Source organism: Micromonospora sp. NPDC047134 (assembly GCF_040643455.1).
In the GTDB taxonomy this organism is placed as follows: Bacteria; Actinomycetota; Actinomycetes; order Mycobacteriales; family Micromonosporaceae; genus Micromonospora.
On record NZ_JBEYUI010000003.1, the window covers coordinates 1 to 115343 of the forward strand.

Genomic DNA, 115343 nt, shown 5'->3' on the forward strand with positions numbered 1-115343 from the left:
CCGCCGAACACGAGGCCCTACACGCGATGACCCACCCGGTCACCGCACCCCTGAAAACCAGCTAACCAACTGTCCATCAAACCCGGGGCTTGACAACGTCTTCATGTGCCCGCTTGTCCGATGCATCTCCTTCGGGCAGCCCGAACGCGGTGGTGGGGCGGCGTGAGGTTGCCATCTCGAACAGGAAGACAGGCACGCGTGCTTGCTCGGCCAACGTACGGGCGGGGTAGCCTGCCGCTTCGAGGAGGTCGACGCTTCTGGGCAGCAGCGATGGCAGCTCAGGGGCGGTTCCTTCGCCGGGCTCCTGTCGACGCCAACCGCGGGACGACAGTGTCACCATCGCTTTTTGGTAGGTCGATTCGCTCATGACCTTCAGTTGGCGACACCGCATGAGTAGTGCCTGCAGGCTTACGCCCCAGCGTTCCTTGAGGGCGAACAGCCGCTGCCAGTCAACCCGCGCGGGCAACTCGTCGATGATGCCCGCCGCAGGCATCAGGAACTCCGAGGCGAAGCGGTGCGCTTGGTCCTCGACGAGCTTGCTGCCTGGTTCCGCGTCGGTGTGCATAACGAGGTGGCCGAGTTCGTGAGCGAGGTCGAATCGTTGCCGGTAGTAGTCCTCCTTTACGGGATTGAGCAGGATGATCGGCCGGTCGCCCGCCTCGATTGAGAAGGCGTCCACGGCGGCAGTCTGCGGAAGCGAGAAGACCACGAGAACACCCTTGTTTTCCAACAGCCGAACGAGGTGGCCAGCGGGACCGGTACCCATACCCCACCCGGCGCGAACATCCGCGGCGGCGGCCTCCGCTTCTCCCGTGGCCACCTCATCTGGCGGCACCGACCGTCGCGGCACATCGCGCTGTGGTAGCTCGACGTACTTCTCTAGCGAGGCGGCGACGTCAGCGACCAGACACCCGTAGGCGTGTGCCTGATCGCGGACGAGCTGGGTCGTGGACCTCAAGGACCGGAAGTGCGGTGTAGGAATCGGGGTATCGGGCGCATCGGCAGCGATGAAGAACGACGGCTCGACCTTGAGGGTCAACGCGAGCTGCGCCACTGTCGCAGGCGCTGGCCGCTTGGTCCCGTTCTCGTAGCCAGCCACCGCCGTAGGTGTCTTGCCGATGCGCTCCGCGAGGCCGTTCTTGCGTAACCCAGCAACCTGCCGGGCTAGGGTCAACCGTCGTCCGCTGAACAGCCGCGCGGCGTCGGCGAGCCGCGCGGCTGCAGTCGCGGGGGCTGGGCTCCTCATCGCCCTGATGACTCCACGGCGGCGTCCTTCCCGGCAACGCGGGGCCGCAGCCGGACCGGAGCATCTGGCACGTCGGCGCCACGCGCGGGACCGGTTGGCGCCGGCGCTTCGGGCTTCGCCCCGGAGCCCGAGCCACCGTCGTTAGGAAGCAAGGATCGAAGCCACACCCAAGGCCTGCCGCCCCCGACGTTGAGCCTCGGTTTGCCGACGAACAGCTCGGTGGCTCCGCTGTAAGGATCAATGCTGTGCGCGAGGACGATGTTGACATCGCGCACGTTCGCTTCCAGCAGCTCACGCAGCGTGATCGTGTCTAGCGCGTGGCCGACGGGCTCGTCGTAGGTGCCGGGCAACACGAACTGGTCGGGGCTGTCCGTACCAGTCTGCGCCGCGATCTTGCGCTTCGTGGGACTCTTCCGTCCCCACGCGATGTCGTGGACCTTGCCGTACTCGAATGAGCTCAGGAACCACCGGTACGCCCCGTACCGCCATGCCGGCGAATTGTTGAGGTCGGCCCGCTCCACGCCGGCTACGGCGGGCAGTGAGTCACGCTCGGCGGGAAGGAGCCCCGCCAGCAGCACATCCTGGTCCCGGCCGTCATCCGTAGCGATGTATCTCTCAAGACGGAACACGCGGTCCTGCCGATCGACCAGGAGCGTGTGAGCCGCGATACCGAGCACGGTCTGGTTGTGGCCCGTCTCCGGGTCGAAGTCAGCCCACGCCCGGGTATGCGCGGATGCCACCGCCCACCGCAACCCTTCGACGATCCTGCCCTCGGTCATCTCAGCGATGACCTTTTCATCCTCGGTCACGGCGGGGACTCTACCATCTACATGAAGTTGATGTATAAAACTGAACCGAGTTGTGGAGCGTCGGGGCCGGCATCTCTCAGCGGACTGGCTCCGGCTACCTGGGCCTGCTACACCATCCTCTAGGGGACGGCCGATCCGCCCGAGTCTGACACTCACGTCGAGGAGACCGGCGCGTTGCAGGTGGACGAGGGGCAGCGGCGCGAGGGGTGACGGTGTCGTACGGCTCTGGCACCGTCGACTGGTACGCATTTCCCGCGATGAATGGTGAGGGGTGTGCGGTGGGTCAGGTCCACAAGATCGTCAGCCACGACTCCAAAAATGGCGCCACAACCGGCAGATCGTTCACCCGCTCGCAACGCACCTCCTCCCACAGCTCAAAGGAGCGCTACGCCCGACCTGTCGCCCAAGCCTTGGCCGATCCGGTCAGCGGCGGCAGGACCGGGCACGGGCGGTGACATGGCGTTCGCGGCGATCCACCCCGAGGCCGGCCGCATCGACGCGACCCGGCCTGACCTTGGGTGCGGGCTGACTTGGGCTGCAGTGCACAAGACCCGGCCGCGGGTGGCGTTGCGCTGTCCCGAGTGCGGGTATGGCGTGCACGCCAAGGTTTCCGCCCGCAAGCTGCGCTACTTCGCCCACGACCCCGGCCGCCCCGCCGACTGGCCTGGCTGAACGAGTCCCTGGAGCACCACCTGCTCAAGCTGGAACTGGCCACCGCGGTCCGGGCCGCCGACTGGCACGCCGAGCTGGAGGTCCGCGCCCCTGACGGCACCTGGGCGCCGACGTACTCGCCTATTCCCACGACGGCGCCCGGCGCATCGCCTGGGAAGCCCAACTATCGCCCATCACCAGCGAGGATATTCAGGAGCGCACCGAGCGGTACCGGGCCGATGGCATCGGCGTGTGCTGGGTAAGCCCCGCCGAGCAGGCACCCTGGATGGGGCACGTGCCGTCGATCCGGGTCCGCGAACCGCGCGACGGCCAGCCCTGGACCGTCGTCGACGGGCCCGCCGTGTTCGACTTCGACCACGGCACATGGATCACCGTCGACAATGTGAAGCTGACCGCGTTCGTCCGCTGGGCACTGTACAGACAGACGGTTGTCCATGAGATCCGCCACCGCTACCGCCGGGTGTGGTTCGGTGCCGACGAGAGCTACCGCCGGCGGCATCTGATCTGGACGACCACCCCTCACGTCCGCACCGAGACCCGGCACGAGGCGATACGGCAGCGCCAGGACGAGCGCAAACGGCACCGGGAGGAACAACAACGCCAGGCCGAGGAACAGCGCAAGGCCGAAGCCGAGGCCCAGCACCAGGAGGAGGAACGGCAACGCAAGATCAGAGCGGCGGAGGAGGCCGCCCGCTGGGAGGAACAGCTCCGGAAGTGGGCGATCGAAGCCAAGGAGGCCCGGCAGCGGCGTGAAGCTGAGGAGCAGCAGCGGCGGGAGCAGGCCCAGGCGGCCGAGGAACAACGGCTCCGGCAGGAGCGGCAGGAGAAACTGGCCGCGAGCCGGTGGTGGGAGGAGCTGTCCTCGGTGCAGATCCACGAGCTGCGCGACGCCGTGGCCGAGCCGCTGTGGAAGAGGTATGGCACCCACCCCGAGTTCGACTCCCGAGGCGTCACCGCCGACAGCGCCTACGGCATCGCCATCTACCTGCGCCACCGGCTGCACGGCATACTCCGGCCAAACCCTGCGTCACTGCACAGGCTCCCACCCGCCGTGCCTGTCTACGTCCGCAACGCCCGCGAAGCCCAACAGCTCATCGACACAGGCGGCCTCGACCCCGCCCGCGTCGTCCACTTCGGCCTTCCTGATCACGAACAGATGTCACTGATCTAGTACGGCAGCCGCCGTTCGGGATCATGGCTGAAGTTCGAGGTTGAGGCGGCGTGTGTAGTGGGCTCGTCGGGCTCGGGCTTGATGCTGGCGTCGCCAGCCTGACCAGTGCAAAGGATGGGCGAGATCGGTGATCGGGCGGATGATGCAGGTGTTGATCAGGCGGCGGACCTCGTTGATCGTCAGCTTGATCAGTCCGGTGTCGGTCGGGTCGTCGTGGGTCGCGTCGGCGGCGCAGATTGCCAGGACGGCGAGGGCGGCCAGGGCGAGGGTGGTGAACCGGTGCCAGGAGTCCCAGCGGCGGACCTGGTGCTGGTCCAGGCCGACCTGGCCTTTGGCGGCCTGAAAGGCTTCTTCGACGGTCCAGCGGATGCCCGCGACCCGGACGAGTTGGGCGAGGGTGGCCGGGCGTGGGGTCCAGCAGCGGTAGAAGGCCAACTCGCCGGTAATGGTGTTGCGGCGAATCAGGAGGCTGTGGTGGCCGCCGTCGTCGGGGTCGGCGTCGGTGCACACGTCGTCGAGCCACGCCCAGTCGTAGTAGCGGGGACCACCCTTCGACCCGGCGCCCGCTGAGCGGCGCTGCCACGCCGATGCCGGTAGTTCGGCGGCTACCCGGTCGGCGCGCACCCGGGTCTTGCCGACGTCGAGCGGGATCAGGTGGCTGCAGGACACCGCGAGGACGTAGCCGAGCCCGTGTTCGCGCAGCCGGTGTCGGCGTACGGGTTGGTTTCCCCAGGTAGGTACGGATGAATGTGGCCAGGTCGCGGCGTGGCGGTGGCCTGGTGGGGTGTCCGATGAGTAAGACTTCGCCCGGTATGAGCTGGGGCGGAGGGCGGCGATGGTTCTGCGGTCGGAGCGGTGGCTGGAGCTGCGCCGGTACCGTGCGCTGCACGAGGCGGGGCTGAGTCTGTCGCAGATCGCTCGGGAGACCGGGCTGGATCGTAAGACGGTGCGGAAGTATCTGTCGGGCGAGGCAGCGCCGGCGCCGCCGCAGCGGTCACCGCGTCGGGATGCCCGGGTGTCGGTGTTGGGCCCGTTCGTGCATGTGATCGACGCGTGGCTGCGGGCGGAGTTGCTGCTCAAGGGCACGGTCATTCACGAACGGCTGGTCGAGCAGTACGGATTTGCCGGGAACTACCAGCGGGTGAAGTTGTATCTGCAGGAAGCCCGGCCGCGGATCGCCGTGGAGTTGGGCATCGGTCCGGACGAGTTGGCCGGGTTGCACCGCCGGTTCGAGGTGGTGCCCGGTGCGCAGGCGCAGGTCGACTGGGGCGACGAGGGCGGGATCCTGGCCCATGTCGGGATCGCGAAGGTCTACTCGTTCCACATGGTGCTGTCGTATTCGCGAGATCCGTTCTGCTGCTTCACCACCAGTCAGGACCTGTCGGCGTTCTGGGAGTGTCACCGGCGGGCGTTCGCCCACTTCGGTGGGGTGCCCAAGTCGATCGTCTACGACCGGACGAAAACAGTGGTGCGTCGGCATGTCGCCCCCGGGCAGGCGGTGCCGTTGCACCCGGAGGCGGTCGCGTTCGCCGGGCACTACGACTACGACATCGATGTCCTCGCCGCCTACCGCCCGACGGGGAAAGGCAGGGTCGAGCGGCAGGTCACCATCGTCCGCGACCACGTCCTCGCCGGGCGGGGCTTCTCCTCCCTCACCGACCTGGACGCCGCCTTCATGGCGTGGGTGCCGATGCGGCGGGCCCGAACCCACCGCACCCATGGTGAGGTCATCGGCGTCCGGGCAGCCCGCGACCACGCCGCCCTGCGATCACTACCGGCACGGCCGTATGTGGTCGCCGTCCGGCATCTGCGGCATGTCGGCAAGGACTGCCTGGTCGCCTACGACGCGAACCTCTACTCCGTCCCGGCCCGCCGGGTCCGGCACCGACAGTTGGTCGAGGTCCGTGCCACCGCAGCGACCATCGCCGTCCACGCCACCCTGCCGGACCAGCACGGTGAGACCCTGCTGGCCAGCCACCCTCGGGCGGTCGGACGCGGCGCCCGCATCGTCGACCCCGCCCACTGGGACGGCCTACCCGACGGACACACCCGATCGACCACCACCGGCGACACCCCACCCACCCACCGCAGCCGGCCCGCACCCGGCGGCGGCCCGTTGCAGGCGCTGCTGAACCGGGCCGCCGCGGCCCAGGTCACCGTCGACCGCCGGCCGCTGTCGGTCTATGACCAGATCGCCGGCACCGGCCCCTTCACCACCAGCCGCAGCTACCCGAAGGGCACCAGCTCGTGAGTGACCTCGTCGCCGACCGCATCCGGGCCACCGCCACCCGCCTCGGCCTGCCACACCTGGCCCGGACCCTCGCCGACCTCACCGCCCGCGCCGACACCGAGGCCATGGGCTACCTGGACTTCCTCGACCTCGTCCTCGAAGAAGAGCAGGCCGTCCGCGACGAACGTCGCTTCCGCTCAGCGTTGCGCCTGTCGAAGCTGCCCCACCACAAGACCCTCGACGAATACGACTTCGCATTCCAACCCGACCTCGATCCGCGCAAGATCCGGGACCTGGCGACCCTCGCGTTCGTGCAGGCCAAAGCAAACATCGCTCTCCTCGGACCACCCGGAGTCGGGAAGACCCACATCGCCGTGGCCCTGGCCGTCGCCGCCTGCCGAGCCGGATTCACCGTCTACTTCACCAGCCTCGACGACATGGTCCGCCACCTCACCGCCGCCGACGACATCGGACGGCTGACCCGCAAACTGCACACCTACCTACGCCCGAACGTCCTCGTGATCGACGAAGTCGGCTACCAGCCCCTCGAACGCACCCACGCCAACCTCGTCTTCCAAGTCATCTCGAAGCGCAACGAGAAGGGCTCCACCCTGCTCACCTCAAACAAGAGCTTCGGCGAATGGGGCCAAGTCTTCGGCGACGAAGTCCTCGCCACCGCCATCCTCGACCGCCTACTGCACCACTGCGACGTCGTCGCCATCAACGGACCCAGCTACCGACTCAAGAACCGCCTCACCGCCATCGACAGCCACGCCAACGTCGCCTGACCTGGCCACGTTCATCCGTACCTACCCGGGGACGCACACCCGTACGCCGACACCATTACCATCCGCTACCACCAGGCCCGCACCGCCGACGACAAGAACGAAGCCCTGCACGACCTGCTGCGCCACGCCGACGCCAACAGCGACCTCATCGACGAAGTGATCAAATACCAGGCCGACCGAGGCAACTTCGCCCAGCAGCCCGAAACCCTCCAACGGGCCAGCGACGGCGACCAGCCCTCGCCGCCCGCCAAGCGTCCCCGCAGCAGCCGCAACCGCGCACCGAAGCAGTAAGCCAGCCAGACCAAGGCCCTCGACCAAGATCCGACTGGCTCAAAACTGCTCTACAGGATCAAGACGGCCCGGCTGACGCCGGGCCGCGCGCACGCGCTACGACCTACGGCCCCGCGCGCACGCCCACCAACGCCGAGCCCCGACCAAGAGCAAGGTCAACCTACGCCAGCAGAGGCCGTAGCGATCCCTTCCCCGATCGCCCCCGAAGGGTGGTTCTGGGGATCGACGCCGCACCGCTACGCGGCACGCCACCGAACGACCCGGCTCGGCCACCGGGCCCGAGACGGCGAGTTACATCGATGTACGTGACATGTGGCACCCACCTGACGGCAACCGTGACGGCAACGCAGCCAGCCGCCCAGAGACAGCAAGCGACCTTCATCACGGAAAGTCACATCGAAACCAAGGCTGGTCTACCCCGCTTCACGGGCATCACGCCCGAAACTTCACCTCCTCGGAGGCAATAATCTCGAGTTCCGAAAACCTCACCTCAAGCCGTCGGCTTCCCTCCCATTCAACTGCGATCCCAAGTCCCGAAGGAGCGGAGACGGGCACAATGTGAGCTACTTCCGTGAGACCCCAGTTGATCCTTCCCGGATCGCCCTTCATGGACTCGGTAAGGCCACCGGCAAAGCAAAGATAATCAACCCCAAGCATCCGCAGGGTCACAAGGTGGGGCACATCCAAGGCGTCCTCGCGAATGCCGCCATCGTCCCAGACGTAGTTCATGACAAGGTCAAGACCGAAGCCGAAGATGATGGGCCGCACGTCGTGGACCAGGCACTCCTCAAAGTTGCCCCACTTCTCTAAACGCTCACGCAGCGATCGACTCATCGGGAGTACACCTGGATCCCATGCGTATCTGCAGGGTTGGCTACATTACCAAACTCGTCGAGATAGTTGCCGTTTGCGTTTCGGACCCGGATATCCCATCCGCCACCACGACGCATGATTCTCACCTCTTCACCAGTGCCGTTTTGGAAGAGGTATCCCTTCTTGTTCTTCGTAAGCCCTTGCGAGAATCCGTTATCCAAGAGTTGAGACCGGATATCGATGATCGATTTTCCACGAACGCCGCCATCGCCGAAGATGCCCTTCAACCCGTCCGACGAATTTTTGAGGCCGGTCCCACATGGCCCAGTGTTGTGGACGAGGACCGGGGTGTTGCCGGCGAGCACATAGTACGTGTGGATGTTGTCGACGGTGAGGTTGTAAGCGAGGGCGCGCCGTGAGGATGGCGATACTTCCGCAGTGACGAGTGCGGTGCCGGACGGGGTGACTAGGTGGTCTCCGCGGTGGAGGGCTTTGGCGGGTTGCCATTCGCGGTCGGTGTCGTTCCAGAACGGATGGTCGTCGGTGGTGCTGAGGTTGCTGTCTTCGACAGTGAGGGTGTGGAGGTTGTCTTCGTGGACCCATACGTGCGTTACTCTGCGTCTGCCGCTTTCGCCTGTTTCGGGGTTGGTTGCGTGGACTTCGTCGCCGACTCGTAGGTCTCTGATGGGTTTGGTGCTGCCGTCCGCCATGAGGACTTGGGTGTCGTCGCTGAAGCTGCAGGCCTTTCCGACCCTTCCGAAGAATTCGGCGGCCCATCGATAGAAGCGTTTTCCGAGGATGCCACCGACCTTGCCGGCTACGGGGATGACGGCGAGGGCGGTCCAGGCGCAGCCCGAGAAGCTTCCCTGTGTCACGCAGTCTCGGGCGTCGGCGTATCCGCTGAGCTCGGCCATGAGTTCCGCGCTGGCTCTGACGCCACCGGGGTCGGACTCATCGCAGCGGACCGGGTTGTTGTGGCACCAAACATCTGCCATGATCCATCTTTTATCTGTCGGATCCCCGGCTTGATCAAAGTTTTTGCCGAATTTATGGTTCGCGATGAAGTCCAGTGTCCAGACCTGTTCGACGCCTGGTTCTACGCCGAGGGTGGCGTCTCCGATCTTGGGGCTACCGCCGCTGTTGCTGTTGTTCGATCCCCCGTTTGACGTCGTTGACGGCCCCTTTGTGCCCCCGCCGCTGCCGTTGCGGTATTTCGGGGTGTAGTTGACGATCTTGTAATTGCTCTTTGAGGTCTGGTAGGCCCGGACGTGTCCGTTGCCGTCGCCGATGTGGTACAGGCCGGAGGGGTCGCTGAAGGTCGTGGGATTGTTGTTGGCGTAGCTGTAGCCGTTCCATTGTTGTGGGTCGGCGAGGTCTTGGACGGGGTCGAGGCTGATGAATCGGCCGAGGGTGGGGTCGTATTCGCGGGCGCTGAGGTGCGTGAGGCCGGTGTCGTCTTGGGTGCCGCCGACGAAGCCGCGGGTGCCGAGGAAGATGGATGGCGGGGCGGTGCGGTCCTCGCCGTAGGGCAGGAGCCGTTTGCGGCTCGTGCTGAGGTTGTCGGCGGTGATCTGGACTTGTTCGGTGCCGTGGTGGTCTCCCCCGCTCCACACGAGGCCGGTGTGGGTGCGCACGGCGATGGTGCGGCCTGCGGCGGTGTAGTAGCGGGTGCCATCGGGTTGGGTGGAACCGGCGTTGAGGGTGAGTTCGGTGGTTCCAAGGTAGAGGGAGGTTTTGTCGGGGGTTCGGCTGATCAGCCTGTTGCCTGCGGCGTCGTAGACATAGGAGGTTTCGTCGGTGCCTTCGGTGAGCATGTCGAGACGGCCTTCGGCGTCCCATTCCAGCTGTTGCAGGGCTCCGGTCTCCGTGTGCCGGGTGAGGGTGTTGCCGGCGGAGTCGTAGGTGAAGGACCGCGTGGGTATGGCGGCAAGCGGGCCGGTGGCGGTGACGGCAGTGGGGGTGTGGGGCCTGGTACCGCCGGGGTTGGGGTGGGTGTAGGTCCAGGTGGTGTTGCCGGCGGGGTTGTGGTCGGATTGTTTGGTGCGGTTGCCGACGGTGTCGAATTCCCAGGATCGCCAGTAGGGGTCGATGCTGCCGCCTCGTTGCGGGGTTTGGTCGCAGGCGGTGGTGGCGGGGGTGTTGCCGGTCCAGGCGGTGGTGAGTCGGCGTAGGGGGTCGTAGCGGAAGCATTCGATCTGGTCGGCGGTGCCGTTGGTGGCGCCGAGGATGGAGGTGATGTTGCCGATGGGGTCGTAGCGGTATGCGGTGCCGTACTTGGGGGTGAAGGCGCCGGGGCTGTTTTCCAGGTCGATGCTGGTGGCGTCGAGTCGACCGGTCTGCTGGTCGATGGTGTTGGTCAGCCGTACCCGTTTGCCGGTGGCACCGAGCAGGAGTTGGTGAGTGGGGCCGTGGGCGTAGTAGCTGGTGGCGGCGACGTAGGGGACGGCGCCGGTCATGGTGGTGGGGTAGCCGTTGTTGTCGTAGCCGAAGGTGAGCGTTTCGGCGGGTAGACCTCCGACAGCCGGCTGGACGCTGCTGGTGACTCGTCCAGCCTTGTCGTAGGTGAACGTGGTGCCGTAAATACCGGCGAGGGCACCTTCCGCTGCCGGAATGGTGACAGCGGTGCCGGTGGGCTGGTAATTGTCGGTGTAGCCGGTGACAGCAGTGGTGTAGTTTCCGCCGACGTCATGGCGGGTGGATGAGGTCAGCTGTCCCTTGGCGATGGTGTCGTACACGGAGCTGGCCAGGCGGGTGCCGGTACCGACGTCGCCGGACCATCGGCCGATCGTGCGGGACATGTTGTCGTACTCGACAGAGATCTTGATTCCGCGGCTGTCGAGGGTGTATGCGACTCGACCGGCGCTGTCGTAGTGGGTGGTGGTGGTGCCGGAGTCCGGGTCGGTCTTCTGGGTGAGGCGGCCGGCGAGGTCGTAGGTGTTGGTCCACGTGTTACCGGCGGGGTCGACGACGGTTTTGAGTTGGTCGAGCAGGTCGTAGGTGTAGGTCGCGCTCTGGAACGTGTTCGGGTTGCTGGTCGAGGTGTACTGGTCCAGGCGCGTCGTGTTACCACGCACGTCGAGGTGGCTGACAGTCTTGGTGCCCCCGGCCGGCGGCACAATCGTGACCCGGTCGCCGTGGTAGGTGGTTGCCGTCTGCCGCCACGCCGTGCCGAGTTTCTTGTCCACCTGGGTCGTGGGCCGGTTCAGGTGGTCGTAGGTGGTCTCGTGGGTGGCCGGGACGGTAGCGAGATTGGGGTTGACCAGCCCCGAGCCTGCCGCAGAGCCGTTGTGAAAGGGACTCGTGGTAACCGCGGCATTGCCGCGGGCGTCGTAGGTGGTGGCGGTGACGACACGCCCACCGTTCGGCCCGGGCTGCTGGACTTCCCTGACCCGACCAAGACCATCGCTGTACTGATAGGTAGCGAGGTAAACGGGGCTACCACTGTGAGACTGCAGGATCTCAGTCTTGGTGCGCGCGGGGGCGGTCGGCTGTCCGATGCCGCTGGAGGTGATCTGGTAGCCGAAGCGCAGCGACGGGACGCTGGAGGACTTGGCCTGCCCCGGTAGGTATACCTCCGTCATGCGGCCGAGTGGGTCGTAGACGAGGTCGGTGACCTTGCCGTTGGGGTCGGTGATCCTCGACGGCTGGCCGGTGTGCCGGTCGATCAGAGTGGTGGTGGTGTGGTTGAAACCGCTGCCGACGGTGCTCGTGATTCCGTTGTCCGGCCAGTTCACCACCGGGCTGTAACCGATCGTCGTGGTCAGCCCGGCCGGGTCGGTCGCGGTACGGAGCCGACCCATGTTGTCGTAGGTTCTCCGACCGCTGGAGATGTAGGTGCTCGGGCCGGTGTAAACGCGGGTCTCGGCGACATTGCCGTCGAACGGGGCCTGGGACCCTTCGACAGTGTAGGTGTCGTAGAAGGTGACCGTGCGCGACAGCAACGTCCCCGACCCGCAGGTGTCACCGGACCAGGTCTCGACCCGCTCCGGGAAGCCGATCATGTAGAAGGAGTTCGGTGCGTTTTGTTGGGCGTAGGTGTAGGAGGTGCAGGTGTTGTCGGCGACGCCGACCTGGTTGTACTGGTGGAAGCGGATCGGGAGCCCGTACGTGGACTCGTAGATGGTCCTCTCTTCGCTGGTCCGCCAGCTGCCGTCGTCGAGTTTGACCCGGTTGCTTTCCAGGCCGAGGCGGACCTGCCGAGGATTGGCGTAGCCGGGGCCGTTGAAGCTGCCCTGGATGACGTGGTCGTAGCGGGTGCTGGCGACCTCGGTGTAGGAGGCGTTGGCCGGATTCGCGTTGTAGGTGGTCATCCGGTAGTGGCGGGTTTGCAGGGTCAGGCCGGCGCGGGCGTAGTGGTCGTCGTAGGTGTCACCGGCGTAGTCGGTGACCGTGGTCTGTTTGATGCCGCCGCCGCTGCCGGGGTCGTAGATGTCGTGGTACATGCCGCGGAAGAAGTTCGACATCCACACCGTGTACTTACTGGGGTCCGTCCCCGAACCCTGCACCACCCGCACCCGGTTGTAGCCGGCGAAGATGCTCCACGACTCCTCCGCGTCCGGCACGAGCGGGTTGTTCGGGTTCTTCCACGCCGGGTTGCCGACCGAGTAGTCGTACTGGGTGACCTGGTCCGGTGACCCACCCACCTGGTCCTTCTCCACCACCTTCTTGACGAGGTATTTGTGGAAGATGCCGAAGCCGGGGTCGGCGCCGGGTGGTGAGTGGAAGATTGGGTAGCAGTCCTCGGTGTTGACGTCCCAGTTACCCACCTTGCCGTTGTGCCAACTGTTGTAGCCCGACTGGTTCGACCCGCCCTGCGGACACGGCTTCTGCGTCCCGTACGTGACCTCCGTCCGCCCACCGAAACCGTTACGTACCACCAGCAGGCGTGGCATGCGCATCGCCGACACACCCAGTCCGGACTCGTCGTAGTCGACGCGGCCGTCGCGGAAGTTCGGCTGCACGCCGTCGACGTAGTCGAAGTCCACCGGCGGCAGGTCGATCTTGTTCGTGTCCGCACCGATCAGGCCACTGGGGCGTATGTAGTCCAGGACGAACGCCCGCTCGGTCAAGCCGGTGGGGTTGGACACCTTGTACCGCAACTGCACCCGGCCGATGTTGTTCCACGCTCCGGTGCCGGCGTTCCACTGGTAGGAGATGACGCGGTCCAGGATCCTGCTGGTGAAGAACGACTGGGTGTAGTTCCCACACGACGACGACCCACAGACCAGGTCACCCGGCACATCCGGGTAGGAGTTCGGGTTCGACGACAACGCCGGACACGACGCCGGCTCGTTGTTGAACGGATCATCCTCGGCCGTGCGCTCCACACACCGGTGCGCCCACCCGAACACCACCCGGCCGACCGGAACCGCACCCGCCTCGGTCACGTTCTTCGCGTACTCGATCTCCGACAGATACCCACCCCGGTCGTACTCCAGGATCGACCCGCTCAACGCCCGCTTGTAATGGTTCGTCTCCCGCGTCCAGTGCAAATACGTCTCGTTCTCGTTGGCATCCCGAACCCGGTCCAGGTTCCACCGCCACGGATCCCGACACGACGCCGGATACACGTCATAGCAAGGCTCGCCCGCCTCGTCACCGAGGAACGACATCTTCCACACCGAGTCCCGCACGAACCCGAACCGGTACTCCGTACCGTCGGGCGTCCACACCTTCCAATAACCGTCGTCCTCGGCCCCACCCGCCAGGAACTCCACCCGCCACCCGAAGTCGTCGACCGGCTTCCACACCCCCGCCGTCGTCTTCACGATCTGCGTCGACTGCCCCTGCAACGAGATCGTGATATGCGACGCCCCCGCATCATTCGTCGCCGACTCCCCGTCCTCACCATCCGGAGACTCCCAACACATCTCCGTCCGATGCGTCCGACACGGCTTGTACGTCCGCTCGACATAACCCGGCGAGTACGACCACCCCAACCCCGCCGGACCCGACTGGTTGTTCGTCCCGTGCGTCATCCCATCCACCGACGACGAGCTGTACGACAACTCCAAGCCCAGGGTCTGCCCGTACGGCAGCGGCGGTTCCGGCAACGGATACGAGTAGGTGAACGATCCGGCGCTCTCCCCCACCTGCCACGACCCCGACGGCTTCAAATCCGTGGCCGTGTACGAACCCGTCGACCCACCCGACGCCGACGACGCCAACGCATACACACCAGTCGACTCGACCGTCGACTCCGGACCGAAACCCTCGAACACACCCGTGCGGCTACCGGCGGCCGTCGCGTCACCGCCGACCTCCACCACCGCCGTCAACGTCTTCGCATGAGGGTCGTTGGTAGCCGACACCCACACGGGATTCGCCGAACACTCCGGCACCTCAGGCGTCGTCGCCGCACACCCCGGCAACCGCACCAACGTCAACCGATCAGCAAACGAACCCCCATACGCCTGCGCGAAATCCGAGTAATCCACCACCACCTGCACCGAACCCGCACCGGCCGCCCCGTCCGCACGGGAAAGCGAATACAGGGGGCCTGCGTTACCCAACGCCACCGACGCCGCCCGATCAAACGACCGCACCCGCACCGACCCGACCTCGGCAACGGCCAGGCCACGCCCCGCCACACCCTCGGGCGCCTCACCGGCCGGTTCGACCGTCAACCCGAACGCCTGCCGATCCCCGGCATCGCCCTGAAGGTCGAGGACCGCCTCACCACCCTCAGGAAACGTGCCCGCAGGAAGGGGATCAGTCACCGTGACCTCGTCATCCGGATCCGGATCCTGCGCCTGCTGCCGCACCCCCACACTCGCCACCGACGTCGAATCACCCGGCTCCAACACCGACCCCACCGCAACCGCCGGACCACGCAACTGCACCACCGGCAACAACCCCAGCAACACCGCGACCGCCAAGGCCCCCGCCCTGACCCTCCCCCGCGCCCCGAAACGGTCAAACGCAGTGCCCCCACGGCGGCCAGCAAGCATCACAACGCCCCCCGTCGATCAAGAAATTGATCGACACGCTAAACACCCCACCGACGCCCACACAAGAGCATGATCAACAACCGTCCGTTAAGGACGGTCACAGGTCGCACTTATCAGGCGGGCCACCGGATCACACCTGCCGCCTAGTACCGCCACAAAGCACCCGACAGGGGGCCTACCACTCCACCCGCCCAGCCAACACCTTCACGCAACGCGATCTTCAGAAATTCTTCAGCAATTATTGTTGCGGTCGGAGGCAGCCTCCGACCTACTACGCAAGTCATCTGCAATCAGGAGTATGAGACAGAACGCCCATAGGCTGACGAGCAGCTCGCCGTGACCTCAAGGCCTGTCGGCCAGAACAACGCGGCGCCCGAAGCTCACGCGACCTCTCGCCAGACACCCGCCGGAACCAGTCTTGATCCGGGCCAAGCAAGGGCGAGGATGATCTTCCCTGATGTGTGCGGCGTGTGCTCTCCAGCCGGTAGCACCGTGGGTCAACCCGTACCAATCTGGGTCACCGCGGCCCACCGCCGGTCGCAAACCGGGGTTGATGTGATCGGGCGGTGGTCATGGGCTGCGGGAACAGGGTTTCCGACGACGTAGGTGAACGTGGGCCACTCCCTGCCACCCCAGGTGAACCCCCAGGTCGCTAGACTAGGCCCTCGCGCCCTCGTAGCTCAGGGGATAGAGCATCGGTTTCCTAACCCGACGCTCCGCCGGTGTCCGCAGGTCGCTGACCTGCGGCTTTTCTTTTTTACCTTGTGTATACAGGTCGCAGGAAGGCCTTGCTGCGATCGCTTGCGAAAGATCAGCTAGGCGTTGTTCGTTATGGTCCAACTGTGAGGAATGGACCACGGTAGACAGTGCCTCGTAGCCCTTGACCAAGCGGTAGAACCCTTCTGGCCAGTGCCCGCTGGCGCGGCTCGGCGTGCCCACCGGTCCACCAACGCAACAGCGCCTCCAGCTAAACAGCTTGTCGGGCATGTGATTCTGGTCTGGTGACTCAGAGTCCTGTCCCCGAGTTCTCGTACCAGCAGTTTAGTTCGTTCGTGCGGCGTTTTAATCAAGAGGCCTTGCTGCAGGCACTCGCGCGGCGATCGCTGCGGGTGCCGTTGCGGCTGTCCCCTGAGGAGCCCGGTGCGCGGATTTTTATGGAGACACCGCCATGGGCGCTGGCCGCCGTCGCGAAGGCGTCCATCCTGCATGGTAACTCGCACCGGCGGAGCGTGCCGCAGGAGCGGGACATCGTGACGGCATGCTGGATGCATGAGAACCTCGTTCCGGAGGAGCTCGATCACTCCCACCTAAACTCGGCCTTCGCGATCATGGCGCGCACCCTCTACGAACAGTTCCCGTACCAGGAGCACGGTCTGGCCGAGCTCGCGCGTCCGGTGGTGTTCTTTGACGACTACGCCGGCAGCAGGCGGCTGAAGGTGATCCCGCCGGAGGCAATTGCTCAGCTTCTCGGTGCCCCGACGGTCACCGCGACGGAGATCGTGGTCATGCTCGCCACCTCGGCGGAACGCAGCAGCGGCTTCTTCGATCCGGCCTGGCTCGATCAGCCGCAGTTCACCGAGCTGCTCGCTGTGCTGCCGCGGGACGAGATCCTGGGTGTCATCCGTTCGGTCTTCGCGCAGACCATGGAGGAGTTCCGCCAGGAGAACACTTCGGCTGAGCAGCGAACACCGTTGCCGCACCTCGACCGCTACGCCTTCAATCCGCTGACCTCACGGCCGTTCGTGCGGCTCTCGGACGGCCGGCTCATCGCGCCGGTCCGCCACCTCATTCCGCGGCGCCTTACGCCACTGGAGCTCTACTACGTAGGAATCGCCCGATGGGGGACGTCGTTTACGCGTGAGCTGGGTTATCTGCATGAGGACTACGTCGGACGGCAGTTCGCGACCCTCCCGGACGCTCGGGTGTATCCGGAGATCATGTATCGGGAGCGCAGACAGCAGGCAGCGAGCACAGATTGGTTCGTGGTGTTCAACGACCTGGTGCTGCTGGTCGAGACCAAGGCGACGCGCTCCCCGCTGGCAGCCCGCGCCGCCGACGCCACGGTGCAAGAGGCCTACGTCAAGACTTTGGGGGAGGCGTTCGACCAGCTCGGCCGGACCCTCGACAAGATCCAGGCTGGTGCGCCCGAGTTCGCGGAGATTCCGACCGACCGGCCGTTCATTGGCATGGTCGCGACGCTCGACCCATGGTACGTCGCCAACAGCCTCGGCCGGACATTCCTGCCCACCCCGGCGCTGCCGACCGTGGTGGCGCCGCTTCGCGACATCGAGCAGTTGATCAGCATCGGGCAGCACCAGTCGGCCTCCTCGATCCTGCAGGAGATCGTGCGGGCTGGCGATGAACGCCAGACCTGGGAGCTGGGCACCGCGTTGCAGCAGTTCCGCGGCGCGGCCGATCGCAACCCGCTGCTGCACGCCGCCTTCGACCGCCTCCCAATCCGTCGGGAGACGCGACCGTGACCACCGCCGGGTCGCTGTCGAACTGTCGGGCAGTCTGTCTGGGTTGGGCGGGATGCTCGGCTCAGCCTGCCGGATGGGGTCTGCGGACCGATGTGGTCGCCGTTCCGGGTCGGTTCGCCAGCACCACCGGGTGTTCGCCATCGTCAACCACGGTGGCGCAAAACGGTGGAGGTCCTGGCCACCTTCCCCACTGCGAAGCGAGCCACATCGTCGCGCCCACCGATTGCTCGACCGCTACGTGCTCAACCAGCACAACAATTTGCGCCAATCCCTCCGATATCGGGTCAGGTCAGTTGACGACTGGCCATTGATGTAGTGAGCATCCCGGAGCCATCAGCCCGACCGTCGGGAGGTATCGCAGCGCTGCATCAAAAATGAGCCTTTTTCATCCTGCGTAGCGGTCGGTCTCGACGTGGTGCAGGACGAGGATGGCCTGCACGATCGGGGTCGCTCGGCGTGGGCAGCAGCGCAGCTTGGTCAGGATCTTCCAGGTCTTGAGGGTGGCGATCGCGCGTTCGCCGCGAGCGCGGATCTTCGCGTGGGCACGGTTCACGGCTTTCTGCCGGCGTGACAGCTTTGGGCGGAAGCGGCGCCGCTTGAATGGCGTGCGCACGCTGCCGCGGGCTCCTTGGTAGCCCTTGTCAGCGAAGGTCATCACGTCTGCCCTGCTCAGCGCGTCGATGATGCCGTGAGTCCGGGCTGCGGTCAGGTCATGGACCGAACCGGGCAGCGCCGGTGAAGCCCAGACGAGCCGGCCAGCGGCATCGGCGATGACCTGCACGTTCACGCCGTGGTGCTTGTGTTTCCCGCAGTAGTACGGCTTCTGGTCGGCGACCCGGTCGATCGGTATCAGGGTGCCGTCCAGGATCGCGTACGCCAGCCGACGGATCCGTTCCATGGCGGTGTCCAGGTCGTCGGCTGCCGAGCTGAGCAGGGCTATCGCCTCCTGCACGTAGCGCCAGGCGGTGGCGACGCCGATGGCGAAGCCGGCCGCGAGTCGGGTGTAGGTGTCGCCGTTACGCAGATGGGCCAGAGCCAGCAGCGCCTGCCGGCCGGGTTCGAGACGCCGCCACCGGGAGCGGCGCTGCTTGCGGTGACCGCGGATGCGTTCGGCGAGGTAGTTCAGGGTGCGGCTGGACAACGGAATCGTGGCAGGGTAGGACAGCATGGCGAGGCTCCCGGTCGGGGCTTCGAGTCTTGGTCGACAGCTGTCCTACCTGGAGCCTCGCACCCACCGATCACCGGGCCTGCCGCACCCACCCTGAGCTGCAAGATCAGCTTGGAAAAGGCTCAGTGTTCAATGGGATCCTGCCGGCAGTGAGTGAGGTGCGGTCCAAGTCGAGCGCACCGACAAGATGCCCGCCGCCTCCACGATTCAATCGGGCGATGATCTGAGGACGCAAGGTGTCCCAGGCATCCGAGATCATCGCTTGCACAAGCGCCCTGCCAACCTCAGCAGCGACCGTGCCCATATCCGCATCCATGCCCTGTCCTCCCACGGTGACTGCGCGTCAACATTCTGGGGCAGGGAAGACTAAGAATGACGACCGACGCGGGCGCCAGCCCGGCGGAAGTTTGTAGCCGAACGATGGAGAGATTAGATCATGCTTCTTAAGGTAGGTCGCGGAAGTTGGGGCAAACCCACAGAGCGGCTACAGATCTTGAATGGCGATGCTTGCTCCACCATGGCTCGGCGTCCCAGTGTGATCTTGATTGGTGAAACTCGCACGGATATCCAGATGCCTCCCCGCTGACTAGGTCGAAGGGCTGTCTCGTAGCTTGGGGGAGGCGTTGGCCGCGCTGGGTCTGTGGTCGCCAGGTCAGGGCACTGTTTCGGAAAGTCGGCGATGCCGGGTGCGGTAGCTCCCCGCCACCCACAGCCGCTGGTTCGCAGCAAGTACCCTGCGCCCTTACCCTGGTCCGAGGCCACACGTCACGTGATCGTCAGGGATCCCAAGTGCCAGCTCATCATCGAGCAACCGCGAGCCTGTCCACCTCGTGATCCGCGACCTACTCGATTGTCCGCCTGCCGACATGGGTCAGCTTCACGAGGTACTCGCAGATCACGTCGTCTGCTGCGTAATCACTAGGGCTGAGGCGATCCTAGTCGGTGACGACGATACGAGCGCCGGGTACATCCGGATCAAGTAGCGACAGGTGCGCCAATAGTAGATGTTCTACTAACCCGACAGTGCGCCGTCGGGTCGATCAGTAGCGACTCAAAGCGATCTGCCTCAAAGGCCCTCAACCAAAGGTGGGACTTACCCGGCCGATTCAACTCTCCCGGCCGGGGGTATTTCCAGTTCGGCAGTTGCTTTGACCATCAGAGCACCCAACTTGGAACCATACCAATTAGAATGGTGAGTAAACCAGGCACGCAAAAATCCGCTATGACGAAATGAATCGATGATCCACGCGTCGAGGGCGGCTGACGCACTTGAAAGACCTCGATCGGAGAATATCATTGATCGATCCATCGCGTCGAGCAACGCCTCAGCGAGAGCATTCGCCCGGTAGGTCATATCGATATCGAGCGCGGGGATCGGTCCGATCGCCTCGCGCTCGTTGAAAATCGGTCTTAGTGCCGGATACTCCAGGTATGCCTGCGTCACGACCACAAAGAGAGCATCAAGCGCGGACTCCGCAGACGTATCCATGGTCTGACTGAGGCGCTGCGTCTGCTCTGCCATCATCCGCACCTGGTCACGAACGAACCTCAAGCTCACAACGACGACTAGGAGGCCGACGACCGAGAGCCCGATAGAGAACCACTCAAAGGTTGACATACTCAATTGATACCAGCGGTTGTCAACCTTGCTCCGATGGGGGAGGTTGCTCTTCCTCTCGCTAGGCGGTGACCAGAGCCTAAGGGGAAAGGGCAACATGAGTTGGACGGGCAGCTGAATATCTGGAGCCCACGCCGGCAGAAGGGTTTTTCAGGCGGCCTCGTTGGCTATCTCGCCTCCGATTCACGAATGTCGGCAGCGGCAGCCGCAGCCGCAGCCGCAGCCGAATTTACATAATCAGATTGATTCGTTGGCATAAGCGGATGCCGAATGTACCGTTGTTGAGCGGCCTCCCTTCGTAATCGCCCTCTGGGTGGGGCTGGTCCTTGGCGGTGTCAAGGACCAGCCACTCGTTGGGGCGGTTAGCCGGCTTACGGCTCGCTACGTCAGTTGGATGTCCAGCTACAGGTGGGCGATCAGCGGCTGTGCATTCGGCTCGAAGGTGTAGTCGCTATCCCAGGGGAACCGGGCCTGCTGATCGGGCCACACGATCTGCTGCAGGCGAATCTGGTGGCGTCCGTAGCATGCGATCGCCGCCCCGGGCAGCAGATTGTCGGTGGGTTGCCCGTCGATGATGACGGCGTCGTAGCCGACGATGAGGTCGCTGATGCGCTGGCCGTGGGTAAATCGTTCGGCCTTGTCGTAGATCCGTCGGGCCAGGTCGTTGAGCAGGGTGTGGGCCACCAAGGGCGGTAGCCCGGCGATGATCAGTTCGGGATGATCGTGGGCGGTAAGCCCGACGGTGTAGGCAAACGGGGCGGTGGTGCCGTGGTCGTCGTCGGTGGGCAGAACGTGCGTGACGGCCCAGCCCTTGGTCCCGATGACGTGTTCCTGGCGTCGGAGAAAGTCGTCGATGTCAGGCACCTAATTGTCTCCTGGTCACTCGGGCGTATCGGCGGTGTTCGGATCTGGTGGCTCGACTTCGACGAAGCCCCAGAGTCGTTCCATGACCTGTAGTTGCCATGTTCGGTAGCGGTCGGCGAAGCCGCGGCAGACTGCGGGTGGGACCGGGCTGCCGGCGTACGGCAGGGTTGAGTGGCAGATGATGTAGCCCGCGTCGCCGCAGGCTGTGTTCACCATCTGCTTGAGTCGGCCGGGTGCGAGGTGCATCGGGTTGCCGGGTTTGAAGATGCAGGTGGCGCATTCGCGGGCGAGCAGGCGGGTTTTGCGTAGGTCCGGGTCTCCGACGTTGAGTCGGGCTGGTCCATCGGGGGCCGGTTCGTTGCCGGGGTGGGGCGTGCTGTTCATCGTCAGCTCCATGTCGTTGCGTTTGGGCCCGCATTCACCGGATGCGGACCCCCACGCGGCGTCGTGGACGGTCTTGGGTAGCGCCGGTAGGCCTTGGTCTAGAGCTGGCTCAGCCAGGCCAGCACCACATCGCTTCGGTGGCGAGCGATGGTCAAGTCGCGATTCGCTCACGCAGGTCGTCGGCTGCGGCCTTGGAGTACGCAGACAGTGGCCGGGCGGCAAGCCCGTGATTTCCTGGGTTTGCGTCCGTCGTGTTCGCCGTCTGTGTGGCGCTGCCGGCCCGCTCGCCTGCGGTGCGGGGCGGGGCTGGTTTGCCGCCGGCGGGGTCTGGTGCGGTCGGGTCTAGGCCTGTTCGAGGGCTGTGGCGGCGGCGTCGGTGATCGCGGTGATGGCGTGGACCGGGTCGGTGACGGTGAGGGTGGTGGTGTGGGTGAAGGTGTGTCCCCATCTCTGGTCGGGTTCGGTGGGCTGGCCTGGGGTGGGTGGGTCGGCGGGGTGTAGCCAGAGCACGGCGCAGCCGGCGCGGTGCAGGGTGGTGACGAGGCGTTGTCCGGCGGGGATGTCGTCGAGGTAGCCGTCGGAGACGACGGCGAGCATCCGCAGGGTGCGGCCGTGGCGCAGGTCGAGGAGTTGGTCGGCGACCTTGACCGCTTCGGGGAAGGTGGCGGTGGCGACGTCGGTGCGCATGTGTAGCACCTGTGTCGGTGAGGTGCGTGGGGGTACGAGGATGGTGGTGCGGTCGCCGAATCCGATGGTGGTGGTCGCCGCGTGGGCGCGGCGGGCGGCGTGGGCGAAGATCCATGCCGCGGAGGACATCGGTTCGGTGTAGCGGCCCATGGATCCGGACAGGTCGACCAGGATCGCCAGGTGTAGGCGGGGTTTCTCGGGTGGTAGGTGGGTGCGTTGTTGCCAGGGGGCGGCGGTGGGCAGTTGCCCGGCGGCGGTTTGTGCGTCGGCGGTGATGGCGTGGCGGGTGCGTAGCCGTCCGGGTGGGATCGTCGACGGTCGCCGGCCGGGTTCGGGGTGGCGGGTGCGGGCCTGTTGTAGCCGTTGGGCGAGGTCGCGGGCGGCGTGACGTTCCTGTTCGGTCGGGTCCCGGCGTGCCCACTCTGATGGTGGGCTGTGCCGGTGGGCCAGCTGTGATGCGGTGTACTCGGTCGGGGTGAGGCCGGAGGCTGCGGCGAGGTAGTCGACGAGGGCGGCGGCGAGGCGGCCGGGGAACTGTCCGGCGTCGGGTACGGGGGTGGCGTGCTGGTGGTCGGGGTCGATGCCGAGGATGTGGCACCACCGCCGGGCGAGGGTGATCATGGTGTCGGCGTCGGTGTCGTCGCAGGTGTGGGCCTCGCGCCAGATGTCGCGCAGGTGCCGCAGTCGTTTGCGTCCGAGGAGGCCGGTGACCGCGGCGCGGACCGGGCGGACGTCTTTGCTGGTGACGATGCGGGCGTCGACGCGGGCCAGCAGCAGGGCGGCGAGTTGTCCGGCGTGCCAGGGGTCGTCGACGGCTGCGCCGTCGGGGTCGAGGAGCGTTTTCACGACGTGGCGTAGCCAGCGGCGGTCGCCGCGGCGGCGGGTGCGTTGGCGGCCTTCGGCCCGGGATTCCTCGAGCATGGCGGCGACGTCGGCGAGGATGGGCGGGGTGCCGGGTGGGGTGGTCCAGCGGCTGTGTGCGGCGTGGGCGGCGCCGTGCACGAGCAGCCCGTAGCCGGTGGGTACGAGGCGCTTGTGGCGGGCTTTGGTCGGGTCGGTGATGTCGGGGCGCTCGGCGATGTAGGTGGCGTCGACTTCGATGCGGTTGAGGTCGGGGTAGAAGCATTCGGGTGCGTCCCCGGCGGCGCCGGGGGCGACGAGGACGGTGAGATCGGTGCGGCCGGTCAGCAGCGGCACATGTTGGGTCCAGGCCTGTGACCAGGCCTGCCAGTCGTTGGTGCCGGGTCGTGTCGGTGGGGTGCCGGGGCGCAGATGGGTGTGTGACATGTGGGTGCTCCTTCCAGATTGGGTGGGTGGGGTCAGCGTTTGCCGAGGGCGAGTGCGGTGGTGGGGGTGCCGGTGTGTCGGGATAGGGCGGCGGTGACGTCGTCGCGGGCGTCTTCGGGGGCGATGCCGGCGAGGTTGGCCAGGGCGGCGGCCATGCCCAGTTGGTCGCGGACGGTGACGAAGCCGAGGAGTTCGCGTAGCTGTGGTGCCCACATGGTTTTGCCGGCGGTCAGATCGGCGTTGAGGTCGATCGCCGCGTCGACGACCGGTTTGGGGACGCCAAGGGCGCGGGCGAGGTCCCAGTCGGTGGTGACGTGCAGGTGGACGGTGAACCGGGAGGCCAGGGCCTCGGTGAGGACCGCGCCGTGTACGCCGGGGTTGTGGCCGGCGACGATGTAGAACCCGTCGACGGCCTGCACGGTTTCGTTGCCGTTGGCGGGGATGGTGATGACGCCGCGGCCGTCCATGGCCGGGTACAGCACGGCCAGGACGCGGGGCGGGATGAGGGTGGCGTCGTCGACCAGCAGTACCCGGCCTTCGCGCATGGCGGTGACGAGGGGTCCGTGGATGAACTCGTAGCCGCCGCCGGGGATCGGGTTGTAGGAGCCGAGGAAGTCGTCGACGACGGTGTCGCCGGTGCCGGCGACGGTGAGCAGGTCGGGGAACGCGGCTTCGACCATGGCGGTCTTGCCGGTGCCCGGTGGCCCGTACAGCAGTACGGGCACCCGCTGGGTACGCAGTCGCTGTAGTTCCTCGACGTCCCAGCCTTTGCCGAGCCGCCGCGGGTGGTACAGGGTGCCGTTCGGTCGGGGTACGGGTGCGGGCCGGGACCGGCGGCCACCACCGCTGCCGGTGGGGCGGGTGCGGGGTGCGGCGGGTGGCAGGGTGCCGGCGGCGTCGATGCCGGCCTGGGTGATCTGGAAGCGGTGGTGCGGGTCGCGGTGGTGGGTGGCGTGCCCGGCGGCGGCCATCTTCTTCAGTGCCTCGAACACGGCGCCGGTGGACGGTGCGCTGATCGCCCGGGTGATCTCGCCGACCTTAAGGATGGTGTCGGGGTGGTCGGCCAGGTGTAGGGCGACCTTGCGGTAGAGGTAGCCGGACCGGCCGGAGGTGGCCTCAGTGGTGGGTGTGCCGCCGGTGCCGGCCGCGGCCGGGTCGGTGCGGGGTGGGCCGTTCGGTGGGGTCGGCGGGTGTGGTGTGGTCATGTGGTTGCCTCGATCTCGGTCGGGCCCGCGCACCCGTCTCCGGGTGCGCGGGCGGCGGGTTACCGCACTGCGGAGACGGATGCGGTCAGCACCTGCCGGCCGGTTCGGGCCGGGCAGGTGGGCGACCACACCGCGTTGGTGCTGAAGGGTTACGGCGACGCGGAGGTACGCCGCCGGTGCGTGCTGCCGGGGGGCGGCCTTGCGCGGGCGTGTCGGCGCCGACGATGCAACGCCCCCGAGCCTGATCGATCAAGTCGAATGGATGTGCGGGTTGTGGGATTGCTGGGGTGCCGGCTGACCATGTGCGCATCGAGGGCCGGGAGTGGTGCCGGGTGGCCCGGTTGCGGTCAGTCGGCGCAGCCTCGTCGGCAGCCCTGCGGGTCGCACTGTTGCCCGTCGGCCATCCGGGCCAGGGCCCGCTGGTCGTCGCTGTCGAGGTCGTCGAGGAACGGCCAGCCGAAGCCGTCGGCGAACGCCTTGACCGCGGGTGCTCCATACATCGGGTAGCTGGTGTGGTCCATCGCCCGCACGATGTCGTCGCGGCCGAGCAGCCAGGCGAGTTCGCCGAGCTTGTCCACTGACCGGCTCGCCGAGTTGCCCCGGTGGTCGATGATCTTTCCGATGGCGAATCGCAGGTAGTCCCGGGCGTAGGTCTCATGGTCGACCCGTGGGGTCCACTCGCCTGGGGTGCCGGGGCCGAGGAGCTGGCGGGCGTGGTCGAGATCGAGTGCCTCCACGAGCACCTCCTCCCGGAAGCCGAAGATGTCCCGGCGGTGGGCGCGCAGCGCCCGGACTCGGGTGACGATCTCCTCTTGGGTGCGTGCAGTCACTATCTGGTTCCTTCCTTGTCGGTGTCGCATGTCTGCGGTGGTTCTGCCGGTCCGGCCTGGGTCGGTTCTGCGCTCTACGCCTGGTCGGGTAGGTCGCCGATGATCTGGTCGCAGGCGTAGGGGTCGACGGCCTCCCAGCACCAGCTGCGGCCCATCACCACGTATCGGCCGTCGCTGTCCGGGGTGATGTGGTCGATGGCTTGCGGATCGTCGGAGGTGGCGCGCTGGTCGGCGACGATGACGTCGTCGTCGAAGGACAGGTCGGCCAGGGCGGCGTCGACCCGCCGGTCCAGGTCGTTCTCCGGTACGCCCTCGTCGCGCAGGCGGTGGCGGTACTGGTCGCGGTGGTGCTGTTGGTCGGCGACGATCGCCTCGGCCACTTCGCGGGTGCAGGAGAACACCGCCCACCCGTTCCAGCGGTCGATCAGGGTGCCGACGAACCCGACCGCGAAGCGGTCGGGTTCGGTGTCGGTGTTGTGCGCCCAGTGGCCGGAGAACACACCGACGTCGCCGATACGGATCCGGTCGGGGTGCAGGTGGGACACGTCGCGGCCGGTGGGGCTGGCCGCGAGGTGACACAGTTCGGTGACGCGGTCGACGGCGGCGGTGTCGAAGGCGTCGCGGTAGACGGTCATCGCCTCGTCGCGTTGCGGGATACGCAGCCCGAACCAGCCGGAGACATCGCCGGTGGCGTCGGCGAACAGCTGCCATCCGCTGGTGTCGACCGCATCCCCGGCCGCCGCCGGTTGGGGCAGGGTGTCGAGGACTGCGGGGTCACCGTCGTCGATGCCGGTGAGGATCCTGCGCGCGGCCAGGCGGGTGTCGCCGCTCGCGCGGGCGCCGATGGTGTTCTGCGCCCACCAGTCGGCGGCGGTGCGGCCGGCCTCGGTGCCAGCGGCGCGGATCCGCCACAGCGTGGCGGCCCATTCGGCGGCGTCGTCTACCGGGTCCCCCTTCGACGCTGTGGTGGTGAGGGGTTCGATGCGGTCGCCGTCGTCGAGGCACATCGACAGGGTGGAGCCGCTGTCCCAGGTGACGTCGACGGTGTGGTGCTGCTGGTCGTGGCGGCGGACGGTGCCGGTGTCGCCGGGCCGCAGCAGGGTGTGCGGGTCGCTGGTGTGGACCAGGGCGACGCGCTGGCCGGGCTGATAGATCAAGAGGTTCTCCGATCAGTGGATGGGCAGGCCGCCGCCGGTCGACGGCGACGGCCTCCCGGGATGGGCGGTTTCATTGGGTGCCGTCCGTCGTGGGGTTGTGCGGCGGCCAGGGTTTGCGGGTGACGTGGTCGCCGAACATCGGGTCGGTGACGACCGAGGAGCCGCAGCGGGTGCAGCTGATGGAGGTGTCGTGGCCGTAGCCGGCCATGGACGGCACCTCGATGTGGTCGATCTCGTCGACCGCGCCGCACACGGTGCACACCGTCATCTCCGGGCCGCCCTCGTCGGCGGCGGTGATGAACAGGTCCTCGACGGGGTCGAGGTGATGGGCGCTGTGCCGCAGCCAGTGGCCGTGGATGCTCGCCTCGTACACCACCAGCCGCCGCTGGTCGATGTGCAGCAGATACAGCCACTCCAGGGCCCCGTCGATGTCCTCCCGCAGGAAGCCCTGCCGGATCGTGCCGGTGTCGGCCGGGTAGCCCAGTCCCGCTACGGGCGGCTGCCGGTCCCAACGGCGGGGCTTCGGGTTGATGGCGAGGGTCCACCAGTTGTGGGCCAGCAGCGCGGCGGCCATGGCGTTGGTGTCGCGGCCGAACGTGTCGGTCCAGATCCGGCGCAGCAGCGGCACCAGTCTCTCCGGCTCCTCACCGAACTGCAGGTAGCGGGCGGTGTACCTGCCGCGCGACGCGGCGACACCGATCAGCGTGGGTGTACTCACGTGCCTTCTCCTTCTCTCAGGGATCAGTGGGATGAGGGGTCGCGGCAGGTCGTCCCCCAGCGGGGACGACCTGCCGGGCTGGGTGTGGATGGCGCGGCAGCCGCCGGTGTCGGTGCTCGGGGCTACCGGTTCAGGGGTGCGCCGACGGAGGCCATGAACGCGACCGGGTCGACCGCCGTGCGGGATGTGTGGTCACCGAGGTGCACTTCGAAGTGCAGGTGCGGGCCGGATGAGTGGCCTGAGCTGCCGGCCACGCCGATGACGTGGCCCGCCGTCACCTGCTGGCCCTCGATGACGGAGGGGCGGGTGAGCAGGTGGCAGTAGCGGGTGAGCACCCCGTCGGGGTGGGTGATGTCGACGTACCAGCCGCAGCCGCGGGTCAGCTCGGGGTGGCCGTCGCGGTCGCAGCCCCAGTCCCGGCCGGTGCGCACGTCGACGGCGTTACAGCGCACGACGGTGACGGTGCCGGCGGACGCGGCGTGGATCGGGGTGCCCTTCGCCACGATCAGGTCGACACCGTCGTGGCCGGGTCGGCTCGCGGTGCGGAAACCGGAGCCGACGGCCGCGTGCACCGGCTGCGTCCAGCCGTGGATGCTGACGGTCAGCTGGCAGGCGGTCAGGTCGGCGCGGACCCTGGTCAGGGCGGCGACGATGCGGGTGGCGTCGGGTTCCCAGCGGGCGTAGGCGTCCGGATAGGCCGACCGCTGCACCCGTTGGGCGGCCTCGGTCAGCGGCATCGCCTGCCAGCCGTCAACGGCCTGCAGGCTTTGGTAGAACGCTGTCGCCGCGTACTGCGGGTCGAGGAGTTGTTCAGGCGTGCCCCAGCCCTGGGAGGGGCGCTGTTGGAACAGGCCGACCGAGTCGCGGTCCCCGCCCGGCGTGTTGAGCAGGGAGGACTCCTGCATCGCGGTGGCCACGGCGATGACCCAGCCCCGTGGCGGGACGCCGAGACGGATGCCGACGGCGGTGATGGTGGCGGCGTTGCCCACCTGCTCGGCGTTCCAGTCACCGATCGGCCCGACACTGGTCGGGGCGGTGCTGCGGGCGGTCGGCGAGGTGGTGGGCGCGGCACCGGTGGTCGGGCCGCAGGCGGCGGCCCGGTCGGCGAGCATCAGGGTGGGGACCAGTCCGGAGCACAGCAGCAGGACACCGGCGACCGCGACAGCGATCCCGGACAGCGCGCGGATGGACATGGGTCGCTCCTCGAAGGCAGGCAGGCAGGCGGGCAGGGCCGGGAACCGGTGAAGGCCACGCGGGGCCTGGAGGCGTCACGCGTGGCCTTCGGACGGTGGGTGGAATCAGCGGGCGAGGACGGCGACCTTCTCGCCGTGCAGTAGGGGCGCCCCGTCGGGGCCCTTGATGTGGGCGTTGATCCAGATCCGGTACGGGTTGCCGGCACGGTCGATCAGCCGTCGCCAGTGACCGCGTACGACGAACCGCACCCGGTAGTGCCACTTGGGTTCCCCGTCGGCGGGTTCGGCGAGTGGGCTGGTGCGGCGCAGCATGACCACGCGGGTGTCGTGGCGGATGCTGGCGCGCACGGCGCGGCGGCGGGCGGCCCGGTCCAGGGGTGCGGCGGCGACGGTGGCCAGGGGTTGGGCCTGGATGCGCCAGAAGGCGTAGGCGACGGCGGCGCAGGCGCGCATCGCGGTGGTGGTCTCGTCGATGCCGAACCGGCCGTCGGGTGCCGGTTCCCAGTCGCGGTCGTCGCCGTCGAGGACCGGCAGGTCGGGGCGGGGGTCGACGGGCTGGCCGATCGGGATCTCGGTGAAGTCAGTCAGCACGTAGGGGCCGAACTGCCGGGCGAGGTCAGGTCGGGCGGCGAGTTGCTCGCGGCGGCGGATGGCGGATGGGTCGTGCGGGTCGTGGTGGTCGGCCCAGCCGCCGATGGCCCAGGCCGACCGCCCGCTGCCGGTGCTGGTGGTGCGGGCCCAGGTGACCGCTCCGATCGAGGACACCTCACCGCTGTGGCTGCGGTGGTAGATCGGTTCGGGTAGGAACAGCACCCCGCCGTCGGTGGGGGCGACGTCGGCGGGGAGCACCTCGCCGGTCAGGTCGAGGGCCGCCGCGGCGGCGGCGATGATCGCCGTCATCGCGGGGGCGATGACGTACGGTTCGCCGGATCGCCACGGGTTGGCGGTGATGGCCCGAGCCGCGTCGAGGACCTTCGCCATACCCGCCGGGCTGGGGCTGGGATGGTCGGCGAGCCGGCCGCCGAAGAACGCCTGCAGGTACTGGGCCGCGAGCGGACCGCGATGGTAGTCGACCATGCGGGTCCGCAGGTCGACGGCGGTGCGGGCGTAGCCGGCGAGTGTGTCGTTCGGTAGGAAGTTCACTGTCTGCCTCCAGGGTTCGCGGGTTCAGGCGGCCAGCGCCGCCACGGGTGGACGCCGGTGCCCCCGGGACTCCGGTGGCACCGCGTCGGCTATGGGCGCGGCTGGTGTCAGGGGTGCGGGCGGGTGGGTGGGGGTGAACCAGCCGGTGAAGCGGCCGGACGGGGCGGGCACGGAGGGCGCGGGTACAGGGGCGCGTCCGCGTACGGCCCCGACCGGGCGCGGCCGGGATGCGCCAAAGGTGGCGGGGGTGCGGCGGGCGTGTCGGTGCGCGCGGTGGGCGGTGCGCAGCGCCCAGCAGGGGCCTTGCTGCCCGCGGCACTGCAGGTTCGTGCAGGCGCCGTCGGGTCCGGGCTGGTGGGCGGCGGCGACATCGACCGCGAGGGTCCACAGGAGCCGGTCAGTGACGTCGTCCGGCACGGGAGTGCGGTCGCTGGGCCGCCGGCTGCGGCGGTCGGGATATGGGTTGGGTGCCACGGGTTGGCCCTTCGGTCGGCGGATCGCGGGCATGCGCGGTCGCCGTCCGACCCACGTTGGGCCAGGGATGCTGGTGCCCCTGGCAGCCCGGCGGACGACGACCAGCAGTGATCGACGCTCATCTCTCGGCCAAGGTCAAGTCGTGCCGGGTGGGCGGGGTTCGACGACCGCCGAGGATGTGGACAGACGAGGTCGGGTAGGCGGGGTGAGGCACGGTGAGGACCTCGCGCCGGACGATCGGCGCGAGGTCCTCCGGGTACTCCCCGTGCGGGTGCCGGATCAGCGGTGACGGCGAAGGTCCCGCAGGCGGGTACCCGGCGGCAGCCCGGTGTGGGCGGTGGTCGTCGTGGTTCCGTAGACGCCCGCTCCGGACTGTTTGGCCTGGTACATGGCCATGTCAGCGTGCTGGAGCAGGGTACGGGGGCTGACGCCGAGGGCGGCGGTGGTGTGCCCGACGCTGGCCCGCACGGCCACGGTGTGCGCGCCGAGGTCGACCGGGTGGCGACCGACCGTCCGCCAGGCGGCGCGGGCGGCGGCGGCGACCTCGTCGGGGCCGCCGTCGACCAGGAGGGCGAACTCGTCGCCGGACAGCCGTGCGGCCAGCCGCACCGGCCCGGGCAGGGCGGCGAGTCGTCGGCCGATGTCGGTGAGCACGTCGTTGCCGGCCTCGTGGCCGAAGGTGTCGTTGATGGCTTTGAAGCCGTCGAGGTCGATCAGGACGAGCCCGAACGGCGTCCCGCGCTGGGCGGCGCGGCCGGCGGCGGCGAGCAGTGCCCGCCGGTTGGGGAGGCCGGTGGTGTCGTCGTGGTCGGCGGCGTGGCGGGCACGGGTCAGGGCCTGCTGCTGGTGCCACAGCAGCCCTGCGGCGAGGGCGAGACCCGCGAGGACCCCGCCGACGGCAGTGACGAGCGAGGACAGGATGGGAGACACTCGGGTAGCTCCTTGTCTGTGAAGGAGCACCGGGGGCGGGCGTGGTACCGGCAAAGTTCGACGCCCGCCCACGGGCTACCGGCTGGGGCGAGGGTCGTTTCAGGTGGTGGGGCCGGTCAGGGCGAACGTGGCGGGCTTCTCGGCGACCATGACCGCACGTCCGGTCCCGACGAGTTTCACCGCGGCGTTGTGGACCGCACCGGCGCTGGCCTTCTTCGCGTCGGTTCCCTCGTTGGCCCGGTCGATCAGCCTGCACAGTTCGCTGACCTTGTACTGCTTGCCGGGGTTGGCCTCGAGGATGTCGAGGATCGCGCCGCGCAGCGTGCCCGACGCCCGACGGGCGCCAGCCAGCCCGCCCGCCACCAGACCAGCGGAGGCGGAGGATGTTCCCTCAGCGGTGGGATCGCCCGTTGTGTCATCGGTGGGGTCGTCGGCAGGCGTGTCGGCGGGTTCGTCCGCTGTGGGTGCCCCGGCGGGCGGGTCGGTGTGGTCAGCCGCAGCCGGCACCTCGGGTTCGGCGCGTGGGCGGCTGTCGTCGGTGGTCTCGGGCAGGGTGGCCTCGTCGGGTGCCGTCTCGACATCACCGGCACCCGGTGATTCCGACTCCGAGGCGGTGACCGGCGGATCGGTGGGGTCCGCTACGGCTTGCCGCTGGTCATGGTCCTGCCCGGTGTTCTCCGTGTCGTCGCCGTGCGTCCCTTGTGGTGCGTCTGCGACGACATTAGGCGCGTCTTGTCCTTCGGGCTGGCTGTGGTCGTCGGCCTGTTCTACCTGGGCGCGGCCGGTGTCGGTCAGTCGCCACAGGCTGCGGCCGCTGTCGCTGCGGGTGGGCTCGGCCAGCCCGGCGGTCTCCAGGCTGCGGAGTTTCGGGGTGGTGGTCGAGTAGCCGAGGCCGGCTTCGGTGGCGATGGCGGCGGCGGTGGCCTCGCCGAGCCGGTGCAGCGCGGCGAGGACCTTCGCGACACTGGGTGCCGGTGTTTCGGCCGTACCGGTGGTCTTGTCGGTGGGTGTGCTGGTCATGGGCGGGTTGGCCCCCTTTCTCCTTGCCGCTGGGCAGGGATCGGTGAGTGAGGCGCGTGCGCTGATGCACGCTTCGAATCGGGGTGATGGTCAAGTCGTCCGCCCGGAGTACGGGACTGTGGCGCGCACCGGCGGGCGCATTCGCGGCGTGGTTGGTGTCAGTGGGCGGCGTGGTAGGCGTCGCGTACCGCGGCGGGGATGCTGCCGCCGGTCCGTGGTTGGGGCAGGTTGCGCTCCTGCCAGTTCGTGGTCCACCACCAGGTCCGGATCTCCTGCGTGTGGGTACGCCCGGCGGCGCTGCCCGACTGGCGTCGCCGGGCGGTCTTGGGCTGTTTGGGCAGGCGGCGTCCGGCCGTGATGAACGGGCCGAAGGCCGCCGCCATCCGGTCGAAGTTGCCAGCGGACAGGTCGATTTCGTAGGTGACGCCGTTGAAGGCGAACTGGTAGGTGCCGACGTCGTCGGTGGAGCCGTCGAGGTCGTCGACGAGGACTGCGGTCGTCCTGGTAGCCACGCGAGGTCTCCCTTCCTGGTTGTGGGGTGGGTTATCGGATGCCGAGGCCGAGACGGTGGCCGATTTCGGGCCCGCGGTACACGGCGGCGACGGCGGCGGGCAGGTGCCGGCGTTGCCACCCGTGCAGGGCGGCGGTGAGGTCCGCCCGGTACTTGCGGTGCTGGGTGAGAGCGGCGACGAGGCCCGCGGCCTGTTCGATGCCGTTGTTGGCGCCGCGGGCGGTGTGTGGGCGGACAGGAGCGAGGGCGTCGCCGAGCAGGACGGCGTGGCCGCTGCCGACCGGCCACACCATGCGCTCCGGTGGGGTGATGTCGAGGACCGGCACGGCCATCCGGGTGCTGGTGGCGTGGACGATCGCGGCGTGTTCGGCCGGCAGCAGCAGGTCGGCGTGGATGTCGACGTGGGTGCGGGCGGCGGCGCTGACGTGCCGGGGCAGGGCGAAGACCCGGCGGGTGGGGTCGGCGCCGAACCGCTGCGCGTACTCGGCGTTCGTGCAGCCGAGGTAGAAGGTCCAGTCACAGCCCCCGGGTACCGGGGCGAGGTTGAACTGCGCACCGGGGCAGGGCTGCAGCCGCAGGAAGTCCCGCAGACCCGACGGTGGGGTGACCTCGGCGATGCCGCGGTGAGCGACGTAGCCGGCGTACCGCAGGGTTCGGTCGGGGTCGAGGAGCCGGCGGCCGGTGGAGGACCTACCGTCGGCGAACACGACCAGGTCGGCGGGTTCGGTGTGGCCGTCGCTGAACCGCAACACCGGCTGACCGGCCTGCCCGGTCAGGGCGGTGACCCTCATGCCGGTGTGCAGGACACCGGCCGGTAGGCGGCGGGTCAGCGCGTGGTGCAGCAGCGACCAGGTGGTGTTGCGGCCCGGGTAGGTACGTCGAATGACCTCGGCCGGGTGGCGGTCCCGGATGGTCATCTGGACGACGGCCTCGGAGTCGTGGGCGACGAACTCGTGCTGGGCGATGCCGAGGCGGTCGAGCACGTCGAGGGCGCAGTGTTCCAGGCCGATGAGACCGCCGCCCCGGGGCGCGGACTGCGGTGCGGCCTCGAAGACGGTGACGTCGTCGAATCCGGCGTGCAGCAACAGCAGCGCGGTGAGCGGGCCGGTGATGCTGCCGCCGACGACGGCGATGCGCAGCTGGCGGCCGGAGGCCGGCCTGGGGATGGGTGTCATGAGGGGTTCCCTCCTGAATGGCAGGAACCCGGGCACGGCCGTGCCCGGGTGTGCGCGAGTGCGCGGATGGCCGGGCATCGGCCAGGTCGTGCCAGTGACAAGCGGCTCAGGGGCTTAGCGGCGCGACGTTGACGCGCCGATCAGCCGCCGGCAGCGGGTGTGTCGGGTGGAGGGAGGTTTCGGATGAACAGCGGGGTGACGATCTCGGCGACCGCTTCGCTCTGCTCGGCGTCGCTGTCGTTCTCAGCCCTGGATCCGCAGAACGGAGCGTCGAGGTGGTGCGCCCGGTCGAATCGTGGCTGCCGTGACCGCCTTGCTGGCCGGCTCCTCGACGGTCACTGGACGCTGTTCTTTGGGCTAGTGGCGCGGGGTGGTCGTCTCGGCCGTGACCAGGGTCCAGGGCCACTGGTAGGCGCCGATGGCGTAGCAGCGGTTGGCGTCGGGTACAACCCGGTCGTGCGCGACCCACCGGCCACCCAGACCGTCGTGCTCCCACTCGATGACGACCTCGTCACCGTCGAACCGCAGCCGGGGATGTTCGCCGGGCATGCCGCCGGGATGCAGGCTGTCGAGGTGGGCGGCCATCCGCTGCACCGCGAACAGCGGAAACCGGCACAGCAGGCCGGCCCGGCCGAGCGTGGTGTAGCCGAGGGCGACCATGGCCCGGTAGGCGCCGCCGCCAACAACGTCGCAGGTGACGGCCGCCGGGGTCCAGGTAGCCAACGGTGGGCTGATGTCGCCGCGATCGCGGGAGATCCGGTAACGGTTGTCGGTGGCGTCGCTGGTCGGGTCCGGGAGCAGACCGAACCAGTGCATCCGGTGACGGCGCGCGAAGCGGAGCAGATCGAGCAGATCGCGACGGCCGTCGAGGAACGTGGTGTGCAGGGGCAGGAATCCGTGCCCGTCGTCGGCGGGGCGCGGGTTACCGGTGGCGCCGGTGGCGGTGTGGGTCCACGTCTCGGCGAGGACCCGGTGCACGGTGCCGTCGGCGTCGTACCAGCGGGGGACCCCGTTGGAGGTCAGCCAGTCGCCGTCGGCGTCGCGGTACCAGATGAGTGCGGCCTGCTCCGGCAGACCGGCCCGGAGCTGCTGCCGGCTCGTGAGGTGGGCGTAGGTGGCGGCGGCATGTTCGGCGAGCGGAAGGACGTCATCGACGCGGAACCACAGCCGGTGAGACACGGTGGAACCTCCGAGAGTGTGGGAAGAGGGAAAGGTCGGCCGTTCGCCCGGCCGGTCGGGCGTCCGCTGCCCCGGCGCGGGGGGCCGGCAGGCTCAGTCGACAGGCGGCGGGCCGGGCGGCGTGGGCACGGTGACGGTCGACAGGCCGACCGTGCCGTCGACGACGGTGATGACCAGGGTCGAGTGGCCGTGGCTGGCGGCGGCACGTAGTTCATCGACGAGCCGAGCGTCGGCCCGGCGCAGTGGAAGGGTGACCAGCAGGTCGTCACCGGTGTGGCCTGGCGGATTGTGGCCGGCGTGCTCGGCGTACACGGCCTGGACAGGGCAGGTCGCCGCCTGTTCCGGGCCCGACGGTGCTGCGGGCAGGCCGTTGCATGTGAGGTAGGCGCTGTCATCGGTGACAAGCAGCAGCACTGGGCCGTCGGATTCGTCGTCGACCGCGGCGGTGTGCGCGGTGGCGGCGTGCTCGGCCAGCTCCAAGACGTCGGTGAGCCGGAACCGGTAGACCGAGATCATGTGGGCGGGATCCCTCCTGCTCGGGGGTGCTCGGGGTGAATGCAGGAGCCGACCGGACGGCAGCGCGCATCCCTCGGGTACAGGGATGGCGGCTGCCGGCCCGATCGCTCGGTGAGGTGTCCCTGCGGAGCGTGAAAGCCCACGGCCGTGGGCTCGTGCCCGGCCAGGGTCAGAGCGCGACTGCGAGTAGTCGCTGGTCGGGGTCGAGGGCGGCGAACAGGCGGTTGGCCTGTTCGAGGTAGGTCACCCGGTCGGCCATGGCGTCGCTGGCCGGGGCCAACGTCGCCCCGTCGATGGTGATCAGTGCGTCGCCCGCGACTGCGGTCAGCGCGCTGTAGTGCTGGTAGGCCATGTATCCGGCCTGGTACATCTCCACCTCGGCGAGGGTGATCTGCCCGGCGCCGTACGTCGCGGCGTTGTGCATCCGGATCGCATTGATGCGGGGCTGGTTGTTGAAGTCCGCCACGGCCTTGTCCCACGGGTACGTGTCCGGGTCTGCCAGGTGGCGGGCCTCGTAGACGTGCCACGGGGTGGCGTTGCGGGTGCCGTGCACGACCCGGCTGAACAGTTGGTGGCGGATACCCGCCCCCATGGCGGCGGCTTGGAGCATGCCGTCGAGATTGAGCAGCCGTACCGGTCCGCCGGCGCAGGAGGCCGGGCGGCCCTTACGCAGGCTGATCATCTGCCGGTGCTGCCACCGGCGCAGAGCCGTGCTGGCCCAGAAACGGGGCGACAGGGTGCCCTGCACACTGAAGTTGCGGTCGAGCTGATGCGCGGTCAGCGCCTCGCGGGGCAACTCTGCCGGAATGCACAGGACCATGGCGCCGATCCTGGCCCTCGGCTTCACAGCTGCAGCGGGGGTGACGTTGCGGGGAGTCTTGCCCATGGGGTCCTCCTTCGAGGTCGGCGCGTCAGGGCGCGCGGAGATGACCGGCCCACCGGGTGCGTGGGGCCGGCTGCGGGGATGGGTGTGGTGCGGCAGGTGGTTGGGTGCGACCTGGGGTCGCCGCGCGGCGCGACGCCGACCGGCCCGTATAGGCGGGTGGGCGGGCGCACCGGTAGGTGCGGCGGTGGTTCCGAGGTGGGGCCGAACCGGGGTGGAGATATATGAGGTGCTGTTAGTGCCGTGAACGGTAGCGACCTGATCTGTCAGGCCGGTCCGACGAGTTGATCGCCGAGTACTGGGGTTGACCTGCGCTGTAAGACATCCCGGACGCTGTGGACAGGCATCGCTAGGCCGCTGTGAGACCCGCACCCCTCACAAATGATCTTGGCGTAACAGCCTATGCCTTCGGGGCGCTCCCCTCAGCGTGCTTGCTCCAGCCGTCGGGGCGTGCGTCATGGGTGCTCAGCCAGCGATATCGCTTCTTTCTCGTCCTCGCTGACGCTCAACTCTCGGTCTACCTACGCTTCGTCGATTGGGTCGAACGAGATGAAGTTGGACGGTTGCCCGCCCGATCGGGTCTTGCACGGGGCGATACCATCCATGGGCAGAACGAACGCGACCCTGCCGCCCTTTGCCTGACCTTGACGGAGGTACCGCCGATGGTCATGCGGCCCGTCCCAGTCGCTCTCGCGGCTACTGGAGTCCTAACTGGTGCGGGCGGGATGGCGGCAGGCGTTTACGGGCATGTCCAGCGCATGCGGGCGGAGACACAGTCGCGCGAACTTTGGGCAGCCTACGAGGATCGCTATAACGCGCACCTTGATGACCACAGACGAACGAACGCGCAGCTGCGGGCTTTCGGCCGAAAGCACGAACAGATACACAACGACGTCGTCCTACGGATGCGCGACATCCTTAAACGCAGCGACATGCACGCAAAAGTCAGCGACTTACTCGTCCTCGACGGCGTCGACTTCTCCACCAGCCTAGAGGTCATGGCGCGGCCGAAGATTGACCCCGACGTCGAAGGTTGGGCCCAGGGCCTCATTCACTCAGCCCAAGCTGGTTACACAGTGTGGGGATTTCTTCATGCGGGTGTAAACCAGATCGCGAACGCCGGCACCGGCACACCCCTCGCGAACCTTCGCGGCATAGCGCAGGAGAACGCACGCAAAGCGGCCCTCGGTGGCGGACCGATCGCTTCAGGCGGCGGCGGAATGGCGCTGGGAGCACTGGTCGAGAAGATCGCCGTGGGCGGGATCGTTTTGGGTGCCTTCGGTGCCACGGCGTATATGCAAGGCGAGAAGGCGATGACTGAAGTCGAGAGGTACCGGGCAGCCTTCGGTGTCGCCATCGCCGACCTCGACGTTCGTGACCGGCTCTTCTACGGAGTGAGGGAACAGGTTCAGGAGAAGGACATCGTTCTCACTCAGCTCGCCGTGCGGGCGTCTAGGGCCCTCGACGCACTCGGGACCGGGCGTCTCGACTCGGCCATTCACGGCGAGCGTTTCGAAACGGCGTGGATGCTGGTCAAGGCGGTGCAGGAGGTAGCCAACGCACCTGTCGCTGACGAAGACGGCACCCTCGACCGGAACACCGGAAGATTGATCTTCAAGTACCGCAAACGCGCGTAAGGGGACACAGCATGGCGGTGCAGAAGGACGTGCTGGAAGGCACCCCGATACGCCCGAAGGCGAAGGATCTGCAGGTCGGTGCGGTAGACGCGCTCAGCGCGCTGAATCTGATCGTCGGTGTTGTCCGCGACGTGGTCCAGAATCACCAGACGGAAAGCACGAGACGCGAGTTCCTACGCACCTACCGCGAGACCGAAGTGGCCCGGATCAAAGCGTCACAGGATGCCTTGCGGGACTACTTTGACCAGGTATACGCAGAGCGGCGCGACATCCATCAGCGGCTGTTCGCCAGCCTTGACCAGGCTTTGGAAGCAGGCGACGTAGGAGCAGTCCAAGCTGTAGTCGGCGGGATCGTCGAAGTGGCACGCACATCACCGCTCGCCGACGTCGGCAACCTCATCGACCTGAAGCGAGCCATGGACGACCCCAGCACCGTGTGGCAGCTGTAGCACAAGGCGCTTCGGGATTGGGCCGGTTGACGCTCAGATCATGCTGGTCTTATCCGGGGCGCGGGAACGCCCCGGGGACGAGGGAACGATCAGCGGGCGGCTGTTGTACGTCGGGCGGTCTGCTGATCGGCCCCACTGTGTCGACCATTTGAAACAACAGTTGGTTGAGATGAGCAGGCGACGCCCGGCCGTCACGGCGTTGCGCCTCGTTGGTCCTTCCACAGCAGTTCCTCCGTACGCTTGCCGACCAGCACGGATCGGGTCTTCTTCCACAGCGTGCCGATGGCGCGAAGCACCCGTCTGGCGAGATCTTTGAGGCCCTCCGTGAGGCTGACGTAAGACTGCGATCGAAAGCCTGCGTAGCAACCAGCGAAGACCAGCCATGGAGCGACGCCGAACCCAGGCTGCAGGCCCAGGCCGTACAGAGTCGCCGCGATGCCGCCAGCGCCGGCAATCAGCACCAGCGTACGTACCCTGGTGCTACCGCTGATCAGCATCGCAACTGCTGCGAAGGCCGTTGCTAGCGCGACCCAGCCCAGTCGCGTGTCGGCGGCCGGCATGTCGAGGCCGTCGGCCAAGAGCACGCCGAGCGGTGCGGACAAGAGGAAGGCGGTGAGCGCCGCGATGTTCCATGGGCTGATCAAGCGGCCACGTTTCTCCAGCAGTGGTTTGCCACCGCAGTCAGCTTGGCTCTTGTGGTGTCTACCGCGGGCGACCGGTTTGCCCGTGTAGGGCAACAGCGCCGCGCACTGAGGCTTCGCTCGTAGCTCCGGCGCATACTGGATCTCGCCGCCGACATCGCGGCAATAGCTGCTGGCTTCCAGTGCCCAGGTAAGCGTTACGAACATCACCCCGAACGCGCCGAAAGCACCTGCCACGAGCCACGTCCGGGCGTCGTTGACGCCCAGCCCAACAAGCCAGCACGCCACGGTGGCCCGCAGCACGTAGCCGAGCCCGACAGCAAGCCATATCGCCACGGTGACCGACGTCGTCTGCTCCGGCCGCTCGGAGGCAGGACGGCGCCGCAGGGCCTCGTACAACACGGCAACACCGAAGACCGCGCCGGTGAGACAGGTCATCACCCACCACAGGCCGAAGAAAGCGCCACCGCCGAGCGCGAGTGCGACACGCGCGAGGGCTGCCACGGCGGATCGCCGCACGTTGCGTCGCATCGTCTCCCCACTGTTGCCGACTGGTAGCCGCTTTCGCGCCCTCCTCGCGGGATGAGCGACATCATCGGCCAATCCAATGATGTCGTTCCACTGATAGCGAGCGGGGTAGACGAACACTTCCAGCGCGACGATTACCACGACTGCGGTTATCAGGTCATCGCTACCGAGCCGTAGAGATCCGGCCCACACTAGAAGACCACCGAGCGCCGGCACCATGATCCATTTGACCCAGTCTGCGGTTCGTGGCACCAGAAGGTAGGACCAGAGCCGCCGTTCGCCTTCGAACGGCGGCCCTGGCCGGTCGAAGGCGAGTGTGCGTGACGCGTACTTCGTCGTATACCTGAAGAAGAGTGAGTTCCCGCCGACGGCGGTGGCCATAACCTCGACGGTGAACAGGAGCGCGAACAGGCCATATATGAGGAACATGATCAGCTGCCACGGCTGATTGAGGCGAAGTGCGACGTAAACGGCTAGCCCGCCGAAAACGACCACGACGCAGAAGTAGATCAGCAGGGAGAGCAGTCGGAAAGCTAACCGCCCCCGGCGCAGGCTGATTATCTCGGTCGTCACGCCTATGAGGCTCGCCGGACGTAGGGCCGGAACCGCGACCAGCGGGTCGACCGCGTACGTCTGCAACTCCTTCTCGATCGCACGCATGTAGTAGGAGCGCATCGTTGCGACGATGCCGATCATCTGCATGTACGCCAGTACGGCCAGCGTCGGCAGTGGGGTCGCGGCGAGCACCGCATCGTGCACCGGGAAGCACTCCTCTTTCTGCCCAGCCGTGCAGGTCTGGCTGACAGCCGCCACTACGGCAGTGGCTAGGGCCACGGCTACGCCGATCAGCGCCGCCATTGTTCCGACGAAGGAACGTTCATCGTCGCGCGCCATCTCGTAGTCGCTGATCAGTACGGCGAGCCGAGATTGATCAGCAGCGTTTACCATCACGCGGGCCACGATCATCAACATGACACATCGCAGCAAGTGGGGAATACCGGCGGGATGGCTGCCTCGACCGGGTGCCGTTGCGGATGTTGCCCGCGCCGTCACCCGCCTGGTCGTGTTTGGCGTAGCCGAGGTGCTCGGTCATCTCCTCGTTCAACGCGGTCTCCAGGACCGTCTTGGTCAACTGCTTTAACAGCCCGCCCGGGCCCGATCAACGACAGCCCTTGCTCCTTCGCGGCCCGGACGAGCTCGACCGCGGCCTTCGCCTCCGCTGACAGCTCGGGCCGCTTCTTACGTCCGATTTGATCGTTCAGGTCGCGGTCCTCACGGCACTCTCTTCACCAGGCACAACGCCCCAGCAGGTCAGGCCGGAAACACGTTAGATCCACACGCCCGTGCCCTACAGGTCGTCAAAGCGCTGCGGGTTAGTAACGGTGTCGGGTCCGTGGTCGCAGGGCAATTCGTGCAGGTGCCTGCGGTGGATGGGGTCCGAAACGAGGGTCCACACACGGCCAGCGGGGTCGGGGCCGTGCACAGCGGTGGCGATCGGGCTGGCGGTGCGCAGTCCGGCGAGCACACCGAGGAGGCTGGCCTCGCGGCGGCGGCTGGGTACCCAGAACAGCACCGGGTAGCGGGGGCCGAAGGTGGTGAGGCGTTCGTAGCCGCGGAGTTTTGCCACGACGCGGGCGAGGTTCTCGGTGTCGTTGTCGTATTCGAGGAAGAAGCCGGTTGAGGTGTCGCCGATGGTCCACACGCCGTGCCCGTCGGGGCGGATGCCGGCTTGGGCGTAGACGGTGGTGGCGTGCTGCTCGGACCACCATCGGGACAACCGGGTGTCGGGTGTGTGGCGGGCGGTGGCGATGAGGTCGGTGAAGAACTGGTTGACGCCGAGGAGGTGGTTGACCTGGCCGCTGGCGGCGATCCGTTTGGCGCGTTCCAGGGAGCTGCGCGGCGGCTTGCCGCTGGCACCGGCTGGGTCGTGGTAGGTGGTGGGGTGTAGTTGCAGTCCGACGGGGCCGAGGGTGTAGAGCAGGGATCCGTAGCGGCCGGTGTGGTTGCTGCGGCCGAAGCGGTGTAGGACGTCGAGGCGGTGCAGGATCGTGAGTCGGCGTTGGGCGGTGCGGCGGCTGTCGAAGAAGGCGTTGGTGATCTGGTCGGTGGACAGCAGGTAGTGCTCGGCGAGTAGCGCGAGGAGGGCGTGGTCGCGGGGGACGATGCGGCCGAATACCGCGAGGGGGTCGGGTTTGCTGGAGGCGGGGGGAACGCGGGAGTACACGATGTTTGCTCCTTTGGGCAGGATGGGGTTCCCTCCCGATCGGGAGGGTGTCTGGCAGTGGGGAGTCGGTGCGGAGGGTCTGCCAGGGGGCGTGTGCGGCACTGACAGACCAGGTCAGCACTGTGGGAGCGGTGTTCGGCGGTCATCGGTCGCGATCCCGGTGACGGTCCGGTGCGCGACCCGGGCGACGCCACCGGACCGGCGACGACGGTCAGGCGCGGTCGCTCTTCGGACGGGACCGTCGTTGTTCGGGGTTGCGGCTGAGTCGTTCGACGAGTTCGTCGACGGCGCTGGTGTCCTGGACCGGTACCGCCGCGGCGGCGGCCTGCCGGATGGCGGTCGCCTCTCCGACGACCGGTCTCGGTGGTCGGGTCCGCATGGTGAACGCCGGGGTTTGGCGGCCGTTGACCACGAGGCGTGCGGCGGCGGTGTAGGCGTCGAGGTGGGCGAGGTCGTGCTCGCCGAGTTCGGGCTGGGTGTGTCGGGACAGGACTTTGGCGTCCTCGGGTGCGCAGGTGAAGTACACCTTGTTGCGGGCGTTGGCGGAGGCGGCGGCGAGCAGGTCGCGGGGGAACTGGGCGAGGTCCTGGTGGGCGAGTACGAGGGAGAGCCGGTACTTGCGGGCTTCGGCGAGCATCATGTCGAGGCTGTTGGCCAGGGTGAGGAAGTTCTGCGCCTCGTCGATGATCAAACTCGCGTCGCGGCGCTTCTCGGGTGCGATGGCGGCGCGGGCGGTGGTGGCCTGCCACACCTGGGCGAGGATGAGGGAGCCGAGCAGTCGGCTGGTGTCCTCGCCGAGGACGCCTTTGGGGATGCGGACGAGCAGGACTCCGCCGTCGAGGACGCGGCCCATGTCGAAGCTGGATCTCGGGTAGCGCATCGTCCGTTTGACGAAGTCGCGGAGCAGGAACGCCCGTAGACGGGCGAGGACGGGGCCGATGACCTGGGAGCGGAGGCTGTCGTTGAGGCCGTCGTACCACTGCCAGAAGCCGCTGAGCCCGGCCGGGTCATCGAGGTCCACGGTCATCGCGGACCGGAACTGGGGGCTGTTGAGCAGTGGGGGGATGTGCTGCAGGGTCACGTTGTTGTGGCGCAGCAGGGTGAGGCAGGCGACCCGCATGACGTCGTCCATCCGCGGACCCCACGCTTTGGCGAAGATGGTGCCGAAGATCGACACGAGGTTGTCGACGACCAGATCGGGATCATCGCCTTCGAGCGGGTTGAGCGTGGGTGGGTTGTCCTGGTCGGGGTCGAAAAGGACGACGCGGTCGGCGACGGTGGCGGGGAGCCGGTCGAGGATGTCCAGGACGAGGTCGCCGTGGGGGTCGATGACGACGGTGCCGCGGCCGGCTTTGATGTCGTCGAGGGCCATGTTGACCAGCAGGGTGGTCTTGCCGGAGCCGGTCGAGCCGATGACGTGCAGGTGATACCTGGCGTCGGGTACCGCGAGGCCGACGGCGTGGCCGCCGATCTCGGCGTCGCCGAGCATCTTCACCCCACGACCGCCGCCGGGGACGGCGACCGGTGCCGGCATGGACGCGGCCCGCGCCCGGTCGAGGCCGGGCACGGCCAGGTCGCGCGGCAGGGCGGCCAGCGCCGCGAGTTCCGGGGCGGAGGTCAGGAACCCCGGGCCGAGCCGTCGGGCGGCGAGGACCGCCACCGGCGCGGGCATCCGGGCCCGGTGGGTGAGCCGGTTGCGGCCGGTGTGGATGGCGAAGGCCGAGGCGAGGGTGTCGGCGATGCCCCGCAGCCGACCCCGCGGGTCAGCGCCGGAGCGTCGGCTGGTGGTGGCGACCGCGTACCGGATACCGGTCTGCCACAGCGGGTGCGCTGTCTTGTCCAGGATCGCCCGGACGTCCCGCTCGACGGTGGGATCCCGACGGGCCACCGGCGTGGGGTGGCCGGTGCCGCCGCTGCCGGGCAGGAACGCCTCCAGCAGCCACAGCACCGGCGCTGCCGGGTTGATCGCCGGCACGGCGGTCTTGCCGGCCCGAAGCCGGCCGGACGCCCGACGGGCGCGTGCCGCTCGCCGGGGTGTGGCCGGGCGGGCGAGGACCTGCACGCAGGCGTACTCGCCGGGTTTGAGCTGCGCGCCGGCGGACATCAGCGGGCGCAGCGGGTCGGTGTCGTGGTCGGTGGTCAGCGGTAGCCACTCCGCGTATACGGGCAGCAGGTGTCCACCGGCGGCGGGATGCGCGTCGAGCGGAATCGGGGGCGGCGGGTTGTCGTCGGTGGTGGTGGCCGAGCCGGGCCACGCCGCCCGTACTGCCGCCTCGACCGCGCCGGGTGGGACGGTGCCGGGTACCCAGATCGAGATGAGCAGTTGCCGGCCGGACCAGGTGTACTGCCAGACGACGTGCGGGGTGCCGTAGAGCAGGCGTCGGCGTCGTGACGGGGTCAGTACGCCGGCAAGGTTCGCCCACAACGCGGCGGCGCTGTGCGGGTCGACCTCAGGCGGCGGGGCGATCGTGACCAGCCGCGCGTCGTGGGCGTGGTGGTGGTGCCGCCAGATCTCGACGAGGTTGCGGACCGCGATCCATGCGGCGAGCAGTCCGGCGGCGACAGCCGCCAGCCAGGGTCGCTGTGCCGCCCACACGGCGGCGTCGACCAGGGCAGCCCCGGGTCCGGTAGGAGGGGGAATGGGACCGGCGCCCGGCCCGATGGTGGGGCTGGGCGCCGGTGGCGGTGACATGAGCGCTGATCCGAGGACTCCGGTCGGTGGTGTCACAGGTCGTCCTCTTCCTCGTCGACATGGGCCAGTTCGGTCGGGTCGGTGGTGCACAGGGTGTGCTCGGTGTCCGAGGAGATCGACTCGAAGCTGGTCCTGTTCACGCCGGAGATCAGCAGTCCTTGGCCACGACGGGCCGAGAGCAGCAGCCGCCGCTCACCGTCGGTGAGCCCGAACGCCTCGCCGACGGCGTCGATGGCCTGGGGTGCCTGTCGCAGCAGCACCTGGGTGGCGGCGTTGGACACCACGGCCTGGCCGAGGTCGGTGCCGAGCAGGTCGGCGGCGTCCTGGGTGATGACGGTCAGTCCGGCGTTGCGTTTGCGGGCCGCCTTGCTCATACGGAACAGGAAGCGGGCGCCTTCGCCGTCGCGCATCAGCAGCCACGCCTCGTCGACCACGACGAGGCGTCGCCGCGACGGGCGTTGCGGGGTGTCGACGGTGCGCCAGATCGCGTCCAGCGCGAGGAGGGTGCCGACGGTGCGTAGTTCGTCGGGCAGGTGTCGCAGTGACCACACGACGAGGTGTCCGACGGGGGCCTGGGTGGTCGGGGCGTCGAACAGGTCGGCGAAGCTGCCCTGCACCCACGGCGCGAGCCGGGCGGCCAGGGTCGCGGCGGCCGGGTCGTCGTCGGTTCGCAGCGTGGCGGCCAGGTCGCGCAGCAGTGGTGCGGGCCGGTGGTGGGTGGCCGGGTCGGCGGTGATGCCGGCGGCCCGGTAGACGGCGAGGATCGCCCGGTCCAGCGCGGCCCGTTCCGCCGGTGGCGGCTGGTGGCCGAGCAGCACGCTGATGAGGGTGTGGAGGAACAGGCCGCGGCGGGTCAGCGTGTCGGGACGCCGGTCGTCGAGCGGCAGGTCGAGGGGGTTGATCTTCACGCCGGGCATGCCCAGCCGGACGATGCTGCCGCCGACGGCGTCGGCCAGGCGCAGGTACTCGTCTTCGGGGTCGACCACCGCGACCTGCACACCCTGGTAGAGGTTGCGCAGGATCTCCAGTTTGACGAAGTACGACTTCCCGGCACCGGATCGGGCCAGGACAATCGAGTTGTGGTTCTCCTGGGTCCAGCGGTCCCACCAGACGATCCCCGAACTGGCGGGGTTGACGCCGTAGAGGACACCGCCGGTGGTCGGCGGGTCGCCGGGCAGCGGGGCGGGCAGGTCCGGACTGGACAGCGGGAAGGCGGCGGCCAGGGCGGCGGTGTCCATGGTGCGGAGCATCCGCAGCCCGTCCGTCGCGAGGGGCAGGGTGGTGGTCCAGCCGGCCAGTTGCCGCCAGGTCGTCGGTTGCACCTCTAGGAGGGTGGACGCGGCGGCGGCCCGGACCTGTGCGCACGCTTGCAGTAGTTCGTCTTCGGTGCGGGCGTGCACGGTCAGGTAGAGGCCGACGCGGAACAGTTTCGCCGCGCCTCGGGCGAGTCGTTCGGCCAGGTCACCGGCGTCGTGGGCGGCGGCGTCGACGTAGGGGTCGGCGAGTTTGCCGCGCTCGGCGTCGGCCCGCCTCGACGACTCCAGGCGGGCCCGCTGTGTGCGTAGCCGGGACGCGGCGACAGGTGCCGGTAGCGGTTCGATGTGCAGGGCGAGGTCGAGGCGGCCCGGCCAGGACAGCAGCGGCTCCAGCCACGCCGGGCCGACCTCGGCCGGGTAGCCGGTCACCACCAGGGTGGCGGCGTAGCCGTCGCCCACGCGCAGCCACCGGGGGGTGACCTCGACAGTGGCCGGCGCGACCGCCGACGCCACCGAACCGGTCTCGGACCGCTCGGCGGAACGACCTCTGATGCGACGCCTCATCATGATCACGGTTTTGTTCTCCTCTCATCGCTGCGGGTGGCTGGGGTTGCGGTGATGACCGCGTCGGGTGCGGCCAGGCCACCCGGGCGCGGCGGCCGGTACGGGTCGGCGGCGCAGGTGAGAGCGGCGGTGACCGCCGGTCCGTCCAGGACGCGTGGGGTGACGCCGAGGCCGGACAGCGCGCGGACGGTGTCGTCGGCGCGGCGACGCGCGGCGTGCGGGCCGCGTTCGCCGACACCGGTGGCGGTGGTGATGAGGACCTGCCGGCGCAGCGGGTCGCGGCGTGCGGCGAGGTCGGCGAGGAACGCGGCGTGGTCGGCGCAGGCCGCGCGTAGCCGTGGATGTGGCTGGGTGTCCGCGGCGGCGGCGAGGGCCCGGCTGTGGGAGGCCAGGTCGACCGGTTGCGCGGACACGACGATCTGGACCGGGGCCGAGAGGCTGTTGAGCCACCGGCCCCAGCCGTCGATCAACGCCGCCTGCTCGTCGGGGGTGCGCAGCGCCAGGTTCACGGTGGTGGTGCCGACGATCGCCGCCCGCGCGCCGTCGAGGCTGATCTGTCCGTCGTCGTCGATGGCGTCGGCGGGCAGCCGCAGCGGCGCCGGCAACGGCTGCCGGCCGGTCTTGGGAGTCTCGACCCAGTCCGGCACACCGCCGCGGTCGGCGGCGCCGGGGGTGGTGGTCAGTGCCCGGGGGGTGCGGGTGTGGCGGATCGCGTGTAGCAGCCACACGTCCAGGGACAGGCCGTCGCGGCGGCCGAGCGCCAGGCCGATGACCAGCCCGCCGAGTACGACACCGGCACCGGTGAGCAGCGGTGTCGCGACGACGCCGTGCAGCGCCCGCCACAGGCTGTAGAAGACGAGCGCGCCGGCGGCGACGATCGCCAGCTGGTGGAACGTCAGGCCGTAGGCGACCTTGTCGGGGGCGTCGACGTCGGCGGGCATCCGTGCCCTGGTCGGCGTTTCGGGCTCAGGTGCGGTCATCTGATGGTCCTCCGAAGGGTGTTCAGGCCGGGGACGGTGCGGGAGAGCTGCTGCACCACGACGACGCGGACGACCGCGCCGAGCATGGTGCTCGTGCCGCGTCCGGTCTGGCCCGCCCAGCGGGCCATCAGCCCGGGGATCTTGACGGTGGTCCACAGCAGCACCACCACGACCAGGAGGTTCAGGGTGCCGCCCGGATCGGCGGGCAGACCGAACACGGGCAGCATGGCCGTCGGGTCCAGCAGTGTCTGCTCACCGGCGGTGAGGAAGAACGCCTGCGCGACGGGTATCGCCAGGCATCCGGTGTAGGCGCGCCACCACAGTCGGGCGAGGCCGTCGGTGGCGGGTAACGCGTGGCAGGCCAGCGCCAGCGGCGCGATGGCCGTCATCACCAGCAGCGCCACGAACCGGCCGATCAGCTGGAACGCGGCCGTCACGACCAGCACGGTGATGACCAGGGCCAGGACCAGGAACAACAGCGGGACAGTGCGGTCGTGTGCCGCCGCGAGGTGGGTGCGGATCGCGGTGAACGCGCCGTCGCCGTCGTAGCCGCCGTCGCTGACCGCCGCGGTCAGGGCGTTGGCGAGATCGATGAGCTGGTCGCAGGCCAACTGGGAGAAGTGCGCGGCGGTGAACCCGACGACCAGCCGCGGTAGGAGGTCCTTGACCGTGTACCGGGACTGCTCGCCGCCGCCGGCGACCATGACGAGCACGCCGGCGGCGACGAACGCGAGGACGAAGACGGTGTCCACGATCCAGACCGACCGGCCGGTGAGGGCCTGCACCTGCGGCAGTCCGGTGACCTTCGGGGTGGTGAGCAGGACGCTGGTGATGAGGTCGAAGATCGCGCCGAGGCAGGCCAGGATCGCCTCGGTCAGCCAGTCCAACGTCTGGTCGAGGAACCATCCCATCGGGTTCAGCCCCCGACGATGCCCTGGACGACCTGCAGCAGGATCGGTGCGAGCACCGCCAGGCCGTAGCCGATCAACGCGTTACGCAGGGCGAGTTTGGCTTTCTCGACCTGCGACGGGTCACCACCGGCGGTGGCCCAGTACACGCCCGCCAGGACGAGGAACAGGGTGGCGAGAGCGGCGAGGATTCCCATGATCCAGGCCCGCAGGTTGGCGATCACCACCGGCAACGAGTTCGCCGCCAGATACACGGTGCCACCCGGGTCGGCGTACGCGGCGGCCGGCACGGCGAGCGACAGGCCGACACCGGCCAGCGGTACGGCGACACGGAGCGCGAGACGAACGACTCGCGGGATTCGGAAAGGGTGCTGTGGGGTGCGGGACATGGGGCGTTCACCTCCCGCCGCCCCCGGCCACGAACGGGACGTGGCCGGGGGCGGCGATTACTCGAAGCAGATGGGGGCCGCCGCCGGGCGCGGGCGAGAAGCGCGGTTCCGCGTGAGCCCCGGGAGGAGCTCGTCCTCCCTCATGGGTGGGTTGCGGTCATCGATGTGGTGTCAGCGCATCAACTGGCGCGGCACCCGAGGCACGCGGATCGCGGCTGCTCGCATCGCCCGGCGGCGGGCGGAACCGGCGAGGGGTACAGCTCGCCGAGTCCCGCACCCCCAAACCGGGGGTTGTGAGTCCTGGCGAACACTTGCCGCGCTCACACCGTCCTGTGAGGGCTCACAGCGCCAGGTCAGGCCCCCCGGCGCGGAGAAACGGCTGTGGCCCGACGCGCAACGTCGGGCCACGGCCGTTTGCGGTGGTTGGTCAGGCGGCTGCCGCAGCGTGGCGGGCGGTTTCGCGGCGGGTGGTTGCGGCGCGTCCGGCGCGGCGCCGACGGCGCTGCTCGGCCCGCTGCCGCAGTCGTGCCGTGGTCTCCGGCGACACGAGCCCGGTCAGCAGCCCGTCGGCGAGGGCGGCGGCGATGCGGCTGTCGATGCGGGACATCCGCATGCGCAGGGCGTCGACGCTGACGCCGTACGCGGCGGCGATGGGTTCGATCGCCCGGTACCCGAGCCGCACGTCGATGTAGGGCTGTTCGTCCTCGGGGTCGAGGATGCCGAGGGTCACCGCGCGGCGGACCAGGAGGTCCGGATGCCCGTACGGCACCCTGGGGGTGCGGGAGCCGGGGGTGACGTGCTCGATGTCCTCCACCGGCACGTACTCCTGCCGTTGTAGGCGCAGGTTCCGCCCGGCTCGCCACGCCGCCCGGCACAGGCTCGCGTACGGTGCGGGTTTGGTCAGGTCCGCCCGGTCGCGCAGCGCGGTCAGGAACCCGGTGAGGATCTCGGCGTCGATATCCGCCGGGTCGCCGTCGTAGCCCTCGCACAGCTCGGCCGCGTACCGCTGCAGCGCCGGCATCGCCATGCCGACCGCGGCGACGACCCAGTGCGGCCCGTCGAGGCGGGCACGTCGGATCAGCTCCCGCCACACCTCGTCACGCGCCGTGTAGGCGCGGGGATGGCGCAGCAGCCAGTCCCGCAGCGCCGGCAGCGGCATCACCGGCTGCCGCAGACCCGCGTCGCAGGCCAGCACCGTGCAGTCGAAGACCAGCGGCGCGGGCTCGCAGGTCAGCGCGGCGAAGGCGGTCTGCGCCGCGTCGAGGGCGGACGTCGGCCAGTTCCTAGCGTCGGACACGCTCATGGCAATACTCCTCTGACAGCGAAGGGACGCGGGATGCCGTCGCCGGTGTTGTCACGGCGACCGGTGCCATCGATTGCGCCACAAGCGACTCACAAGGACCTGACAGAGCTTCCCGGCGCTGTTCGCCACCGGGGTCGGACCTCTGTCAGTGGCCCAGCCCGCACGATCTGCCATCGCCCTCCATCGCGGCGGGACTTCTGACAGAGGCCGGTTGACCTGCCCTGTGACACCCTGACAGACCCTGTGACCGCGCGGCCCCGGTTGGCGGTGGCGCAGGCTTCACGCCGTGACCGCGAGACGGCCCGGACGACATCACCGGGGACACGGGCGGCCCGCTGTGACGACCAAGCGACTCGCCGCGCCACTGTCACCGCCGGCCATCCCGCGTCCTGTGACAGACGACGCCGCGTCGATGGCATCGGCCCGGCAGACGGTGCTCGACGACGTCTCACAGTGCTGGTCGACGGCGGTGTCCACGTCGGCGCCCGAGGCGCCCTCCGCACCGGTATGAGCATCCGTCAGCGTTCCTGTCAATGACGCAACGTCACTGACCGACGGCGAGCAGGAATAGGGCCGGTTCCGGCGCGGTAGGCGGCGACCGAGGGTGGTTCTAACGTCGTGAGCAGCAGACGAGGCGACAGAAGCAGGACATGCCGGTGCGCGGGTCGCGTGGTGTGAGGGCCTGTGGGGTGGGCAAGTGTTCGCCAGGGCTCACAAAGCCCGGTTCGGGGGTGTCAGCGCTTCACGGCGCGGCGCGGAGCCGACATCCATATGAGCGAGCACCCGCCGCACCCGCACCACCAGGCCGACCACACCGGGCCGGCCGAGGCCGAGGCCACTCTCATCGACCTGATCGCCGGTGACCCGCCGGTACCGATCACGGTCTGGCGCACGGCCCGTACCGACGCCGACCAACCCACCAGCCTGCCCACCCGTTTGGCCTACCGCCTCGTCGCCGCCTACAGCCGGCCCAGGGAGGCGGTGGTCGACCTCACCACCGACCACACACTGACCGGCATCTGCGCCCAGGGCGGACGCCGGCACCACCGTGCCTGGTTCACCGACAGCTCCAGCCTGATCATCGGACCAGCCACCGCCAGCCAGCCGGCGGCCACGACCGCAACCCGCCCGCTCACCGCCCCGGTCGAGCAGCGGGCCGGTGACGCGCAGGACCCGCCCGAGCTGGTCGACTGGTTCGGCGACGACCTCACCGACCCCGACCTATGCGGCGTCGACACCGCGGTCGTCCGTCCGCCCGACGACGGTCCACTGGACGAGGCCACCAGCCTGGTGGTCGCCTCCTGGCCGCTACACGAGGCCGACATCACCGCCCGCGTCCGCCTCGCCTGGCTCCTCACCGCCTGCGCGCGGCTACTGCGCCCCGGCGGCTGCCTCGTCCTCGTCGTCGGCATTCCCACCGGTACACAGCCCACTCCCGAGGACTTCGGGCCACTCGTGGCCGCCGCGTCGGAGGCCGGACTCGGCTACCTACAACACATCGTCGCGGTCGAGGCCGACACCGACGGCGACCAGTTCGTCTACCACGTCACCGACGAGGAACTGCTCTCCCTCGCCCACGCCGACGCCGAGCAGTGGCAGGTCGCCCATCTGCGGGTCCACGCCGACCTGCTGGTCTTCACCATCCCGCAGTTGCCCGCCGTGCCCGGGTCGCGGCGGCGCCGTGACCGCGAAGGCGGTGAGCGTCATGCCTGAACACCGCGACCCGGGACACCCTGCCCCGAACACGCCCACCGCCAGCCCCGGCAACGACTACCAGAGCCGGCACCACGACTACGACGGCCGCCACCGGGCCGACCCCGACGGCCTGTCCGTCTGGACCACCGCCCAGACGACCGGCCCGGTCCAGCGACGGGGCCGGTACGTGCCGGAGTCGGTCAAGCACCCGGCCCGGATGCTGCCGGCGATCGCCGCCCACGCCATCGACGCCTACACCCAGCCCGGTGACCTGGTCCTGGACCCGATGTGTGGCATCGGCACCACCCTGGTCGAGGCCGTCCACGCCGGCCGCGACGCCTTCGGCATCGAGTACGAGCCGCAGTGGTCGAACATCGCCGACGCCAACATCCGCCACGCCCACGACCAAGGCGCGACCGGACGGGCGTCGGTGATCCGCGGCGACGCCACCCGACTGATGTCACTGGTTCCGAAGGCTCTCACCGGGCAGGTGGCGCTCGTGGTCACCTCCCCGCCGTACGGGCCGACGGTGCACGGGCTGGTCCGGCCCGGCGCGGACGGGGTCGTCAAGTACGACGACCGGTACAACGACGGCGAGGACCGGGGCAACCTCGCCTACCGCGACCTGACCGGTCTCGCCGACGGGTTCACCCAGATCCTGGCCGGCTGCGCCACCCTGCTGCGTCCCGGCGGCGTCGTCGTGGTCACCGCCCGCCCGTGGCGCAAACGCGGCGAGCTGGTCGACCTGCCCAGCGCCGTCATCGCCGCCGGCATTCGTGCAGGTCTCGTCCCCATCGAACGGTGCGTCGCGCTCCTCGCGGCCGTCCGCGACGGGCATCTCGTCGCCCGGCCGTCGTTCTTCCAACTCCAGCAGGTCCGCAAGGCCAGGGCCGGCGGGGTGCCGATGCACCTCATCGCCCACGAGGACGTCCTGATCTTGGCGAAGCAGCCGATCCCGAGGGCTACGCCCGACTCCGGCGGCGGGGTGGTCGGATGACCACACGCGCAGCCAGATATCTGAGTCTCGGCGCCGGGGTGCAGAGCTCCACCCTCCTGCTACTCGCCGTCCAGGGCCGGATCCCGACCTTCGACGCGGCGATCTTCGCTGACACGTCGTGGGAGCCGGCGGCGGTCTACCGGCACCTGGACCGCCTGACCGGCATCGCGCGGCGGGCGGGCATCGAGGTCGCGCGCGTCAGCTCCGGCGACATCCGGGCCGACGCGCTCGACCCGGCACACCGTTTCGCGTCCATGCCGCTGTTCACCCTCGGCCCGAACGGCGAGCGGGGCATGGCCCGACGACAGTGCACGTCCGAGTACAAGATCAAACCGATCAAGGTGGAGGTGCGGCGCAGGCTCGGATACCCCCACCCGCGGCGGGTGCCCGCCGGCGTGGTCGCCGAGATGGCCATCGGCATCTCGGTCGACGAGGTCCACCGTGCCCGCGACGCCGACGTCGGCTACATGCGCAACGTCTTCCCCCTACTCGACCTGGGCTGGCGGCGAACCGACTGCCTCCGCTTCCTGACCGACCACGGCCTCGCCGACACCCCGAAGTCCTCGTGCGTGGGATGCCCGTTCCACGACGACCGCTTCTGGGCCGACCTGAAAGCCCACAGCCCGAACGAGTGGGCGGACGCCGTCGCGTTCGACGCGGCGATCCGCCACGGCTGCGCGAGGGCCACCGCGGACGGGCACCCACTACGCGGACAGTTCTTCCTGCACCGGCAGCGGGTGCCCCTCGACCAGGTGGTGCTACGTCCGCACCCACGGCCGGCCGACCCGCCGGGCTGCGGGCCGTGGACCTGCCCCCACGACACCCCGGCGGTCATCGGGCGCGGGGAGGTGGCGTGAGCGTTGCGCACACCACCGTCACGCGCATCGGATCACTGTGCACCGGCTACGGCGGACTCGACCTGGCCGTCGAGTTGGTGCTCGGCGGCCAGCTCACCTGGTACGCCGAAACCGACCGACACGCCGCCACCGTCCTGGCCCACCACTGGCCACACGTCGCCAACCTCGGCGACATCCGCACCGTCGACTGGTCGACGGTCACGCCCGTCGACATCGTCACCGCCGGATTCCCCTGCCAGGACATCTCCAACGCCGGCAAGCGGGCCGGCATCACCGGCGAACACTCCAGCCTCTGGAACCACATCGCCGCAGCCGTTCGCGTCCTTCGACCGCGGCTGCTCTTCGTGGAGAACGTCGCCGCCCTCCTGCGGCGGGGCTTCGACGTCGTCCACCGTGACCTGGCCGAGATCGGGTACGACACGCGCTGGCTATGCCTACGCGCATCCGACATCGGCGCCGCCCACCGCCGAGACCGCCTGTTCCTGCTCGCCACCCCCACCCCACCCGACAGAAGGGGTACGGACGTTGCCGACACCCTGCGCCCGTGACGGCAAGGGCCCCGGCCACCCATACGGACTACCGGACCTCATCGAACCCGCCGGCACCCGCCACGGGCTGCTACCCACCCCCAGGGCCAGCGACACCGGCACCCCCGGCCGCCGCGCCGGCACCGGATGGCGGCCACCGCTGTCGCAGGTGCTCCTGCCCACCCCCAAGGCCACCGACGGCACGAAGGGCAGCCCCGGGCAACGCGGCTCGCACGGCGACCTCACTCTCCCCTCCGCCGCCGTGCGGGCACCGGCTCGGACGCTGCCCACCCCGCGTGCCTCCGACGCCCACGGCCCCGGCCGCCACGGCGACGGCGGCGCGGACCTGCGCACCACCATCGTCGGTCTCGACCCGCCCGACACCGACCGGTGGGGCGTCTACGCCACCGCGATCGCCCGGTGGGAAAAGCTGCTCGGCCGACCCGCGCCCGTACCGACCCAGCCGGGACGGCACGGCGCGCCCGTCCTCGCACCACCGTTCGTGGAATGGCTCATGGGCCTCGACCCGCACTGGGTCACCGACCCCACCCTCGCGCTACCACGCACCGCCGCGCTGCGGGTACTCGGCAACGGCGTCGTACCCGAACAAGCCGCCGCGGCGCTGCGGCTGCTGCTGCGCCCCCACCTGTAGGCGACACCCACGTATGGCCCGTCCACCTGGTCCCCCTATGGACGGCCAGCTCGACGACTCGACCCGCGTATTCACATCGATCCTGGAGGGAGATGACCATGCGATCTGGACGCACCCGACGAGCACCAGTCGCGCCCGCCGCGCCCGCCGGAGCGCCGCGGGCATGGACCGTCGAACAGATCCGGGCTCTGGGAACCAGTACCGACCTCGCGACCGCGGCCTCGGTGCTGGGCATGTCCCGCTCCGCGGCCTACAAGCTGATCCGCCGCGACGCGTTCCCCGTGCCGCACTTCCGCGTCGGCGTCCGCTACCGGATACCCACCGCGCCCCTGCTGGCCGCCCTGCACCTGCCCGACACACCCACAGCGCAGAACAGTGAACCCGGCCCCTAGAACGAGGCCGGCAGTCATCGGAACCAGGACCGCCACCAGCTTATAGGACGCGCGGCATCACACCGAAGCCGAAGATCCACCCGACCTACGACATCGAGCAAGCGAACCGATCAGGGGCCCGCCAGCTGGCGGGCCCCTGCCGTCCCACAAACCCGTACGACCGACTCGGCGACTCGGCCGGACCCGCGCACAAACGGGTCCGGCCGAACTTGATCGTGCGCGGATGTCACGCGTTCATGTCGGTCGACAAACCGACGCCCCCTCCCCCACCCGAGGAGCAGCAACCCCGCCATGCCTGACGGAAGCATCTTCAAACGCTGCGGCTGCCGCCACCCCGACACCGGCAAGCCCTTCGGTAACGACTGCCCGAAACTCCGCCGTACGAACGGTGCCTGGAGTTTCGACCACGGCCACTGGGCCTACCAACTGGAACTCCCACCCACCGCCGACGGACGACGTCGGCTGCTTCGCCGGTCCGGGCTGCCCAGCCGGCGCGTCGCCGCCGACGAACTCGACCACGCCCGCGAACTGCTGTCCCTCGTCCCCCGCGGCGACCGGCGACGGCGTACCGAGATCGCCGACCTGCTGCAGACCGCCGTACGCGCCCGCCGGCCCCTGCCCGAAACCGACCGCATCCGTCAACTGCTCCACGGCGACGGCCCTCTCACCGACATCCCCACGGTCGCCGACTACCTGACCGGCTGGCTCACCCACCTGACCATCGACGACAACACCATCCGCGGCTACGAATCACTCGTCCGCGTCCACCTGATCCCCCACCTCGGTGACATCCCGTTGGACAAGCTCCGCGCCAGCCACATCCGCGAGATGTTCACCGCCATCGAACGCCGCAACGACGCGATAATCGCCGCGAGAACCAGCCCCGACCCGGCCATGCGCCAATCCGTCACCGGTGTGCGCACCACCGGCCCCGGTACCCGTCAGCGCATCCGCGCCTGCCTGCGCAAAGCCATCAACGACGCCCTCGCCGACGAACTGATCGTCGGCACCAACCCGGCCACTCTCGTCAAGGTCCCCGGCGACCGGCCCGTACCGATCATCTGGGAAGACGAACGTGTCCAACACTGGAAGGCCACCGGCGAGGTCCCCGGGCCGATCATGGTGTGGACCGACGTCCAGGTCGCCGAGTTCCTCGACTACGCCGCTATCCACGCCCCCGACCTGCACCCCCTGTGGCACTTCATGGCCTACCGCGGACCCCGCCGCGGTGAGGCCTGTGGCCTACGCGACAGCGAGGTACGCCTCCACCGCCGCGAAACCACCATCAACAACCAGATCGCCACCCACGGCTACACCCCCGTCCAGAAGGCCCCGAAGAGCAGAGCCGGTAACCGGGACGTCGTCCTCGACGCCGACACCGTCAAAGTCCTCACCGCCTACAAAGCCCGCCGCGCGGCCTGGCGCCTCGCCGCCGGTGCCGCATGGCCCGACACCGGACTGTTCTTCGTCCGCCCCGACGGCCGTCCCTGGCATCCCATCGGCGTCTCCCAACGGTTCCGCCGACTCATCCGCAAAGCGGGGCTACCACCCATCCGTCTGCACGACCTACGCCACAGCGCCGCCACCCTCGCCCTCGACGCCGGAGTCGATATCAAGGTCGTCTCCGAACAACTCGGTCACTCCACCACCACTCTCACCCGCGACACCTATCAGAGCGTCAGCAAACAACTCCACCACGATGCCGCTGACGCGGTGGCCAACATGATCAAAAATGGGCGCCGCCGAACCGGGTAAGCAACTCGGGATCCGCAGTTCATCGCCCGGGATTCAGGTGTTCGAGGGCCTGCGCGCGGTCGGTGCCGCGCGGAGTCGGGCAGGCACGGTCTGTTGTCGGGTGACTGTCTGTGCGCTCCGGATCCATTGACGGTGTTGATCGGGTTCCCGTACGGTGCGGTTTCGCGAAAGCCGAACGACGTTCAGCGGGGGAACATGAGCGGCTTCTACGTAGATCCTGCTGGCCTGGACGGCCTGCACAATGTGCTGCATCGGGCGTCGGGCGATGTCGGTGACACGCTCGCGTACGTCAAGACCCGCGGCGGCGACGATCCGCTGGGTTCCCTGGCCCGCACCGTCCTGCACGGTGAGGCGGACCTGCGCACGGCGGTGACCCACTCCTGGCACGGTCGGGCACTCGGTGACGCCTTCACCGCGTCACTGCACCAGCGCGAGAGCATCCCGGCCGACCGGCGCGCCGAATGGGAGCGGCACGCGCAGCAGCTGCGCGACGCGTGTGCGGCGTTGACCGTCGAAGCGGCGCCTCCGGACGGGGCTGCCGGCGACGGCCGGGAGGAAGGGCGGTGAATGCCTGCACGCGGTGGCGGCTCGCCGTCCCGCTGATCGGCCTGAGTCTGCTGATGATCATCCCGGCCGTCGGCGGTACCTGGGTGTTCTGGTCGGAGTTCGGCACCACCTACCGGGCGCTGAGCGTGGTCATCTGCCTTGTTCTGCTGGCACAGCTGGGATTGGCGGTGTCGATCGGCGTACGACCGACCCGGGATGTGCCCTGGCTACGGATCGGACTGATGGCGGTCACCTTCCTGGTGGCCTGTGGTGCCGCCGCGGTGCGCAGGTCGGTCTGACCGCTTCGCGCCGCAGCGGATCGTTGTTTGTCACCGGATCCGGATCCGGCTCCGGCTCCGCGGCTGTCGTGACCGTCGGGCGGGTTCGGCGGTTGCTCTGCGCCCATGGGTCATTCGGGTTTCCGGGCGAGGGTGGAGGTGAACTGGTAGCCGCGCAGCGACACGGTGGGGTCGGTCATCAGCTCGCCGAACCGGGTCAGGTCGGCCTCGTCCAGGTCGGCGATGGGCAGGAGCCGGTCGTGCAGTTGGTGGGCGTTGTCGGCCAGCAGCAGGCATCCGGGGCCGCCGCCGGTCCAGGTGTCGGCGCGGGTGTGGCTGTGCACGTGTGTCATGCCCGCATCGAGCAGGTGGGCGTGGATGTGGTTGCCCCAGTCCAGGTCGGTGCCGCCGTCGGAGAGGGTGTCGAGGATGGCGTGGATGACCCGGTGGATCAGGTCACGGTCGTCGGTGGCGGGTGCCCGGTGGATCACGGTCGGGCTGTAGACGATCTCGCCGACCGCCAGCCACCCACCTGGTCGTAGGAGCGCGATCATCTGCTTCAGCAGGTCGGTGCGGTTGGCGAGGTGCTCCAGCACGCAGCGGGCGTGGATGAGGTCCAGGCTGCCGGGTGTGATCGGCAGGTCGAGCCCGTCGCGTAGGTCTCGGCGGTAGACGTCGATGATGTTGGTGGGGTCGAGCAGGCCGGTGTCGAGGTCGACGGCGATGACCCCGCCGGTGGGGCCGACGGTGTCGGCGAGGTGTCGGGTGATCGAGCCCGCGCCTGCGCCGATGTCCAGGGCCCGCCAGCCGGGTCGGATGGGGATCTTGGCGAGGTCGTGGCGGGTGATGGGGTCGAGGACCTGTTGCAGGGGGCCGAGCTGGGCCGGGGCGTTGCGGAACTGGTAGGCCGTGGTGGTCACCGGGCATCTCCTTCGGGCGTGGGTGGGCAGGGTGTGGCGGGCGGATGCGGTTCGATTCGTGCGACGAACGGCAGCTGCGGGTTGAGGAGCCGGGTTGGTCATTGGTGGGGCGTCGCGGTCTCGTCGGGGTCAGTGAGGGTGAGGTGTCGGCGCAGCAGGTGGCTGGCCGCGGTGCTGGTGTGGGTGTGGCCGAGGAGCTTCCCGGCGGCGAGGACGTGCATGGTGTCGGCGATCGTCGCCGCGACATCGGTGTGGGGAAGCGCGGCGAGGACGGTCACGCCTCGTGCGGGCAGGCCCCGCAGGACGGTGGTGATCTGGTCGGCGAGGATCGGGGCAAGGCCTTCGGTGGGTTCGTCGGCCAGCAGCAGTCGGGGTGCGGTGCGCAGGGCGCGGGCGATGGTGAGCATCTGTTGTTCGCCGCCGGAGAGCTGGTGGGCGCGGTGTCCCATGCGGGCGGCCAGCGGCGGGAACATCGTCAGGAGTTCCTCGACGGTCCAGGCTTCGTCGCGGCCTGCGGTGGGCTGTGTGGCGGCGAAGTGCTCGGCGACGGTCAGTGAGGGCCACAGCCGGCGGCCCTGGGGGGCGAGTGCTACTGCGGCGCGGGCGGCGGCGGTGGGGTGCCAGCCGGTCACGTCTTCACCGTCGAGATGGATGGTGCCGCCGCGGGGGTGCAGGTGGCCGGCGAGGGTGTGCAGCAGGGTGGTTTTGCCGGCTCCGTTGGGTCCCACCAGTGCGTGCACGCCGGGGTGGCGCAGGTCGAGGGTGAGGTCGTGGAGTACGGGGGCGCCGTGGGGGTAGGCGACGGTCAGGTCACGGATGTGCAGCATGGCCACCCCCATTGGTGCCGAGGTAGAGAGCGGCGACGCCCGGGTCGGCGCGCACGGTGTCGGCGGGGCCGTCGGTGTGCCGGCGGCCCTGGTGCAGCACGGTGATCCAGTCGGCGACCGCGGCGACCACGTCCATGTGGTGCTCGACGAGCACCACGGCGATCCAGCTGGGCATCCGGTGGATGACGTCGATCAGGCGGCCGGTTTCGGTGTCGGTGAGTCCGGCTGCGGGTTCGTCGAGCAGCAGGATCCGGGGTTGGCCGGCCACCGCGACGGCCAGGTCGAGCATCCGCCGGTGCCCGTGCGACAGAGAACCGGCGCGTTGGTGGGCGTGGTCGGCCAGACCGACCAGGTGCAGCACCTCCATGGGGGTGCGGTCGGGGTTGCGGCGATGGTGCCAGCCGCCGATCCGCACGCAGTCGAGGCAGGTGAGGTCCGGCCACACGGTGGGGTGTTGGAAGGTGCGGCCGATGCCGGCACGTGCCCGCCATTCGGCGCCGTGTCGGGTGACGGTGTGGCCGTTGTAGGTGAGCTGGCCGGTCTGGGCGCGGATGGTGCCGGCGAGCACGCCCAGGAGAGTGGACTTGCCGGCGCCGTTGGGGCCGATGACCGCGTGCCGGTCGCCGGGGGCGATGGTGAACGTGTCGAGGTCCAGCACCGTGAGCGGCCCGTAGGCGTGGCGCAGACCGGAGGCGACCAGCCCGTTGCCGTGGGCATGATCGGGATCGCGGCCGCTGCGCGGCGAGGGCGGCTGGTCCGGTTCGACGCGGTGGACGATTCTCACGACGTCCTCCTGACGCTCGCGTTGGCGGGTGCGGGCGGCGCGCTGTGCGGGCCTGCGGACAGTCGGCGGCGGAGGCGGGTGGGTAGGGCGGTCAGGCCGCCGGGCAGCAGGTACACGCCGATCACGAACAACGCGCCGAGTAGCAGCGGTGCGTGGCCGGGGACCTCGACGGCGACGATGTCGCGGACGATGAGCACGATCACCGCCCCGACGGCCGCGCCGATGAGGGATCGGGCGCCGCCGATGACGACGGCGAGCAGGGCCAGGGCGGCGACACCGAAGCCGACATCGGCGGGGGTGATCCACCGGTGGGTGTGGATCAGCAGGGCGCCGGCGATTCCGGCCAGTCCTCCGGCGGCGGTGTGGACCATCCACAGGTAGGCGTAGACGAGATGGCCGCTGGCGCGGGCCCGGTCCTCGTTGGTCCGGGCGGCGGTGAGCAGCATCCGCCGGTCTCCGCGCAGCAGCCAGACGGCCGCGAAGGTGGCCGCCACCGTGATCGTGGCGGTGTAGAGCAGCAGGGTGCGGTCGCCGTGTAGCGGTGGTAGGCCGGGTAGGAGGCGGGGTGCGGGGATACCGGCGAGGCCGTCGGTGCCGCCGCTGACCGCCCGCCACTGCCCGGCGGTGATCGCGGTCAGCTCGGCGACCGCGAGGCTCAACATGAGGAAGACCGTGCCCCGGTACCGGACCAGGAGCGTCCCGATCAGGCCCGCGACGACCGCACCGCCGACAGCCGCGCAGAGCAGGTGCACGGCGGCGGTGTCGATTCCGGTCAGGGCGAGGCGGGCGGTGAGGTAGGCGCCGACGGCGTAGGGGGCGACCTGGCCCAGGGTGGGCAGGCCGGCGTGCCCGGTGACCACCGCGACGCTGACCGCCAGCAGCGCGAGGGGCAGCATCCGGGCGACGGTGGTGTGCAGGTATGAGGCCGGTGACATCGCCACCGCCGTAGCCGCCCCGGCGGCGAGTGCGGCCGTTGCACCCCGCTTCAGCAGCGGTGGCGTCCGGTCGGCGGCGAACGCCTGGGTGAACGCGCTCATGAGGTTGCCCCGTTCGGGACAGTGGGGTGGCGTGCCACGAGGGTCACGGTCATCGCGGCGATGAGCAGATACGGTGCTGCCGCCGGGACGGTGACCACGCCGACGGTCTGCACCACCCCGACCCCGATCGCGGCGGTGACAGCGCCGGGTACCGAACCGAGGCCACCGCAGACCACGATGATCAGCGACAGCAGCAGTGTCGTGTCGGCGGTCCCGGGACCGACGCCGAGGATCGGTGTGGCAAGGGCACCGGCCAGCCCGGCCAAGGCTCCGGACGTCACCAGGACGGCGGCGTCCACGGTACGGGGGTTGACACCGATCCCGGCGACCATCGCCCGGTCGTCGACCGTGGCCCGGATCAGCCGACCCGCGCGGGTACGGTGCAGCACCACATAGCCGACGGCGGCCACCAGCACGGCGACGGCGAGCACGGCGAGCCGGTCGACCGGATACCGGTACCCCGCCACCATGACGGTGCCTTCCAGCGCGGCGGGCATGCGGGGCCGTAGCACGTCCGAGCCGAAGATCGTGGTCAGCAGGTTCCCGCCGATCAGCGCGATGCCGAAGGTCAGCAGCGCCTGATCCAGGTGCCCGCGTCCGCGCAGTGCGGCGGTGGCGGCGGCGAGGGCTCCCCCGCCGGCCGCGCCTGCGACGGTGGCGAGGACGGTGGCGGCGGCGAGGCTGGCCCATGTGCCTGCGGTGGTCGTCGCGGCGATGTAGCCGCCGGCAGCGATGAGGACGCCGTGCGCGAGGTTCAGCACTCCGCCGGCACCGAAGGCCACGGTCAACCCGGCAGCGGCGATGGCCAGGAGCAGCCCGTAGGCGACCCCGTCAACGACGGTGATCACGAACGTGTCCACGTGCACGGCACCTCCCTTCGTGAACCCTGGTGGCTCAGGTGGTGGGCAGGGTGGTGAGGTCCTGCAGCAGCACGTTGGACAGGACCGGCCCGTCGGGTCTGACCTCGCGCAGGTACCAGCGCTGCACCGGACGGTGCTCGGTGGGGTGGAACTGCCAGTCCCCGCGTGGGCTGTCGATCCGCCCCACAGTGGCGATCGCGGTGTTGAGCGTTTCGCCGGTGACGGGGCCGTCGACGGCGGCCAGGGCACGGTCGAGGACGGCGGCGGCGTCGTAGGAGGCCATCGCGAACGTGGTCGGTTGTCCGGGGTAGCCGGCGGCGGACCAGGCGGCGACGAACTGCTGGTTCGCCGCGTGCGGCAGGGTCGGTGAGTAGTTGAGGACGTTGCGGATGCCGGTGGCGGCCGTGCCCTGGGCGTCGAGCACGGATCCTTCGGTGAGGAATCCGGCCGCGTACAGCGGTACGTCCTTGAGGGCGGACTGCCGGTACTGCTTGACGAACGCGACAGCCGGACCACCGGCGTAGAAGGTGTACACGGCGGCCGGTCGGGTTTCGGCGGCCTTGTTCAGGTACGGCAGGAAGTTCTCCGTGGCCGGGAACGGTGTGAACACGGTCTTCCCGTCCGGGTTGGCGAGTTTCCCACCGAGGGTGGTGAAGGTGTCGGTGAAGCCTCGTAGCTCGTCCCAGCCGCCCTGGTAGTCCGGGCCGATCGCGTACACCGCCCCGTCCCCTACCTCGGCTTTGATGTGGGCGGCGATCGCGATACCCGGCTCGTCGGAGTTGTAGGAGGTGTGCCAGGTGTAGGACAGGTCGCGGGGTGTGCCGGCGACGGGGGCGAATTCGGGGCGGGCGTTCGCGCCGAGCAGGGGGATGCGTCGTTCGTGGGTGAGGGTCTGGACCTTGTCGACGGTGGCGCCGCCGACCAGCCCGGTCACCGCCACCACCCGGTCGCGTTCGAGGAGTTTCTGGGCTGCGGGGACGGCGGTGGCGGGGCCGTCACCCTCGTCGGCGACGACCAGGTCGATGTCACGGCCACCGAGCCGACCGTCGTGGGTGTCGAGGTACAGCTGGAAGCCGCGCCGCATGTCCTCCCCGACGCTGGTGTAGATGCCCGACAGCGACACCAGCAGTCCGATCCGCACCCGGTCGGAATCGCCGCTGTCGCTGCCGCACGCCGCACCGGCGGCGAGCAGGCTGGTGGCGGTGACGGCGACCACCGCGTGTCGCAGCTGTGCACGGGCACGTTGCATGAAGTGCTCCTTCTTTTTATTCAGAGGTGAACCGGGCCGGGTGGTCAGGAGGCGACGCCGGCCGGGGCCTGCGTGGTGGCGATGACGTGCTCGACCAGGGCGATGAGCAGGTGGCGGACGCTGTCGCGGTCCCGGGCGTCGACCTCGACGATCGGCACATCACCGGCGAGCGTGAGCGCGTCACGGATCTCGCCCGGCGAATAGACGTGCGTGTCGGGGAACTGGTTGACCGCCACCACGAACGGCAGCCGCCGGTTCTCGATGTAGTCCAGGTGCCGGAACGAGTCCGCGAGCCGGCGGGTGTCGACCAGCACGACCGCGCCGACGGCACCACGCACGATCGCGTCCCACATGAACCAGAACCGTGCCTGTCCCGGCGTGCCGAACACGTACACCGTGACGTCGTTGATCGCGAGGCGACCGAAGTCCATCGCCACCGTCGTGGTCACCTTGCCCGGACGGTGCGACACATCGTCGCCACCGGCTGACATGCGGGCCTCGGTGGTCACGGGGGCGATGTCCGACACCGCCCCGACCAGGGTGGTCTTACCCACCCCGAGTGGCCCGGTCAGTACGATCTTCAACCCCTGTGGCGGGTTCGTGGACGGACGGACCGGCCTGGCGGTCATGGTCATCGTGCGCCGGCCGCCGCGGCCGCGAACGACGGGTTCAGGTAGGAGTCACCCACCTGCTCGGCGAAGCGCTCCAGTTCCCCGGTGACGAACGCGAGGTCCGCATCCCGGCGAGCCAGGACGAGCAGCGACGCCCCCCGGCTCAGGCTGGTCAGGATCAGGTAGCCCCGGTCGGTGTCGGTGATGTTGCCCCGCACTGCGCCCGCGTCGAAGTCGCGGGCGGCGCCGTTGAGCAGGCTGTTCAGCCCGGCCGCGACCGCGGCGAGGCGTTCGGCGGCATCCCGGTTGAGCCCCTCGGTCCAGGCCAGCAGCAGCCCGTCAACCGACACCGCGACGGCGTGACTGACCCCGGCGACCACGCGCACGTTGTTGTTCAGCAGGAAACTCAGGTTGTTGTCGCTCATCGTTGTTCTTCTCTCGGCTGGTGGGAGCGGCGGCCGAGGCCGCGCTGGTAGGCATCTGCGGTCTGGGCCAGGCCCGCCGTCGGACGGCAGCGCGCCGCGGCAGGAGCAGACCGGACCGCGGGCGTGAACGCGGTGGTCGGCTGCCGCTTGGGTAGCCCGTTCGAAGTGGTCGCACCGCCACCGAACGGCACGGTCTCGGCGGACACGTGCACGGTGCCGCCTTCCTCGAACCACGCCGATGGGCTATGCCGTTCAGCGGCCTGCCGGTAGATGGGTGGTGGTTCCTGCCCGCCCGGGCCGGGCCGCTGCGCGGGGATCTGCGGCAGGGCCTGGGTCGGTGCGTCCACGGGCGCCGGCCGGTCGTACCGGCGGGAAGGTCCACCGGGATGAGGTGCGGCGGTGGCGGGCAACACGAGGTGGGAGGCGGGGGTGCCGCCGGGGGCGCGTCTGCCGGCGATCGGTCCGGTCGGCAGCGCCACGCGTTCAGGGATCCGGACGAGAAGCTTGTCGGCGGGGATCTCGACCTCGGCGACCGTGCCGTACGGTGACGCGGACAGCAGCCGCACCCGCAACCCGTGCGCGGCGGCCAGCAGCGCCACCGTGGCTATGCCCTGCCGGCGGATGTGCTCCACCCCGATCGTCGGTGACGGTGCCGCCAACTCCCGGTTGAGCTGGTCGAGAAGATCGCGTGCGATGCCGTTGCCCGTGTCGGTGACCTGCAGGATCGCCCGGTTACCCATCAGGTGGCCGGAGACGAACACGTCGTCGGGGCTGTAGCGGGCGGCGTTGTCCAGCAGTGACGCCAACAGATGAACCAGATCGTCGATCAAGGCCGGCGGCACGAGCACACGGTCGTCGACCAGCCCGAAGACGATCCGCCGGTAGTCCTGGATCCGGCTCTGCGCCGCCTGCACCACCGTCACCAACTCGGCTGGCTCCTCATACGCCATCCCGAGCGTCCGGCCCGACAACACCAGCAGGCTCTGCGTGCCGTGCAGCAGCTGCGCCGCCAGGTTGTCCACCGCGAACAGGGTCTCCAGCGTCGCGGAGTCCTTCTCGTCGCGCTCCGCGCGGTCCAGCTCACCCAGCAGCCGGTTGGTGATCGCCTGACACCGCCGCCCGACCGCCTCCACCGCACCGACCGCCACCTGACGATGCCGGGCGAGGTCCGTCGAGATCCGGTACGTGGTTCCCGCGAGGCTGTCGAAAGCGGCAGTGACCTCGTCCACCTCATCACGGACCATCGCCGGAGCCAGGGCTCGCGGTGGCGCCGGTACCGAGCCCGGATCGGTGGGGTCAGCCGACTCCACCCGGCGCACCAGCGCGGGCAGCTCATCCCGGGCCATCCCGGTGACGGCGTCACGCACTCCACGCAGCCGCCGCGCCAACACCCGGCCCTGCCACCACGCGAACACCGCCGCCGCCGCGAGCAGCACCGCCGCCACCCCGGACAGCACACCGCTGGTCACCCACTGCCGCGTCCGCTGCCGCCCCACCTCGGCCAGGATGTCGTCATCGATACGAGACTGCACCTGGTGCAACCGGTCCCGGCGCTCACCGCTGGCGGCCGCCCAGCGGCCAGGCGCGACCCGCAGCCGCTGACCGACCTGCGTCCGCGCGATCCCGTCATCGATACGCTGCGCGGTGAGCACCTGCTCGCCGGTCAACGCCTGATCCAGCCATGCCCGCCACCGCGTCGGCGAACGCTGCGACACCACCAGCAGCGCCTCGTCGAACCCGGCCCGCGTCGCCGCCAGGTCCCGTTGCACCGCCTGCGACACCACCCGGCCACTACCTGCCACCACCGCCGCCTGCTGGATACCCGCGTACTCCGATGCCTGCGACAACGCCGCAGCCACCCGCAAATGGTCGGCGAGCACACCATCCGCGCCGCCCACCTGCCCCACGGCCTCCCGCACCGCCAGACCACACGCGATCACCGCCCGGTACCGCACCAGGACCGCCGTCAACGACGTCGACCGTGCCTTCACCTGCTCCCGCAACGCCGGCAACAGCCGCAACTGCTCATCCAACGGACCGACCAGCCGCCCAACCGCAGGCCGCGACACGTCCAGCTCCGCACGGCGCTGCCGGTAGACGTCGATCGCACGGTCGGACACCGCACTCTGCTCCAGCACCGCGTTCAACCCGCCACCGGCATCCGAGACCACCGACACCGCGACCTGACGCTCCCGATCAAGCTGATACAGCACCTCACCGACAGCAGACGACACCGCCACCAGCACCTGAAGACGATCAGCACTCACCGCCTGCCGCGCCGTCGACGTCACACCCCACGCGGCAAAAAGCACAGTCGCGGACAGCGGGATGGCCAGCAACAACGCCAGCCTCCGGGCAACACGCACACCAGAACCCTTCAGATCGCACGGTCAACGACCCCATGACGCGACGGAGTGAGAAAGCCGCGGTACACCGTCTCGATGGGCGGCCTGCCGGCACGATCGCGTGCCAACGAGACGACTTAAGGCGAGGTCGATCAATGTCGGCCAGATCCGTCGCCGGGTTCCGACATTTCGATGACAGTCGTGGTCCGAAAATAGCGGCGGACGAATGTCAGCAGATTGTCGGAGGTCAAGGCCGCCGCTTATCGACATCGACGGCGGCAGGCTCTGATGGCTTTGTCACCACCCGCATTTGTTCAGGTGGTGAGGGACCCCAGCCGCAGTGTGGCCTGTGGTCTCCCGTGTCCACTGCCCTTTGGGAGGGATGCACCATGACCAGTCCATCGATGCCGGAGGTCCGGAAGGTCGGTCGTCGGGCCGCTGAGATCCTCGACCGGATGCACGCCCACCCGGCCTACCACCGGTTGCACAGCTCGTCGATGAGGTACTCCAGCTGCTGGGCCACATTCACCGGATACCCGGCGATCAGTCGCTGGTCGCTGGAGCGTGACGCCGGGCCGCTGCTGGAAGAGGCGCTGCGGGTGCTGGCGCTGAAGGCGGCGGTGTTCGAGCTGTCCGACGGCGACGAGCGGGCCGCCGAGCTGCTGGTGCCGGCGCCGGTGGACGAGATGATCCACGCGGTGCTGGCGCAGTTCACGCTGATGACCCGGATGCAGTCCGACCTGGCGGTGGTCTTCCCCCACGCGACGGAGCTGGAGGAGTTCACCTACACCCGAGGGTGCGTCACCGACGCCTACTACGCCGCGGCGGGGTGGGGTGAGCAGCCGCTGCGGTACTGGCTGGACTCGGCCGAGGTGACCCGACGCCTGGACCTGCTCAACGCCCACTACCAGGCGGCTGGTCTCGGCCGTGACGGGCGCAGCCACGACTTCGACTTCGACCAGCCCGAGCCGGTCGCCGTCGGGGTCAGCGGTTAGCCAGCTCCACCGACAGCACCCGCCGCAGAGCCGCCACCGTCTGCTTCGCGCCGAACCGCTGCGCGGCCAGCCGCTCGGCGCGGGCGACCGCAGTGAAGATCTGCTCGGAGGGTGCGTCCCGCAGCATGGCGACGAGCCAGCCTTCCAGATCCACCACGTCGGCGGGCAGCTCCAGGGCCGCCGGTGTCGGCGCCGGCCGGGGTGCCTGGTCGGGGACCGGTTCCCCGGCCGAGGCGTACCGGCCGGCAGGAAGACCCACCCGGAACGGGTGGACGCACACGGCAACGCCGCCGGCGGTGGCCCGCCACCCAAGGTTCTGGCGGTAGGCGAACTCGGGTCCGGGCCGGTCGACCACGTCGAACTGGCCCGGCCCCAGCTGCTGAGCGGGACACACGACGCAGGTCTGTTCACACCAGTGCGGAAGCGGCCCGGACATGGCGCCGATCGTACGGTAATCAGGAGGTACCGGGAATGACGGTCTTATCCCCTCCCCGTCCTGCCGTCATCGACCGCGCCCTGCGCGACGCCAAGGCGTGGTGCGCGGGACACACCATCGATGACCGGCCGGCTCTGGTCCACGCGGTCCGGGTCGCGGTGACCATCGGCAAGCACGTGCCCGTGTCACCACCGGAGGTGATCGCGGCGGCACTGCTGCACGACGCACCCGATCTCGCCCCGGCCACACTGGACGTGTACCAGGTCCTCACCGCCGGCTACGGGCCCGAAGTCCCGCGGATCATCGCCGCGCTCCAGACCGAACACCGGTCCCTCGACGACCCAGACCCGCCCATCTGTGTCGATGACCCGCCGGTGCTGCTCGCCTCCACCGCCGACAAGATCGTCGCGCTGACATCGCTGCTGAGGCGGGCCCGGGCCAGCGGAGACATGACCGGGTTCTTCACCCAGCGGCTGATGCTGTGCGGGCTGCTTCCGCACTTCCGCGCCTTCCAACAGGCGGCCCACCCACGGGTCCCGGCCAGTATGTCGGCGCACCTCGACGCAGTCCTCGCCCGGCTCGAACAGGTCACCGCCGGAATTCCCGCAGCGGGGCCGCGGTGAACGCGCCCAGGCTCGACGAGCGCCTCGTCGCGCAGCTGCGCTGTGACCTGCTCACCGCGGCGCGGCGGGTGCCGACCGGGCGGCAGGCCATCCAGGAGTGGGAGCTGTCCGCCGTCGAGCGGCTGTTCTTCGCTGACGGCAGCAGCGTGATCTGCAAGGTCGCCGCCAGACCGTTCACCGGCGAGGCCACCGTCCTGCGGGCGCTCAACGAGCAGGGAGCCCCAGTTCCGGTGCTCCACGGCTACGCGACGCGCCCCCAAATGCTGGGCATGCTGATCGACGATCTCGGCGACCCGCTCCGGGCAGCGACCACGGCGGAAGCCGCCGCCGCTGCCCGCCAAGTCCACGCCGCCGCCGGCATCACCGGCCTGCCCACATTCGACCAGGCGGGCCTGACACGGCTGCCCGGACAGGCACTCGACGCGCTGACCGCGCTACGCCGTCAGGAACGCTTCCCCGACTCCGGCCCGATCGAGGAGTCGCTGCAGCGGCTGGCCGCCGCCGCACAACGCAGAGCCGACGGTGCCGAACGGCCACCCTTCGGGCTGTGCCACGGCGAGTTCCACCGCAGCTCGCTGCACGTCACCCGGACCGGATGCCGCCTCCTCGACTGGGCGAAAGCGTTCACCGGACCGGGCCTGCTCGACCTTGCGACATGGTTCGGCACCCGCACACCACCCCAACCCCGTCTACTCACCCGACTCATCCGCGCCTACGTCGCCGCGGGCGGGCACCCGGACGCGGAAGCCGACCGGGGCGGCCTCCCCGCCGCCCGGTGGGCGCTGGGCTGGCACCGGGTCTGGGCGGCCTGGTGGCTCCTGACCACCACCGCCGCCGGCCACCACCGCCCCGACACCGACCGGCATCACGTCCAGGTCGTGCTCCGGCAGCTCCACGGGGCCGCACAGCTGCTCGGAGCAACACAGCCCACCAGCACCGCCCGTCCACCACTGGAAGCGGGAAGCCCATCGTGAAACGACTCATCACCGACACCCACGCCTCCTGTTACTTCCGACCTCGGACGGGCGTGGACGGCCGTATGGCGCTCGTGTAGATCACTGAGCGGTACAACACACCGTGTCCACTGCTTCGGTGGCGAGCCGATGTCACCCGGCCAGGGGCACGGTTGCGACTGTTGTCCATCGGTAGGCGCGATTCTCTCGTCGAAGTGCGATCAGCGGCATCTGCCTGATCGTCACCGATGCCGGGGGGCGTTCACGGAGTTCGGCGAGACGGGCGCGTACCGGTTCGGTCGGTACTGGTGCGCCGCTGTAGGCGATGGTGACGTGCGGCCGAAATCCCTGCGCGGGCTCGGGAACGACAGGCCATACAGCGCCGATGGCGTCCCGGATGACGGCACGGAGATGCTCCACGCGGTGCCAGGGACGGACGAGCAGGCCGATTCCTTCGGCGTCGGGGTCGACCGGGCCGAGTGACAGTTCCAGCGGTGGCATGCCGGCGCAGCGCTGTTGGGCTTCGGCGACGATCGCCTCGATGTCGCTGTCGAGCACAACGTCGGCGAAGCCGATGCCCTGCATCGTCAGGTGCAGGCCGTCGATCGGCACGAGGTCCAGGCCAGGTAGCGCCAAAGCGTGTTGGAGATCGGTGACGAGGTGATGGAGTTCCGGTTGTTCGTCGAAGGTCAGGTGCCAGGTGTAGAAGTGGCGGTCGGCTCGCCAGCCGGGGCGCCAGTACCAGTGGTTGGTGAGTTCGGGCAGGTTCTGGTACGCGGTCCAGCGCTCGTGGAGGCTGGCCAGTTCCCGGCTGCTCATGGCGGCGATGGTAGAGCGGACGGTGCCGTGGTGCCGACCTGTGTCCGGTCGGCAAGCAGGTCGGCGACGTGCCGCAGCTGTGGGTGGGCGAACGGCTGGGCGGCGGTGAGGAACTGGCGGGCGCGCTGGTGGACTGATTCGAAACGCTGTTCCGCCGTCAGGGTGAGCGCTTCCACTGCGAGGGTGGCTGCCCGTTCGGGGTCCGGGTTGTCGGCGTGCAGCTGCGTGGTGGCCAGATCGAGGCGGCTCAGTGCCCGGGGACCAGCGAGCCCCGCCGCGTCGAAGGCGGTGATAGCGGTGGTGAGGTGGTCGGTGACGCCCGCAGTGCGACCGAGGGCCAGGTAGGCGGTTGCCGCGTTGGCTGCTGTCCTGGCTTGGCAGTACGGGCCGAGGGTGAGGCTCGCGCTGACCGTTGAGTCGGCCGGATAGTCGGACAGCATCGTGAAGGCGCTCTCGACAGTACGGTCGACGCCGTAGCGGTCGCCGAGATGAGCCAGGGCCCGAGCCTGGCCGTTGACGGCGAGACGGATGCGGTGTGGGCTGGTGCCGGCGCGGCGCAGGCCGTCCTGGGCGTAGGCCAGGGCGTCGTGGTAGTCGCCTGAATAGAACGCGACGAGGCTCTGCGTCGCCCGCGCCCATGCTTGCACGTCAGGCTGCTGCGCCGCGTCGGCCAGGTCGAACGCCTCGGCGGCGTAAGCGTGCGCCACACGATATGCGCGCAGATCCAGAGCGAGGGCGCCGAGAAGACCGGATAGGTGGGCGCCAGCGGTGTAGAGACGAGCGCGTTGCGGTGGGTGCTGCCGGCCCCACATGAGCTGGTCGACATATGCGCGCAGTGGGCGCAGCCGAGCCACGAGGATCGCCGGGGTGAGGCGTTCGTTGTCGGCGATCGCCTGCCGAATTTCATTATCCAGGTACGCCAAGCGGGCGTCGTCGTCGGTGCCGGACTTCAGCCCTAGCCGTCGGGCATCGATGTTGTCCTCGTGCTCCCACAAGACATCGCGGTTCCCCGCTTCGGGTGTGCTGGGAGCAGAGTGGATGGGCATCGCCTGTCGAAGGATGCGCGTGGGTTCCTGCGTCGCCGTCATGCGATGCCGCCGACGACCCATCCCGGCGATGCGGTCGTACTCGGTGGCGAGCGCTCCTCCGGTCTGTAGCACCGCGTCACAGCGTGCCCAGAAAGCCTGATCGGGGTACTGGTGCCCGGTCTCGGTGTTCGCCACGGAACTGCGGCCGTATTGCACGAGCTGGGCGAATCCATGCTGGGTGTGACCGGCGGCTTTACGCAACTGGGCGAGCCGACGGCCGAGCGCGCGGCGGGCGTTCCTGATCTCGTCGCTTGTTGCCATCGCTGCCACCCCCGGGCTGCCTGCGGTTGCTGCGGTCACGACGCGCGCACACCATAGCTGCCGCTTGCCCGATGCGCCGACGCCGAACCAGCACCATTGTGAAGATTGACAGCCGCCTGCAGGCGGATCGCGATGTCGCAGTCTTGTCGTAATTGTTGTCGGAGTAGCTGACAATCTCAGCGCACGCCGCTGCGGGCGTGCCGGCCCTGTTACGTCCTACCGTACGTGCATGGCCTCCGAGCGTTGCGACGCCACTGCCGGCCTGCTCGGCATACCGATCAGGTTTGGGGATGACGGACGGCAGGGCTGTTGCGTAGTCGGTTGAAGGGCTGTTGAGCTGCGGTTCGGTGAGATCCGGGGGTCCATGTAGGACGGGTGCGATCGTTGGTGACCATGAGTTAGTGAAGACCATGACCCAGAACAGGACCGCACCCGCTGATGTCATCAGCAATGACCGAGATCGTGTTGCCGCACCGGCCCCCCAATATGCCGTCACCGGCGTTGGTAACCGATGGTGACCGTCGCAGCTTGTTCGTGGCGTTGGAGGTCATCGAGGACCCGAGGGATCCACGGGGCCGGCGGTATCCGCTGGTCAGCGTTCTGGCGGCGGCGGTGTGTGCGGCGCTGGCCGGGGCATGCACGTTCGCTGCGGTCTCCGACTAGGTGCGTTTCCAGGACCGTTCTGTGTGGGCTCGGCTCGGGTTCACCGATCGGGTGCCCGCCGCGACGACGGTGTGGCGGTTGTTGATCCGGCTCGACGCCGAGGGGTTGTCGCAGGTCCTGGCCCGCTGGCTGCGGGAGAGGGCCGGGCCGGTCGTGGTCGCCGGGCGGCGGTGGCGGTGGCGGCTGGTGATCGCCGTGGATGGGAAGGTCGCCCGCGGTGCCCGGCTGAGCGACGGGCGGCAGGTCCATCTCCTCTCGGCGTACGGCACCAGCACCGGGATCGTGCTCGCCCAGGTGCAGATCGCGGCGAAGTCGAACGAAATCCCGGCGTTCACCCCGTTGCTGCGCCTGGCCGCGGCCGTACTGGGATCACTGGAAGGCGTTCTGGTGGTCGCGGACGCGTTGCATGCCCCGACCGGGCACGCCGACCTGCTCGCCGCCGACGGCGCTCATATGATGGTCGCGGTCAAGGCCAACCAGCCGACTCTGTTCGCCCAGCTCAAGGCTCTTCCTTGGGGGCAGGTTCCGGTCGGGGCGCAGACCCGCAAAACCGGTCACGGCCGCAAGGAGACCCGCACCGTCAAGGCGCCGACCGTCGAGACTCCGGGCGGGCTGGGCTTCCCCCACGCCGAGCAGGCCGTCCGGATCGTCCGCACCCGCACGATCAAGGGCAAGACCAGCCGCGAAACGGCGTACCTGACCGTCTCGCTGCCCGCCGGCCAGGCCCAGCCTGCCGATCTGGGCACCTGGGCGCGGTCGGAGTGGCACATCGAGGACCGCCTCCATCACGTGCGGGATACCACGTTCCGTGAGGACGCCCATCAGGCCCGAGCCGGCAACGGGCCCGCCATCTTCGCCACGCTCCGCAACACCGCGATCGGGGTATCACCACATCGACGGCGCCACCAACATCGCCAAGGCCACCCGACATGCCAGCCACCGCCCCCACGACCTCATCGACGCCATGACCACCGGAAACCGACCATGACCAGGAGTAACCCGACTACGCAATAGCCCTGCATCGTCGCGGCTGCCCTGGCCATCCTGCACATCGACCGCCAACGAACCACCTGATCACCCAACGCCACGACCCATTACGCGGAAAGGCTCAATCAATCGCGTAAGGCTGCGGACCAATGAGGCGGGAGTGGTCAAGCCAGTGGAGCCTCCTACGAACCAGCAGCGTCTGCTATAGAAGAGGATGCTAGTCCGATTCGTGCAGCCCTACCCACCTCAGCAGCGCTGGATTCCGCCGGAACGACGGTCTTGTCTCCCGTGTACGAGAAGCCGGCGCGAGCGCCACTGTTCTCCGTGTGAAAGACGAAGTAGTCACCGGAGTCGTCACGCCTAACTCCCACCGCGCGGGCACCTCGCGTGAAGGCCGCAAAGGACCTTAGTTTCGCCAGCTTAAGAAGCTGGCGTAGGTGTTCCTCCCCATCCTCCAGAGAGATGTCCCGCTCTGGCTCCTCACCGACCCGGAGGCCTTCTTGAACAAGCGCACCGAGGCGGTCGTCAGTTACGTCCGCAGGGACTACATCGCACCATCCGTTGAGAACCGCTGGCCCCTGGGCGATACGCGAATAGCTGACGACATAAACTTGGCCGTCGTCACGCTGAAATACGCTCACTTTACCATTCATTTCACGACCACGTACCTCACGTCGATCCCACGAATCGCGCCGTAGCGATAGGCGTCCACCATGGCGCCATACTGCTGACTGGACACAGTACCGGACGGGATGCCGACAATCAACTGCTTCCCCTTTATATCCATTGGGTCGACGTTTACGGCACCATACATTCTCCCATTCCATCTATGCAGGTGTCGAACATCCCTTCGAAGTTGTGTTCTTAAATTTGTTGCATTGGAGTAGTCTTTATGAAGATCCCGGGTCTTGACGCTGACTGCAACTCCGGTTGCGTAGTTGAAGGAGTCAACACCCGGGTTGTTAGGTGCGCGAAGCCCTGGCAACCCCAACTCATCCATGATTCGCTGCTCGAGTGCATAACCCCGCTCACGGAAGGGGAGATCCCAAAGACCGCGACCCGCAGCGGCGTCGTCGGCGTACCTGGCCAAGCGTCGCGCTGTCAGCAGCGCGGATCCAAGGGAACCAACCAAATTGGCAATCTTACCACCTGGCACCGCGTCAGCTACCGTGAAGGCGCAGGCCAACTCGTCGCCCCGCATACATTTTGGCGCGTCAGAGAAGGGCACGAATCCGAGGGCGAACTCGATCATCGGATCCTTGCACAGCTCTCTGGGAATGCACCCGACTGGGATAGGCGTTCCTTGTGGAGAAGGTGATGGAGTCGCTCCCGGCGCAGGAGATCCGCCGCCGTTGGAGCCACCTCTGCTCGGCGGAGGAATGGGTGTCGGCTCTCTGAGTTCCGGCGCACTATAGGGCGGGGGTTTAGTCTGTCCGCAATCGTCGAATTCACAGTCCTTCAGGCCGCTTGGGTCGCTGTAGACGATCGGGCTGTTGTGGCCGTAGGCGTAGGCATTCCATTGCTGAGGGTCGCTCAGGTCCATGATTGGGTCGACGGAGATAAACCTGCCGAGGGTGGGGTCGTATTCGCGGGCGGCAAGGTGGGTGAGACCGGTGTCATCCCGGGTACCGCCAACGAACCCCTTGGTGCCCAGCCAGGGGCTTGGTGCGGCACCTCGGTCTTCGCCGTAGGGCATGGTTCGGCGACGCTGACTAGCCAGGGTTCCTGCTTCGATCTGGATCTGGCCGGTGCCTTGGTGGTTGTTAGCCGTCCACTTGAGACCATTGCTGTCACGGACGGCGTAACCGTCGTAGTAACGGGTGCCGTCGGGTTGGGTGCTACCGGTGGTGAGCTCGAGTTCGGTGGCGCCGAGGTAGAGGATGGTCTTGTCGGGGGCGCGGGAGATGAGCCGGTTGCCGTCGGCGTCGTAGACGTAGCCGGTGGTGCCCGTGTCCTCGGTGACGGTGTCCACGTGACCTTCGGGGTTCCAGGTCAGAGTCTGGGTGACGCCGGTAGGTGTGGTGCGCTGGGTCATGTTGCCGGCGCCGTCGTAGGTGAAACTGCGGGTGCTGGTGTCGGCGAGGGGGCCGGTGGCGGTGACCGAAGCGATCTGGTGGGCTCTTACTCCGTGGGTCGCGCCGACGTTGTAGGTCCACACGGTGTTGCCGGCGGTGGTGTCGTGGTCGGTTTGGGTGAGCCGGTTGCCGAGTGCGTCGAAGGTCCAGGACCGTTGGTAGGGGTCAGCACCCGCGCGTTGGGCAGTGCCGCAGTTCGTGGTGGTCTGGGTCCAGGCTTGGGTCAGCCGGCGGAGTTGGTCGTAGGTAAAGCACTCGACCTGGTCGGTGGTGCCGTTGGTCTTGCTGGCGATCGTGGTGATGTTGCCGGCTTGATCGTAGGTGTAGCCGCTGGTGAACCGACTGTCGAACGTACCGGAGGTGCTCTGGTTCTCGGTGGCGACGTCGTGTGCGTCGAGTCGTCCGGTGCCGGGGTCGATGGTGGTGGTTTGCCGGATCTGGCGGCCAGGTGCGCCATGCAGGGTCTGGTGCATGGGTCCGTGGTTGTAGTAAACGGGGTTTGTCAGGTATCTGGTGTCGGGGATACCGGCGATCTGACCGATCGTCGAGCGCAGATAGCCGTTGTTGTCGTAGGTCGAGGTCAGGGTTTCTGCGGGCAGGCCGCCGACGCCTGGCAGGGTCTGCCCGGTGATCTGGCCGGCGAGGTTGTAGCTGACGCCGGTGGTGTAGGTACCGGCGATGGCACCTTCGGCGGCGGGGATGGTGACGGTGGTTCCAGTGGGTTGGTAGCGGTCGGTGTAGCCGCTGGCTGCGGCGGTGTAGGCATTGCCGTCGTGCCATCTAATGGATGAGGTCAGGTATCCCTTGGCGATGCTGTCGTAGACGTAGCTGGCCAGCTTGGTGCCGCTGCCGACATCGCCGGACCAGCGGCCGACGGTGCGGGACATGCCGTCGTACTCGGTGGAGATCTTCTGCCCGCGCCCGTCGGTGGTGTAGGCGAGCCGGCCGGCGCTGTCGTAGTGGGTGGTGGTCGTGCCGGCGTCCGGGTCGACCTTCTGCGTCAGACGGCCGGCGAGGTCGTAGGTGTTGGTCCAGATGTTGCCGGCAGGGTCGACGACCGTGGTGAGCTGGTTGAGCAGGTCGTAGGTGTAGGTGGTGCTCTGGAAGGTGTTCGGGTTGGTGGCCGAGGTGTACTGGTCCAAGCGGGTGACGTTGCCACGCACATCGGTGTGGCTGACGGTTTTGGTGCCACCGGTCGGAGGGACGACCGTGACGCGGTCGCCGTGGTAGGTGGTGCTGGTCTGCCGCCACGTCGTGCCGAGTTTCTTGTCCACCTGGTTGGTGGCCCGGTTGAGGTGGTCGTAGCCGGCTTCCTGCACGGCCGGGACGGTGGTCAGGTTGGGGTTGACCAGGCCGGACCCTGCCGTGGAGGTGTTGTGGAAAGGGCTGGTGGTGGCGGCGACGTTGCCGCGTGCGTCGTAGGTGGTGGCGGTGACGATCCGTCCACCGTTCGGGCCGGGCTGCTGCGCTTCCCTGCCGCGGCCGAGACCGTCGACGTACTGGAACGACGTCAGGTAGACAGGGCTGCCGCTGTGCGACTGCAGCGTCTCGGTCTTGGTGCGCGCGGGGGCGGTCGGTTGTCCGATGCCACTGGAGGTGATCTGGTAGCTGAAGCGCAGCGACGGTACCCCGGTGGACTTGGCCTGGCCTGGCAGGTACACCTCGGCCATGCGGCCGAGTGGGTCGTAGGCGAGGTCGGTGACCTTGCCGTTGGGGTCGGTGATCCTCGACGGCTGCCCGGTGTGCCGGTCGACCAAAGTGGTAGTCGTGTGGTTGAAGCCGCCGCCGACGGTGCTGGTGATGCCGTTGTCGGGCCAGTTCACTGTCGGGCTGTAGGTGGTCGTGGTGGTCAGCCCGGCGGGGTCGGTCGCGGTACGGATCCGACCCATGTTGTCGTAGGTGCTTCGACCACTGGTGGTGTAGGTGGTCGGGCCGGTGTAGACGCGGGTCTCGGCGACGTTGCCGTCGAACGGGGTTTGGGAGCCTTCGACGGTGTAGGTGTCGTAGAAGGTGACCGTGCGGGATAGCAGTGTGCCGGAGCCGCAGGTGTCGCCGGACCAGGTTTCCACCCGCTCCGGGAAATTGATCATGTAGTAGGAGTTGGGTGCGTTCTGTTGGGCGTAGGTGTAGGAGGTGCAGGTGTTGTCGGCGACGCCGACCTGGTTGTACTGGTGGAAGCGGATCGGGAGCCCGTACGTGGACTCGTAGATGGTTTTCTCTTCGTTGGTCCGCCAGCTGCCGTCGTCGAGTTTGACCCGGTTGCTTTCCAGGCCGAGGCGGGTTTGGCGGGGGTTGGCGTAGCCGGGGCCGTTGTAGCTGCCTTGGATGACGTGGTCGTAGCGGGTGCTGGCGACCTCGGTGTACGAGGCGTTGGCCGGATTCGCGTTGTAGGTGGTCATCCGGTAGTGGCGGGTTTGCAGGGTCCGGCCGGCGCGGGCGTAGTGGTCGTCGTAGGTGTCACCGGCGTAGTCGGTGACCGTGGTTTGTTTGATGCCGCCGCCGCTGCCGGGGTCGTAGATGTCGTGGTACATGCCGCGGAAGAAGTTCGACATCCACACCGTGTACTTACTGGGGTCCGTCCCCGAACCCTGTACCACCCGCACCCGGTTGTAGCCGGCGAAGATGCTCCACGACTCGTACTCGTCGGGCACGAGGGGGTTGTTGGGGTTCTTCCACGCCGGGTTTCCGACCGTGTAGTCGTACTGGGTGACCTGATCCGGTGACCCACCCACCTGGTCCTTCACCACGATCTTCTTGACCAGGTACTTGTGGAAGATGCCGAAGCCGGGGTCGGCGCCGGGTGGTGAGTGGAAGATCGGGTAGCAGTCCTCGGTGTTGACGTCCCAGTTACCCACCTTGCCGTTGTGCCAACTGTTGTAGCCCGACTGTGTCGACCCGCCCTGCGGACACGGCTTCTGCGTCCCGTACGTGACCTCCGTCCGCCCACCGAAGCCGTTACGGACCACCAGCAGGCGGGGCATCCGCATCGCGGACACACCGAGGCCGGACTCGTCGTAGTCGACGCGGCCGTCGCGGAAGTTCGGCTGGACTCCGTCGACGTAGTCGAAGTCCACCGGCGGCAGGTCGATCTTGTTCGTGTCCGCACCGATCAGGCCACTGGGGCGTATGTAGTCCAGGACGAAGGCCCGCTCGGTCAGGCCGGTGGGGTTGGACACCTTGTACCGCAGCTGCACACGGGCGATGTTGTTCCACGCTGCGGTGCCGGCGTTCCACTGGTAGGAGATGACGCGGTCCAGGATTCGGCTGGTGAAGAACGACTGGGTGTAGTTCCCGCACGACGACGACCCACAGACCAGGTCACCGGGCACATCCGGGTAGGAGTTCGGGTTCGACGACAACGCCGGGCACGTCGCCGGGGTGTTGTTGAACGGATCATCCTCGGCGGTGCGCTCCACACACCGGTGCGCCCACCCGAACACCACCCGGCCGACCGGAACCGCGCCCGCCTCGGTCACGTTCTTCGCGTACTCGATCTCCGACAGATACCCGCCGCGGTCGTACTCCAGGATCGACCCGCTCAACGCCCGCTTGTAATGGTTCGTCTCCCGCGTCCAGTGCAAATAGGTTTCGTTCTCGTTGGCGTCGCGAACCCGGTCCAGGTTCCACCGCCACGGATCCCGACACGACGCCGGATACACGTCATAGCAAGGCTCGCCCGGCTCGTCACCGAGGAACGACATCTTCCACACCGAGTCCCGCACGAACCCGAACCGGTACTCCGTACCGTCCTGCGTCCACACCTTCCAATAACCGTCGTCCTCGGCCCCACCCGCCAGGAACTCCACCCGCCATCCGAGATCGTCGACCGGCTTCCACACCCCCGCCGTCGTCTTCACGATCTGCGTCGACTGCCCCTGCAACGAGATCGTGATATGCGACGCCCCCGCATCATTCGTCGCCGACTCCCCGTCCTCACCATCCGGAGACTCCCAACACATCTCCGTCTTATGCGTCCGACACGGCTTGTACGTCCGCTCGACATAACCCGGCGAGTACGACCACCCCAACCCCGCCGGACCCGACTGGTTGTTCGTCCCGTGCGTCATCCCATCCACGGCAGAGGAGCTGTACGACAATTGCAGCCCCAGGGTCTGCCCGTACGGCAGCGGCGGTTCCGGCAAGGGATACGAGTAGGTGAACGATCCGGCGCTCTCCCCGACCTGCCACGACCCCGACGGCTTCAATTCCGTGGCCGTGTACGAACCCGTCGACCCACCCGACGCCGACGACGCCAGCGCGTACACGCCGGTCGACTCGACCGTCGACTCCGGTCCGAAACCTTCGAACACACCCGTGCGGCTACCGGCGGCGGTCGCGTCGCCGCCGACCTCCACCACGGCCGTCAACGTCTTCGCATGTGGATCGTTGGTAGCCGACACCCACACGGGATTCGCCGAACACTCCGGCACCTCAGGCGTCGTCGCCGCACACCCCGGCAACCGCACCAACGTCAACCGGTCAGCGAACGAACCCCCATACGCCTGCGCGAAATCCGAGTAGTCGACGACGACCTGTACCGCACCAGCCGCCGCCGAACCGTCCGCACGGTCAAGCGCATACAACGGGCCCGCGTTACCCAACGCCACCGACGCCGCCCGGTCGAACGACCGCACCCGCACCGAGCCGACCTCGCCACCGGCCAGGCCCCGCCCCGCCACACCCTCACCCGCGGGCGCCTCACCGGCCGGTTCGACCGTCAGCCCGAACGCTTCCCGATCCTCAGGGTCACCCTGAAGGTCGAGGACCGCCTCACCTCCCTCAGGAAACGTCCCGGCGGGAAGAGGATCAGTCACCGTGACCTCGTCATCCGGATCCGGATCCTGCGCCTGCTGACGCACCCCCACACTCGCCACCGACCGGGACTCACCCGGCTCCAACACCGGCCCCACCGCAACCGCCGGACCACGCAACTGCACCACCGGCAACAACCCCAGCAACACCGCGACCGCCAAGGCTCCCGCCCTGACCCTCCCCCGCGCCCCGAAACGGTCAAACGCAGTGCCCCCACGGCGGCCAGCAAGCATCACAACGCCCCCCGTCGATCAAGAAATTGATCGACACGCTAAACACCCCATCGACACCGACACAAGAGCATGATCAACAACCGTCCATCAAGGACGGTCACAGGCCGCACCCATCAGGCGCGCCATCCGACCACACCTCCCGCCGAGTACCGCCACAAAGCACCCAACAGGGGCTCAGTTCTCCGTCAGCCAAGCCAACACCTTCACGCAACGCGATCTTCAGAAAATTCTCAGCAAGGAAGGGTTACGGTCGGAGGCAGCCTCCGACCTACTACGCAAGCCATCTGCAATCAGGAGGATGAGACAGAACGCCCATAGGCTGACGAGCAGCTCGCCGTGACCTCAAGGCCCGTCGGCCAGAACAGCGCCGCACCCAAAGCTCACACGATCTCTCGCCAGACACCCGCCGGAACCAGTCTTGATCCGGACCTCTCGCCAGACACCCGCCGGAACCAGTCTTGATCCGGACCAAGCCAGAGCCATGATGATCTTCCCTGATGTGTGCGGCGTGTGCTCTCCAGCCGGTCCCACCCTGGGTCAACCCGTACCAATCTGGGTCACCGCGGCCCACCGCCGGTCGAAAACCGGGGTTGATGTGATCGGGCGGTGGTCATGGGCTGCGGGAACAGGGTTTCCGACGACGTAGGTGAACGCGGGCCACTCCCTGCCACCCCAGGTGAACCCCCAGGTCGCTAGACTAGGCCCTCGCGCCCTCGTAGCTCAGGGGATAGAGCATCGGTTTCCTAAACCGTGTGTCGCAGGTTCGAATCCTGCCGGGGGCACCAGCGCGAGGCCCTGACCAGCACCAAGCCAGCCATGGCATGGCTGGCTATCTATGTCGATTTGAGTCGTCTGGTGGCCAGTGTGGCCGCCGCCATGGTGTTCGTGAACGCCATGGCGGTCTCCCCGGCCCCGTGGTTCACCTCCGCCGGTTGGGGTGCGATGGTCGCATCCGGAGCCGGGTGGTCACGGCGTGATCCGTGCCCTGCTCACCCTCACCTGTACTGCCTGCTGGCGGTCGGGGTGTCGCTGGCCGTGCTGGGTCGGCGTGACGTGACGGCCTGAGCCGAGGGTCCCGGGCACCCGGCCGGTCAGGGTGCCCGGGTCAGCCGCGCTCGGCGGCGGGCCAGGTATTCCCGTTCGGCGGGGTCGTGGGTGAGGTCGATGGCGCTGTCGTACGCCGCCACCGCCTCCGGGTGGCGGCCGAGCCGTTCCAGCAGGTGGGCCCGGACGGCCTTGGCGGGCTGGAATCGTCGGGCCCGGTCGTCGGTCGGGTTCGACAGTTCGTCCAGCCGGGTCAGCCCGGCCGCTGGGCCCTGCACCTCGGCGGTGGCTACGGCGAAGGCGACATCGCCACCGAGCGAGGGTGCGACCGTGTGGAGTGCCCGGTGCAGGTCCAGCAGGGCCGGCCAGTCGGTGGTGCCGGTGTGCCGCCGGGCGCAGTGCACGGCCTGGACTGCGGCTTCGAGTTGGAAGCGGCCGAGTTTTCCACCGGCGTGGGCGGTGCGCAGGTGCTCGTGTGCCCGGTGGATCAGGTGTTCGTTCCAGCGCGTCGGGTCCTGCTCGGCCAGCGGCACGAACCGCCCGTGGGCGTCGGAGCGGGCGGGGAGGCGGGCGGCGGAGAGTTGGACCAGGGCGGCCAGCCCGTGGGCCTCGGGGTCCTCGGGCGCCACCGTGGTGAGCACCTCGGCCAGGTGCAGGGCCTCGGTGGGCACCGGGCGGGCCTGGGGGCCGGTGGTCGCCCAGTCGATGACGTACGCCCCGTAGATCGCTTCGAGGACGGCGGCCATCCGGCCGGGCAGGTCGGTGCGGTCCGGGATGCGGAAGGGGATGCGGGCGGCCTTGATCCGCCGCTTGGCTCGGACCAGGCGGGTGGCCATCGTCGAGGGGGGTATCGAGAAGGCCCTGCCGATCTGGTCGGCCGTGAAGCCCAGCACGGTGTTGAGCATCAGGGGGGTGTGCGCGGCGCGTCCGATCGCCGGGTGGGCACAGACGAGCATCAGTTCCAGCCGCCGGTCGGGAATCGCCTCGGGGTCGAGGTCGTCGAGGTGTACGGGGGCGTCCCGCTCGATGTCGAGCGGGACGTTGCGCCGCCACTGCGCCGACTTCCACCGGTCCCGCAGCCGGTTGCGCGCGACCGTCAGCAGCCACCCGTCGGGGTTGTCGGGTACGCCTCGTTCGGGCCAGGTCCGCAGGGCCTGCTCGAAGGCGTCGGCCAGGGCGTCCTCGGCCCAGACGATGTCGTTGGTCGAGGTGGACAGCAGGGCCAGCAGCCGTCCGTAGCTGTCGCGGGCCGCGACGGCCGCGGCTGCCCGCCCCGCCTCCCCGGTGGTCAACTCGTCCAGGCTCCGTCGACGAAGGCCGTCGCGGTGGGGCGTACCTCGATCGTTCCCCACTGCGCGGCCGGGCACTTCTCCGCCCAGCCGATCGCGGCATCCAGGTCGGGTACCTCAAGGAGGAACACCCCGGCCAGCGCCTCCCGGGTTTCGGCAAAGGGCCCGTCCTGCACCCGCAGGTCTCCGTCCTTGCGGGTGATGGTGGTCGTCGCCGCGGCGGGTTGCAGGATGTCGGCCGACAGCAGCACCCCGGCCGCGCGCAGCGCCCGACCGTACGCGTCGAAGGCCATCTTCGCCTCCGCGACGACCTCGTCGGAAAGTTCCCCCTCCCCCGGCTCGGGGTAATGAATCATCAGCGCGTAACGCATCGTGTTCTCCTTCGCTGCCGTTGTGTCGCCGTGGGCTTCTACACCCGGATGACGATCGACCAGGGCGGAAATCGTCACCCCACGCACCGCAGTGTCGTCTCCCTCCCAACCAGCGGTGCCGCCGGTCGAGTCGGGCAACTCGCCGAGGTGATGCAACCCCGCGAGCGGCACCTGGCGTGACTAACTCGAATCGGGGATCGGAGGCATGGATGGGCGATCGCGACACGGCGTTCGCGGAGTATTTCGCGGCCAGGTCCAACGCGATGCGCAGCACCGCGTACCTGCTCTGCGGGGACTGGCACCGGGCGGAGGACCTGGTCCAGACCGCTTTCACCAAGCTGTATCTGGCCTGGCACCGGGTCTCCCGGCACGAGGTCCTCGACGCCTACCTGCGTCAGATCATCGTCCGCACCTTCCTGGACGAGCGAAGACGGGGCTGGTGGCGGCGGGAACAGGTGGACGGTGCGCACTCTGAGCGGGCGGGGCCCACCGAGGCGCCGGAGAACCGCCTGGTGCTGCTCCAGGCCCTGGCCGCCGTACCGCCGCGCCAGCGGGCCGTGCTGGTCCTGCGCTACTGGGAGGACCTGCCGGTCGACGAGGTCGCCAACCTGCTGCGCTGCTCGCCTGGGACGGTCAAGAGTCAGGCCGCCCGCGGCCTGGACACCCTGCGCGGCCTCCTGTCACCCACGTACAGCGGCACCGAGAAAGGTCGATGATGGACGGACAGCAGTTGCGTGAGGCGTTGCGGGACGAGATGACCAACCTCAATTCGCCACCGCCGCTGGACACGCAGGCCGTGCTGGGCACCGCCCGCCGGGCCCGCACCCGTCGCCGTACCATCCGGGCCTGTGTGGGGTCGGCGGCGGCGGTCGTGGCCGTCGCCTTCTTCGGCACCTTCGCCAGCCCGGGGGTGGGCGGCGGGTGGAGCCCGGCGGCACCCCTGATCGGAGGCCCCTCCTCCGACGACGACACCGCCTCCCCCTGGCCGACCGGGCCGGACGGCCTGCCGCAGGAGGATCGCACCGCGAAGGCCGGCACCCGGTACGACCGGGGCGCCGAACTGCTGGACCAGCTCCGCGCCGTCGTGCCGGCCGGCTACACCGTGCCGCAGGCTCCGGAGGCTCCGTCCCATCAGGCGCAGTACGAACAAACCGTCAACGGGGTCGACGTGTGGAGCTACACCTCGTCTGTCCCGCTGGCCAAGGGCGAGTGGACGGGCACCGTACTGGTCGAGGTGCACACCGCCGGCAATCAACTGGCTACCGATCCGTGCGCCCTGGCCCGCCAGTTCTGGGGCATGCAGGGCAACTGCGAACCGATGACGGTCGCCGGCGCACACGTGGGGGTGGTGGTCGGCCCCGGTGGGGATGACCGGTTCGACCAGTGGGCCGCCTACCGCCACCCGGACGGTGTGGTGGTCTTCGTCGCCCAGGCCATGAACCGTGGCAGCAACCAGCAGGGCGGCATCGAATTGCCGTTCTCCGAGGCGGAACTGGCGGCCCTGGCCGTCGACGATCGGTTCCACCTGGAGTGAGGCGACACCCCTCAAGATCCGCCACCATATACCCCCACCGGGTATATGGTGGCGGGGAGGAGGGATGAGATGGCGCATGACGCACACCGTCCCAGCCACGACAAGCACGCCGGCCACGATCCGGAGGCCTTTCGTCGCAAGTTCTGGCTGAGCCTGGTCCTGACCGTACCGATCGTGGTCACCAGCCACATGGTGATGGACTGGTTCGGCTACGAACTGGACTTCCCCGGGATCGGCCTGGTGGGGCCGGCGCTGGGCACGGTGGTGTTCGGGTACGGCGGATGGCCCTTCCTCCAAGGGGCGGTGCGGGAGATCCGGGACCGGGCCCCCGGCATGATGCTGTTGATCGCGATGGCGATCTCGGTCGCCTACCTGGCCTCCCTGGCCACCGCGGTCGGCGCGTTCGACCTGGACTTCTGGTGGGAACTGGCCGCCCTGGTCACCATCATGCTGCTCGGGCACTGGCAGGAGATGAAGGCGATCGGCCAGGCCCGGGGTGCCCTGTCCGCGTTGGCCGCGTTGTTGCCCGACGAAGCGGAACGGCTCGACCCGGAGGGTCGGGCCCAGCCGGTGTCGGTGGCCGACCTGCGGGTCGGGGACCTCCTGCTGGTACGGCCGGGTGGCCGGGTGCCGGCGGACGGTCAGGTCGTCGAGGGTCGGGCCGAGATGGACGAGTCGATGATCACCGGTGAGTCCCGACCGGTGGCGCGGGCGACCGGTGACCGGGTGGTGGCCGGTACGGTCGCCACGGACGCATCCCTTCGGGTACGCGTCGAGGCGGTCGGCGACGACACCGCCCTGGCCGGCATTCAACGGCTGGTGGCGCAGGCCCAGCAGTCCAGTGGCCGGGCACAGGTGCTGGCCGACCGCTTCGCCGCCTGGTTGTTCTACATCGCCACCGCTACCGCCGTGGTCACCCTGCTGGTGTGGACCCTGCTCGGCGACCCCAGCGAGGCGGTGGTGCGTACGGTCACCGTGCTGGTCATCGCCTGCCCGCACGCCCTGGGCCTGGCCATTCCCCTGGTGATCGCCCTGTCCACGGCGGTGGCCGCCAAGGGCGGCATCCTGGTCAAGGACCGACTGGCCCTGGAGCGGATGCGCACCATCGACACGGTGCTGTTCGACAAGACCGGCACCCTGACCCGGGGCGCCCACACCCTCACCGGTGTAGCCGCCACCGCCGACCCGCCGAGCCAGGACGACACCGGGCAGGAGACCCCCGGGCAGCGGGAGGTGCTGGCCCTCGCGGCGGCCGTGGAGGCCGACAGCGAGCATCCGCTCGCCCGGGCCATCGTCTCCGCCGCCGAGGCGCAGGGGCTGCGGGGTACGGCGACGGGTTTCCGGTCGTTGACCGGCCGGGGCGTACGCGCCGAGGTCGAGGGGGTCGGGTACGCGGTGGGCGGGCCGGCCCTGTTGCGGGAGTTCGAGGTCACCCTCCCCGAGGCGCTGACCGGGCGGCAGGAGCAGTGGTCCCGACGGGGCGCCGCCGTCCTGTACCTGCTGCGGCTGGACGACCATCGGGCGCAGGTGCTGGGTGCCCTGGCCCTGGAGGACGAGGTGCGGCCGGAGGCCCGGCAGGCCATCGCCGACCTGCGCGGGCAGGGGATCCGGAAGATCATGATGATCACCGGGGACGCCCGTCCGGTGGCCGAGGCGGTCGCGGCCGACCTGGGGTTCCGGGCCGGTGTGGACGAGGTGTTCGCGGAGGTGCTGCCGGCGGACAAGGACGACACGGTGGCCGACCTGCAACGTCGGGGTCTGCGGGTGGCGATGGTCGGGGACGGGGTCAACGACGCCCCGGCGCTGGCCCGCGCGAACGTCGGCATCGCGATCGGGGCCGGCACCGATGTGGCGATCGAGTCCGCCGGGGTGGTGCTGGCCTCCTCCGACCCGCGCGGGGTGACCGGAGTGATCCGGCTGTCGCAGGCCGCGTACCGGAAGATGATCCAGAATCTGGCCTGGGCGGCGGGTTACAACGTGGTCGCGCTGCCACTGGCCGCCGGGGTGCTGGCCTGGGCCGGGTTGGCGCTCAGCCCGGCGGTGGCGGCGGTGTTGATGTCGGCCTCGACGATCGTGGTGGCCCTCAACGCCCAGTTGCTGCGCCGGGTCCGGCTACGCCCACAGTAGGTCAGCCTCCGACCGGGTAGGCCCGGGTCTCGGCGGCCTGCACGGCGGCCCAGACCGGTTGGCCCGGAACCAGTTTGAGGTGGGCGGCGGCGGCCGGGGTGACGTCGGCGGCCACCTCGATCGGGCCGGTCAGTTGGATCCGCAGGTTGTCGCCGTGCCGCTGAACGCCGGTGATGGTGGCCGGCCAGGTGTTGCGCGGGCTGCCGTCCGGCCGGTGCGGAAACAGCGCGACCGCCGCCGGGGCGAAGGCCACGAAGACCTCCCCGTCGTACGGGTCGCCGGTGGTCAGCACCTGCCCCTCGGCTAGCCGGACCTGACCGCCGGTGGCGTGCCCCCGGTAGAGGTTGAGCCCCACCAGGCGGGCCACGTAGTCGGTACGGGGTTCGGCCGTGATGGTGGCGGCATCCCCCTCCTGGACCACCCGGCCCTCCTCGATGATCACCAGTCGGTCGGCGAGCACCAGGGCGTCCAGCGGATCGTGGGTGACCAGCAGGGTGGCTCCCGGGTGGGCGGCCAGATGCTGGTGCAACTGGGCTCGGGTATCGAGGCGGGTGCGGGCGTCCAGGGCGGCCAACGGCTCGTCGAGCAGCAACAGCGCCGGTTCGACGGCCAGGGCACGGGCCAACGCGACCCGCTGGGCCTGACCACCGGAGAGCTGGCGGGGCTTACGTCGGGCCTGCTCGGTCAGGCCCATCCGGGCCAGCCAACCGGCCGCCCGCTGCCGGGCCTGCCGCCGGTCCAGGCCGTGCCGACGCGGCCCGAAGGCGACATTGTCCAGCGCGCTGAGGTGGGGAAAGAGCAGGTAGTCCTGGAAGACCACCCCGATCGACCGCCGCTCGGTGGGAACCCAGGCCCGGCCCGCTGGGCGGTCCAGGTCCCGGCCGGCGAGGGTCAGGTGCCCGGCGGAGAGGGGGTGCAGACCGGCCAGGGCCCGCAGGGCGGTGGTCTTGCCGGCGCCGTTGGGCCCGAGCAGGGCCACCACCTCCCCGGGGGCGATGGTCAGCGGCAGGTCCAGTCGGAAGCCGCCCCGGTCGACCACCAGATGCGCGTCCAGCAGCCGGGTCATGGCGCACCCACCCACCGATCCTGCAGGCTGGCCAGGATCACCACGGAGACGGTGAGCAGGATGAGGCTCAGCACGATGGCGGCCTCCAGGTCGGTCTCCAGGGCCAGATAGACGGCCACCGGCATGGTCTGGGTACGCCCGGGATAGTTGCCCGCGAAGGTGATGGTGGCCCCGAACTCGCCGAGCGCGCGGGCCCAGCCCAACACCGCCCCGGCGGCCACCCCGGGGGCGATCATCGGCAGGGTGACCTGGGTGAAGGTGGTCCACCGCCCGGCCCCCAGGGTGGCGGCGGCCTCCTCGTACCGGGTGTCGGCTCCCCGTAGCGCACCCTCTACCGCGATGATCAGGAAGGGCATGGCGACGAAGGCCTGCGCCATGACGACCGCAGTGGTGGTGAACGGCAGGGTGACCCCGAAGGTCTCGTCCAGCCAGGAGCCGAGGAGTCCGCGACGGCCGAAGACCAGCAGCAACGCCACCCCGCCGACCACCGGTGGCAGCACCAGCGGCACGGTGACCAGGGCGCGTACCAGCCGACGGCCGGGGAACGGCACCCGGGCCAGCAGCCAGGCCAGGGGCACGCCGAGGACCAGGCAGAGCAGGGTGGCCAGGGTGGCCGTCTGCACCGACAGCCGCAGCGCGGTGAGCACCCCCGGTTCGGTGAGCCGCTGCGGCAGGGTGCCCCAGGGGGTACGGGCCAGCAGCCCGACCAGGGGCAGCAGGAGGAACAGCAGGCCGATCGTGGCGGGTACCAGCAGGGCTACCGGAACCCGGCGGCTGTGGGCTCGACGCACCGGCTACGGCACCTGGAATCCGGCGGCGGCGAGCACCGCGCTACCGGCCTCGGAGCGGAGGTGTTCGACGAAGGCGCGGGCGGCGGTCGGGTTGGCGGCCTCGGTCAACACCACGACCGGATAGTCGTTGACCACCCCGGCCGACTCCGGGAACTCGACCCCCTCGACCTCGGCGGCGGCTCGGGCGTCCGTGCGGTAGACCAGGGCGGCGTCGACCTCACCCAGCCGTACCTGGGCCAGGGCCGCCTTGACATCCTGGGTCAGGGTGACCGGGGTCAGGGCCACCCCGGCGGCCGCCAGCGCCGCGCGGGCCGCCGCCCCGCAGGGCACCTGCTCGGCGCAGAGGGCCACCTTCCGGTCCGGCCCGGTGAGATCGCGCAGGCTGGTCACCCCGTCCGGGTTCCCCTTCGGTACGGCGATGACAAGCTGATTGCGTACGAAGGTGACCGGCTCACCGGCGGCGTTGCCGGCCTCGACCACGGTGGCCATGGGGGCCGGTGCGGCGGCGGCGAAGACATCGGCCGGGGCACCCTGGTTGATCTGGGCTGCCAGGGCGGAGCTACCGGCGAAGCTGAAGGTCACCTTCACCCCCCGGGCGGCCTCGAAGTCCTCCCCGATGCGGGTGAACGACTCCGTCAGCGAGGCGGCCGCGAACACGGTCAACTCGCCGCCGGTCCCGTCGCCGGCCACCGGTGGTTCGGCTCGGTCGTCGGCGCAGCCGGTCACGAGCAGCACCGCGAGCACCCCGACGGCGGCCAGAGTGGCACGCAGCCGGATGCAGGTCTTTGCGGTGCTGACGACGGTCGCGCTGGCCGCGAGCCGAAGGGTTGGTCGGCGGGCGAGCCAGTCCACGAGCGCGGTCACCTTGCTATCTTGACGGGCCCTCTCCGAGGGCTACCCGCCCCACCCGTCCTCGGGAGCCATCTCCAGGGGCGTCAAGGGTCAACGCGGAGCGTGAGTACCTGCAGGTCAGTCCTCGTCGGTTGGGGTGGGGCGGTTCTCGGCGATCCAGGCCCGCACGGCCTTGCCATCCCAGACGCGGCCCATCTTCAACGTGACGACCGGGTCAGGGAATCCCTTGCGGCCCACAATGATCGTGGCGCGCTGCTTGCTGATCCCGCCAAGCAGATCACGGATCTCATCCAGTCCGAGCAGATCCACGACCTGACGCTATGACCCCTGGGGCTTGCTCTTGAGGGAACTGCATCAGGCAACCCCCCTTGGGGGTTGCCTTCGTGCAACCCTTCGTGATGCCATCGGGTTGGTCCGAGCAGCGCCTCTCGGGTCGCGGCGGGGCGCTCTGTGTTCTGGCCGTTGCTCAGGCGTCGAAGTTGCCCGCCTTGATGCCCTGCACGAAGCCGGCCCACTGGTCGGCGTTGAAGGACAGCATCGACCCCTGTCGGTCCTTGCTGTCGCGGACCATGACGGCCTGGGGCGGTATGGCGACCTCGACGCAGTTGCCGCTTGAGCCGGACCTGCTGCTCTTGCGCCAAGTGACGCGAGTCAGGTCCATCCCGTGCCCTCCTAGGTGAGGTCTGCCGCAATCGCACGCAGCGTATCTCGCGTGGGCTTGGGTGCCAGCGCAAGGGCTTGCAGTTGCTCGTGGGCCGCAGCGTACGCGGCAACCTCGCCGGGCCGCTCCAGGTAGAGCGCTCCGGTCAGGGGTGTCGACATACACCCCAGGGCTAGTCGGCGTGCTGGTGCGGGCGGTTCTGCTTGATCCATTTCTCGACCGCGTCCCGGTCCCAGATCCGCATCCGGCCGTTGCCGACCACGTCGACCGGCTCGGGGAAGCCGGGACGCTTGACGATCTCCGTTGTCCGCGTGCGCGAGACACCACCGAGCATCTCGGCAATATCGGCCAGCGCGGCAAGTCTCACGACGCGACCGTAGGCAGGCCGGGGGTTGCCACTTCGACACTTGCCTACTTGACGGTGCCGAAGTGGTAAGTGATGCTGATGAGGTCACCGGGCGCCGGAAGGTTGATCACAGGATGTGTGAGTTCGTCTCACTTGAGCTATTTGCATCACATCCTCGATGGGATTCGGTCGATCTATCCGTTCGAACGGTCCGGCGATCGAGCGATGGAGTGATGACCGATGACCGAGACGCAGGCCGTCGAGGCCCCGGCGCAGGCCGAGGCCCCCACCGAAACCCGCAGCAACCTGGGCGTCCGCCAGCGGCGGGAGGCCCCCTGGTCAGTCGGACCGCGCTGGCCGAGCTGACCGGCTACACCTCGGCCGCCATCTGGCGGTGCGAGGACGGTCGCCCGAAGCCGAGGAACGACGCCGACACCACGACCACCGAGGCCGAGCAGGCCGCGCCGGTCGAGCAGCCCGAGCAGGCCACCGAAGCCGACAACTGATCAAGCGATGGCGGTCCGGGACTGGAGATGAGCCCTCCGGCCCCGGACCTAGATCCACTGCGAAGGAGTGGACCCATGAGTAACCGTATGTTGCATCCGAGGTGGTGCGCGCCAGGGTGTCAGGTCAACGCAGACCATCCGGCACGATCGCACGTCTCGCGCCCGATCATGATCTCCGCCGACGGCCAGGAGGTCATCGACCTCCGGCTGGTGCTGAGCATGGCGCACACGCCGATGGGTGCGCCGCTGCTGGTGATGCTGGAGACCTACGACACCGACCCGGAGGCCAGGCAGCCGGCCGGAGCGTTCCCGCTGTCGATCCGGCAGGCGGGCAACCTGTCTCGCGGGATAACCGGACTGCTGCGGCTCGCCCGGCACACCACCTGGTGCGACCAGCCGCCGGGCGCGAATGCACCGCTGTTCACGAATCTGGTCCAAGTTCAGCGAGGACTGTCCGACGAGGAGATCGCGCAGTTCCTTTCGACGGGTCGGATGCCCGACCTGTCCGAGTCGCCGGAGGACGACCAGTGAACCTGCAATCGCCGTACCCGATCGATGATCCCGGATCCGTGAACGGTCCGAGCGTCGTGCACGTCGCCCGCCGGACCAGCGGCAAGGCGGTTGCCAGCATGGTCATCGGGATCATCGGTGCGCTGGGTGTCTCCTGCATCTTCGGCATCCCGAGCTTCATCGAACGCTGCCACCGGTGCTACCCGGACGGCTGGTGCCCTCGCGTCGCGGTCTCGCGTGCCTGGGTCTTGGCCTGGCTCAGGGTCAGGTATCTGCGGTGATCACGCTCCGAGCCGGTGACCTGTTGCAGGTGACCCGATCTGCCAGCGTGCAGTTCCACAAGCCGATCCTGTTCCGGGTCATCCGCGTGCTGGACTGGGTTACCTATGACGGGTGGATCTGGCTGGACGGCTACCAGCTCAACGCGAAGGGCGATGCGGTGGCTCGACGGTCGATCTTCGTTCAGCCGGCGGGGTTGGTCATCCAACGACAGACCGCCCCCGTGTCCCAGAGGCGGTCGAGATCGCCCAAGGTGTCGGTACGGATCAGCTCATGATCCTCGGTCCCGTCGTGGTGTCCTTGCGGACTCGTGACCGGGCGACCTTGGCGAGCGCGGTGTGGTCCGCGTCCACCTGCCCCACAAGTTGCGGAGTCGCTGGAACTAGTAGGTGATCACGAGCGACCAACTTCACGACGTCGCCCGTTGAGAGGAAACCTATGTCCAGCGCCACCTTCGGTCGGTTCGCGCGCCCGGCCGTACTGCTCACCGGGGTTCTCCTCGCCGGCCTGATCGCCGGCTGCGGCTCGTCCGACGACGACTCGACGGCGGCCAGCGGCCCGTCGGCCACCGCCTCCCCCTCCGCCACCCAGGCGGCGGCCGAGGGTGTGCTGGCCGTCCAGGACCCCTGGATCAAGGCGGCCGACTCGGGGATGACCGGGGCCTTCGTCACCCTGGTCAACAACACCGATGCCGATGTCACCATCACCGGGGCGGCCTCCTCCGTCTCGCCGATGGAGGTGCACGAGATGACCATGCGCGACGGGCAGATGGTCATGCAGGCCAAGGAGGGCGGTGTGGTGGTCAAGGCGCGCAGCGAGTACCGCCTGGAGCCCGGCGGCGACCACCTGATGTTGATGAACCTGGCCCAGCCGGTACGGGCCGGTGACGAGGTCAGCTTCACCCTGACCTTCGCCGACGGTCGGACCCAGACCTTCACCGCCGTGGCCAAGCCGTTCACCGGCGCCCAGGAGAGCTACGCCCCCGGTCACGGTGAGCCCTCGCACGCCCCGCACGGTGCACCGTCGCACGCCCCGTCGGCCAGCCACAGCCCGGCACCATGACCTCGACGAAACGGCCGGTGAGCCGACGCGGCCTGCTCACCGGGGGCGCGTTGGCCGCCGGGGGCACCCTGGTGGGCGCCGCCGCGGTCGCCGCCACCCGCGAGGCGGACAGCACCGGCACCCCGGCCCAGGTGCCGGTGGCGACCGTCGGCGAGGCGGTCGAGCCGTTCCACGGCGTACACCAGGCCGGTGTCGCCACCGAACCCCAGGCGCACGCGGCCTTCGTCGCCTTCACCCTGCGTCCCGGCACCGACCGGGCCGCCCTGGGCCGGATGATGCGCCTGCTCTCCGACGACGCCGCCCGCCTGACCCAGGGTCGGCCCGCGCTCGCCGACACCGAGCCGGAGCTGGGGCTGCTGCCGGCCCGGCTGACGGTCACCTTCGGCTTCGGTCCCGGCCTGTTCACCGCGGCCGGACTGGACGACCGGCGGCCTCCCTCGGTGGCCGACCTGCCGTCGTTCCCGATCGACCGGCTGCAACCGCGCTGGTCCGGTGGGGACCTGCTGGTGCAGATCTGCGCGGACGACCCGATCACGGTCGCCCACGCCCAGCGGGTCCTGATCAAGGACAGCCGCCCCTTCGCCACCGTTCGCTGGGTGCAGCAGGGCTTCCGGCGGGCCGCCGGGGCCGAGCCGGGCCGGACCCAGCGCAACCTCTTCGGCCAACTGGACGGCACCGCCAATCCCAAGCCGGGCCAGCCGTTGGAGACGGCGGTGTGGATTCCGGACGGGCCGGACTGGCTGCGCCACGGCACCACTCTGGTGCTCCGGCGGATCAGCATGGACCTGGAGACCTGGGATCTGCTCGGCCGCACCGACCGGGAGTTCAGTGTCGGCCGACGGCTGGACACCGGTGCCCCGCTGACCGGCACCGACGAACACGACGAGCCGGACTTCGCCGCTCTCGGTCCGGATGGGCTGACGGTGATTCCGGACTTCTCCCACCTGACCCGGGCCCACGTCAGCGACGACCGGTTCCGGATCCTGCGCCGCCCCTACAACTATGACGGGGTGCCGGCCGCCGACGGTACCGCCGACAGCGGGCTGATCTTCGCCTCGTACCAGGCCGACATCACCCGACAGTTCCTGCCCATCCAGCAGCGGCTCGCCGAGCGGGACCTGCTCAACGAATGGACCACCCCGATCGGCTCCGCCGTCTTCGCCATTGCGCCCGGTTGTCCCGAGGGCGGCTGGGTCGGCCAGCAGCTGCTCGGCTGAGGAGGAGAATCGTCATATGCGCACCCGACTCCGCCACCTGTCCGCCCTGGGCCTGGTAGCCGCCCTGCTGGCCGCCACCGCCCTGCTGGTCGCGCCGGTCACCCCGGCCTACGCGCACAACGTGCTGCGCAAGGCCACCCCGGCCCAGGACGCCGAGCTGACCAAGGCGCCCAAGAAGATCACGCTGGACTTCCTGCAGAAGCTGAACCCGGCGTTCACCACGATCACCCTCAGCGACGCCGACAAGCAGCCGGTGGCCACCGGCGAGCCGGAGGTCGAGGGCACCAAGGGCACCGTCACGATCGACTCGACCCTGCCCAACGGCGTCTACACGGTGGCGTACCGGGTGGTCTCCAGCGACGGGCACCCGGTGCAGGGCTCGTACAAGTTCACCGTGGCCGACCCGAGCGCCACCGCCGAGCCGAGCCCCAGCCCCAGCCCGGAGGCGACCGAGCCGACGGAGAGCCCCAGCCCGACCGCCGAGCAGACCTCGGTAGCCCCCGCCAGCCCGGCCGCGAGTGACTCCTCCGGTGGGGGTGCGGGTACGGCCGCGCTGCTGACCGGTGCCGCCGTACTGGCTGCCCTGGCGATCGGCGCGGTGGTCGTCCTGCTGCGCCGCCGCCGCTCCGGTGGCAGCGCGGCGTAGTGCGCACACCGGCGTGATCGGCGTCGCGCTCGCGCCGGTGTGCCCCGCACACCAGCCCGGCCGCACGCCAAACAGCCCGGCCGCAGGCCAATCAGCCGGGCCACACGCCGGTCAGCCGGTCAACTCCTCGGCGCGGCGGCGGAACAGCGCCCGTTCGCCGTCGTTGCCGGTGAGTTCGGCGGCCCGGAGGAACTCCTCACGGGCCGGCCCGGCGTGGCCCAGCCGGGCCAGCAGTTCGCCGCGCACCGCCGGCAGCTGCGGGTAGTCACGCAGGGACCGTTCCTGCGCCAACTCGTCGACCAGCGACAGGCCCCGCCTCGGATCACCCCCCAGACCCACCGCGGCAGCCCGGTTGAGCAGCACCACCGGGGACGGCTGGAGGTGGGCTAGGACCTCGTACAGGGCCACGATGCGGGGCCAGTCGGTCTGCTCGGCGCGGGTGGCCCGGGCATGGCACGCCGCGATCGCGGCCTGAAGGGTGTAGCTGCCGATGCCCAGCGCCTCGGCGCGGGCCAGAGCGTCCAGTCCGCGCCGGATCAGCAGCCGATCCCACGACCGGCGGTCCTGGTCCAGCAGGGGCACCGGCTGGCCGGCGGCGTCGACCCGGGCGCTCAGCCGGGAGGCCTGGAGTTCCATCAGGGCCAGCAGGCCGTGCACCTCGGGCTCGGCGGGAAGCAGCCCGGCGAGCAGCCGCCCCAGCCGCAGCGCTTCGTGGCACAACTCCGGACGCGCCCAGTCCGGGCCGCTGGTCGCCGCGTACCCCTCGTTGAAGATCAGGTAGATGACCTCCAGCACCGCCGCTAGCCGCTCCGGAAGTTCCGCGCGGGTGGGCAGTTCGAACCGCACGTTCGCCGCGGCCAGGGTCCGTTTCGCCCGGACGATGCGTTGGGCGGCGGTGGACTCGGAGACCAGGAACGCCCGAGCGATCTCCGGGGTGGTCAGGCCACCGAGCAGCCGCAACGTCAACGCGACCTTGGCCTCGCCGGAGAGCACCGGATGGGCGGCGGTGAAGACCAGCCGCAGCAGGTCGTCACCGATGTGGTCGTCCAACTCGGCGTCCCGGTCCGCCTCCGCGTACTCCTGCCGGATCTGGATGTCCCGGGTGAGCAGGGCGAGCTTGCGCGCGTACCGTTCCTGGCGGCGCAGCCGGTCGATGGCCCGATGCTTGGCGGTGGCCAGCAGCCAGGGCCCGGGATTCTCCGGCACCCCGGTCTGCGGCCAGCGTTCCAGGGCCACGACCAGCGCGTCCTGGGCCAACTCCTCGGCCAGCCCGACGTCGGAGACGAGCCGGGCCAGGCGGGCGATCAGCCGGGCCGACTCGATCCGCCAGACCGCCTCGACCGCCCGGTGGGTGGCCCGCCTAGCGTCGTCGATGGTGGAATCGGTAGCCGTCACGGTACCGATTCCACCATCCGTCAGGCTGCCGGCGGGAAGTCCTCCGGCCCGAACACCTTGCGCACCTCGGTCTCACCCGACCAGCCGGGCCACATGTCCCGGTGCAGCTTCATGAACCGCGAGGTCCACTCCACCGCCTCCTCCCGATCGCGTACCTCCCAGACCGCGTAGCTGATGATCTCCTTGGCCTCGGCGAACGGCCCGTCGGTGACGGCCAGCTTCCCGCCGGAGACATCGACCCGCCAGCCGGCTGTGCTCGGCACCAGCCCGCCCTGGTCGAGTAAGACGCCGGCACCGGTGGCCTCCTCGCCGAGCTTCATGATCGCTGCCATCAGCTCCGGCGGGGCCGGGGTGTCGGGCTGGACGGCCTTGAGCAGTGCCAGGTATCGCATGTCGATCTCCTCTTTGATGGATGTCAGTGGGTGATGTTGCTGCGGTGGTGCCGCATCGTCAACGACAGCCAGGCCCAGGCCAGCAGCATGGCGGCGGTGAACGCCAGGTTCGTGACGACCTGCCCGCCACCGGCGGCCATCGCGACGAACCCGGCCAGGAACAACACCCCGGTGGTACGCGAGAAGGCCGCCCAACCGCGCCGCCGGTCAGCGGTGAAGCGGCGAGCCAGGCCGAGGCAGGCGGCGGCCAGGCAGCCGAAGCCGACCGCGCTCGCCCCGAAGTGCAGCAGTCCGTGCCAGCTCATGGTGCCGGTGTCAGCCGGTGTGCTGGCAGGGAAGCCGAGGGCCGGATCGGCACGGAAGATCCCTGCGGCGATCAGGCTGAGGCCGTAGCCGACCAGGAGCCGGGGCGGCCAGGTGCTGCCGATGCCGGGTCGCAGTTTCCGCCGCAGGCCGAGCGCACCCGCGATCACCAGCAGGCCGGTGATGATCAGGTTGGTCATCTGGATCCAGCCCCAGTCACCGTTGGCCAGCAGGCTCCAGGCGTGCCGGGTGAGATCGAACCCCTCCCGGGTCAGTGCCTGGGTCAGCGACACCACCACGTAGCCGGGGCCGGCTAGCAGGCCGAGCATCAGCAGCAGCCGCGTCCTCGGGTCGGCTCCTGGAAGGTGTCGCGGGCCCGTCCCGGTGACGCGTTCGCGGGGTGCTGCGGTCGCCTGTCCGGTGCTGACCGGGTTGCTGGTGCGGGACATCTCCCGGCTCCCTTCGCTGTCCGGGGCGCGCCGTTCGGCCCCGCTACCAGGAAGCTCGAACGGGAAGACCGGGATTCGACACCACGGCCAAACTTTTCCCGAGAGATTTCTTGGCGGGAGTCAGGCGCCGCGTGGGGCGTACATGATGACGGCCACCCCGAGCAGGCAGATGGCCGCTCCGGTCAGATCCCAGCGGTCCGGGCGGAAGCCGTCGAAGATCATTCCCCAGGCCAGGGAGCCGGCGACGAAGACCCCGCCGTACGCGGCCAGGATGCGCCCGAAGTTCGGATCCGGCTGGAAGGTGGCGACGAACCCGTACGCGCCCAGGGCCAGCACCCCGGCGGCGACGAACCACAGCCCCCGGTGCTCCCGCCAGCCCTGCCACACCAGCCAGGCCCCACCGATCTCGGCGACAGCGGCCAGCACGAACAGCACGACGGAACGCAGCACGGTCACCTGCCGCACCCTACTGCGCGTCACCGCAGGCAACCAGATGCCCGGGGACTACTCTCGGTCGGCGTTGAGGAGGTGGTGACCGTGCCGCCCGAGCAGCCACCCGTCGATCCGGACGTCGACCTCCGCGTCCCGCGCCAGCGTGCCGAGTTGCGCGGCGGCACCCCCAGCCTGCTGGCGGCGATCGCCCTCGGCGGCATGATCGGCGCCGTCCTGCGGCACGGCTTGGCGGTGGCGTGGCCACACTCCCCCACCGGCTTTCCGTCGGCCACCTTCGCGGTCAACGTCTCGGGCTGCCTGCTCATCGGCGTACTGATGGTCTTGATCACCGAGGTGTGGACCGCGCCTCGACTGGTTCGGCCCTTCCTCGGCGTCGGGGTGCTCGGCGGATACACCACCTTCTCCACGTACGCGGTGGAGGTGCAGCAGGCGGTGGCGGTCGGTGCGCCGCGGACGGCGTTGCTGTACCTGGCCGGCACCCTGGTCGCCGCGCTCGTCGCCGTCCGCGTCGGACTCACACTCACCCGGCTGGCGACCGGCCTGCGACGCCTGCGGAGCAGCGGGTGACAGTCCTGCTCGTGGCGCTCGGCGCGGCCGTCGGCGCACCACTGCGCTACCTGCTCGACCGGGCGGTGCAGGCCCGGCACGGCTCGGCGTTCCCGTGGGGCACCCTCACCGTCAACGTGCTGGGCTCCCTGATCCTCGGGGCGCTGATCGGTGGCGCGGGGGCAGGCGCAGTGCCCGGTTCCCTGGTCGCCCTGCTCGGCAGCGGGCTTTGCGGGGCGCTGACCACCTACTCGACCTTCGGTTACGAGACGATCCGCCTCGTCGAGACTGGTGCCCGCCGGTACGCCCTGGCCAACGTCGTGGTCAGTGTGACCGCCGCGCTCGGTGCCGCGTTCGTCGGCGTCACCCTGGCCGAGGCGATCTGGGCCTGAGCGCCTGGTTTGCCCTGGCCGCAGGCGGGTAGACGGCGGCCCGCTGAGCTGGGCGAGGAGGCTCCGGTGCGGGGTGAGCAGGCCGTGGACCCGCAGTCGCCGCTGCCCGACCTGCTGCACCGGCTCGACGCGAGCGAACACGGGCTGACCACCGACCAGGCCCGCCAACGGCTCGCCGAGTACGGCCGCAACGAGCTGCGCCGAACCCGCAGACGAAGCTGGTGGCGGGAGCTCGGGCGGCAGCTGATCCATCCCCTAGCCCTGCTGTTGTGGGTGGCCGCGATCCTCGCCTGGGTGGCCGGTACCGCCGTGCTGGGCGCGGCGATCCTGGCGGTCATCGCGGTCAACGCGGTGTTCGCCTCGGTGCAGGAACGGCAGGCCGAGCGGGCGGTCGAGGCACTGACCCGGTACCTCCCCCAGCAGGCGCGGGCCTTGCGGGACGGCAACTGGCAGGAGGTTCCCGCCGGGGAACTGGTCCCGGGTGATGTGATCGCCATCGGCGAGGGAGATCGGATCAGCGCCGACGCCCGGCTGCTCGACGGCGGTGTCGAGGTCGACCTGTCCGCCCTGACCGGCGAGTCGCAGCCCGCCTACCGCAGCGCCGACGCGACCGGTCCGGCCGAGAGCCTGACCGAGGCCGGCAACCTGGTGTTCAGCGGTACGTCCTGCCTGTCGGACGAGGCACGCGGGATGATCTACGCGACCGGGATGCGTACCGAACTGGGCCGGATCGCCGCCCTGTCCCAGCGGGTCGGTCGGGAGGAGAGCCCACTCGAACGGCAGGTACGTCGGGTGGCCTGGCTGATCGCGGCGGTGGCGATCGGTGCCGGTGTGGTCTTCTTCCCCATCGGGGTGCTGGCCGCCGGTATGCCGATCTCCGACGCGTTCACCTTCGCGATCGGGTTGCTGGTCGCGAACGTGCCTGAGGGACTGCTGCCCACCATCACGTTGGCGTTGGCCGTCGGCGTACGCGGACTCGCCCGGCTGGGTGCGGTGATCAAGCGGCTCAGCGCCGTGGAGACCCTCGGCTCCACCACCGTCATCTGCACCGACAAGACCGGCACCATCACCGAGAACCGGATGCGGGTGACCGCTGTACGCGCCGCCGACGAGTTGCTGGATCCACTGCCCGACCCGGTGCCGTCGCCCGGTCCCGCGCTGTCCGCCCTGGCCGCCACGGCGGCCGCCTGCAACAACGCCGAACTGCGCCCGGACGCCGACGTCGGCGACCCTACCGAGACCGCGCTGCTGCACTTCGCCGCGATGATCCGGCAGCCGGGCGGCAGCCGGCGGCAGAGCCAGTTCCACTTCGACCCGAGACTGCGGCTGATGTCCACCGTCGACGCCGTCGGTGCGGATCTCTGGCTGCACACCAAGGGTGCGCCGGAGGAGGTGCTGCGCCGCTGCACCCGGATCATCGGTGCCGACGGCGACGACCGGTCACTGACCGAGCAGGCCCGGGCCGAGCTGGCCGAAGCGGTGACCGGGCAGGCTCGGCAGGGCCGCCGCGTCCTCGCCCTGGCACGACGCCGGTTGACCGGGCCGCCCGGGGATCGGGACACGGCCGAGCGGGAGCTGACCTTCCTCGGCTTCGTCGCCATGGTGGATCCACCCCGGGCAGCGGTGCCGGACGCGGTGGCCAAGTGCCACACCGCGGGAATCCGGATCATCATGGTCACCGGCGACCACGGGTTGACCGCGACCGCCGTGGCCCGGCAGGTCGGGATCACCCGGGGCGATCCGACCGTGCTGACCGGCGCGGATCTCGACCGGATGACTCCCCAGGCGCTGCGGGACCTGCTCGCCGAGCAACGCGAAGTGATCTTCGCCCGGGTGTCGCCCGAGGCCAAGCTGCACATCGCCGAGGCACTGCGCGCCGACGGCCAGATCGTGGCGATGACCGGCGACGGGGTCAACGACGCGCCGGCCCTGCGCCGGGCCGACATCGGTGTGGCGATGGGACGTTCCGGAACGGACGTGACCCGGGAAGCCGCGACGATGGTGCTCACCGACGACAACTTCGCCACCATCGTGGCCGCCGTCGGGGCCGGTCGCCGGGTCTACGCCAACGTCCGCAAGTTCATCCTGTACATCCTCGCCCACACCACGCCCGAGGTCGTCCCGTTCCTGATCTTCGCGCTCTCCGCCGGGGCGGTGCCGCTGCCGTTGACCGTGCTCCAGATCCTCGCCATCGACCTGGGCACGGAGACGCTGCCCGCCCTGGCGCTGGGTCGGGAGCCGGCCGAGCCGGGATTGATGAACCGCCCACCCCGACGGCGTACCGAACGGGTCATCGACCGGCGGATGCTGCTGCGGGCCTGGGCGTTCCTCGGGCTGGTCTCCGCCGTACTGGTGATGGCGGGCTTCTTCGCCGTCCTGCTCGCCGGCGGCTGGACGCCGGGCGCGCCGACCGGGCCGGGCACCGCGCTGCACGAGACCTACCTCCAGGCCACCACGATGACCTTCCTCGGCATCGTGGCCTGTCAGATCGGCACCGCGTTCGCGGCCCGTACCGAACGCGCTCCGTTGCGGGCCGTCGGGGTGTTCTCCAACCGCCTGCTGCTGTGGGGCATCGCCTTCGAACTCGCCGTCGCCGCCGTCATCGTGGCCCTGCCGCCGTTGCCGGAGGTCTTCGGTACCCGGCCACCACCGCCACCGGCCCTGGCGCTGCTACTGGTCTTCCCCGTCGTCGTGTGGGGGGCCGACGAACTGCGGCGCAGGTTGATCCGGGGGCGGACGCACCCGGCGGCGGGTCAGTCGATCGGGCGGGCGGCCCGAGGTACCACCTGACCAGCTACGAAGTGGCCCGGTGGGGAACCATGCCGACCTGATGAGCGACTATCGGTACATGGGGTGCGAGCAGTGGCGGGAGATTCTGTCGGCGCGGTTGGACGGCGAGGCGACGCCGGATGAGGAGCGTGCGGCCGACCGGCATCTCGACATCTGTGTGTCCTGCCAGGGCTGGCTGGAGCGGGTCACCACGGTGACCCGACGGGCGCGTACCCAGGTGGTGTCGCAGCTGCCGGACCTGACCGGGGCCATCCTCAGCGCGGTGCCGCCGCAGGGTGGGCGTACCCCCCTCCCGCGGCGACGCCGGTTCGCCCCGCTAGCCGGTCGGGTCACCCGGGTGACCACCCTGCGGACCGCCCTGGGGCTGCTCGGGGCGGTGCAGTTGGTCCTCGGGCTGGCGCAGGTCGGGCGGGCCGAGGTCGCCCAGCACCTGCACGCCAGCGGCCAACACCTGTGGCACGAGTCCGCCGCCTGGAACGTGGCGGTCGGGGCCGGTTTCCTCTTCGTGGCGCTGCGCCGCACCCGCCCCTCCGGGCTGCTGCCGATGCTCAGTGCCTTCGTGGCCACCCTCGTGCTGCTGTCGATCAACGATCTCGTCGCCTCCCAGGTAGCGGTGGAACGCCTGGTCAGTCACGGCTTCCTGGTGGTCGGTTATCTGATCACCCTGCTACTGGCGCGCAGCATGCGGCAGCCGGGTGACCCGAGCGATCGGCAGCGCCCGGAACGGTCCCGTTGGCGGCTGCGCCTCGACGAGACCGAGGAGCCCGCCACCCTGCGGCTGCTGCCCCCGTACTCGGCTCAGGCCCACCATGTCTCGGGGCAGGCCTCTCGCCGTGCCGCCTGACCGACCCGACCCGGCCTACCTGGTGCGCCGATCGACTCACTCGAATCGCGCGGTCCGCCGGGATGGGCCGTAGACTGCGACGATGAGGCGTGTGAGGTGATCGAGCAGGCCCGAGGGTACGGGCATCTGTGCTGGGCCTACGACGATCCCGCCGAGTTCACCACCCGGGCGGAGGACTTCCTCCGGGCCGGCCTGGCCGCCGGCGAGCGGGTCTGGTACGTCGTCCCCGACTCACCTGTTCCCGTCCGCGACCGGTGGCGCGAGCTGGACCTGTTCGCCGACGCGCTGCCCGCCGGTGCCGCCGAGGTGCTCACCCTGGACGCGACCTACTCCGGCCCGGCGGTGGTCGACCCGGCCGGTCAGGTGGCGGCGTACCAGTCGGCCATCCAGGCGGCCCTCGACGCCGGCTACCGCGGCCTGCGGGTCGCCGCGGACTGCACCGATCTGGTCCGTACCCCGGCCCAGCGCGAGACCTTCGCCCGCTACGAACAGCGGATCAACCGGATGATGTACGGGGCGGCCTTCCACGGCATGTGCGGGTACCACCGGCCCTCGTTGGGGGATCGGGCGATAGCCGAGCTGGCCTGTCTGCATCCGGAGCACAACGTGGCCGACCTGCTGTTCCGGTTGTACGCCCCGACGACCCACCAGGGTCACGCAGTGCTCGCCGGGGAACTCGACCCGGCCAACCACGACCTGTTCCGCGAAGCCTTGGAGCGCACCGAATTGCGACCGGTCGACGGCGAGTTGACACTGGACGCGCGTGGGCTACGTTTCCTCGATCACCGTACGCTGGTTCATCTGAGTGAGTACGCCCGGCAGTGGGAGGCGAGACTGGTGCTGCGCGGCTCTCCGGCCGGCACCGCCCGCCTGGTCGCGTTGTTGGATCTGCCCGGTCTGTGTGTGGAGGTGGCCCGGTGAGAACGGGTCCGGCCGCTGGACGGTCCGGCTACTTCCACGAGGCCCTGTGCTACGCCCTGGACGAGGAGTTGCTGGCCGTCGCGGTGCCCTTCCTGCTGGACGGGGTGGCGGCCGGCGAGCCGACCTTCGTGGCCCTCGGCGAGCGCACCGGCGGCCTGGTCCGCTCGGCGTTGCCGACCGACAGCGGGGTGCAGTTCCTCACCGGTGCCGGGGTGTACGCCCGGCCCACCGCCGCGATCCGGATGTACCGCAAGCTCCTGGCCGACCTGGTGGCCGACGGTGCGGAGCAGATCCGGATCATCGGCGAGGTGCCGCCGCCCTCGCTCGGGCCGACCTGGGACTGGTGGGCCCGGTACGAAGCGGCGATCAACCGGGCGTACGACGACTGGCCGTTGTGGAGCATGTGCGCGTACGACACCCGGATCACCCCGGCCGAGGTGTTGGCCGATGTCGCCGCCACCCACCCCCATTTCGCCACCGCCGACCGGGGGCACCTGCCCAGCCCCGACTTTCTGCCTCCGGAGACCTTCCTGCGGCGCAACCGGCCGGTGCCTCCCGACCCGATCCAGGCGTACCCGCCGGTGCTCGAACTGACCGACCCGACCGCCGCGCAGGCCCGCTCGGCGGTGCACCGGGCGGGTCCCGGGCAGCTACCGGCGGAGGATTTCGACGACTTCGTGATCGCGGTCAGCGAGACCGTGACCAACGGGCTGCGGCACGGGTCTCCACCCGTGCGGCTGCGCCTGTGGACGGCCCCGGACCGCATCGTGGCCACCGTCAGCGACACCGGCCAGGGGCCGGAGGATCCCTACGCGGGCCTGCTGCCGCCGACCGACGGCAAGCCGGGCGGCCTGGGCCTGTGGATCACCCACCAGTCGTGCAACCACGTCACCCACTATCGGGACGCCGAGGGCTTCACCCTCCGGCTCACCGCCGGTCAACCCCCGATGCCGGGTGCGGCCGTACACAGCGAACCGCCGGGCGACGACAGTCGACCCGGCGGCTCGGTGGGTCAGCAGGTCAGCTCCGGAACGCGTCCTTGATCTTCTCACCGGCCTGCTTGATGTTGGCGCGGGTCTGATCGGCGCGGCCCTCGGCCTCCAACTGCTCGTTGTCGGTGACCCGGCCGACACCCTCCTTGACCTTGCCGGTGGTGTTCTCGGTGCTGTTGTTGAACTTGTCCTCGACACCCATGTCAGCCTCCCGGGTTCGTTCGTTGGCTACCTCCATCAGGTACCCAGCCGAGCCCCGGCGAATCACCTGAGTCAGCCGACGACCGGACGGAACCGACGCAGCCGCAGACTGTTGGCCACCACGAACACCGAGGAGAAGGCCATCGCCGCCCCGGCGATCATCGGGTTGAGCAGCCCGGCGGCGGCCAGGGGCAGGGCCGCCACGTTGTACGCGAAGGCCCAGAACAGGTTGCCCTTGATGGTGCCCAGGGTGCGCCGGGCCAGCCGGATGGCGTCCACCGCGGCCAGCAGGTCGTCCCGGACCAGGGTCAGGTCGGAGGCCTCAATCGCCGCGTCCGTGCCGGTGCCCATGGCCAGGCCGAGGTCGGCCTGGGCCAGGGTGGCGGCGTCGTTGACCCCGTCACCGACCATCGCCACCACCCGCCCCTCGGCCTGAAGCCGGGAGACGACCTCGACCTTCTCCGCCGGCAGCACCTCCGCGATCACCTCGTCGATGCCCACCTCGGCGGCCACCGCCGCCGCGACGGTGGCGTTGTCACCGGTCAGCAGCACCGGGGTCAGGCCGAGAGCCCGCAGCCGGCGTACCGCCTCCCCGCTGGTCGGCTTGACCTGGTCGGCCACCGCCAGCACGGCCCGGGCCCGGTTCTCCCAACCGACCACCACCGCCGTACGCCCGGCCGCCTCCGCCTCGGTCGCCGCCCGCGCCAGATCCTCCGGTACGACCAGACCCCGCTCCCGCAGCAGTCGGGATCGACCCAGCAGCAGCTCCCGGCCCTCCACTGCGCCGGTGACCCCCAGCCCGGCGACGTTCGCGAAACCGGTGACCGGCGGCAACTCGCCGACCTCGGCGGCCCCGGCGACCACGGCCCGGGCCACCGGATGCTCCGAGCCGGCCTCCAGGGCGGCGGCCAGCCGGAGCACCTCGTCCCGCTGCTCGCCCGCGCCCGGGGTCACCTCCAGCAGGGTCATCCGTCCGGTGGTGACCGTGCCGGTCTTGTCCAGCACTACCGTGTCCACCCGCTTGGTGGACTCCAGCATCTCCGGCCCCTTGATCAGCACACCCAGTTGGGCTCCGCGTCCCGTGCCGACCAGCAGGGCGGTCGGGGTGGCCAGGCCCAGGGCGCAGGGGCAGGCGATGATCAGCACCGCCACCGCGGCGGTGAAGGCCGCGGTCGGTCCGGCCCCGGAGCCCAGCCACCAGCCCAGGGTCCCGGCCGCCAGCAGCAGGACGACCGGTACGAAGATCCCGGAGATGCGGTCCGCCAGCCGTTGGGCGGCGGCCTTGCCGGACTGCGCCCGCTCGACCAGCCGGGCCATCTGGGCCAGTTGGGTGTCGCCGCCGACCCGGGTGGCGGTGATCACCAGTCGTCCGCCTGCATTGACGCAGCCCCCGACCACGGGGTCGCCCACCCCGACCTCGACCGGCACGGACTCCCCGGTGACCAGGCTGGTGTCGACCGCCGAGGAGCCCTCCGCCACCTTGCCGTCGGTGGCGATCTTCTCGCCGGGCCGCACCACGAACCGGTCCCCCACCGCGAGCTGTTCGACCGGGATCCGCTGCTCCACCCCGGCGCGCAGCACGGAGACGTCCTTGGCGCCGAGTTCCAGCAGGGCCCGCAGGGCCGCCCCGGCGGTGCGCTTGGACCGGGCCTCGAAGTACCGCCCGGCGAGGATGAAGGCGGTAACCCCGGCCGCCGCCTCCAGGTAGATGTTGCCGGCACCGTCGGTACGGCTGATGTCGAAGCTGAAGGGGTGGGTCATTCCGGGGGTGCCGGCGGTGCCGAGGAACAAGGCCCACACCGACCAGCCGAAGGCGGCCAGGGTGCCCACCGAGACCAGGGTGTCCATGGTCGCGGCGCCGTGTCGCAGGTTGACCAGGGCGGCCCGGTGGAACGGCAGCCCGCCGTAGACCACGACCGGGGCGGCCAGCACCAGGGACAGCCACTGCCAGTAGGTGAACTGCCAGGCCGGCACCATGGCCAGCACGATCACCGGCACGGCCAGCGCCACCGAGACCCACAGTCGGGTACGCAGACTCCGCAGCTCGTCCACCGGCTCCTCGCCGGTGGCTTCCGCGGCGGGCGGCTCGGGCAGCCTGGCCTGGTAGCCGGTCTTCTCCACCGTGGCGATCAGGTCCTGCGGGGTCAGCGACTCCGGGTAGGAGACGCTGGCCTTCTCGGTGGCGTAGTTGACGCTGGCCTGCACCCCCTCCAGCCGGTTCAGCTTCTTCTCGATGCGGGCGGCGCACGCGGCGCAGGTCATCCCACCGATCGACAGCTCGATCTGGTTGGTCGCGGTGGGCAGCGGGCTGCTGGTGGTCATCGCTGGTCCCGTCAGTTGTGCTCGTGTCCGGGGGTGCCGTGCTCGTCGGCGATGAGGCCCCCCGGGCTGGGGATGGCGCCCGGGTCACCGACGTGCACGGTGAACTCGGCGGTGCGTACCACCCCGTCGTGGCGGAAGTCGAGGTAGAGCCGGTACGCCCCGGCCGTGGGGAACTCGGCGCCGAAGCGCACCTGGGGCCCGGGTGCCGTCCGTCCGTCGCCCGGCTGACCCTCGGGGTGCACGTGCAGGTAGGCCAGGTCCCCCTGACGCAGTGCGACCAGGTGGCCGAAGGCTCCCAGATACGGTTCGAGATTCCGGACCGGCACCCCGTCCCGGCTGACGGTGAAGGTCAGGGTGGTGTTGCCGCCCGGCTGGGGGGTGCCGTGGAAGTCGACGGTGTAGTCGTGGACCCGGGTGCTGCTGGCCGGGGCGGGCAGGGGCTGCTCGGTCAACTCCCCCGGCACGGTCAGGTCCACCCCGAGGGTCAGGGCCTCGCCGCCGGTCGGGGTGAAGTCGGCGAAGGCCCGCCACACCCCGGGGGAACTCAACGGCGAGGCGACCCGCCAGGTGCCGTCGGCGGCCATCTCCGGGTGCACGTGCTGGAAGCCGCCGAGATCACGCCGGGCGACGATCAGGTGCATCGGCTTGTCGTGGTTCACCTCGTACCGGGTCACCGGCTTCCCGTCAGGGCCGGTGACCCGGAAGGCGAACTCGCCCTCGGGGGCGGCGACCGGCACCAGGGTGTAGCCCCGGTCGGAGACGAGCAGCCCGCCCGGTAGGTGCCCACCGGGATCCGGGGTGTCGTGGCCGGGTGCGGTCGTGTCGTGCGAGCCGTCGCCCGCCTGGTGGCCCTCGGCGACGATCGGGGCGGGCGGGTCGGTCAGCTGACCGACCCCGTAGGCCGCGCCGAAAACCGCCACCAGACCTAGCGCGAAGCCGGTCAGCTTCGTCGCTGTGTTCATGGTCGCACCTCGGGTTTCCGCCGTCGGTCGCCTCAGGCGCCGACCAGTTCGTATCCGGCCTCGTCGACGGCCGCGCGGACCGCCTCGGCGTCCAGCGGCTGTTCGCTGATGACCTTGACCTGGCCGGTGGCCAGGTCGACCGCTACCTCGGTGACCCCGGGCAGCGCGGTGACCTCGGCGCTGACCGCGCCGACGCAGTGTCCGCAGGTCATGCCCTGCACCTGGTACGTCGTGGTGACCATGGAACTCTCCTCCTCCGCCTGACCCGACCGAGGGGCGGCCGGCCTCTTGAAGAATACCCACGGGGGGTATCTCCAATCGCGACCCTAACATACCCCCAGGGGGTACGTTATCCTCGTTACCATGACCACACCCACGCCGATCCGCGGCTACACCGCCAGCAAGGACCAACTGCTAGCCCGGCTGCGCCGGGTCGAGGGTCAGGTGCGCGGCGTCGAGAAGATGGTCGACGAGGATCGCTACTGCATCGACGTGCTCACCCAGATCTCCGCCATCCAGGCGGCACTGGACAAGGTCGCCCTGGGCCTGCTCGACGGGCACGCCCGGCACTGCATGCACACCGGCGCAGTCGAAGGCCGCGCCGACGAGATGGCCACCGAGATGATGGCCGCCGTGGGCCGCCTGATGAAGCGGGGCTGAACCCCACCACGACACCCAGGTCGCCGGCCGCGAACCGCCGAGGAACGGGCGCGACCTGCGATCCGATCCCGGGCTGGCTACGATTCCCAGACGATGGTCTGCCGACATCCGGGCCCACCGGCCTGCGTCCGCCACCGGCGGCGCACCCGCATCCGCCGCCACTGCCCGGCGGCCGGTCAGAGCCCACCCCGGCAATCACCGTACGCAGCGGGTCCGCCACATTCCGGCCACCTCGGCCGCCCACCGCGACAGTCGTACGACCGGGCTGAACCGACTCGCCCGCCGACACGTACTCCGCTGAAGAGATCGTTGGGAGACTAGCGAATGGGCGCCGATCACAGCCGGGCCGCTCCGCCCACCCCGCCCGGGGTGCGGCGGATCCTCATCGTGACGGTCGTCCCCCTCTTCCTCGTCACGGTGATCGCCGCCCTGGTGCTCTGGCCCCGCGACGCCCCCCGCCCGGAGGCCGCCGACGACCTGCCCCGCTACCAGGGCACGGTCACCCGGGTGGTCACCGAACCCTGCCCGCCCAACCCCACCGTGCCGGAGGGCACCCCGACCACCGGCGGGGGTCCCTGCGGCACCGTCACGGTGCAGGTCCAGGACGGCCCGGACGCCGGTCAGCAGGTCGACACCCCCATCCCGGCCGGGCCGGGCGCCCCCTCGGTGGACGTCGGCGACGAGGTCATCCTGGTCTCGCTGATCGACCCGGAGGACCCCTCGATCAGCAACTACAACATCGCCGAGCACCAGCGGGGGATGCCCCTGATCTGGCTGGGGGTGCTCTTCGCCGCCGCCATCGTGGCCTTCGGGCGGCTGCGCGGGCTGGCGGCCCTGGCCGGGCTGGGGGCCAGCTTCGCCATCCTGCTCACCTTCGTACTGCCGGGCATCAGCGCCGGCCAGCCGCCCCTGGTGGTGGCCATCGTCGGCGCCGCGTTGATCATGTTCGTGGTGCTGTACCTGACCCACGGGGTGTCCGCGCAGACCTCGGTGGCCGTACTCGGCACCCTCGGCGCCCTGGTGCTCACCGGGCTGCTCGGTCTGGCCGCCACGAACGCCACCCACCTGACGGGGTTCGGCAGCGAGGACGCCACCACCCTGTCGATGTTCCGGGGCGATGTCGACCTGCACGGCCTGCTGCTGGCCGGCATCATCATCGGTTCGCTGGGGGTCCTCGACGACGTCACCGTCACCCAGGCCGCGGCGGTCACCGAGTTGGCCCACGCCAACCCCAACCTGTCCCGCCGCCAGCTGTACCGCTCGGCCACCCGGGTGGGCCGGGCGCACATCGCCTCGGTGGTGAACACCATCGTCCTGGCGTACGCCGGTGCCTCACTGCCCCTGCTGCTCCTGCTGACGGCCGACTCCCGCGCCCTGGGGCAGATCCTCACCAGCGAGTTCCTGGCCCAGGAGATCGTCCGCAGTGTGGTGGCCACCCTGGGGCTGATCGCCGCCGTACCCCTGACCACCGCCCTGGCCACGGTGGTGACCACCGCCGGTCGGCAGCGCGGCGGGACAGACCTCGCGGCCCCCGCCCCCGACGAGGTGGCCGCCGTCGGCGAAGGCCGCCCCCGGGTCCCCCGGCCGGCTACGGACCGGGCCGAGGCCCTGCAGGCTCTCAGCGATCCGCGGACCCGTCACACACCCCCCGCCACCCGTTCGGAGTGGCCCGAACCGGACAGGAGCACCGAAACCCCATGGTGACACTGCTCAACGTGAGCACGCCGACCACATCGGTCGATATGCGTGGCGCTCGTCACCCATTGCGATTACGAAATGACGTATCTCGCCGGGTTCGGTACGTAGAAGCCCAGACGGACTCTCGGGTAACCTCACTGCCGGTCACCGCCGAAGGCGCGCACCGGCGCCTGCGGTGCCACCGCCCAATCGCCGCCAGGCGAGCCGGGGACCCAGGTACCTGGGGTGAATCCGCGAAAGCGGTAGGGGCCACTTCCGTCCCGAACCCGTCAGCTAACCCGGTCGGCGGTCGATGGAAGGGAAGACAGTGACGGCACCCCTACGCCGCTGGTTGACGCCCGTGGTGGCCGTGTTCGCCGCGTTCGCCGTCTTCGCCGGCCCCCTGCCGGCGACGGCTGCGCCGAACGCCCCCAAACCAGCCGGTCACGACGACGATCCGCCGATGCTCAACGAGTTGATCGAGGCGACCAACCGGGACTACACAAAGGCCAAGTCGAAGCTGGAGAAGTCCAAGAAGAAGCAGCTCAAGCTCGCCGTCGAACTCCGCCGCGCGGAGGCCGACCTGGACGCCCTAGCCCCACAGGTCGCCGAGATCGCCACCCAGTCGTACCGGACCGGGCGGGTCGGCGCGATCGCCATGCTGTTGCAGACCGACGCCCCGGACTCCTTCATCCACCGGGCCTCCGCCCTGGACGAGCTGAACCTGGTCAACAGCAAGAAGCTGGCCGAGGTCAACGCGGTCAAGCGCCGCGCCGAGACGGCCAAGCTGGCGCTCGACGCCGAGGTACGCGAGCAGCAGAAGCTGACCAACGACATGGCCCGCAAGAAGAGCGACGCGGAGAAGTCCCTCCGGCTGGTCGGTGGGGTCGGCCTCACCGGTGGCCTGGTGGCCGCTACCTCCCCGGTGGCCCGCCCCGGCCCCAACCGGTCCTCCGACGGCGGCTGGAAGCCCGAGTCGTGCAACCAGGACGACCCGACCACCTCGGGCTGCATCACCGCGCGCACCCTGCACATGTACAAGGAGGTCAAGCGGGCCGGTTTCAACCGGTTCGTCGGCTGCTACCGCCCGGGTGACAAGTGGGAGCACCCCAAGGGCCGGGCCTGTGACTGGTCGTTGCAGAACAGCGGTTTCCGCCCCTGGTACAACAACGACACCCGGATCTACGGCAACAACCTGGCCGCCTTCCTGGTCCGTAACGCCGACCGGCTGGGTGTCTACTACGTGATCTGGAACCGGCAGATCTGGTTCCCGGCGACCGGATGGAGTTCCTACAGCGGCCCGTCGAACCACACCGATCACGTACACGTCTCGATGCTCTAGCGTCTCCGGCACCGCTTCGAGGGCCGTCCCGCCGTCTGGCAGGACGGCCCTCGTCGTCAGGCGGCGAGGGCGGCGGTGGCAACCAGGTCGGCGGGCTCCGCGGCCACCGCCCGGGCCTCCCCGGCGGCCAGCCGGTACGACATGCCGACCACCGCGCAGCGCCCGGCGGACACCTCGGCGGCCAGGGTGGTGGAGGCCTCCAGCATCGCCGTCACGGTCTGCGCGATGTGGATGTCGACGATCTGGTTCAGGTCCTCCACCCCGGCGGCCTCCGCCCGGCGCAGGCTGGGCACCACGGCGTCCACCACCGCGCCCAGGTGCCCGGCGGGGGTGCTGCCGGTGGCCAGGGCCGCCCGGGCCGCCTGCACGGCACCGCACGAGTCGTGCCCGAGCACCACCACCAACGGCGTACGCAGGACGGCCACCGCGTACTCGACGCTGCCCAGCACCTCGGGGCCGATGGTGTGCCCGGCGGTACGGACCACGAAGAGGTCCCCCAGCCCACGATCAAAGATGATCTCGGCGGCCAGTCGGGAGTCCGAGCAGCCCACGATCACCGCGAAGGGATGCTGCTCGGCCGCCACGGCGGCGCGCCGCCCGGCGTTCTGATTCGGATGCCACGGGGTGTCGGTGACGAACCGCCGGTTGCCGGCGATCAGCTCGGCGAGCGCCCGCTGCGGGGCACCCGGAAGATCCGCAGTGAGCAGTTCACGCTCCAGCCCTGGGTGTGTTCCGATCGCTCCGGGTCGACTCATCCGGCGTCTCCTCGCTGCTCATGGGATGCCTGGTCACCCCGGCCGACGCTGGTCGCGGGCTGCTCCAACCGTCACACGCACTACAAGCCGCGTCAAGCAATGCGTGATATGCATTTCAGGTATCGCCGGACACTTGCCTTCGCGCAGGTCAGGATGCTCGGGCCGGACGGCGTGGCCCGGAGAAGCCGAAAGGCCCATACGATGGGCGGCATGGCAACCACCGGCGAGCGGGAGAACGCCCGTAACTGGACTTTTCTCACCAATCATGCTCATGTGCTGCTCGCCATCGCCCGCAACCCCACCGCCCGGTTGCGGGACGTCGCCGACGAGGTGGGGGTGACCGAGCGGGCCGCCCAGGCCATCGTCGCCGACCTGGAGGCCGGGGGTTACCTGCACCGCACCCGGGTCGGGCGACGCAACGAGTACACCCTCAACCCGGCCGGCCGGTTCCGTCACCCCGCCGAGGCCGATCGGCAGGTCGGCGACCTGCTGGCGTTGTTCACCAAGGAGCCGGTGGCCGGCCCCACCCCCTGACAGCTGTGCGGCCCCGGCGACCCGTCCGCTGCGGCAGTGACGGCGTGGTCGGCTTCACCATCCCGGGCCGAACGGACCGCTGCGATCCTGCGGCAGGGGCGATAGGTTTGACCGCGTGCCGACTTTCGCGTTCGCCCGTCCACTGTGGCCGGCCGGGCGCTGCGCGCTGGCGGATCTGACCCGCCTGGCGCTGGTGGCACTCATCCTCGCGGTCGGTCTCGGCGGGGCCACCGCAGGTCGCCCCGACACCACCGATCTCCCGGCGGCGCCGGCCACCACCGGACTCGCCAGCCGAGCCGTGGATGGCCCCCTGACCAAGTGGCCGGGACGAGAGGTGTCGACCTCCACCGGGCCTGCGGTCACCGCTGCGCCCGCCACCGGGTCTGCGCTCTCCGTTGCGTCCGCCATCGGTCACGCGCCAACCCAGCCCGTCCGGGCGCTCGCCGTAACCGTGGTGTCGCACCCTGAGCCCTCCGAGGCCGCTGCCGCGCCGGCCATCGCCGTCGCGCCCCGGCCCGCCGTCGTACACCTCGCGACCGGTGCCGGTGAACCGACCCGGCGCGGCCCACCCACCGCCTGACCGGAGCGAGCCGAGGAGCGCCGCCCGACCGGGTCGGGCTGAGAACCATCGGCCGACCGGGGGCTGACCACCGCCGATACCGTCCCGTCCCGCCCCCGGCCAGGGCCGCAGTCCAGAACCCGTGCCACCGCCTCCCGGCCTCGTTCCCGCCCTGGCAGCACAGACGACGAAACCTATCCGCCACGAGGTGCTGATGATGCAGACCACTCTCTCCGCCGTCCTTCCCGACGTGCCCCGGGCCGCCGCGATCTGGCTGAGCCTGTTGGGCATCGTCACGCTTGCCGTCTCCGCTCTGCTGCTGCGTCCCCGGCGGCTCCGGTTCGACGTGGGTGCCCGCATCCGCGAGGCCGCCCTGCCGAGTCCGCCGGAGCCCCACGAGGAGGACCGGTGGGCTCAGGAGGTCATGGTGGCCGCCGAGCGGGCCGAGGCGACCGCTCACCGCCGACGCGAGGAGTGGGTGGCCGCGCAGGACGCGGCCGAGCAGGCGTGGCAGGCGTACCAGGCGGCGGAGGCGGACGTTCGTCGGTTGGCCGACGCCGCGAGCATGCCGCTGCCGCAGACCCCCCGCACCCCGGCCGAGTACGCCGACCGGGAGCGCTGGTTGCACCGGGCGGCCCTGGAGGCGTACTGGCGGCGGGATCTGTCGGTGGAGCAGCTCAGTGACGTCTTCGCGCACCGTGGCTGGGATCCCCGCCTGCACCCGGTCGAGCAGGAGTTGGTGCTGCACCGGGCGATCCGCGACCACCGGCTGGCCCAGCAGCGCATCGCCCGCGACCTGGAGCAGGAAGCCTGGCACGCCGCCGAGGCGGCCGCCGCAGCCGCCCGCAGCCTGCGAGCGGAGACCGTCTCCGCCCTCCTGCCGGCAGCCGAACCCCAGGATTCCCTGCTCCCCTTCGCCGAACCCGACACCGACCAGACCCGCGACCTCCCCGCCGTCCCCGTCTCCACCCCCCGAACCCCCGCCACCGCCTACTAACCACCCCACCCCACCCCCACCCCCGCCGCTCGGGGCGTTGATCAAGAAGTTTTGGTCCGGATCGGCCTGAATCCCGACCGAAACCTCTTGATCACCCAGGCTGGGGGCGGGTGGGCGGTGTCGGATGGGGGGTGGATGGGTACCTCCTCGCGGACGCGAGGAGGGCGACGTGGTCGCAGCGGGTGCCGGGCGCGGGACCGAGGAGGCAGCGGACCGGGGAGCCGGACCACGACAGGCGTGGGCGAGCCTGCCCTGGCTGGTACGTACCGCCGTGCTGTGGAGCGCCTGCCTGGTGGTGATCGCCGCCGGGCTCTACCTGCTGGCCCGGATCATCATCCTGGTCACGCCGCTGGCCATCGCCCTGGCCGCCACCTTCTTCCTCGCCGCGCTGCTCGACCCGGTGCAACTCGCGCTGCGTCGGCTACGGCTACCCGCCTCACTGGCCGCCCTGCTCACCGTCCTGCTGCTGCTAGGCATCCTGGGCGGTCTGGGGGTGCTGGTCTGGAACCTGACCGCCAGCCAGTTCAGCGAGCTGGGTGACGAACTGCGGCAGGGGATCGGGCGAACCCGCGATCTGATCACCTCGACCCTGCCGGTGACCGACCAGCAGCTCGACGGTCTGCTCGCCCAGTTGCGCGAGGCGGCCACCAGCCAGAAGGTCGACCCGGTCGCCAGCGCCCGCACGGTCACCGAGGTGTTCGGCTCCGCCCTGCTGGCCCTGGTGTTGCTGTTCTTCCTCCTCAAGGACGGCCGGGCGATGTGGCACTGGACGTTGCGCCGCACGGCCGGGCCGAACCGGGAGATCGCCGCCGAGGCCGGCCGGGTCGGTTGGCGCACCCTGGGCTCGTACAGCCGGGGCACCATGCTGATCGCGGGCATCGACGCGGTCGG

107 protein-coding genes, 1 tRNA gene, 2 pseudogenes and 1 riboswitch (1 of these 111 running past the window's edge) are annotated in these 115343 nt (G+C 69.6%); of the genes and pseudogenes, 47 read left to right on the plus strand and 63 right to left on the minus strand.

Annotated features, from left to right (window positions below):
• Window positions 1-76: 76 nt before the first annotated feature.
• Together ABZ795_RS05130 and ABZ795_RS05135 are read right to left on the minus strand one after the other, a co-directional pair.
• A complete protein-coding gene (locus ABZ795_RS05130) occupies window positions 77-1246 on the minus strand; it encodes an XRE family transcriptional regulator (RefSeq protein WP_357529035.1) in 1170 nt (389 codons plus the stop codon).
• Window positions 1243-2055, minus strand: coding sequence for a hypothetical protein (locus tag ABZ795_RS05135; protein ID WP_357529036.1), 813 nt, complete (start codon window positions 2053-2055; stop codon window positions 1243-1245). Before ABZ795_RS05135 ends, ABZ795_RS05130 begins: the two co-directional genes overlap by 4 nt.
• Before the next feature lie 937 nt (window positions 2056-2992).
• Between ABZ795_RS05135 and ABZ795_RS05140 the strand changes: the two genes are divergently transcribed.
• Window positions 2993-3898 (plus strand): hypothetical protein, encoded by a 906-nt coding sequence (locus ABZ795_RS05140; protein ID WP_357529038.1) that lies wholly within the window; start codon window positions 2993-2995, stop codon window positions 3896-3898.
• A 21-nt stretch (window positions 3899-3919) separates the two neighbouring features.
• Here the strand turns inward: ABZ795_RS05140 and ABZ795_RS05145 are convergent, their stop codons facing one another.
• Window positions 3920-4567 carry a hypothetical protein gene (locus ABZ795_RS05145; RefSeq protein WP_357529040.1) on the minus strand — a complete coding sequence of 216 codons (648 nt, stop codon included), beginning with the start codon at window positions 4565-4567 and terminating at the stop codon, window positions 3920-3922.
• A gap of 166 nt (window positions 4568-4733) precedes the next feature.
• Here ABZ795_RS05145 and istA point away from each other — a divergent pair, with 166 nt between their 5' ends.
• The 3 genes and pseudogenes from istA to ABZ795_RS05160 form a co-directional block, all read left to right on the plus strand.
• A complete protein-coding gene (istA, locus tag ABZ795_RS05150) occupies window positions 4734-6149 on the plus strand; it encodes an IS21 family transposase (RefSeq protein WP_357529042.1) in 1416 nt (471 codons plus the stop codon).
• Window positions 6146-6916 carry an IS21-like element helper ATPase IstB gene (gene istB / locus ABZ795_RS05155; protein ID WP_357529044.1) on the plus strand — a complete coding sequence of 257 codons (771 nt, stop codon included), beginning with the start codon at window positions 6146-6148 and terminating at the stop codon, window positions 6914-6916. The genes istA and istB overlap by 4 nt, the downstream gene beginning before the upstream one ends.
• Before the next feature lie 54 nt (window positions 6917-6970).
• A pseudogene (locus ABZ795_RS05160) lies at window positions 6971-7207 on the plus strand (GntR family transcriptional regulator); the annotation flags it as partial.
• Window positions 7208-7639: 432 nt separating this feature from the next.
• On the opposite strand, the gene ABZ795_RS05165 reads toward ABZ795_RS05160, so the two are convergent.
• Together ABZ795_RS05165 and ABZ795_RS05170 are read right to left on the minus strand one after the other, a co-directional pair.
• Window positions 7640-8041: a hypothetical protein gene (locus tag ABZ795_RS05165; RefSeq protein ID WP_357529046.1), complete on the minus strand. Its 402-nt coding sequence runs from the start codon at window positions 8039-8041 to the stop codon at window positions 7640-7642.
• Window positions 8038-14880 carry a polymorphic toxin-type HINT domain-containing protein gene (locus ABZ795_RS05170; protein ID WP_357529655.1) on the minus strand — a complete coding sequence of 2281 codons (6843 nt, stop codon included), beginning with the start codon at window positions 14878-14880 and terminating at the stop codon, window positions 8038-8040. The genes ABZ795_RS05165 and ABZ795_RS05170 overlap by 4 nt, the downstream gene beginning before the upstream one ends.
• 1091 nt (window positions 14881-15971) lie before the next feature.
• Here ABZ795_RS05170 and ABZ795_RS05175 point away from each other — a divergent pair.
• On the plus strand, window positions 15972-17450 hold the full coding sequence (locus ABZ795_RS05175; RefSeq protein WP_357529048.1) for a hypothetical protein: 1479 nt from the start codon (window positions 15972-15974) through the stop codon (window positions 17448-17450).
• A gap of 385 nt (window positions 17451-17835) precedes the next feature.
• On the opposite strand, the gene ABZ795_RS05180 is transcribed toward ABZ795_RS05175, so the two are convergent.
• The 19 genes from ABZ795_RS05180 to ABZ795_RS05270 form a co-directional block, all read right to left on the minus strand.
• A complete protein-coding gene (locus ABZ795_RS05180) occupies window positions 17836-18618 on the minus strand; it encodes a transposase family protein (protein WP_327024010.1) in 783 nt (260 codons plus the stop codon).
• Between the two features lie 1093 nt (window positions 18619-19711).
• Window positions 19712-20140 (minus strand): hypothetical protein, encoded by a 429-nt coding sequence (locus ABZ795_RS05185; protein WP_357529050.1) that lies wholly within the window; start codon window positions 20138-20140, stop codon window positions 19712-19714.
• A gap of 498 nt (window positions 20141-20638) precedes the next feature.
• A complete protein-coding gene (locus ABZ795_RS05190) occupies window positions 20639-21100 on the minus strand; it encodes a DUF4262 domain-containing protein (RefSeq protein WP_357529052.1) in 462 nt (153 codons plus the stop codon).
• Between the two features lie 15 nt (window positions 21101-21115).
• Window positions 21116-21496 (minus strand): hypothetical protein, encoded by a 381-nt coding sequence (locus tag ABZ795_RS05195; protein WP_357529054.1) that lies wholly within the window; start codon window positions 21494-21496, stop codon window positions 21116-21118.
• A 330-nt stretch (window positions 21497-21826) separates the two neighbouring features.
• Window positions 21827-23458 (minus strand): VWA domain-containing protein, encoded by a 1632-nt coding sequence (locus ABZ795_RS05200; protein ID WP_357529056.1) that lies wholly within the window; start codon window positions 23456-23458, stop codon window positions 21827-21829.
• Between the two features lie 32 nt (window positions 23459-23490).
• On the minus strand, window positions 23491-24663 hold the full coding sequence (locus ABZ795_RS05205) for an AAA family ATPase (RefSeq protein ID WP_357529058.1): 1173 nt from the start codon (window positions 24661-24663) through the stop codon (window positions 23491-23493).
• A 347-nt stretch (window positions 24664-25010) separates the two neighbouring features.
• The gene (locus ABZ795_RS05210) at window positions 25011-25493 is read right to left on the minus strand and encodes a hypothetical protein (protein WP_357529060.1); all 483 of its coding nucleotides are present in this window, start codon (window positions 25491-25493) and stop codon (window positions 25011-25013) included.
• Window positions 25494-25567: 74 nt separating this feature from the next.
• Window positions 25568-26650, minus strand: coding sequence for a DUF4314 domain-containing protein (locus ABZ795_RS05215; protein WP_357529062.1), 1083 nt, complete (start codon window positions 26648-26650; stop codon window positions 25568-25570).
• A 70-nt stretch (window positions 26651-26720) separates the two neighbouring features.
• On the minus strand, window positions 26721-27368 hold the full coding sequence (locus ABZ795_RS05220; protein ID WP_357529064.1) for a hypothetical protein: 648 nt from the start codon (window positions 27366-27368) through the stop codon (window positions 26721-26723).
• A gap of 122 nt (window positions 27369-27490) precedes the next feature.
• A complete protein-coding gene (locus ABZ795_RS05225; protein ID WP_357529066.1) occupies window positions 27491-28561 on the minus strand; it encodes a peptidoglycan DD-metalloendopeptidase family protein in 1071 nt (356 codons plus the stop codon).
• Between the two features lie 105 nt (window positions 28562-28666).
• Window positions 28667-29704, minus strand: a complete 1038-nt coding sequence (locus ABZ795_RS05230) for a hypothetical protein (protein ID WP_357529068.1) — start codon at window positions 29702-29704, stop codon at window positions 28667-28669.
• A 24-nt stretch (window positions 29705-29728) separates the two neighbouring features.
• Complete coding sequence (locus ABZ795_RS05235) at window positions 29729-30211, minus strand: hypothetical protein (RefSeq protein WP_357529070.1); 483 nt, start codon at window positions 30209-30211, stop codon at window positions 29729-29731.
• 246 nt (window positions 30212-30457) lie between these two features.
• Window positions 30458-31108 (minus strand): GGDEF domain-containing protein, encoded by a 651-nt coding sequence (locus ABZ795_RS05240; protein WP_357529072.1) that lies wholly within the window; start codon window positions 31106-31108, stop codon window positions 30458-30460.
• A gap of 99 nt (window positions 31109-31207) precedes the next feature.
• Window positions 31208-32128, minus strand: a complete 921-nt coding sequence (locus tag ABZ795_RS05245) for a MarR family winged helix-turn-helix transcriptional regulator (RefSeq protein ID WP_357529074.1) — start codon at window positions 32126-32128, stop codon at window positions 31208-31210.
• A gap of 158 nt (window positions 32129-32286) precedes the next feature.
• Entirely contained in the window at window positions 32287-32640 is a 354-nt protein-coding gene (locus ABZ795_RS05250) for an Lsr2 family protein (RefSeq protein WP_357529076.1), read from the minus strand.
• A 31-nt stretch (window positions 32641-32671) separates the two neighbouring features.
• Complete coding sequence (locus tag ABZ795_RS05255) at window positions 32672-33814, minus strand: FAD-dependent monooxygenase (protein ID WP_357529078.1); 1143 nt, start codon at window positions 33812-33814, stop codon at window positions 32672-32674.
• A 357-nt stretch (window positions 33815-34171) separates the two neighbouring features.
• A complete protein-coding gene (locus tag ABZ795_RS05260) occupies window positions 34172-34993 on the minus strand; it encodes a hypothetical protein (protein ID WP_327023035.1) in 822 nt (273 codons plus the stop codon).
• Window positions 34994-35086: 93 nt separating this feature from the next.
• A complete protein-coding gene (locus ABZ795_RS05265) occupies window positions 35087-35509 on the minus strand; it encodes a hypothetical protein (protein ID WP_327023036.1) in 423 nt (140 codons plus the stop codon).
• 169 nt (window positions 35510-35678) lie between these two features.
• A complete protein-coding gene (locus tag ABZ795_RS05270) occupies window positions 35679-36395 on the minus strand; it encodes a hypothetical protein (protein ID WP_327023037.1) in 717 nt (238 codons plus the stop codon).
• 722 nt (window positions 36396-37117) lie between these two features.
• Between ABZ795_RS05270 and ABZ795_RS05275 the strand changes: the two genes are divergently transcribed.
• On the plus strand, window positions 37118-38029 hold the full coding sequence (locus tag ABZ795_RS05275) for a hypothetical protein (RefSeq protein ID WP_327023038.1): 912 nt from the start codon (window positions 37118-37120) through the stop codon (window positions 38027-38029).
• 11 nt (window positions 38030-38040) lie between these two features.
• Complete coding sequence (locus ABZ795_RS05280; protein WP_327023039.1) at window positions 38041-38478, plus strand: hypothetical protein; 438 nt, start codon at window positions 38041-38043, stop codon at window positions 38476-38478.
• A 191-nt stretch (window positions 38479-38669) separates the two neighbouring features.
• Here ABZ795_RS05280 and ABZ795_RS05285 read toward each other — a convergent pair whose 3' ends face one another.
• The 9 genes and pseudogenes from ABZ795_RS05285 to ABZ795_RS05325 form a co-directional block, all read right to left on the minus strand.
• Complete coding sequence (locus ABZ795_RS05285; protein ID WP_327023040.1) at window positions 38670-40619, minus strand: hypothetical protein; 1950 nt, start codon at window positions 40617-40619, stop codon at window positions 38670-38672.
• Between the two features lie 52 nt (window positions 40620-40671).
• A pseudogene (locus tag ABZ795_RS05290) lies at window positions 40672-40897 on the minus strand (transposase); the annotation flags it as partial.
• A 98-nt stretch (window positions 40898-40995) separates the two neighbouring features.
• Complete coding sequence (locus ABZ795_RS05295; protein ID WP_327023041.1) at window positions 40996-41871, minus strand: replication-relaxation family protein; 876 nt, start codon at window positions 41869-41871, stop codon at window positions 40996-40998.
• A gap of 211 nt (window positions 41872-42082) precedes the next feature.
• Window positions 42083-44563, minus strand: coding sequence for a DUF87 domain-containing protein (locus ABZ795_RS05300; protein WP_327023042.1), 2481 nt, complete (start codon window positions 44561-44563; stop codon window positions 42083-42085).
• 32 nt (window positions 44564-44595) lie between these two features.
• Complete coding sequence (locus ABZ795_RS05305; protein ID WP_357529083.1) at window positions 44596-46383, minus strand: DUF87 domain-containing protein; 1788 nt, start codon at window positions 46381-46383, stop codon at window positions 44596-44598.
• A gap of 5 nt (window positions 46384-46388) precedes the next feature.
• Window positions 46389-47324 (minus strand): PrgI family protein, encoded by a 936-nt coding sequence (locus ABZ795_RS05310; RefSeq protein WP_327027291.1) that lies wholly within the window; start codon window positions 47322-47324, stop codon window positions 46389-46391.
• A gap of 35 nt (window positions 47325-47359) precedes the next feature.
• On the minus strand, window positions 47360-48274 hold the full coding sequence (locus tag ABZ795_RS05315; protein ID WP_327023044.1) for a conjugal transfer protein TrbL family protein: 915 nt from the start codon (window positions 48272-48274) through the stop codon (window positions 47360-47362).
• Window positions 48275-48279: 5 nt separating this feature from the next.
• Window positions 48280-48660, minus strand: a complete 381-nt coding sequence (locus ABZ795_RS05320; protein WP_327023045.1) for a pilin — start codon at window positions 48658-48660, stop codon at window positions 48280-48282.
• A 427-nt stretch (window positions 48661-49087) separates the two neighbouring features.
• A complete protein-coding gene (locus tag ABZ795_RS05325; RefSeq protein ID WP_327023046.1) occupies window positions 49088-49963 on the minus strand; it encodes a hypothetical protein in 876 nt (291 codons plus the stop codon).
• 771 nt (window positions 49964-50734) lie between these two features.
• On the opposite strand from ABZ795_RS05325, the gene ABZ795_RS05330 reads away from it, so the two are divergent.
• The 9 genes from ABZ795_RS05330 to ABZ795_RS05370 all read left to right on the plus strand — a co-directional run bounded on the left by ABZ795_RS05330 (window position 50735) and on the right by ABZ795_RS05370 (window position 57683).
• On the plus strand, window positions 50735-51676 hold the full coding sequence (locus ABZ795_RS05330; RefSeq protein WP_357529086.1) for a hypothetical protein: 942 nt from the start codon (window positions 50735-50737) through the stop codon (window positions 51674-51676).
• Window positions 51669-52655: a DNA methyltransferase gene (locus ABZ795_RS05335; protein ID WP_357529088.1), complete on the plus strand. Its 987-nt coding sequence runs from the start codon at window positions 51669-51671 to the stop codon at window positions 52653-52655. The genes ABZ795_RS05330 and ABZ795_RS05335 overlap by 8 nt, the downstream gene beginning before the upstream one ends.
• The gene (locus tag ABZ795_RS05340; protein ID WP_357529090.1) at window positions 52652-53512 is read left to right on the plus strand and encodes a hypothetical protein; all 861 of its coding nucleotides are present in this window, start codon (window positions 52652-52654) and stop codon (window positions 53510-53512) included. The genes ABZ795_RS05335 and ABZ795_RS05340 overlap by 4 nt, the downstream gene beginning before the upstream one ends.
• Entirely contained in the window at window positions 53509-54060 is a 552-nt protein-coding gene (gene dcm / locus ABZ795_RS05345) for a DNA (cytosine-5-)-methyltransferase (RefSeq protein WP_357529092.1), read from the plus strand. Before ABZ795_RS05340 ends, dcm begins: the two co-directional genes overlap by 4 nt.
• Window positions 54038-54691 carry a hypothetical protein gene (locus ABZ795_RS05350; RefSeq protein WP_357529094.1) on the plus strand — a complete coding sequence of 218 codons (654 nt, stop codon included), beginning with the start codon at window positions 54038-54040 and terminating at the stop codon, window positions 54689-54691. Before dcm ends, ABZ795_RS05350 begins: the two co-directional genes overlap by 23 nt.
• Before the next feature lie 233 nt (window positions 54692-54924).
• Window positions 54925-55083: a hypothetical protein gene (locus ABZ795_RS05355; protein WP_357529096.1), complete on the plus strand. Its 159-nt coding sequence runs from the start codon at window positions 54925-54927 to the stop codon at window positions 55081-55083.
• 291 nt (window positions 55084-55374) lie between these two features.
• The gene (locus ABZ795_RS05360; RefSeq protein ID WP_357529098.1) at window positions 55375-56838 is read left to right on the plus strand and encodes a tyrosine-type recombinase/integrase; all 1464 of its coding nucleotides are present in this window, start codon (window positions 55375-55377) and stop codon (window positions 56836-56838) included.
• 195 nt (window positions 56839-57033) lie between these two features.
• A complete protein-coding gene (locus ABZ795_RS05365) occupies window positions 57034-57405 on the plus strand; it encodes a hypothetical protein (RefSeq protein ID WP_357529100.1) in 372 nt (123 codons plus the stop codon).
• Window positions 57402-57683, plus strand: coding sequence for a hypothetical protein (locus ABZ795_RS05370; protein ID WP_357529102.1), 282 nt, complete (start codon window positions 57402-57404; stop codon window positions 57681-57683). The genes ABZ795_RS05365 and ABZ795_RS05370 overlap by 4 nt, the downstream gene beginning before the upstream one ends.
• A 110-nt stretch (window positions 57684-57793) precedes the next feature.
• Here the strand turns inward: ABZ795_RS05370 and ABZ795_RS05375 are convergent, their stop codons facing one another.
• The 9 genes from ABZ795_RS05375 to ABZ795_RS05415 all read right to left on the minus strand — a co-directional run bounded on the left by ABZ795_RS05375 (window position 57794) and on the right by ABZ795_RS05415 (window position 66642).
• Window positions 57794-58582, minus strand: a complete 789-nt coding sequence (locus ABZ795_RS05375; RefSeq protein WP_357529104.1) for a methyltransferase — start codon at window positions 58580-58582, stop codon at window positions 57794-57796.
• Window positions 58583-58680: 98 nt separating this feature from the next.
• Window positions 58681-59409 carry an ATP-binding cassette domain-containing protein gene (locus tag ABZ795_RS05380; protein WP_357529106.1) on the minus strand — a complete coding sequence of 243 codons (729 nt, stop codon included), beginning with the start codon at window positions 59407-59409 and terminating at the stop codon, window positions 58681-58683.
• Window positions 59393-60193 (minus strand): ATP-binding cassette domain-containing protein, encoded by an 801-nt coding sequence (locus ABZ795_RS05385; RefSeq protein WP_357529108.1) that lies wholly within the window; start codon window positions 60191-60193, stop codon window positions 59393-59395. The genes ABZ795_RS05380 and ABZ795_RS05385 overlap by 17 nt, the downstream gene beginning before the upstream one ends.
• The gene (locus tag ABZ795_RS05390; protein ID WP_357529110.1) at window positions 60190-61230 is read right to left on the minus strand and encodes a branched-chain amino acid ABC transporter permease; all 1041 of its coding nucleotides are present in this window, start codon (window positions 61228-61230) and stop codon (window positions 60190-60192) included. The genes ABZ795_RS05385 and ABZ795_RS05390 overlap by 4 nt, the downstream gene beginning before the upstream one ends.
• Window positions 61227-62090 carry a branched-chain amino acid ABC transporter permease gene (locus ABZ795_RS05395; RefSeq protein ID WP_357529113.1) on the minus strand — a complete coding sequence of 288 codons (864 nt, stop codon included), beginning with the start codon at window positions 62088-62090 and terminating at the stop codon, window positions 61227-61229. Before ABZ795_RS05395 ends, ABZ795_RS05390 begins: the two co-directional genes overlap by 4 nt.
• Before the next feature lie 34 nt (window positions 62091-62124).
• The gene (locus ABZ795_RS05400) at window positions 62125-63339 is read right to left on the minus strand and encodes an ABC transporter substrate-binding protein (protein WP_357529115.1); all 1215 of its coding nucleotides are present in this window, start codon (window positions 63337-63339) and stop codon (window positions 62125-62127) included.
• Window positions 63340-63383: 44 nt separating this feature from the next.
• Window positions 63384-63968: an ATP/GTP-binding protein gene (locus ABZ795_RS05405; RefSeq protein WP_357529117.1), complete on the minus strand. Its 585-nt coding sequence runs from the start codon at window positions 63966-63968 to the stop codon at window positions 63384-63386.
• 2 nt (window positions 63969-63970) lie between these two features.
• Complete coding sequence (locus tag ABZ795_RS05410) at window positions 63971-64375, minus strand: roadblock/LC7 domain-containing protein (protein ID WP_102656661.1); 405 nt, start codon at window positions 64373-64375, stop codon at window positions 63971-63973.
• Window positions 64372-66642 carry a nitrate- and nitrite sensing domain-containing protein gene (locus ABZ795_RS05415; protein WP_357529119.1) on the minus strand — a complete coding sequence of 757 codons (2271 nt, stop codon included), beginning with the start codon at window positions 66640-66642 and terminating at the stop codon, window positions 64372-64374. The genes ABZ795_RS05410 and ABZ795_RS05415 overlap by 4 nt, the downstream gene beginning before the upstream one ends.
• A gap of 467 nt (window positions 66643-67109) precedes the next feature.
• Here ABZ795_RS05415 and ABZ795_RS05420 point away from each other — a divergent pair, with 467 nt between their 5' ends.
• Window positions 67110-67715: a hypothetical protein gene (locus tag ABZ795_RS05420; RefSeq protein WP_357529121.1), complete on the plus strand. Its 606-nt coding sequence runs from the start codon at window positions 67110-67112 to the stop codon at window positions 67713-67715.
• Here ABZ795_RS05420 and ABZ795_RS05425 read toward each other — a convergent pair.
• Window positions 67705-68151 carry a hypothetical protein gene (locus ABZ795_RS05425; RefSeq protein ID WP_357529123.1) on the minus strand — a complete coding sequence of 149 codons (447 nt, stop codon included), beginning with the start codon at window positions 68149-68151 and terminating at the stop codon, window positions 67705-67707. The two genes, ABZ795_RS05420 and ABZ795_RS05425, sit on opposite strands and share 11 nt — an antisense overlap.
• A 35-nt stretch (window positions 68152-68186) precedes the next feature.
• Here ABZ795_RS05425 and ABZ795_RS05430 point away from each other — a divergent pair, with 35 nt between their 5' ends.
• Together ABZ795_RS05430 and ABZ795_RS05435 are read left to right on the plus strand one after the other, a co-directional pair.
• Window positions 68187-68774 (plus strand): metal-dependent phosphohydrolase, encoded by a 588-nt coding sequence (locus tag ABZ795_RS05430; RefSeq protein WP_357529125.1) that lies wholly within the window; start codon window positions 68187-68189, stop codon window positions 68772-68774.
• Window positions 68771-69748 (plus strand): aminoglycoside phosphotransferase, encoded by a 978-nt coding sequence (locus ABZ795_RS05435; protein WP_357529126.1) that lies wholly within the window; start codon window positions 68771-68773, stop codon window positions 69746-69748. Before ABZ795_RS05430 ends, ABZ795_RS05435 begins: the two co-directional genes overlap by 4 nt.
• A 132-nt stretch (window positions 69749-69880) precedes the next feature.
• Here ABZ795_RS05435 and ABZ795_RS05440 read toward each other — a convergent pair whose 3' ends face one another.
• Both ABZ795_RS05440 and ABZ795_RS05445 read right to left on the minus strand, forming a co-directional pair.
• On the minus strand, window positions 69881-70546 hold the full coding sequence (locus ABZ795_RS05440; RefSeq protein ID WP_357529128.1) for a 2'-5' RNA ligase family protein: 666 nt from the start codon (window positions 70544-70546) through the stop codon (window positions 69881-69883).
• Window positions 70543-71895: a helix-turn-helix transcriptional regulator gene (locus ABZ795_RS05445; RefSeq protein ID WP_357529130.1), complete on the minus strand. Its 1353-nt coding sequence runs from the start codon at window positions 71893-71895 to the stop codon at window positions 70543-70545. The genes ABZ795_RS05440 and ABZ795_RS05445 overlap by 4 nt, the downstream gene beginning before the upstream one ends.
• Before the next feature lie 486 nt (window positions 71896-72381).
• Between ABZ795_RS05445 and ABZ795_RS05450 the strand changes: the two genes are divergently transcribed.
• The 3 genes from ABZ795_RS05450 to ABZ795_RS05460 all read left to right on the plus strand — a co-directional run bounded on the left by ABZ795_RS05450 (window position 72382) and on the right by ABZ795_RS05460 (window position 74243).
• On the plus strand, window positions 72382-72558 hold the full coding sequence (locus ABZ795_RS05450; RefSeq protein ID WP_357529657.1) for a transposase family protein: 177 nt from the start codon (window positions 72382-72384) through the stop codon (window positions 72556-72558).
• A 21-nt stretch (window positions 72559-72579) separates the two neighbouring features.
• Window positions 72580-73572 carry an ISAs1 family transposase gene (locus tag ABZ795_RS05455; RefSeq protein WP_357529132.1) on the plus strand — a complete coding sequence of 331 codons (993 nt, stop codon included), beginning with the start codon at window positions 72580-72582 and terminating at the stop codon, window positions 73570-73572.
• Window positions 73573-73982: 410 nt separating this feature from the next.
• Window positions 73983-74243, plus strand: a complete 261-nt coding sequence (locus tag ABZ795_RS05460) for a hypothetical protein (RefSeq protein WP_357529134.1) — start codon at window positions 73983-73985, stop codon at window positions 74241-74243.
• On the opposite strand, the gene ABZ795_RS05465 is transcribed toward ABZ795_RS05460, so the two are convergent.
• Window positions 74195-80593, minus strand: a complete 6399-nt coding sequence (locus ABZ795_RS05465) for an RHS repeat-associated core domain-containing protein (RefSeq protein ID WP_357529136.1) — start codon at window positions 80591-80593, stop codon at window positions 74195-74197. The genes ABZ795_RS05460 and ABZ795_RS05465 overlap by 49 nt on opposite strands.
• Window positions 80594-81374: 781 nt before the next feature.
• Between ABZ795_RS05465 and ABZ795_RS05470 the strand changes: the two genes are divergently transcribed.
• Both ABZ795_RS05470 and ABZ795_RS05475 read left to right on the plus strand, forming a co-directional pair.
• A tRNA-Arg gene (locus tag ABZ795_RS05470) sits at window positions 81375-81450 on the plus strand.
• A 31-nt stretch (window positions 81451-81481) separates the two neighbouring features.
• The gene (locus tag ABZ795_RS05475) at window positions 81482-81730 is read left to right on the plus strand and encodes a hypothetical protein (RefSeq protein ID WP_357529138.1); all 249 of its coding nucleotides are present in this window, start codon (window positions 81482-81484) and stop codon (window positions 81728-81730) included.
• Between the two features lie 26 nt (window positions 81731-81756).
• On the opposite strand, the gene ABZ795_RS05480 is transcribed toward ABZ795_RS05475, so the two are convergent.
• Both ABZ795_RS05480 and ABZ795_RS05485 read right to left on the minus strand, forming a co-directional pair.
• Entirely contained in the window at window positions 81757-83001 is a 1245-nt protein-coding gene (locus ABZ795_RS05480) for a DUF6596 domain-containing protein (protein WP_357529140.1), read from the minus strand.
• Window positions 82998-83369 carry a YciI family protein gene (locus tag ABZ795_RS05485; protein ID WP_327023097.1) on the minus strand — a complete coding sequence of 124 codons (372 nt, stop codon included), beginning with the start codon at window positions 83367-83369 and terminating at the stop codon, window positions 82998-83000. The genes ABZ795_RS05480 and ABZ795_RS05485 overlap by 4 nt, the downstream gene beginning before the upstream one ends.
• 209 nt (window positions 83370-83578) lie before the next feature.
• On the opposite strand from ABZ795_RS05485, the gene ABZ795_RS05490 reads away from it, so the two are divergent.
• From ABZ795_RS05490 to ABZ795_RS05500, 3 genes are all read left to right on the plus strand, one after another.
• Complete coding sequence (locus ABZ795_RS05490; protein ID WP_357529143.1) at window positions 83579-84085, plus strand: SigE family RNA polymerase sigma factor; 507 nt, start codon at window positions 83579-83581, stop codon at window positions 84083-84085.
• Window positions 84082-84903: a hypothetical protein gene (locus tag ABZ795_RS05495; protein ID WP_357529145.1), complete on the plus strand. Its 822-nt coding sequence runs from the start codon at window positions 84082-84084 to the stop codon at window positions 84901-84903. Before ABZ795_RS05490 ends, ABZ795_RS05495 begins: the two co-directional genes overlap by 4 nt.
• Before the next feature lie 69 nt (window positions 84904-84972).
• Window positions 84973-87030, plus strand: a complete 2058-nt coding sequence (locus tag ABZ795_RS05500; RefSeq protein ID WP_357529147.1) for a copper-translocating P-type ATPase — start codon at window positions 84973-84975, stop codon at window positions 87028-87030.
• Between the two features lies 1 nt (window position 87031).
• On the opposite strand, the gene ABZ795_RS05505 is transcribed toward ABZ795_RS05500, so the two are convergent.
• The 6 genes from ABZ795_RS05505 to ABZ795_RS05530 all read right to left on the minus strand — a co-directional run bounded on the left by ABZ795_RS05505 (window position 87032) and on the right by ABZ795_RS05530 (window position 90767).
• Entirely contained in the window at window positions 87032-88096 is a 1065-nt protein-coding gene (locus ABZ795_RS05505) for an ABC transporter ATP-binding protein (RefSeq protein ID WP_357529149.1), read from the minus strand.
• Window positions 88093-88887 carry an ABC transporter permease gene (locus ABZ795_RS05510; RefSeq protein WP_357529151.1) on the minus strand — a complete coding sequence of 265 codons (795 nt, stop codon included), beginning with the start codon at window positions 88885-88887 and terminating at the stop codon, window positions 88093-88095. The genes ABZ795_RS05505 and ABZ795_RS05510 overlap by 4 nt, the downstream gene beginning before the upstream one ends.
• A 3-nt stretch (window positions 88888-88890) precedes the next feature.
• Complete coding sequence (modA, locus tag ABZ795_RS05515; RefSeq protein WP_357529659.1) at window positions 88891-89613, minus strand: molybdate ABC transporter substrate-binding protein; 723 nt, start codon at window positions 89611-89613, stop codon at window positions 88891-88893.
• Between the two features lie 243 nt (window positions 89614-89856).
• The gene (locus ABZ795_RS05520; protein WP_013731172.1) at window positions 89857-90048 is read right to left on the minus strand and encodes a hypothetical protein; all 192 of its coding nucleotides are present in this window, start codon (window positions 90046-90048) and stop codon (window positions 89857-89859) included.
• A gap of 157 nt (window positions 90049-90205) precedes the next feature.
• Entirely contained in the window at window positions 90206-90400 is a 195-nt protein-coding gene (locus ABZ795_RS05525) for a DUF397 domain-containing protein (protein WP_327023104.1), read from the minus strand.
• Between the two features lie 172 nt (window positions 90401-90572).
• Entirely contained in the window at window positions 90573-90767 is a 195-nt protein-coding gene (locus ABZ795_RS05530; protein WP_327023105.1) for a hypothetical protein, read from the minus strand.
• A gap of 212 nt (window positions 90768-90979) precedes the next feature.
• On the opposite strand from ABZ795_RS05530, the gene ABZ795_RS05535 reads away from it, so the two are divergent.
• The 7 genes from ABZ795_RS05535 to ABZ795_RS05565 all read left to right on the plus strand — a co-directional run bounded on the left by ABZ795_RS05535 (window position 90980) and on the right by ABZ795_RS05565 (window position 94966).
• Window positions 90980-91252 carry a hypothetical protein gene (locus ABZ795_RS05535; RefSeq protein ID WP_357529154.1) on the plus strand — a complete coding sequence of 91 codons (273 nt, stop codon included), beginning with the start codon at window positions 90980-90982 and terminating at the stop codon, window positions 91250-91252.
• A 168-nt stretch (window positions 91253-91420) separates the two neighbouring features.
• Window positions 91421-91783, plus strand: a complete 363-nt coding sequence (locus ABZ795_RS05540) for a hypothetical protein (protein ID WP_357529156.1) — start codon at window positions 91421-91423, stop codon at window positions 91781-91783.
• 38 nt (window positions 91784-91821) lie between these two features.
• Entirely contained in the window at window positions 91822-92043 is a 222-nt protein-coding gene (locus ABZ795_RS05545) for a hypothetical protein (protein WP_357529158.1), read from the plus strand.
• The gene (locus ABZ795_RS05550; protein WP_327027296.1) at window positions 92043-92318 is read left to right on the plus strand and encodes a hypothetical protein; all 276 of its coding nucleotides are present in this window, start codon (window positions 92043-92045) and stop codon (window positions 92316-92318) included. The genes ABZ795_RS05545 and ABZ795_RS05550 overlap by 1 nt, the downstream gene beginning before the upstream one ends.
• Window positions 92319-92479: 161 nt before the next feature.
• The gene (locus ABZ795_RS05555; protein WP_357529160.1) at window positions 92480-93103 is read left to right on the plus strand and encodes a copper chaperone PCu(A)C; all 624 of its coding nucleotides are present in this window, start codon (window positions 92480-92482) and stop codon (window positions 93101-93103) included.
• Complete coding sequence (locus ABZ795_RS05560; RefSeq protein WP_357529162.1) at window positions 93100-94320, plus strand: Dyp-type peroxidase; 1221 nt, start codon at window positions 93100-93102, stop codon at window positions 94318-94320. Before ABZ795_RS05555 ends, ABZ795_RS05560 begins: the two co-directional genes overlap by 4 nt.
• A gap of 16 nt (window positions 94321-94336) precedes the next feature.
• Window positions 94337-94966, plus strand: coding sequence for a copper resistance protein CopC (locus ABZ795_RS05565; protein ID WP_357529164.1), 630 nt, complete (start codon window positions 94337-94339; stop codon window positions 94964-94966).
• A gap of 111 nt (window positions 94967-95077) precedes the next feature.
• Here ABZ795_RS05565 and ABZ795_RS05570 read toward each other — a convergent pair whose 3' ends face one another.
• From ABZ795_RS05570 to ABZ795_RS05585, 4 genes are all read right to left on the minus strand, one after another.
• Complete coding sequence (locus ABZ795_RS05570; protein ID WP_357529166.1) at window positions 95078-96361, minus strand: sigma-70 family RNA polymerase sigma factor; 1284 nt, start codon at window positions 96359-96361, stop codon at window positions 95078-95080.
• Between the two features lie 20 nt (window positions 96362-96381).
• Window positions 96382-96753, minus strand: a complete 372-nt coding sequence (locus ABZ795_RS05575) for a YciI family protein (protein WP_357529168.1) — start codon at window positions 96751-96753, stop codon at window positions 96382-96384.
• A 23-nt stretch (window positions 96754-96776) separates the two neighbouring features.
• Entirely contained in the window at window positions 96777-97505 is a 729-nt protein-coding gene (locus ABZ795_RS05580) for a DUF998 domain-containing protein (protein WP_357529170.1), read from the minus strand.
• Window positions 97506-97625: 120 nt separating this feature from the next.
• Complete coding sequence (locus ABZ795_RS05585) at window positions 97626-97961, minus strand: YnfA family protein (RefSeq protein ID WP_131300698.1); 336 nt, start codon at window positions 97959-97961, stop codon at window positions 97626-97628.
• Between the two features lie 81 nt (window positions 97962-98042).
• Between ABZ795_RS05585 and crcB (ABZ795_RS05590) the strand changes: the two genes are divergently transcribed.
• The 6 genes from crcB (ABZ795_RS05590) to ABZ795_RS05615 all read left to right on the plus strand — a co-directional run bounded on the left by crcB (ABZ795_RS05590) (window position 98043) and on the right by ABZ795_RS05615 (window position 104494).
• Window positions 98043-98525: a fluoride efflux transporter CrcB gene (gene crcB / locus ABZ795_RS05590; RefSeq protein WP_357529172.1), complete on the plus strand. Its 483-nt coding sequence runs from the start codon at window positions 98043-98045 to the stop codon at window positions 98523-98525.
• Entirely contained in the window at window positions 98522-98896 is a 375-nt protein-coding gene (crcB, locus tag ABZ795_RS05595; RefSeq protein ID WP_357529174.1) for a fluoride efflux transporter CrcB, read from the plus strand. The genes crcB (ABZ795_RS05590) and crcB (ABZ795_RS05595) overlap by 4 nt, the downstream gene beginning before the upstream one ends.
• A gap of 66 nt (window positions 98897-98962) precedes the next feature.
• On the plus strand, window positions 98963-101686 hold the full coding sequence (locus ABZ795_RS05600) for a cation-transporting P-type ATPase (protein ID WP_357529176.1): 2724 nt from the start codon (window positions 98963-98965) through the stop codon (window positions 101684-101686).
• A 40-nt stretch (window positions 101687-101726) separates the two neighbouring features.
• On the plus strand, window positions 101727-102530 hold the full coding sequence (locus ABZ795_RS05605) for a zf-HC2 domain-containing protein (protein WP_357529177.1): 804 nt from the start codon (window positions 101727-101729) through the stop codon (window positions 102528-102530).
• A gap of 96 nt (window positions 102531-102626) precedes the next feature.
• Window positions 102627-103451 (plus strand): MEDS domain-containing protein, encoded by an 825-nt coding sequence (locus tag ABZ795_RS05610; protein ID WP_357529179.1) that lies wholly within the window; start codon window positions 102627-102629, stop codon window positions 103449-103451.
• Complete coding sequence (locus ABZ795_RS05615; RefSeq protein ID WP_357529181.1) at window positions 103448-104494, plus strand: anti-sigma factor RsbA family regulatory protein; 1047 nt, start codon at window positions 103448-103450, stop codon at window positions 104492-104494. The genes ABZ795_RS05610 and ABZ795_RS05615 overlap by 4 nt, the downstream gene beginning before the upstream one ends.
• Here the strand turns inward: ABZ795_RS05615 and ABZ795_RS05620 are convergent.
• The 4 genes from ABZ795_RS05620 to ABZ795_RS05635 all read right to left on the minus strand — a co-directional run bounded on the left by ABZ795_RS05620 (window position 104472) and on the right by ABZ795_RS05635 (window position 108170).
• A complete protein-coding gene (locus ABZ795_RS05620) occupies window positions 104472-104645 on the minus strand; it encodes a CsbD family protein (protein WP_327023118.1) in 174 nt (57 codons plus the stop codon). The two genes, ABZ795_RS05615 and ABZ795_RS05620, sit on opposite strands and share 23 nt — an antisense overlap.
• 71 nt (window positions 104646-104716) lie before the next feature.
• On the minus strand, window positions 104717-106966 hold the full coding sequence (locus ABZ795_RS05625) for a heavy metal translocating P-type ATPase (RefSeq protein ID WP_357529183.1): 2250 nt from the start codon (window positions 106964-106966) through the stop codon (window positions 104717-104719).
• An 11-nt stretch (window positions 106967-106977) separates the two neighbouring features.
• A complete protein-coding gene (locus ABZ795_RS05630) occupies window positions 106978-107928 on the minus strand; it encodes a hypothetical protein (RefSeq protein WP_357529185.1) in 951 nt (316 codons plus the stop codon).
• A gap of 32 nt (window positions 107929-107960) precedes the next feature.
• Window positions 107961-108170 (minus strand): cation transporter, encoded by a 210-nt coding sequence (locus ABZ795_RS05635; RefSeq protein WP_357529187.1) that lies wholly within the window; start codon window positions 108168-108170, stop codon window positions 107961-107963.
• Between the two features lie 121 nt (window positions 108171-108291).
• Between ABZ795_RS05635 and ABZ795_RS05640 the strand changes: the two genes are divergently transcribed.
• The 3 genes from ABZ795_RS05640 to ABZ795_RS05650 all read left to right on the plus strand — a co-directional run bounded on the left by ABZ795_RS05640 (window position 108292) and on the right by ABZ795_RS05650 (window position 111607).
• Entirely contained in the window at window positions 108292-108588 is a 297-nt protein-coding gene (locus ABZ795_RS05640) for a metal-sensitive transcriptional regulator (RefSeq protein ID WP_357529189.1), read from the plus strand.
• 324 nt (window positions 108589-108912) lie between these two features.
• Window positions 108913-110292 (plus strand): YibE/F family protein, encoded by a 1380-nt coding sequence (locus ABZ795_RS05645; RefSeq protein ID WP_357529191.1) that lies wholly within the window; start codon window positions 108913-108915, stop codon window positions 110290-110292.
• Between the two features lie 166 nt (window positions 110293-110458).
• Window positions 110459-110590, plus strand: a riboswitch (cyclic di-AMP (ydaO/yuaA leader).
• A gap of 3 nt (window positions 110591-110593) precedes the next feature.
• On the plus strand, window positions 110594-111607 hold the full coding sequence (locus ABZ795_RS05650; protein ID WP_357529193.1) for a hypothetical protein: 1014 nt from the start codon (window positions 110594-110596) through the stop codon (window positions 111605-111607).
• Between the two features lie 56 nt (window positions 111608-111663).
• Here ABZ795_RS05650 and ABZ795_RS05655 read toward each other — a convergent pair whose 3' ends face one another.
• Window positions 111664-112362, minus strand: a complete 699-nt coding sequence (locus ABZ795_RS05655) for a carbonic anhydrase (protein WP_327023125.1) — start codon at window positions 112360-112362, stop codon at window positions 111664-111666.
• Between the two features lie 201 nt (window positions 112363-112563).
• Here ABZ795_RS05655 and ABZ795_RS05660 point away from each other — a divergent pair, with 201 nt between their 5' ends.
• From ABZ795_RS05660 to ABZ795_RS05675, 4 genes are all read left to right on the plus strand, one after another.
• The gene (locus ABZ795_RS05660) at window positions 112564-112896 is read left to right on the plus strand and encodes a MarR family winged helix-turn-helix transcriptional regulator (RefSeq protein ID WP_327023126.1); all 333 of its coding nucleotides are present in this window, start codon (window positions 112564-112566) and stop codon (window positions 112894-112896) included.
• Window positions 112897-113011: 115 nt separating this feature from the next.
• Window positions 113012-113476: a hypothetical protein gene (locus ABZ795_RS05665; protein ID WP_357529196.1), complete on the plus strand. Its 465-nt coding sequence runs from the start codon at window positions 113012-113014 to the stop codon at window positions 113474-113476.
• Window positions 113477-113672: 196 nt separating this feature from the next.
• A complete protein-coding gene (locus ABZ795_RS05670; RefSeq protein ID WP_357529198.1) occupies window positions 113673-114452 on the plus strand; it encodes a hypothetical protein in 780 nt (259 codons plus the stop codon).
• Between the two features lie 169 nt (window positions 114453-114621).
• On the plus strand, window positions 114622-115343 hold the 5' portion of the coding sequence (locus tag ABZ795_RS05675) for an AI-2E family transporter (RefSeq protein ID WP_357529200.1). The gene runs 448 nt beyond the window's last position; 722 of the gene's 1170 nt are visible here — the first part of the coding sequence; its start codon is at window positions 114622-114624; the stop codon falls past the right edge of the window.

Coding starts and splice junctions, on each gene's coding strand:
- ABZ795_RS05500 (WP_357529147.1), top strand. CDS start 84,973: ATGGCGCATGACGCACACCGTCCCAGCCACGACAAGCACGCCGGCCAC.
- ABZ795_RS05330 (WP_357529086.1), top strand. CDS start 50,735: ATGAGCGAGCACCCGCCGCACCCGCACCACCAGGCCGACCACACCGGG.
- ABZ795_RS05495 (WP_357529145.1), top strand. CDS start 84,082: ATGATGGACGGACAGCAGTTGCGTGAGGCGTTGCGGGACGAGATGACC.
- ABZ795_RS05540 (WP_357529156.1), top strand. CDS start 91,421: ATGATCTCCGCCGACGGCCAGGAGGTCATCGACCTCCGGCTGGTGCTG.
- ABZ795_RS05560 (WP_357529162.1), top strand. CDS start 93,100: ATGACCTCGACGAAACGGCCGGTGAGCCGACGCGGCCTGCTCACCGGG.
- ABZ795_RS05380 (WP_357529106.1), bottom strand. CDS start 59,409: ATGCTGCACATCCGTGACCTGACCGTCGCCTACCCCCACGGCGCCCCC.
- ABZ795_RS05205 (WP_357529058.1), bottom strand. CDS start 24,663: ATGACCACACCACACCCGCCGACCCCACCGAACGGCCCACCCCGCACC.
- ABZ795_RS05450 (WP_357529657.1), top strand. CDS start 72,382: ATGCCGTCACCGGCGTTGGTAACCGATGGTGACCGTCGCAGCTTGTTC.
- ABZ795_RS05440 (WP_357529128.1), bottom strand. CDS start 70,546: ATGAGCAGCCGGGAACTGGCCAGCCTCCACGAGCGCTGGACCGCGTAC.
- ABZ795_RS05425 (WP_357529123.1), bottom strand. CDS start 68,151: ATGTCCGGGCCGCTTCCGCACTGGTGTGAACAGACCTGCGTCGTGTGT.
- ABZ795_RS05225 (WP_357529066.1), bottom strand. CDS start 28,561: ATGTCCATCCGCGCGCTGTCCGGGATCGCTGTCGCGGTCGCCGGTGTC.
- ABZ795_RS05365 (WP_357529100.1), top strand. CDS start 57,034: ATGAGCGGCTTCTACGTAGATCCTGCTGGCCTGGACGGCCTGCACAAT.
- ABZ795_RS05340 (WP_357529090.1), top strand. CDS start 52,652: ATGACCACACGCGCAGCCAGATATCTGAGTCTCGGCGCCGGGGTGCAG.
- ABZ795_RS05670 (WP_357529198.1), top strand. CDS start 113,673: ATGCAGACCACTCTCTCCGCCGTCCTTCCCGACGTGCCCCGGGCCGCC.
- ABZ795_RS05390 (WP_357529110.1), bottom strand. CDS start 61,230: ATGAGCGCGTTCACCCAGGCGTTCGCCGCCGACCGGACGCCACCGCTG.
- ABZ795_RS05280 (WP_327023039.1), top strand. CDS start 38,041: ATGGCGGTGCAGAAGGACGTGCTGGAAGGCACCCCGATACGCCCGAAG.
- ABZ795_RS05655 (WP_327023125.1), bottom strand. CDS start 112,362: ATGAGTCGACCCGGAGCGATCGGAACACACCCAGGGCTGGAGCGTGAA.
- ABZ795_RS05535 (WP_357529154.1), top strand. CDS start 90,980: ATGACCGATGACCGAGACGCAGGCCGTCGAGGCCCCGGCGCAGGCCGA.
- ABZ795_RS05165 (WP_357529046.1), bottom strand. CDS start 8,041: ATGAGTCGATCGCTGCGTGAGCGTTTAGAGAAGTGGGGCAACTTTGAG.
- ABZ795_RS05445 (WP_357529130.1), bottom strand. CDS start 71,895: ATGGCAACAAGCGACGAGATCAGGAACGCCCGCCGCGCGCTCGGCCGT.
- ABZ795_RS05195 (WP_357529054.1), bottom strand. CDS start 21,496: ATGGAGCTGACGATGAACAGCACGCCCCACCCCGGCAACGAACCGGCC.
- ABZ795_RS05645 (WP_357529191.1), top strand. CDS start 108,913: ATGGGCGCCGATCACAGCCGGGCCGCTCCGCCCACCCCGCCCGGGGTG.
- ABZ795_RS05285 (WP_327023040.1), bottom strand. CDS start 40,619: ATGTTGATGATCGTGGCCCGCGTGATGGTAAACGCTGCTGATCAATCT.
- ABZ795_RS05180 (WP_327024010.1), bottom strand. CDS start 18,618: ATGCTGTCCTACCCTGCCACGATTCCGTTGTCCAGCCGCACCCTGAAC.
- ABZ795_RS05485 (WP_327023097.1), bottom strand. CDS start 83,369: ATGCGTTACGCGCTGATGATTCATTACCCCGAGCCGGGGGAGGGGGAA.
- ABZ795_RS05565 (WP_357529164.1), top strand. CDS start 94,337: ATGCGCACCCGACTCCGCCACCTGTCCGCCCTGGGCCTGGTAGCCGCC.
- ABZ795_RS05525 (WP_327023104.1), bottom strand. CDS start 90,400: ATGGACCTGACTCGCGTCACTTGGCGCAAGAGCAGCAGGTCCGGCTCA.
- ABZ795_RS05490 (WP_357529143.1), top strand. CDS start 83,579: ATGGGCGATCGCGACACGGCGTTCGCGGAGTATTTCGCGGCCAGGTCC.
- ABZ795_RS05335 (WP_357529088.1), top strand. CDS start 51,669: ATGCCTGAACACCGCGACCCGGGACACCCTGCCCCGAACACGCCCACC.
- ABZ795_RS05265 (WP_327023036.1), bottom strand. CDS start 35,509: ATGATCTCGGTCTACCGGTTCCGGCTCACCGACGTCTTGGAGCTGGCC.
- ABZ795_RS05635 (WP_357529187.1), bottom strand. CDS start 108,170: ATGGTCACCACGACGTACCAGGTGCAGGGCATGACCTGCGGACACTGC.
- ABZ795_RS05620 (WP_327023118.1), bottom strand. CDS start 104,645: ATGGGTGTCGAGGACAAGTTCAACAACAGCACCGAGAACACCACCGGC.
- ABZ795_RS05320 (WP_327023045.1), bottom strand. CDS start 48,660: ATGTCCCGCACCCCACAGCACCCTTTCCGAATCCCGCGAGTCGTTCGT.
- ABZ795_RS05640 (WP_357529189.1), top strand. CDS start 108,292: ATGACCACACCCACGCCGATCCGCGGCTACACCGCCAGCAAGGACCAA.
- ABZ795_RS05555 (WP_357529160.1), top strand. CDS start 92,480: ATGTCCAGCGCCACCTTCGGTCGGTTCGCGCGCCCGGCCGTACTGCTC.
- ABZ795_RS05325 (WP_327023046.1), bottom strand. CDS start 49,963: ATGAGCGTGTCCGACGCTAGGAACTGGCCGACGTCCGCCCTCGACGCG.
- ABZ795_RS05360 (WP_357529098.1), top strand. CDS start 55,375: ATGCCTGACGGAAGCATCTTCAAACGCTGCGGCTGCCGCCACCCCGAC.
- ABZ795_RS05130 (WP_357529035.1), bottom strand. CDS start 1,246: ATGAGGAGCCCAGCCCCCGCGACTGCAGCCGCGCGGCTCGCCGACGCC.
- ABZ795_RS05270 (WP_327023037.1), bottom strand. CDS start 36,395: ATGGGCAAGACTCCCCGCAACGTCACCCCCGCTGCAGCTGTGAAGCCG.
- ABZ795_RS05420 (WP_357529121.1), top strand. CDS start 67,110: ATGACCAGTCCATCGATGCCGGAGGTCCGGAAGGTCGGTCGTCGGGCC.
- ABZ795_RS05410 (WP_102656661.1), bottom strand. CDS start 64,375: ATGAGCGACAACAACCTGAGTTTCCTGCTGAACAACAACGTGCGCGTG.
- istA (WP_357529042.1), top strand. CDS start 4,734: ATGGTTCTGCGGTCGGAGCGGTGGCTGGAGCTGCGCCGGTACCGTGCG.
- ABZ795_RS05475 (WP_357529138.1), top strand. CDS start 81,482: ATGGCATGGCTGGCTATCTATGTCGATTTGAGTCGTCTGGTGGCCAGT.
- ABZ795_RS05575 (WP_357529168.1), bottom strand. CDS start 96,753: ATGCGATACCTGGCACTGCTCAAGGCCGTCCAGCCCGACACCCCGGCC.
- ABZ795_RS05140 (WP_357529038.1), top strand. CDS start 2,993: ATGGGGCACGTGCCGTCGATCCGGGTCCGCGAACCGCGCGACGGCCAG.
- ABZ795_RS05660 (WP_327023126.1), top strand. CDS start 112,564: ATGGGCGGCATGGCAACCACCGGCGAGCGGGAGAACGCCCGTAACTGG.
- ABZ795_RS05405 (WP_357529117.1), bottom strand. CDS start 63,968: ATGACCGCCAGGCCGGTCCGTCCGTCCACGAACCCGCCACAGGGGTTG.
- ABZ795_RS05275 (WP_327023038.1), top strand. CDS start 37,118: ATGGCGGCAGGCGTTTACGGGCATGTCCAGCGCATGCGGGCGGAGACA.
- ABZ795_RS05305 (WP_357529083.1), bottom strand. CDS start 46,383: ATGAGGCGTCGCATCAGAGGTCGTTCCGCCGAGCGGTCCGAGACCGGT.
- ABZ795_RS05245 (WP_357529074.1), bottom strand. CDS start 32,128: ATGACCAGCACACCCACCGACAAGACCACCGGTACGGCCGAAACACCG.
- ABZ795_RS05300 (WP_327023042.1), bottom strand. CDS start 44,563: ATGTCACCGCCACCGGCGCCCAGCCCCACCATCGGGCCGGGCGCCGGT.
- ABZ795_RS05580 (WP_357529170.1), bottom strand. CDS start 97,505: ATGTCCCGCACCAGCAACCCGGTCAGCACCGGACAGGCGACCGCAGCA.
- ABZ795_RS05185 (WP_357529050.1), bottom strand. CDS start 20,140: ATGGCAGAGCAGACGCAGCGCCTCAGTCAGACCATGGATACGTCTGCG.
- ABZ795_RS05400 (WP_357529115.1), bottom strand. CDS start 63,339: ATGCAACGTGCCCGTGCACAGCTGCGACACGCGGTGGTCGCCGTCACC.
- ABZ795_RS05315 (WP_327023044.1), bottom strand. CDS start 48,274: ATGGGATGGTTCCTCGACCAGACGTTGGACTGGCTGACCGAGGCGATC.
- ABZ795_RS05235 (WP_357529070.1), bottom strand. CDS start 30,211: ATGCCCGCGATCCGCCGACCGAAGGGCCAACCCGTGGCACCCAACCCA.
- ABZ795_RS05310 (WP_327027291.1), bottom strand. CDS start 47,324: ATGCCCGCCGACGTCGACGCCCCCGACAAGGTCGCCTACGGCCTGACG.
- ABZ795_RS05605 (WP_357529177.1), top strand. CDS start 101,727: ATGAGCGACTATCGGTACATGGGGTGCGAGCAGTGGCGGGAGATTCTG.
- ABZ795_RS05630 (WP_357529185.1), bottom strand. CDS start 107,928: ATGAACACAGCGACGAAGCTGACCGGCTTCGCGCTAGGTCTGGTGGCG.
- ABZ795_RS05200 (WP_357529056.1), bottom strand. CDS start 23,458: ATGTCACACACCCATCTGCGCCCCGGCACCCCACCGACACGACCCGGC.
- ABZ795_RS05430 (WP_357529125.1), top strand. CDS start 68,187: ATGACGGTCTTATCCCCTCCCCGTCCTGCCGTCATCGACCGCGCCCTG.
- ABZ795_RS05255 (WP_357529078.1), bottom strand. CDS start 33,814: ATGACACCCATCCCCAGGCCGGCCTCCGGCCGCCAGCTGCGCATCGCC.
- ABZ795_RS05505 (WP_357529149.1), bottom strand. CDS start 88,096: ATGACCCGGCTGCTGGACGCGCATCTGGTGGTCGACCGGGGCGGCTTC.
- ABZ795_RS05625 (WP_357529183.1), bottom strand. CDS start 106,966: ATGACCACCAGCAGCCCGCTGCCCACCGCGACCAACCAGATCGAGCTG.
- ABZ795_RS05355 (WP_357529096.1), top strand. CDS start 54,925: ATGTCCCGCTCCGCGGCCTACAAGCTGATCCGCCGCGACGCGTTCCCC.